Origin of the sequence: Liberibacter crescens BT-1 (assembly GCF_000325745.1) — a bacterium.
Taxonomy (GTDB): Bacteria; Pseudomonadota; Alphaproteobacteria; order Rhizobiales; family Rhizobiaceae; genus Liberibacter; species Liberibacter crescens.
In genome coordinates this window covers 57672-173014 of record NC_019907.1, presented here as the reverse complement: position 1 = coordinate 173014, position 115343 = coordinate 57672, and the positions used below count along the sequence as shown (strand labels likewise).

The window sequence follows — 115343 nt, the reverse complement described above, 5'->3', positions numbered from 1 at the left end:
CGAGATAAAGCATCATCTCGAAGACGTGCTGCAGGATGTCCCTTAGCTAAATCAGCAGCATGTGCAGCTATTTTATAAGTAATAACGCCTGTCTTGACATCATTACGATCTGGAAGCCCAAGGTGTTCTTTAGGAGTTACGTAACACAACATAGCAGTACCAAACCAACCAATCATTGCCGCACCTATACCGGATGTTATGTGATCATAACCGGGGGCAATATCAGTAACAAGCGGCCCAAGAGTGTAAAATGGAGCTTCATTACAGATTAATAACTGTTTATCCATATTTTCTTGTATTTGATGCATAGGAACATGACCAGGCCCCTCAATCATGACCTGACAATCTTTCTCCCAAGCAATTTTTGTTAACTCACCTAATGTTTCTAGTTCAGCAAATTGCGCAGCATCATTAGCATCAGCAATAGAACCTGGCCTTAAACCGTCTCCTAAAGAGAAAGAAACATCATAATCTCGACAGATATCACAAATCTCTTCAAAATGTTCATAAAGAAAATTTTCACGATGATGATACAAACACCACTTAGCCATTATAGAGCCACCGCGAGATACGATTCCTGTTACGCGATCTATTGTTAACGGAATATAATGGAGCCTTAGTCCTGCATGAATAGTAAAATAATCCACACCTTGCTCTGCCTGTTCAATCAGTGTACTACGAAATACATCCCAAGATAGTTCTTCAGCAATACCTCCAACTTTTTCTAGAGCTTGATATAATGGAACAGTTCCTATCGGAACAGGAGAATTACGAATAATCCATTCACGAATATTATGAATATTACGACCAGTAGAAAGGTCCATAACAGTATCAGCACCCCATCGAATTGCCCATACCATTTTTTCAACTTCTTCTGATAGTGATGATGTTACAGCAGAATTCCCAATATTTGCATTAATTTTCACAAGAAAATTTCTTCCGATAATCATAGGCTCACATTCGGGATGATTAATATTTGCAGGAATAATGGCGCGTCCACTTGCGATTTCTTGTCGAACAAACTCTGGAATTATATAATCAGGAATACGATTTTTAGATTTACCTATTCCCTTCTGTTCCTGCATCATATTTTTACGTCCAAGGTTCTCACGAATTGCTACAAATTCCATTTCAGGAGTAATAATACCTGCCCGAGCATAAGCCAGTTGTGTAACGCATTTATCTTTTTTTGCTCTAAAAACACGATGAGTTACAGGAAAAGCAGGAGCAACATCTTTATCTTGAGTAAAAGATTTTTTATCTGATTGGGGAATATAAGAATCAACATCTTGGCGTTCTAAAATCCACTTTTCACGAAATCGAACCAACCCCTTATCAACACTAATATCAGGTATGTCATTAGTGTAAGGACCTGAAGAATCATAAACTATTACTGGAGGTTCATTTGCAGAATCATGTAAAAAAATTTGACGCATTGGAACCTGAACTTCAGGGTAAATAGAGCCCTGAATTTTAATCTTCTTTGAAGCAGGAAATGGACCTTGAGTTACATCTTGAGGGATGGAACCTGTTTTCAGGTTCAAAATATTACTTAGCATAGCAAGATCCTTAATTTCAATATAACTAACTATTGAGTATAAAAATAAAGTAGACAATTTTTAAATTATTTTAAAACTACATACCTTATTTTTAACTTAATTCTCATTCTGTCGACTATATAAAAACACAACCTATATGCAAAAGCATGATAATTTGATAAAAACACACCCTTGTTATTTAAAATAACAATTAAACATCTTTGTTAATAAAAATTATACAAGTTATCTTGTTCATAAAGAATTACCTTTTCTCATATATCAAGAAATATAACTAAGTTTATAAATAAAAATTGCTTAACCATTTTTAATATATGAACGAACTCGTGCCAAACCTATTTTAGAAGGTGCGTAATTAGGATCTAAATTAAAAGCATGCAAGTAGGATTGAAGAGATTTTTTGTAGTCTCCCCTCATCTCATACACAAGAGCTTGGTTAGACCAAGACTCAGCCAGATTTGGATCAAGATTTATAGCAGTATTGAAATCATCAAAAGCATTTTCATCATCTTTAAGAGCTACATAAGAAACACCTCGACCATTATATGGCTCAGGAGATGACGGAGAGAGAGAGATTGCTTTAGAGAAAGCTTCTATAGCCCTTTCATGTTGACCTTTTAACTGCAATATTAAACCTTGACCATGCCATGCTCTTCCATCAGTTGTATTTAAATTTATTGCTTTATTAAAATCTGCAAATGCCTTATCAATACTTCCAAGCTTACGATATAAATTACCTCTCCCAATCAAAGCTACATCATAAGATGGATGAATCTTTAAAGCCAAATCATAATCAGCAAGGGCTTCGTTGTATTTCCTGATATTACGATACACCAATGCTCGATTTACATATGCCTCATAGTACCTATGATTAAGCTTAACGGCCATATTAAAATCTTGTAACGCATCACGAAAATTTCCAGCACGAGCATAAGCAACACCACGAGCATTATACCCTTCAGGATCTAAAGGATTAGACCTGATCACTTCACTTAAAGAAGAAATGTTTTCTTGCGAACCATGACCTCGATCCATCCCATTTTTAAGAAAAAGATTATCTTTATCCCCACAACCACTTATGACTATAAGAGCAGAAAACAACCAGAACCATTTAGATGGTAAAGAAATAATACGCCAAATAAAAGCTTTCTTTTCTTTCAAGGAATGGCAATACATGAAAAACTAACCCGAAACTATAGTTACACTTAAACACAAAAAGAACAACTTAAACATCACTTACTTAACAGCATCCTTCTGGGCATTTTTACGTGCCAGCTTCCTAACCCTACGAATAGCCTCAGATTTCAACCTAACACGTTTCTCAGAAGGCTTCTCATAATAGTCTCGCATCTTCATTTCACGAAATATACCTTCCCTTTGCATCTTTTTTTTAAGGGCGCGTAGGGCCTGATCAATATTATTATCGCGAACAAGTACTTGCACGTTTCACATCTTTCATTGTTTACATTGTTTAATTTCTTTACTTTTGCCTAGGTAGATTTAAAAAATAACTACACAAGCATATTATTTTAACATATCATCAAAAAAAGTCTAGTATTTTATAACCATTAAATTGTAACCTTATTATAATCTTGATTTATTATCAACTTTGCAATAGTTTGCAACAATAATTTAAAATTATAAATTTCATTACCTTCTTCTTAAAAATTATTGTGATATAGTACCCCCCCATGGCTCCCAAATTATCTATTAATCTCAATGCCATTGCTATGATACGTAATCGACGCAATCTTCCTTGGCCAAACATAATACATATAGGGAGAATAGCTCTTAGAGCTGGAGCTTTTGGCCTTACAGTGCATCCAAGACCTGATCAACGACATATTCGTTTCTCGGATTTGCCTGATATTCGTCAGTTACTAGATACAGAATTTCCAAATGCAGAATTGAATGTTGAAGGATATCCCTGTGAAGAATTCATGGCACTATGCAGAGATATAAAACCAGAACAAGTAACCCTTGTTCCTGACAAACCAGACCAACTTACATCTGATCACGGATGGGATTTCATCAAGCATCAAGAATTTCTTTCTACAGTTGTTTCTCAACTGAAAGCCTTAGGATCTAATGTCTCACTTTTTGCTAATGCCGATGGAGAAGAAAAACCTCTTAAAGCCGCTAAAGCAACACAAACTGATCAAATTGAGCTTTATACAGGCCCTTACGGAGGATGTTTTAACAATTCTAAAAAAGAAGCTTTCTTTTTAGAAAAACTTGCTCAAACCGCTGACATTGCTAACAGACTATCCATCAACGTTAATGCAGGACACGATCTTACAGTAAACAACATACCAACTTTGATCAAAAGGATTCCATATCTCTTTGAAATCTCTGTAGGTCACGCATTTGCAGCTGATGCATTTGAGTATGGCACAAAAGAAGCTGTTTTGCGACTTCGCCATGCTTGTGGACATACTCTTTAAGCCTCAAAACTCATATGAATTCCGATATCCGACTTATATTTTTCATAAGGGAGACCTGTCCTATACTCAAAATACAAACTATTATTTTAAAACAGAACTTTACAAAAAGATCTTTAACATTTAAAGCTTATTAAAAATTTAAATTTTTATTTAAAAGCATTAAACTCATGAAAGCTCAAAGAATTTATAGTTTATACATAAGTGTCCTTTTTGAGGATAAATAATGCGTGTTTATTATGATCATGACGCTGATTTGGAACTTATAAAATCAAAGAATATAGCAATAGTTGGTTATGGATCTCAAGGAAGGGCACAAGCTTTAAATTTAAAGGAAAGTGGGATTACTAACATCAGAATTGCCCTACAAAAATCCTCAGAAACTACGAAAAAAGTAGAAGATGATGCTCTCCAAGTAATGTCAATACAACAAGCATCTTCTTGGGCAGATTTCATCATGATTCTAACCCCTGATGAAACCCATGCTGATATATACGAAAACTTTATTAAACCTAATATAAAAGATAATGCCGTTCTAGGATTTTCTCACGGCCTCAGTATACATTTTAATCTTATTGTTCCAAAAGATAGCATTGATGTTATAATGATAGCACCTAAAGGACAAGGACATGCTGTACGTAGCGAATATATGCGCGGTGGAGGAGTCCCTTCTCTTGTTGCTGTTCATCAAAATCCTTCTGGAACAGCATTTAATTTAGCACTTTCTTATGCTTGTTCTATTGGTAGTGGCCGTTCAGGAATTATTGAAACAAACTTTAAAGAAGAATGCGAAACTGATCTTTTCGGAGAACAAGCTGTATTATGCGGAGGTTTAGTCGAGCTTATTCGCGCGGGATTTGAAACACTTGTTGAATCTGGGTATGCTCCAGAAATGGCCTATTTTGAATGTTTACATGAAGTAAAGTTAATTGCAGACCTTATCTACGAAGGGGGAATTTCTAATATGAATCATGTAATTTCCAATACCGCTGAATGGGGAGAATATGTATCTGGTCCGCTAATAATTACCAATGAAGTAAAAGCTCAAATGAAATCTATCCTTAAAAAGATACAAACAGGGCAATTTGTATCCGAATGGATGGCAGAATATCGTTCTGGATCTAAACGATTTAATGATATGAGACTCAAAAATAAAAATCATCAAATTGAAAAAATTGGTGAAAACATACGTAATATGATGCCTTGGATTCATAAGAATTGTCTTGTTACCAGAGATACGAACTAAGTAATTTTAAGTTGTATAGCGTTTTAAAATTTTATATTATTGTTACAATTTAAGATATAGATTATTATAAAATTATAAAGCAGCGCAGAAAACACTAATAAGGAAATTTTTCTATGTTGAATTGGGAAGAAAAGTTTTCTACACGCTTGAACCGTATGCATTCATCTGAAATTCGTGAGCTTTTGAAATTATTAGAACGCCCCGATATCATTTCATTTGCTGGTGGAATTCCTGATGCAAATCTGCTTCCAAAAGAATTTTTTAAAGAAGCGTATGAAAGTATTTTATCTAAAAACGGGTCTTTTGCATTACAATATTCAATTAGTGAGGGTTACTTGCCCCTACGAGAGTTTATTGCTTCTGAAATGAATGAAATAGGAATCTCCTGTAGCGCAGCAAATATTATTATTACATCTGGATCTCAGCAAGCCCTTGATTATTTAGGAAAACTTTTCCTTTCTCCTGGTGATACCGCTTTTGTAAGAGCACCAACTTATCTTGGAGCCCTTATGGCTTTTAACGCTTACGAACCAGTCTATAGTTGTTTATCATTGGATCAAACTCTTTATCTTAAATCATATAAAGATTCAGGAAAAGATGTTCGCAATAAAATGAAGTTTGCATATGTTTCTTCTGATTTTTCAAATCCTACAGGAGAAACACTTGATTTAAAAAACAGAGAAAATCTAATCAATTTCATTGATGAAATGGATATTGCTCTTATTGAAGATGGAGCTTATCAAGCACTACGCTTTGATGGGGAAAAAATTCCTCCAATTCTTGCTCTTGAGATAAAACAAAAAGGGCACATTAATAAAACACGGGTTATATATACTGGTAGTTTTTCTAAAACCCTTTCTCCAGGAATTAGAATTGGTTGGATCTGCGCAAATATAGAAGTGATAAAGAAAATTATCTTGATCAAACAAGCTTCTGATCTTCATGTTTCAACTATAAATCAAATGGCCATGCATTACGCAGCCTCATATGGATTAGAGGCACAATTAAAAAAAATTAAAAAAGTTTATAGCCATAGACGCGACTGTATGCTTACTGCTTTATCCAAGCATATGCCAAAAAGCGTAACATGGACCAAACCAGAGGGGGGTATGTTCATCTGGATGAACCTAATGGAAAAACTGAATACCGCTACATTATTAAAGCAATCTCTTGAAAGTGAAAAAGTAGCTTTTGTTCCTGGGAGTTCTTTCTTTGCCGATCGATCAGGTACAAATACGTTAAGAATCTCTTTTTCTTGTACAGAAAAAGAAATTATAGAAGAAGGAATAGAAAGACTAAGTCGTTTAATTCGTAAAGAAGAAGCACTTCTTGATACGACATAATCCATTTACTTCCATAATATTCATTATAAACATTCAATTATTTTACAATATTTCACTTTTTTCTTTTAAAGGTTGAAATTTGTAAAAAATGAATGTGTCACTTTTTGTAATTCTTCCAATCAAAGCCACTAAAAAAGAAATCGACATAATAGCGACAACAGCACCAGCAATAATATCAATCAAATAATGACTGGCATTAGCAACGGCGGAAACCATCATTAGAAAATTTAGTAAAAGAGAAACCCACTTTAAAAATTTAAGAGGCCAAGCAGCCCATATACATAAAGTAGCAACAGCTGCATGCACGGACGGGAAAGTTATAATTCCTGCAGTATCTCGGAATAATAAATGAAAGGGTGACTGATCCCGTACTGCATCGAATTGCTGAAGAAAATGATACACATAAAAGCTGTCAATATTCTTCAAGGTGTCTGGGTCTATATGATAATATACATATGTCCCAAGAGCTGGGAACCAAGTTGCCACGATACTTGATACAAAACATAAAACCCCATAAGAAGTCACCATTATATAAGCACGTTCAGGAATTTTTAAAAAGATCAATATTATAGGCCAAATTAAAAGTTGAAATGCGAAAGATGAATAACTTTCTTTCAGCCAGAAAGAAAGCCAAGGTCTGGCATCAACAAATCTTATAAAAGATATCCAATGAAAACCAAGCCTTTCATCTACAAGGCTAAGCGTATTATCTACAAGAGGTTGATGAAAATGCATAGCAATATACGTAGAAATGATAATGATAGGGGTTAAACAAAGACCCCATCCTATAACTTCAACGATAGATCTTAGAAGAAAAAAATCAAAAAAAACCTGAAGAACATTCGATATACAAATAATAGTGATAACAATTACTAAAAATTGTAATAAACTTTTATAATCTATAATTAAATTTACATAAGGACTAATAGCAAGTGTTACACTAAAACTAAAAATAAATAAACTAATCAATAAAAATCGAGATACCTGTAAAGGTCTACTGTCACTTGACATCATATTACCTAAAATTATTAAAATAAAAAATATATCTAAGAAGACTTAAAACAAAAACACAAAAAGCAGTTATAATATTCGTTTATTATAACAAAATAAAATAACCTCATTATAATAAATTTCAGTGTTTTTTATAATAAATTTTAATAATAATTTGAAATTACATAAAATTTTAGACCTTGAACAATAAGATCACAGTATACGCAAAAAGCGTAACATGGACCAAACCAGAGGGAGGTATGTTCATCTGGATGAAGCTAATGGAAAAACTGAATACCGCTACATTATTCAAGAAATCTTTGCCGATCGATCAGGTACAAATACGTTAAGAATCTCTTTTTCTTGTACAGAAAAAGAAATTATAGAAGAAGGAATAGAAAGACCAAGTCGTTTAATTCGTAAAGAAGAAGCACTTCTTGATACGACATAATCCATTTACTTCCATAATATTCATTATAAACATTCAATTATTTTACAATATTTCAATTTTTTCTTTTAAAGGTTGAAGCTTGTAAAAATTGAATGTGTCACTTTTTGTAATTCTTCCAATCAAGGCCACTAAAAAAGAAATCGACATAATAGCGACAACAGCACCAGCAATAATATCAATCAAATAATGACTGGCATTAGCAACGGCGGAAACCATCATTAGAAAATTTAGTAAAAGAGAAACCCACTTTAAAAATTTAAGAGGCCAAGCAGCCCATATACATAAAGTAGCAACAGCTGCATGCACGGACGGGAAAGTTATAATTCCTGCAGTATCTCGGAATAATAAATGAAAGGGTGACTGATCCCGTACTGCATGGAATTGCTGAAGAAAATGATACCCATACAAGCTGTCAATATTCTTCAAGGTGTCTGGGTCTATATGATAATATACATATGTCCCAAGAGCTGGGAACCAAGTTGCCACGATACTTGATACAAAGCATAAAATCCCATAAGAAGTCACCATTATATAAGCACGTTCAGGAATTTTTAAAAAGATCAATATTATAGGCCAAATTACAAGTTGAAATGCGAAAGATGAATAACTTTCTTTCAGCCAGAAAGAAAGCCAAGGTCTGGCATCAACAAATCTTATAAAAGATTCCCAATGAAAACCAAGCCTTTCATCTACAAGGCTAAGCGTATTATCTGCAAGAGGTTGATTAAAATGCATAGCAATATATGTAGAAATGATAATGATAGGGGTTAAACAAAAACCCCATCCTATAACTTCAACGATAGATCTTAGAAGAAAAAAATCAAAAAAAACCCGAAGAACATTCGATATACAAATAATAGTGATAACAATTACTAAAAATTGTAATAAACTTTTATAATCTATAATTAAATTTACATAAGGACTAATAGCAAGTGTTACACTAAAACTAAAAATAAATAAACTAATCAATAAAAATCGAGATACCTGTAAAGGTCTACTATCACTTGACATCATGTTATCTAAGATTTCTAAAATAAAAAATATATCTAAGGCGACTTAAAACAAAAACACAAAAAGCAGTTATAGTATTCGTTTATTATAACAAAATAAAATAACCTCATTATAATAAATTTCAGTGTTTTTTATAATAAATTTTAATAATAATTTGAAATTACATAAAATTTTAGACCTTGAACAATAAGATCACAGAAAGTCATAACATGCCAAAACGCAAAGATATAAACTCTATCCTTATAATCGGCGCAGGCCCGATTATAATTGGACAGGCATGCGAATTCGATTATTCAGGAACCCAAGCTTGCAAAGCCTTGAAAGAAGAAGGATATCGGGTTATTCTTGTCAACTCTAATCCAGCTACTATTATGACAGATCCTGATCTGGCAGACGCAACTTATATTGAACCTATCATCCCAGAAGTTATAGCAAAAATCATAGCCAAAGAACGTCCTGATGCACTACTACCAACTATGGGTGGTCAAACAGCTCTTAATACAGCCCTATCATTGAAACGCATGGGAGTACTCGATCGTTACAAAGTTGAAATGATTGGTGCCAAACCAGAAGCTATTGATAAAGCTGAAGACAGGGCCCTCTTTCGTGAAGCAATGGCTAGAATTAATCTAGAAACTCCGAAATCAATTCTTGCCAATGCGACAGATATTAAAAACCAGGATCGTAAAACTCACGAAATTGAACGTGAAAAACTTAAGATTTTTCTTAAAGGAGAGAAACTCGACCAAGCATTGGATGAACTCGAGATTCAATGGAACGCAGGTAAATCTGACAGAAAGCAACGCTATATGGGGAATGCTATGGCTATTGCTGTACAAGCTCTTGATGAAATCGGCTTACCTCTCATTATCCGTCCATCTTTTACACTCGGAGGAACAGGTGGGGGTATAGCCTATAATCGTTCGGAATTCTTTGAAATAGTTGAACGTGGGCTATATGCCTCACCGACCACTGAAGTGTTGATTGAAGAATCAATACTTGGTTGGAAAGAGTATGAAATTGAAATGATCCGAGATAAAGCAGATAACTGTATTGTTGTTTGCTCAATCGAAAACGTGGATCCTATGGGAATTCATACTGGTGATTCAATTACTGTCGCTCCAGCATTAACGCTTACTGATAAAGAATATCAGATAATGCGCAATGCTGCAATTTCTGTACTTCGAGAAATTGGAGTGGAAACTGGTGGAGCAAATGTACAGTTTGCTGTTAATCCACAAGACGGACGATTAGTGGTTATCGAAATGAATCCTCGTGTATCACGTTCTTCAGCACTTGCTTCGAAGGCAACAGGATTCCCTATCGCTAAAATTGCTGCAAAACTAGCTATTGGTTATACATTAGATGAACTTGGAAATGACATCACTGGAGGAAAAATTCCGGCATCTTTTGAGCCATCTATAGATTACATTGTAACAAAAATTCCACGATTTGCCTTTGAGAAATTTCCTGGAGCAGAACCAATTTTAACAACATCAATGAAATCAGTTGGTGAAGTCATGGCTATCGGACGTACATTTTCTGAATCTCTTCAGAAAGCTTTACGTGGTTTGGAAACTGGATTAACTGGACTTGACGAAATTGAAATCCCTAACCTGGGTCAATGGGATGATAAAAATGCTATTCGTGCTGCTATCGGTACACCAACACCTGACAGATTACGTATGGTAGCACAAGCACTGCGTCTAGGTATGACAATAGAAGATGCACATCAAGGATGTGATATCGATCCATGGTTTATACAACAGATAAAAATGATCGTAGATATGGAAGCTCGTATTTGCGAGCATGGGTTGCCTGAGGATTCTCAAAACATGCTCATGATTAAAGCAATGGGTTTTTCTGATGCTCGTCTATCAATACTCTCTGGAAAAACTATTCAAGAAGTTAGAGAACTCCGCAACCAATTAAATGTTCATCCAGTTTTTAAACGCATTGATACTTGTGCAGCTGAATTTTCTTCTCCTACAGCATATATGTATTCGACATATGAAACGAAGTTCATTGATCAACCACATTCTGAATCCCAAGTTTCCGATCGTAATAAAGTGGTTATTCTTGGTGGAGGCCCTAATCGAATTGGACAAGGTATTGAATTTGATTATTGTTGCTGCCACGCTGTTTTTGCTTTGAAAGATACCAATATAGAAACCATTATGATTAATTGTAATCCTGAAACTGTATCTACAGATTATGATACTGCAGACAGGTTATATTTTGAACCTCTCACCGATGAGGATGTCATTGAGATTATTAGAGTAGAACAACAAAGAGGAAATCTTCTAGGAGTAATTGTACAGTTTGGGGGACAAACTCCCTTAAAACTTGCAAAAATTCTTGAAAAAAATGGCATTCCTATTCTTGGAACAGATCCAGATGCTATAGACTTAGCTGAAGATCGTGATCGGTTCCAGAAATTGCTCATGAAATTATCGCTTAATCAACCTAATAATGGTATTGCTCATTCAGTAGAGCAAGCAAGACTAGTAGCATCCGAAATTGGCTTTCCTCTTTTAGTTCGTCCATCTTATGTATTAGGCGGTCGGGCTATGCAAATTATACACTCTGAGAATATGCTACAAAATTACTTGCTGGATATTGTACCAGAGCTTGTTCCAGAGAATATCAAACAACAATACCCTAACGATAAAACAGGCCAAATCAATACTCTGTTAGGAAAAAATCCTTTACTTTTTGATAGTTACCTAGATAATGCTATGGAAATAGATGTAGACGCCCTATGCCAAAATAATCAGGTTATAGTTGCAGGTATTATAGAACACATCGAAGAAGCTGGAATTCATTCTGGAGATTCTGCCTGCTCTTTACCATCACGTTCATTATCTTCAGAACTTACAGATGAATTAATTCGTCAAACTACAGAATTGGCTAAGGCATTAAATGTAGGTGGGCTCATAAATGTACAATATGCCATAAAAGACAACAAGATTTATGTGATTGAAGTAAATCCACGTGCATCTCGAACTGTACCTTTTGTTGCAAAAACTATTGGGTTACCGATTGCTAAAGTCGCTGCCCGCATTATGGCACACGACAACCTAGATAATGCAATACGTGCTTATGGACAGAAGAAGGATTTTAAAAAAATAAAACATATTGCGGTTAAGGAAGCAGTATTCCCTTTCTCAAGATTCCCTGGAGTTGATGTTCTCTTAGGACCTGAAATGCGTTCTACGGGTGAAGTCATGGGACTTGATATTGACTTTCCTTTAGCATTTGCAAAATCACAATTAGGTGCAGGTGTTGATCTACCTCGAGGGGGAGCTGTTTTTGTATCAGTACGAGATGAAGATAAGAAAAGGATATTACCTACGATACACCTTCTGAAAAATCTAGGATTTAAAATCCTGGCAACAGGAGGAACTTCTCGTTTCTTATCTGCTCATGGTTTAGAAGCAACAAAAATTAACAAGGTTCTAGAAGGTAGACCACATATAGAAGATGCTATTAGCAATCGACAAATTCATCTCGTTATCAATACCACAGAGGGGAGCAAAGCCATTTCTGATTCAAAATCTCTCCGACGAGCAACTCTTATTCAAAAAATTCCTTACTATACAACTATTGCAGGAGCAGAAGCCGCTGTTCAAGCCATTCAAGCTCTTAAAGAAGGTAGTTTTGAAGTCCGCTCCCTTCAGAGTTATTTTGATAATCAATGGACATGAGTAGTCATAAAAAATAGATACTTCTTATCTCCTATAAGATAGGTATAGAAAAGAAAATTATCTGAAAAAGCAACAAATATAATCTCTATAAAAGGGTAGAAAAAAATGATAGCATAAATTTTAATAGGATTTTATATTCTTATCAAAAATGCCATTATTGTTACAAGGATATTAGAAATGGTAGAAAAAATTCCAATGACTCAAAACGGCTTTGTCAAACTTCAAGACGAAATACGTTGGAGACAACAGGAAGAACGCCCTAGAATTATTGAAGCTATAGCAGAAGCACGAGCTCATGGTGATCTCTCAGAAAATGCTGAATATCAAGCCGCAAAAGAAGCACAGAGTCTAAATGAAGGCCGTTTAAGTGAACTAGAAGCTATGATCGCCCGTGCTGAAGTTATTGATCTCTCAAAAATGTCTGGATCTAAAATTGCATTTGGTGCCACAGTCAAGCTTATAAACGAAGATACTGAAGAAGAAAAAATATATCGAATCGTTGGAGACCAAGAAGCTGATGTACGTTCTGGCCTTATCTCCATATCATCTCCAATTGCAAGAGCTTTAATTGGTAAAGAAATAGGTGATACCATTGAAGTAAATGCTCCTGGAGGTTATAAATCGTATGAAATTATTGACGTTCTGTGGGTCTAGTGTTTTACAAATCTGACGAACAAGTTGACATTAAAAAAATTGATGTAATTGCTCCAAATTTCAAGTTGCGTCACTCAGGTGTAACTTCAACTATTTTTAGCCTAATACCTGTACAACGCAGGTTAGGGCAAAAAATAGCTGCTGTTGGGTTACTTTTGCCTAAAAAAATCACTCATATTGGGCTATTTTCATTAGCATCTTTATGGCAAAAACCCATTGGGAGACAATTTCGTATTTGGCACGCACGTCGTAATACTGAAATGTTATTTGGTCTCTTCATGCGTGACCTATTATACATACCTTTAAAAATTGTATTTACCTCAGCCTCTCAACGCAATCATACAAAATGGACAAAATATCTCATATCTCGTATGAATGCAGTAATAACTACAAGTAAAAAATCTGCTGCCTTTATCAAACGACCAACCACTGTCATAATGCATGGTGTAGATACAAAACGTTTTTATCCTACAAAAAATAAAACATATGATCGACATGTCATAGGAATGCCTGATGATATTAAACTTATCGGTTGTTTTGGTCGTATTCGTAAAAATAAAGGCACAGATTTATTTGTTGATACAATGATACGCATTTTACCCTCTCATCCAAAATGGAAAGCTGTTATCATTGGAAGAACAACGCTTCCTCATTTAGCATTCAAAAAAAATCTCGAAAAGCGGATATATAAAGCTAATTTGCAAGATCAAATAGTCTTTATAAATGAAACATTGTCGATAGAAATCTGGTATCGAGCATTAGATCTTTTTATAGCACCTCAACGTTGGGAAGGTTTTGGTCTGACTCCTTTAGAAGCTATGGCAAGTGGTATCCCAGTAATAGCAACCAATGTTGGTGTATTTTCAGAATTGCTGACTATAAATGAAGAAGAAACCGGTATACTTTGCCCACCTGGGAATATCGATGCGCTTGAACAAGCAACATTAGCCTTCATAAACAACCAAGAAAGAGCATCATTGGCTGGATTAAGAGGACATAAACGTGCTTTAAAACATTTTTCCATTGAACGCGAAGCGCTTGAAATAGGAGAAGTATATGAGCGACTCTTTTTAGAAAGCTGTGAAAAATAATATTCACAATACTTAAACGATTTTCAATATCTCGGTAGATAAAAAAATGAATTATAAAAACGTATTACTTGAAATAACCTATTCAAAAAACTTAGTGATTAATGCTTACAACTTACAAACAAGTTTCTAGAACTAAGCAGCTTCATTATCTATTATAGTAAAGTTAGCTTTACGTACGTTTATATCAGACATAATACCTCCGGACCTTAACAAAGCTGCAAACCGTCCATTGCTGTGTGAAAGGTCTTCGAAACTACCCATTTCAACGATCTGTCCTTTATCAACAACCATGACCAAATCTGCCTCACGCACCGTTGAAAGCCGATGAGCAATTATAAAAGTAGTCCGATTATTACGTAATACATCAATAGCATTCTTAACACGATTCTCTGTTTCTACATCTAGCGCACTCGTAGCTTCATCGAGAATAAGAATAGGAGCATCCTTCAAAACAGCTCGAGCTATTGCAATCCTTTGACGTTCACCTCCAGAGAGATAATTTCCTTTCTCTCCTACGCGTGTATCATAACCATCAGAACAATTTTTAATAAAATCATGAGCAACAGCAACAGAAGCAGCATTGACGATATCAGCTTGTTTGGCTTCCTCTCTACCTAAACTAATATTTTCACTAATTGACCTATCAAGCAATCCAGATTCTTGAAAAACAGTTGCAATATTACGCCGCAATGATCTATGCGTCACCCTTGTTATATCGATTCCATCAATTAAGATTTGACCTTCATTTGGATCATAAACACGTTGAAGAAGATTCATGAGGGTTGTTTTTCCTGCTCCTGTTGGTCCAACAATAGCAATAGTTTGACCTGCCTTAGCTACAAAAGAAACTTTTTTTACTCCATGCACAGCATTTTGAAAATTGAAAGAAACATCTCTAAATTCTACCAAGCCTCTTACTTTACCAAGCTCAATGTTTCCAAAAAGATCACCGCATGTCTTAGGAGCATTAATCTTATTAGAATTAACATTGATATTCCCTTCTAATTCAAAAAAGTCTATTAATCTGGAATGAGCTTCAAAAATTTGAACAGAGAACTGACGAACCTGATCTAATCGACTAATAAGAAGATTAGCAAATCCGATAAAAGCTATCACCTCACCTATCTGCATCTCACCACGCTTTACAAGAAAACTCCCTACTATAATAACAACCACCATTGAAATAGTAGATGCCATACGATTCAAGGCATTTGCCAAAGCCCACCAATCAAGAACGGGAAGCTGAGCAAAAAGAAGTTTTTCACAATAAGACTTAACAGCTTTAACCTCTGCATCAATTCTATCATAACTATGAAGAACAGAAACATTTCTAATAGAATCACTGATATGAGAAAAAGTTTCCCTATAATGCGATTCCACAGAATCTTGTCCTTTACGAGTACGATTAATAACTACCTTACCTATTAACCAATAAATCAGACCAAGAACCATTAAAACTGTGGCAAGACGAAAATCCATTGAAAACGCCACTGGAATAAGAAGGATGATAGCTATAGCTGTTGCGAGGTGATTACGCATAAATTCAAGCCATAAAGTAAAAAGTGTCTCAGAAGCACGTAACAAAGTATGTGAAAGATTAAACGTACTTTTGCTATAATGCCAAGATAATGGCCTAGATATAATCCGTGCAAAAGATTCTGTTAAAAGAACAGAACGACGACTATGAGCGATCCGATCAGCCTCACGGGAAACTAATACAAAAGCAAGTGCATTAAATATCATAAACATCATCCACATTAACAAAGAATGTGAAATGAAGTTTTTAGACGACAAATTATCAATTACGGAACCGAATAAAATAGGCTCAGCAACTGAAACAACTGCAAGTATCACATTACATAATACAATCAAGAAAACTCGCAATCGCAACTGAGAGAGATATGTCAATGCACAAATATAGACCTTGAATAAGGACACTTTAAACTACCTCTTGTTTTTAACTGTAATAACAAGAGCCACTTTAGTTTTTTCTACCTGAACAGTAGATTAACAAAATTATTTTCAAAATCTAATAGTGCTTATTTTAGCATAAAATGAATAAATTTTATAATGTATAGCTTCAAGCATTAAACACCACTAAGCCCATCCGTACCTATATAAGCAATACGCAACATATTTGTTGCTCCAGGAGTACCAAGAGGAAAGCCAGCAGAAATTATGATACGATCTCCAGGCTTTCCAAATCCTGTACTTACAACAACTCGGCAAGCCCGGTTAACCATATCATCAAGGTCAGTAGCATCCTCAGTGACTACACAATAAAGTCCCCAGGAAAGCGAAAGCCTCCGTGCTGTCTGCATAATAGGAGACAAAGCCAAAATAGGTATTTGAGGACGCTCTCGTGCAGCCCGCAAACCAGTCGCTCCAGATGAAGTGTAACAGACAATAGCTGATAAATGAAGAGTTTCAGCAATCTGGCGCGCTGCTAATGAAATAGCATCAGCACCTGTAGCATCTGGTTCAACCTTCTGGTTATATTGGAACCATGGATCAATCTCTACAGAAGAAGCAATACACGCCATAGTTCTAATTGCTTCAATAGGATAATTTCCTGATGCAGATTCAGATGAAAGCATAATGGCATCTGCACCTTCAAATACAGCAGTTGCCACATCAGAAACTTCTGCACGTGTCGGAACAGGAGCAGAAACCATTGATTCAAGCATCTGAGTGGCTACTACTACGGGCTTCCCACACATACGAGAAATATGAATAATTTTTTTCTGTATCCCAGGAACAGATTCAATTGGCATTTCTACTCCAAGGTCCCCTCGCGCTATCATGATGGCATCAGATAACTTAATTATTTCTTCTATACACTTAACTGCCTGAGGTTTTTCTATCTTTGCTAAAAGACCTACACGCCCTTGAGTAATTTTACGAACTTTTATAAGAGACTCTGGATCCTGAATGAAAGATAAGGCTATCCAATCAACTTCACCAGTTTGTAATGCTACATCAAGATCTATCATGTCCTTTTCTGTTAAAACACTTACTGATAAAAGTGTGTCTGGAAGAGAAACACCTTTTCGATCAGAAATTGATGTTCCAGAAATTACTTCACATGTAATAGAATAGTCATTACATGATCTGACACGTAAAACTAACTTTCCATCATCAATTAATAGACGATGCCCTATTTCAATTGATTTAAAAACTTCTGGATGTGGAAAATGAACACGATTTATATCTCCAGGAGAAGAATCTTTATCTAATGTAAAAATTTGTCCTGATGTAAGCATAATCTTAGACTGATCAAACTTTCCAACACGGAATTTAGGTCCTTGAAGATCTACTATGATACCAATCGGGTATCCGTGCCGTGATTCTACTGATCGAATTTTTTTTATAAAATCATACATCATGTCATGGCTTGCATGACTCATATTAATACGGAATAAATCGGCACCCTCTTGATGAAGCTTGTCAACCACTTCTTCAGAGAAAGAGGCTGGCCCCAATGTAGCTACTATTTTAACTTTACGTAGGCTTCTCATTAATGAGAACCTTTTTGAGTAAAAGAAATATCCGAAAGCTGCACCGTCCAGCTAACATGTCGGCCAGTATCATATTCTTTAAAACGGGCTTTTTGGTATCCACGGGTATAACAATCCTTAACACCTACAATTTTAAATTCATTTTGTGCGATACACATGTTAATATCACCTACCCACTTCTCACCGCGATTCGCATCTTCAGCATATAAATAATAATACCTAGATGATAAATCCCCCTGTAATAGGGTTGCACATGTACTTGCAGCCACTTGCCACCACCCTTCTGTTACCCAACCATCGGCCGATGCATATCCTATCGCAACACCTATAAGACTTTTTGTAACATTGCAAACACGAAAGTCAGCATAACTATTGTTAGGGAACAGAAAGCATACTTGAAATACAAAACAAGATATAATCTGATAAATTAAACGCATCTGCAAAAAAATATGACCTTCAGCAAGTTTTTACAACTACCTATCAAATATTCCTCAACTTTTTTAACATATTGCAGAGCAAAAATATCAGTAATTCAATTTTCATAAATAAATATAGCATCATTATGTAGTTAATTTTATATTTAATTGATTAAGAATTATACGAAAAATCAGTTTCTAACTTAATAAAAAATTGTATTTGCAAAATTTCAGCTTACTATATAAACTAATAATTTATACAATATTTTTAACTTAAATAACTGAAAAATAATAAAAGTTTTTAATAATAATATCAAGTATATGTGAAACAAGTTCTGCTTCAATATGATAAAACTTAATTAAATCAACAGCTATGTAATAGCAAAGAGTTGACTGAAAAAAGTTTATACATTTTATAAACTTTACTATTTATCAAACTGCGGCTAATGTGCTACACGTAAGAAAGAAATATTTTATTAAAAGCCTAGTTTAAGATAATATCACAGGAAAGAGAATTAACGATGGCCTTGATTCTGCCTCCTCCCTTAAAAAAGAAATATGAGAATCAATATTCTAAGGTGAGCATGAGCACATTTTCACATGAAAAGATATGGAAAGCAATAGATCAAATAGCAAAACGCCATAACTTGACTCCTTCTGGTCTTGCACGAAAAGCAGGTTTGGATCCTACCTCCTTTAATAAATCCAAAAGGTTGGGCCCAGAAGGACGAAATCGTTGGCCATCTACTGAATCTATTGCTAAAGTTTTAGAAGCAACAGGTGAAAGCATTTATCAATTTCTTGAGTGGGATCTATCAGAAGAACAACTTCTCAAAGAATCTAAGGACAATGATTTTCAAAAATTAAAAACTATACCGTTACTCAATTTTCCGCAAAAAAGTTCTGGAGGTTTTTTTGATAACGGTGGGTTTCCTACAGGAGATCAATGGAGTTCGGTAGAATTTCCTGATATTTCTTGTCCTCACAATGGAATATATGCGATTCAAATCCAAGACGATAGCATGCTGCCGCTTTATCGCAATGGAGATACACTAATCTTAAATGCTGCTGCACAAGTAAATTCTGGTGATCGAATCTTAATAAAACCAAAAGAAGGAGATGTATCAGCTAAAATTTTAATAAACCGCAATGAACGTTCTGTAGACTTAATACCATTGAACTCTTTCAATCCTATTCATACTATTAATATGAAAGACATAGAGTGGATAGCAAGAATTGTATGGGCTAGTCAATAAACAGATTCATCTTAATTAGCTATCTATAATAACTGCAAGAGTATTTTATGTTTTCGTATACGGCGAAAGAAATTTTCTAAATTAATGGTTTAGAGAATGGTTATTCTATAATACGATGCATGAGATTCAAGTAATTACAATTTTTGATTAAATAAATACGATGTCAGTATCTCAAAAAATTAATTATTCTAGAACTTTATATCTTCCTAAGACAGAATTTCCTATGCGTGCAAACTTGCCAACGAGAGAATTGGAATTGATCTCACGGTGGGAAGAAATGAAACTCTCCGAGCAGATTCGCAAAAGCTCTACTGACCGCAAAAAATTCATATTACATGACGGCCCCCCCTATGCGAACGGACATATTCATATTGGACATGCGTTGAACAAGATTTTAAAGGATGTCATAGTCCGCTCGTTTCAAATGAGAGGCTTTGATGCTAATTATCTCCCAGGGTGGGATTGTCATGGGCTTCCAATTGAATGGAAGGTAGAGGAAGAATATCGCAAACAGGGAAAGAATAAAGATGAAATCCCAGTCAACGAATTTCGCCAAGAATGTCGAAAATTTGCAGCTGAATGGGTTAAAATACAATCAACGGAATTTAAAAGACTGGGGATAGAAGGAAATTTCGAAGCTCCTTATACTACAATGACAAAATATGCTGAATCTCAGATTGCAGCTGAACTTTTAAAACTTATCACAACTAATCAGATCTATCGCAGTTCCAAACCAATTATGTGGTCAGTTGTTGAATGTACTGCTCTATCCGAAGCAGAGATTGAATATTACGAAATGGAAAGCGATACAGTTTGGATAGAGTTTCCCATAAAGCAAGGCCCAAGCCATCTCCTCGGAGCAAATATTGTTATTTGGACAACAACACCTTGGACAATTCCTGGAAATCGAGCGATTGCTTTCTCCTCAAACTATGAATACGGTCTTTACAAAATAATAAGTTCGGAAAATACTTTTGGAAACAAACAAGACAGAAAGATAATACTTTCTAAACAATTAGCAGAGCAAACTGCTCTCAAAGCAAAAATAGTTCTTGAATTTATTGATAATATAAAAAGTGAAGAGCTCTCTACAACAACATGTTCACATCCTCTCAAAGACCTTGGTTATGTTTTTTCAGTACCTTTACTTGATACAAACTATGTCAATAATGAAATCGGAACAGGTTTTGTGCATATGGCACCCAGTCATGGAGTCGAAGACTTCGATGCTTGGATCTTAGCAAAGAATGAACTTCAATCTCGTGATATTAATACTCATATTCCATATCCTGTCGATGAAAAAGGTTTTTATACTAAAGATGCTCCAGGCTTTTCTGATTCATGTGTTATCACTGAAACTGGAGAAAAAGGCGATGCAAACGAACGTATAATTTCTGCTTTGATTGTTGCTAATAATCTTCTTATACGTAGTTCTGTGAAACACTCTTATCCGCATTCCTGGCGTTCAAAAAAACCCCTGATTTTCCGTAATACCTCACAGTGGTTTATATCTATGGACAAGGATTTAGGGGATAGTACAACTCTTCGCACTCGAGCTCTTAATGCCTTAGATTCTATAAGATTTTTTCCTTTTTCTGGACAAAATCGTCTGAGAACCATGATCGAAAATCGCCCTGATTGGGTTTTATCACGTCAACGTGTTTGGGGAGTACCTATTTGCTTGTTTTTTAACGAATCTGGAGAAATTCTTCTAGATAATGAAGTAAATTCTCGAATCATTGAAGCTTTTAAAACAGAAGGATCTGATTCATGGTTTGATAAGAATGCTCGCAAACGTTTTCTGGGAAAGAGAGTAGACGAACCATGGATACAATCACAAGATATTCTCGACGTATGGTTTGATTCTGGATCTACACACTCTTTTGTTTTACAAGAATGTCATAATCTTCAATGGCCTGCTGACGTATTCCTAGAAGGATCAGATCAACATAGAGGCTGGTTTCAACATTCTCTATTAGAAAGTTGTGCTACGCGCAATTTATCACCTTTCAAAACACTCATAACTCATGGTTTTACAGTGGATAAAAAAGGTGAAAAAATGTCAAAATCAAAAGGTAACGTAATATCTCCAGATGAAATAATAAACCAATCAGGAGCTGATATATTGCGCCTTTGGGTAATGACCTCCGATTATACAGAAGATCAACGTATTGGAGAAATGATTGTAAGGACTAACATTGACGCATACCGTAAACTGCGTAATACACTGCGCTGGATGGTTGGAATGCTGACACACTATACAGGAAATAACATAGCTCCTTCCGATATGCCTGAGCTTGAACAACTCATACTACACCGATTAACTGAGCTTGATACACTAGTCCGTGAAGGCTATGATAACTTCAATTTTAAGCGTGTTATACGCACTTTGATTGATTTTTCTAACATAGAATTATCTGCTTTTTACTTCGATATTCGGAAAGATGCACTCTATTGTGATTCTCCTTCGAGTATTCGACGTCAATCTAGTCTTATAGTTATAAAACATTTATGCACCTGTCTTGTAACTTGGTTGGCTCCAATGTTACCTTTTACTATGGAAGAAGTCTGGCTATATTTAAACTCAGATACATCTTCTGTACATCTTGAACAGTTCCCTAAAATACCAAAAGAGTGGAATAACGTGCAGCTTGCTGAAAAATGGCAAAAGATACGTGAAGTTCGTAAAGTTGTAACAGGTGCGCTGGAAGTTGAACGTAAAGAAAAACGTATTGGTTCATCGCTAGAAGCTGCACCTATTGTGTATATAACAGATCCAGAATTTTTATCTGCTTTAAAGGGACAGGATTTAGCTGAAATTTGTATAACTTCAAGCATTAGTATTATAAACGATAAAGCTCCTGAAAATTGCTTTCAACTAAGCGAAATTCCTCAAATCGGTGTACAGTCACGTTTAGCTTTAGGAAAAAAATGCGCCCGTTCTTGGAGAATCACACAAGACGTTGGATCTGATCTTACTTACCCTGATGTATCAGCTCGCGATGCAGCTGCTTTGCATGAATTAAACTATCTAGAACCTCAATCTTTTATTCCATAAAAAAATTATAATATCACTTGAATATAAAACATTTTCACAATAAATAACTTATCATTTAAAAACTAAATTAATAATTTTTTGAGTATGTTATAATTTCTATCAGAGAATTTCATCTATTTCCTAGGAAAGTTTGCTATACTTGCTAACTTTTTAGGTCATTCTATATAGTTTTCTATTGGAGAAAAACATTGATTGATGATACTAGATCGAATAACTATACCCCCTCAGAAAATGAAGAATTCATGAACCCTCATCAGCTTGAATATTTTCGTTCAAAGTTAATAGCTTGGAAAAATGATATTATTAGTGAATTAAATGAAACCTTGCAATCTCTTTCTAAAGAAAATATTCATCATCCCGATGATACTGACCGTGCATCTTCTGAAACAGACCGCTCTGTTCAATTACGCGCTCGTGATAGACAACGCAAGCTCATTTCTAAAATAGACGCTGCATTACAGCGCATAAATGACTCAACTTATGGATATTGTGAAGAAACTGGAGAGCCTATTAGTATTAAGCGCCTTAATGCCAGACCGATAGCAACACTTTCAATTGAAGCTCAAGAACGTCATGAACGTTTAGAAAAACTCTACTGCAATGATGTCTTTCCTTGATATGCTAATATATGTAGGCTTATTAAGATAACACCTTTATTCTTTTTAGATTAAAAATAAAAAAGTGTAGGTATACATTCTAATATAAAAGTATCAATACTCTGTATCAGTTTAAAACATAAAATTCGCACGCGTATATATTGATTGCGACTGAACGAAAGTCACCAATTCCTAAGAAGAGATGTTTATATCTGATAATAGAGCATCATTAACTGCCGTGGCTAATTGTTTAAGTGAAAAAGGTTTAGATAAAAAACTGAACTTCGCATCTGTAGTTAAATTGCGAGCAAATGCATCCTCAGCATATCCTGAAACAAAAATAAATTTTAGATTAGGATATTTTTTACGCAATTCCCTTAGCAAAGTTGGACCATCCATTTCAGGCATAACAACATCAGAAACCACTACATCAACATGACCTTGTAATTTATCCATAACTTCTAATGCTTCTATGCCAGAACAAGCCTCATGGACAGTGTAGCCGCGTGCTTCTAACATGCGTTTTCCTCCACGTCGTACAGCACTTTCATCTTCTACAAGCAATACTATAGCAGACTTCCCAGTGAGATCAGTGGGTTCATCTTGTAGATTTACATTGGATGAAAGTTCATTCGAAATAGTTTTTTGATTTTGATTGGAAACCAATGACATCAGTGATTCTTGTTCATAATAACGTGGCAAAAATATACGGAATATAGTTCCTTGGCCTACTTCAGATATTGGGAATATATATCCACCAGATTGATGCACAACACCATAAACCATAGAAAGACCCAATCCAGTTCCTTTCCCCACTTCTTTAGTAGTAAAAAATGGCTCAAATATCTTATCTAGAATATCCGAAGGAATCCCTGTGCCTGTATCTTCTACTTCTATAAGCACCATATCTTCTTTAGGAAGGTCTGAACAATTAAATGAACCTATCTTTTTTGCATCCACATTACGAGTTCTTAAAGTTAGAATGCCTCCTTTAGGCATAGCATGATAGGCATTAACGCATAGATTAACCAATACCTGTTCAAATTGGAATAAATCAGTTTTAACATCCCAAAGATCACGTTCATAGTCTATATATAATTTCACATGTGGTGGCCCAGAAATGAGTTTTTCAATCATTATTCGTAGATTTGTAATTACCTCTGTAAGATTGAGTACTGTTGGACGCATCGTTTGTTTTCTAGAGAAAGCAAGCAATTTACGCACTAGCACTGCAGCACGATTAGCATTATGCTTAATTTCCATAAGATCAGAAAAACTGGCATCTGAAGAACGTGCTTGTAACAGTAAATGATCAGCAGAAAGTAGAATAGCGGTTAATACATTATTAAAATCATGCGCCATTCCTCCAGCCAATGTTCCTACAGCATTTAGCTTTTGAGTTTGAGCCATACGTGTTTCTAAAGCCTTTTGTTCTGTTATCTCAACAGCATAAATTATAGCTTCTTCTTCACGAGCTTCAGTGTTTTGATCAAGAACTGCATTTACATAAAATCGAAAATGACGATTTTCATCCTTTGGATGCAGAGAATCAACAGGAGCTATGTCGCTTTTCTTCTCTTTAGCTTTTTTCAATGCAGTGATCATTTTTTGTTTTTCATTATCATGAATTATAGAAAATATACTCTGGATATTAGTATTATCAGCTATGATGATTCCTGAAAATAATTTAAGAAATGAACCATTAGTACGCAAAATATGACCATTACTATCTATAGATGCTATGGCCATAGGAGTATTATTAAAGAAACGGTTAAAGCGCATAGTTGCTATAGCCCCGTCAGAATCCGCTTCATCACAATTTTGTCGAGCAATGACTATCGTACGGCTTTCTCCAGGGGCATCATCAAATTTTGAAGCAACTCTATGTACAATTCTTACAGGAAAAACATGTCCATCTATACGACGAAAATCTAGATCTAAAGTTACAGTTTTCTGTGATCCTGGCTCGGCTTGAACAGATTGGATAAGAGAAAGTCCTTCTCCAGCGGCAATGTCACCAATAGTTAGAGATCCAGGCTTGAATTGAGCAAGGTCAATACCAAGCCATTCTGCAAGAGTGGCATTAATATAAACAATTTCATCCTTATGGCTTGCTGATATAAATCCAACGGGAGCATGATCAAGATAATTTATCGCGTTTTGTAATTCTTTAAAAAAAAGTTCTTGGTCTTCACGCTCAGTAGTAATATCAGTAAGTTGCCAAACATATAAAAGTTTGTTCTTGTAAAAAGAAAACGGGAGAATACGAGCCTTTAAGCGATACCAATGAGATCCAGAACTTTGTATATTGCCTCCTAGAGGCTTCATCAAACGAAGTTCCTCTCCTCCTTCTTTCCCTTCGCGTAAATTATTAATAAGACGATACAATACCTCACTCGCCTCAGGATTAGAAAACAGAAGGGTTTGCAATGATTTAATTTTTTTATTCCAAAGGCTATCAGTGAGTCGTTTATACGCAGTATTAGCATAAATGACTTGCCCACGTTCATCTGTAATCAATATTCCTTCAGGTTGGCTATTGATGAAAGCCGTTGCTAAAGAATCAATATGCGATTGAGGTATAATTTCAATTAAACCGATTACAGACAAGATAAGGAAAAAAACGCCAATCATCGCAAAAATTCCAAGCACTCCGAGAACAATTCCGTTACCAAGAGAATCTTTAAAAATCACAAACGCAGTAGTAAAAAAAATAAGGATAAGACCCAATACAATAATACGTAGACTTGTTCCTGGATGATGTTCGTATTTAATGAAAGGACGAATAATATCAAGCTGACGTGTTTTTTTGCTCATTTTATCTAATCCAGCACATTATTATTTTAGTATCCATAAAGAATACATATCTTTGATATCTTTCAGAGAAATTTTTTAGAAAACTTGTTCTTGTAAAGATTTTTCTATCTATTAATTTAATTTCTATTACACAATAAAAAAATCTGAACCTAATATAAGGAAGAGAATGTAAAAGATGTTTTTAACTGTATGGGTTAAAAAATTTTAAGATCCTTCAACATAAAGATTATAGATACCTAATTATCAAGCTAAAAGAAAATAAAATTGCCTGACCATTAAGCAACCATTGTCAAATCATCCCTTTACTTGTTTGATTCTAATATCTCATAAAATATGCTGTTCATTTAATAATATTAAAGATATGTAGCCAAGTAGGACATCTTTTCGTATTTGTTCTATCCTGCTGTATGGATGCTGATACCTCTGAGAACTGCCTTTTTCTAACACACCTTGTAGTAAAATTCTAAGACACATTGATAAACATATATCCAGTATCCAGGAAATGCTGCATAATTCAAGATAAGAGTACTGTTCTACAGTGCTTCTGATTTTAGTAATTATGATTTAATAAACGCACAACTCTATAATGATCGTATTGCTCGAAAATTCTTTTACCTCAATAAGGGAAAGCCATATCATACTCATAATAAGAGCAAGAACCCGCCTTATCAATTTATAAGCTTAAACAACTGCCCAAACCAACTTCTATATGTTAACAAGCATAAGCGAGCTATTAAATCTCTTTCTTTTTTACATTCCTGCTTGAATTAACTGACAATAATCTTCATCTTTCTCGCATTTAATACTCGTTTTTTGCTCTAATATAAATGGATTATTCGTTTTTCCATGACCAAAGTATGGATAATAATAAATAGGTATTGTTGATCTGCTAGCAAAATCTTTAATTACAGTTTTAAACATCAGTCTTTTTTCATCACTGGCTGACAAAGTATAAAACTGTCCAAAAACAATTGCTTTAGGCTTAAAATCTTTTTTATAAGTTATTTGATGCAATGTACGATCAAGTTGACGATACGTAGAACCTGTATCCTCCATTAACAATATCTCATTAGGAAAATACTTCTCATAACTTGTAGAGAATAAAGATTGAATCAATGTTAGATTCCCTCCTCCCAATGAACCTGAAACTCCAGATTTAGCATAAGAATTTAAAGGAATAAGCCCATTATATGAAACACCTTTTTTAATAATATCAAAGACCTGATCAAATCCATTATTCATGCTTAACTGTTCTTTTCCATCCTCCTCTTTCTTCTTATAAATATCTGCATTAAAAGCAGCAAGTATACCGTGTATACTTTTCCACCCCACGTTTTTGTTTAAAAAGTAATGAATAGCTGTTACATCACTGAAACCAATGATTATTTTTTTCTTACTTTTTTTTATTTTTTCTAAATTATCAGAAAGATAGGGAAAAAGATTGAGCGCTCCAGAGCCTCCTTGCACAAACCATAGATATTTAACTTGATCGTCTGTTAATGCTTTCACCAAATTCTTACCTCTCTCCCTGTCGAGATTGACGTAACCAAAATCAGACACTTGTTGATTAAGGTATTTTGTGTTTGCGCTATACCCTTTCTCTTTTAAAACATCAATAATATCCTTGATAGAGCCTTCATCATATGCGGAGGAACTTGCAATCAAGTGTATTACTTTAATATCCTCCGCCAGAGCAGAAAAAGACATCGTAAAAAATATAACAGCTATATACTTCATATATAAGAATATGGTTTTTCAACTCCAATCCAATGATTCAAGCCCATCCGATTATATTTCGCAATCCAATACAGCTCTTGCAAAAATATTTTTACTATAAGTCAAATTTTTACTTCATGAAAAAACGACTCATTACTATAAAAAATATATTAAAATCAGACAAAAAAGATATGAACAACTTCATTGAGATAAAGTTAATATCTAGAAAAAATTGTAATCTTTGGGAAAGATATACCACCCTACAAGGGATAGAAAGCTTCTACTAACTTTACATTTTAAAACACAATCTCGCTTATGCAGAATTTTTTAAAAAATCTCTTTCCAATGACAATGCTCAAATAGGGGATCAAATAACCCCTTAAATACTTTGATAAGCATCATAAAAACTTAGTTGTCTCGAGAAGAAATATCTCTTAATACTGCTTGTAGAATACCTCCGGATTTCACATAGGTAAGCTCATCTATCGTATCAATTCTACAAAGAATTGTAATATTTTTTATTGCGCCATCAGAATAATAAATTTTTGCAATTTTCTTATCACGAGGATGAACATCTTGTAAATCTTCGATAGTAATAAGCTCATCACCTTTTATATTCAAAGTTTCCCATGAAGTTCCATCTTCAAAGGTAAATGGTATAATTCCCATACCCACTAAATTCGAACGATGAATCCGCTCAAAAGACTTTGCAATTACAGCGCGAACTCCTAAAAGACAAGGCCCTTTTGCTGCCCAATCACGAGATGAACCATTACCATATTCAGCACCTGCAAATACTATCAAAGGAACTTTTTCTTCTTTATACCGCATTGCGGCATCATAAATAGACATTTCCTTTCCAGATGGATAATGAATTGTATAACCACCTTGCTTCCCTCCTTGACCAAGCATATAATTTCGAATACGGGTATTAGCGAAAGTACCTCGCATCATAACCTCGTGATTACCACGCCGTGTACCATATTGATTAAAGTCAGCAATCTTGACTTCGTTCTTTAAAAGATAGGAACCTGCTGGTGAATCTACCTTTATTGAACCTGCAGGCGAGATATGATCAGTAGTAATTTTATCTCCTAATAAACAAAGAATTCGTGCTTCCCGAATATTTGAGATTTCAAAATTGGATTTTCCCATCTCTAAAAAATAAGGAGGATTTTGCACATAAGTAGAAGTTTTATCCCAAGAATATGTTTGACTCTCTGGAATACTAATATTACGCCAATTAATATCACCATTAAATACATCTGCATACTTCATTTTGTATAAATCACGTGTGACATACTTCATGATGAAATCATGGATTTCATGTGATGTAGGCCAAATGTCTCTGAGATAAACGGGCATGCCAGTATTATCTTCACCGATAGGTTCTTTAATGAGATCTTTTCTTATACTCCCAGAAAGAGCATAAGCTATAACCAAAGGAGGCGATGCTAAATAGTTTGCATCAACATCAGGAGAAATACGTCCTTCAAAATTCCGATTTCCTGATAAAACGCCGACCGTAATCAAACATTTTTCATTTATCTTTTTAGAAATTTCTGGCTCCAATGGACCAGAATTTCCTATACATGTTGTACATCCAAAACCAACAAGGTTAAAACCGAGTATATCAAGGTATTTACTAAGACCCGACTGAATAAGATATTCAGCAACAACCTGTGAACCTGGCGCAAGTGAAGTTTTAACCCAAGGCTTAGACTTTAAGCCTTTAGAAACAGCATTACGTGCTAAAAGTCCTGCTGCTATCATTACAGATGGATTGGACGTATTCGTACAAGACGTTATAGCTGCAATGACTACATCACCATGACCAAGACTAAAATCATGATTTTCTACAGGATATCGACAATCTAACTGATCAGCCTTATTATAGGTTTTATCTATTGCAGAAATAAAGTTAGAGGAAATCTCTTGCAGAGAAACACGCGTTTCTGGACGTTTCGGTCCTGCCATAGATGGAACAACTTCCCCAAGATCAAGTTCCATTTTATCTGTGAATACAATATCCTCATAAGCTATATCTTCACACCACATACCTTGAGCTTTATTATAGGCTTCTACAAGATCAATACGATCTTCATTACGACCTGACATTTTGAGGTAATTTATAGTCTCCCTATCAACAGGAAAAAATCCACATGTAGCACCATATTCTGGAGCCATGTTTCCAATAGTAGCTCGATCAGCGAGAGTCATATTTTCAAGACCTGGACCAAAAAATTCAACAAACTTTGATACAACTCCTTTTTGACGCAACATCTGAACAACTGTCAATACAAGATCTGTTGCTGTAACACCTTCATTAAGCTTGCCTTTTATCTTAAAACCAATAACTTCAGGAAGAAGCATTGATATCGGCTGCCCAAGCATTGAAGCTTCTGCCTCAATACCACCTACTCCCCAACCAAGAACCCCTAAACCGTTAATCATCGTAGTATGACTATCCGTTCCGACACAAGTATCAGGATAAGCTAAGGTTTTTCCATTTTCATCTTTCGTCCATACAGTTTGACCAATATACTCAAGATTTACTTGATGGCAAATACCTGTTCCAGGTGGAACAACACGAAAGTTTTTAAAAGCGTTCTGCCCCCATTTCAGAAAGAGATATCGTTCTTTGTTCCGTTGATATTCTAATTCACGATTACGCGAAAATGCATCTAAATTTCCAAAATAATCAACGATAACAGAATGATCTATCACAAGATCAACTGGTACCAATGGATTTATTTTCTGAGGATCTTCTCCAAGATTAACCATCGCATCACGCATAGCTGCCAAGTCAACCACAGCAGGCACACCGGTAAAATCCTGCATAAGTACACGTGCTGGATGATAGGAAATTTCACTTTCTATAGAACCTTTGTTAACCAACCATTGTGCAACTTCATAAATTTGTTTTTTAGTCACAGACCGTCCATCTTCCCATCTTAAAAGATTTTCAAGTAAAATTTTCATTGAACATGGAAGTCTAGAAATACCGTTCAAACCATTAGCCTCAGCCTTCATTAGACTGTAATAGGTATAGTCAACACCTTTTACTGTCAGTGTAGAACAACAATTAAAACTGTCCAATGATTTAGACATTTATAGACCCTTCATTTTAGATAGGTGATATATATTATATACTAGGTTTATAAACGCTTCTTCTTGCAAATAAAAACCTAAATCATTTTATAGAAATGATTTTACAAACTTCAAGATATTATCTTATAATTAATTTATTGAAAATTTCATAGCGTTTCCTGAAATTCATCTTTTCAGATAAGCGTTTATGAAACTTAATATTCAAAATTCATCTATCAAAAAAGAAAAAATTTTATTTTTACTCATTGATCTTTGAATTGATATATTCATATTTTTATAATCTAATCTCGACAGTTCGCATAGGGAACCAAGGCTTATACTTAAAGAAAATATTTATAATAGATTCCTACTTTTTAGACAAAAAGAACACTTAGAAAATAATTACATAAATCTTTATTCACGAACCTCATATTGAAAAACATATTAATAAAAATAATAGAAGAGAATCTACTATAGAAAATTTTCTATCTTGTAAGAAGTACTTTTGTACTCTATTCAGAAATAACTTTTATCAAGCCTTTAGATCTAAATACTGCATTATCTTTAATCTCATTTATTATTTTGAAAAACTCTATACTACGATCTGTGCCTTGAATTTTTTTTGCTAATTTTTCAATACTATCATTAGGTTGCACTTGTAGAATACGAACATAGAGAGGCTTAAGTTTATTAATTTCATTTGAAGACATACGGTGGAAGCTATTCCTCAATACTTCTGTTGTTGCTTCCAATGCATTACTATCTTTTGGCACCGCAGTAATCAATCGTAATATATATCTTTGATAACTTATGATAGTAACATCAAAACTCCAACGATCAACAAAAGCTTTCGATGTTATAGCATCAAGATCATTAATCTTTACTGACTTAATAGTTTCTAAATTTATTCCCTTAACCCAGCCACTTTTTATATAATTAATGAGAGACATATTGTTGAAATTGTCTATTGTATCGAAGCGAATTGTAACGCCATCATGAGAAACAGCAAGCAATACTTCAGATTTAGTACCCCCTTGAAACCCAAAAGGTATATCAAAACTAATTCCTAAAGTTTTATTAAAAAAAGTCTGGCCAAGTAAAAAACCATTTTCAGGTACATCACTGTACAATAACCCATCTATCCCTAACAAATAATAATCACGACCTCGCTCGCCAACGTTTTCATCCACACTAAAATTAGCAGCAGCAAGACGAATTAACTGAATACGCTGAGGAGTACTCGGATGATTCGCAAGAAAATTAAAATTTTGCTTCGAATCAGCATAAATTAAAGCAAACTTATTATATTCAGACATCAAGCTAAGAAACCGAACTGCAGCATACGGATCATAACCAGCCTTACTAAGCATACGTACACTAGTTGCATCAGCTTGTAATTCTTGATTGCGGGAAAAAGCCGCTAATTGGAGTTTTTTTTGAGCAAACATTTGTTTTTCAGTTATATCAGAAGGAACCATATCTGACATAGCCAATTGATTAAAGCTTTTTTGTTGTTCTTGTTGACGCTCAACACCATGATTAAGAATTATATGTGCCATTTCATGGGCCAAAACCGCAGCAACTTCTGATGCATCATTACAAAGAGCAAGCAGCCCTCTAGTCACATATAAGTTACCTCCAGGAAGCGCAAAGGCATTCACAGAAGAAGAATTAAGAATAATAACACGATACAAATGCTTAGAGCTACCAGAAACTCTTGTCAGTGCACCAACAATTCGTGCCAAAAGAAGTTCAACTTTCTTATTGTGATATTCACCTCCATAGCCTGAAACAATCCTAAAGTGTTGTTCTATATCTAATCTTATTCTAGAATTTTTATCTCTCAATTTTTCTACAATTTGAGGATGTGAAGAAGGGCCTACGACAGACTCAGAGCTTTTATCTTGATAAAAAAACTCATTAAATTGACAGCTAGATAAAACAAATACAAACAAAGACGCGAAAAAATACCTGACGCTCTTCTCCCTAACGAACACTTGTTTAATCCTCTTAAAATTAGGAAACAAACACACCCTTTATACTTTACTCAATCGTCCTTTATGATCTTCAAAACTTCTTTAAATAAAACTTCTTCATTATTTATTAATATCACTTCAGTTTTATTAAAAATTTTAGTTTAATATACAAAGATTTTTTCTCATAAACCTTAAATTTTTTAAAATTTATGTTTATTCTTCTTATAAGAAGAAGGATATTCAATCTTTTAAAATAAGATATATACAAAAAAATATTATACATCATTAATAAATAAAAGAGGTAATCTAACAAATAGATTACCTCTTTATAATTTAAAAAGTTTATAAGATATTATTTTAATTTATTTAACTTTTTATTAATCCCTTCTATTCCCTAAAAACTGAAGAAGAAAAATAAATAAATTTATAAAATCAAGATAAAGAGTCAGAGCACCGATTACAGCCTTTCGATCTATAACATCATCTCTATCATTCCCGAAATACATCTCTTTTACTTTTTGTGTATCATATGCAGTTAAACCAGCAAAAATAATTAAACCAATAGCTGATATTGCAAATTGTAAAGCAGGAGCTCTCAAGAAAATGTTTACCAAAGAAGCTATAAAAATACCGAACAAACCCATAATCATAAAAGATCCAACGGCTGTAAGGTCCTTCTTTGTTGTATAACCAAACAAAGAAAGTGAAGCAAATGCTGCAGAAGTTACAAAAAATGTCTGAACAATACTCTGTCCTGTGTAAACAAGAAATATTGAAGACATCGACAAACCCATTAGCCCTGCATAAATAGCGAAAATAACCTTAGCCGCGTATGCGCTAAGATAATTAATCCTTATATTAATAAAAAATACAAAGAAAACTGGAGCAAGCATTACCAGCCAATGCAAAGGAGATGTATACAATGCCACACCTACATCAGTTAGCATAACCCCACCTCTAAGTGTAGCAGATGCAAGTGACGGGTCTCTTGTTGTTGCAATCAAATTAGTCAAAAACGAAACAACACCAGTTACAGCAAGCCCAAATGCCATAAGGTTATAAACCTTCAACATATACGCGCGCAAACCCTCATCAATTACAACGCCAACCTTAGCGCCTGAGTTTGTCATTTGATTTTGGTAATTACGAAAATTATCCATTCTCATCCTCTTCAAGTCAAATAAGCCTACAGAGCTTTACTTAAACATTCATAAACAAAAAAAACAGCTGTTAAACAGCACCTTAATACTTACTATATAAATAACTTTTCTTTATCCAACATACAAGAGGAAAAAGCATTTTATTTCTATAATTAATGTATAACCCCATATACTTAACTTTTAATATATATTATGCATAAATTATATAAATATTTTTTAACTGTAATAGCAGTTATTTTAAAGACCAATAAAATTACTATACTGATCTTATTAAAGGCTATTTAAAATTTTAATGACAAAAAAAGTTTTGTTTAGTATACGCTTTATGCACAAAGAAACAGGAGAGTTTAATGGAAGAAAATTTAGCTATAAATGATGTTCCACGCGGTATGAGCAAAGAAGAAAAGCGCATTATTGCTATTTCATCATTAGGAACAGTTTTTGAATGGTATGATTTTTACCTTTATGCTTCTCTTTCTAGCTATATCGGTGTAACTTTTTTTTCTAATTATCCCAAAACAACACAAGACATTTTTGCTTTATTAACATTTGCTGCTGGTTTTATCGTACGTCCTCTTGGTGCAATTTTTTTTGGAAGATTTGGTGATGTTTTGGGAAGAAAAAAAATCTTCATATACACCATTTTCATAATGGGCATATCAACTTTTCTTGTAGGTATTTTGCCAGGATCTAATACTATTGGTTTTTATGCTCCTGTAATTTTAATTATCCTTCGCCTATTTCAAGGCCTTGCAATAGGCGGTGAATATGGCGGTGCCACAACATATGTAGCAGAACATGCTCCTAAAGGTAAACGTGGTTACTTTACTTCATGGATTCAAATGACTGGAGCTTGTGGTTTATTACTATCTTTACTTGTAATTTTCATAGTTGAATCAGTACTTGATACTGAATCTTTTGCCTCTTGGGGATGGCGGATTCCTTTTTTAGGATCTTTTATATTTCTTGGTATATCCCTATATATCAGAATTTATATGAATGAATCGCCTGCTTTCCAGAGAATTAAGTCACAAGGGAAACTTTCTAAGGCTCCTATATCAGAAGCATTTGGACAATGGAAAAATCTAAAACTTGTTCTCATTGCATTGTTTGGACTTACAGCAGGACAAGGAGTTGTAAGCGTATCTGGTCGAGTATACATGCTTTTTTTCATTCAAAGCGTCTTACACCTTGAAACAAAAACAGCAAATTTTATAATGGCCATCTCTCTTGTTTTAACCGCTTTTTTTATGATATTTTTTGGTTGGCTTTCCGATAAAGTAGGCAGAAAATATATTATTTGTTCAGGTTATGTCCTGGTAATTTTTACTTTTTTTCCACTTTTTCATATTTTAGTCAAATCTATTAATCCAGCTCTTGCTAAAGCTACTGAGTCTATTAATGTAGTGATTTATTCAGATCCTGCGGAGTGTAATTTTCAATTTAATCCAATTGGTACATCAAAATTTACTACACCTTGTGATGTAGCAGCCGCCTATCTAACAAACCAATCGGTACCATTTAAAATTATAAAAGGAATCAAAGGAGAGCCGACAACTGTAACAGTTAACTCCACAACGATTTCAAGTTATTCTCAAAATAAAGATACAGATAATTCAAAAATTAGCTCAGAGATTTTCAAAAAACAAATAAGCATGGCATTAGTTGGCGCAGGTTATCCTTTAAAAAGAGCAGGTATATTTGTAGCAAATCATGAACTTAATGCTTTTCTTGCTAGAAATCCTGAGCTTAACACTACCCCTGAAGAAGTTCGAGCTCACTCTAAAACGCAAAAGAGAACATCAACTGCATATAAAGAGAAAAACAGTTCATCTCCTTCAACAGAAACATATTATTTTATATCAAATGGCGGAGAATTTCAAGTTTACTCTGACCCAAATCATATAAGTTATTTTATGGCGATTCTTGTTATTACAACTATAGCAATATATGGCGCAATGATTTATTCTCCCTCAGCAGCTCTCTTGGTTGAACTATTTCCTACAAAAATTCGTTATAGCAGCATATCACTACCTTATCATATTGGAAATGGGTGGTTTGGAGGTATGTTACCTGCAACCACTCTTGCTATAAGTACAGCTACTGGAAATATATACTCAGGACTATGGTATCCTATATTAATAGTTATTATCTCTTTAATAATATGTATTATCTATCTTCCTAAAAAAGATCCAGATGAATTATTATAAACGTGATTATAACACGATCACGTTTTTTACTCATGATATTGCCATCTAATGTTATTTAAAAAAGCATTAGATGGCCTGAGATGCAAAAGATTTAATTTCTTCAAGAAACATTTTAGTCTCTAGTAAAGGATCTGCACTTCTTACAATAGGACGAGCTATTACTATATGACTAGCCCCAGCCTCTAAAGCAGCTTTTGGACTCATTGATCGCTTTTGATCATCAGTATTAGTTCCTGCAATACGTATTCCAGGAGTAACGATAGACATTTCTTTACCAATTTTAGAACGAACTACTGCTGCTTCCCTAGCTGAACATACTACCCCTCCCATTCCGAACTCATAAGCCTGAACTGCACGCTTAATAACAAGAGAATGAAGATTATCCCGATAGCCTGTTTCTATGAGATCATTATCATCCATTGATGTCAAAACAGTAACAGCAAGCAAACATATTTCACTTCCGCGTGCAGCTGCAACTGCACTTTTCATAACTCTAGGATAGGCATGTAAGGTTAGCATTGTGATACCCATTTTTGCTATATTCTCAACACTACCGGCCACGGTATTGTCAATATCAAGTAATTTCAAATCTAAAAATATATTTTTTCCTTGATAAATTAAATCACGCGCTAGCTCTAACCCTCCTGAGAAAACAAGATGATACCCTATCTTGTAGAAATTTACAGTATCACCAAGTAATGCTACAATCTTTTCTGCTTCTAAAACAGTTGGCAAATCTAAACCAACAATAAGACAGGAAGTTTCATCCAAATTAGTTTTCTTCATCTTTATCACAAGTCTTTCTTTTCAAATAAGACAAGAAACTCTTACAAAAAAATTGAATACATTAACTCGTTAAAATCTTTTTGAAAATCCATATACGGGCTGGAGGTATATTACGTATAATAAAATCGTAATGTTCAAGTATATATTCTTCTGGATCCTCTTTAACAGGAGGATTTATACCATAGCAAATCTGAACTATTGGACGCCCAGGGGGTATAAGATTTAATAGATTCTTAATAAGGTTAATCCGACTCTCTAAAGGAAAATTTAATAAAGGTAAACCAGAAATTACTGAATCAAACTTTATACCAGGGAATTTACTGAGGGTTTTTTCTAAATCAAAGACATCACCATGAACAAAGCTTATTCCAGGGAAAGTAACCTTAAGGTAATTATAAAATTCTTTTACGTATTCAATTGAAACAATTTTATGAGGAGCAAGGCCTCTTTTTAAGAGGGCTCTCGTTACAACTCCAGTTCCTGCACCTAGCTCTAAGACTGGCAGGTCTGAATTAATGTTCACTAAGCTTACCATCCTACGAGCTGTAATAGAAGATGTTGGTATAACAGCTCCTATTTTTTGGGGCCTTCGAAAGGCTTCCCTTAAAAAAAGAAGATTTTCATAAAAATTTTTATTGATTTGCTTATTTTGATGCCAATTCATTTTATGATGACCCTATAAGAATTTTTTGTAATAAAGTGTTAAACACAATCTAATCTAAACTCTCATTGGCATTAATACATAAAATACATCATTATTATCATTGTTCTTAACAATCGCAGAAGAACTAGACTGATCTAATAGAAAAATAACTTCTTTACTTGTAAGTTTTTCTGCTATTTCCAATAAATACTTAGAATTAAAGCTTATTTCCAATGATTGATGATCATAAAAAACCTCCAAATCTTCCATAGCACCACCAATATCACTATTCTCAACTGTCAAAAGCAATTTATTTTCAGATAAAGCTAATTTTATAGCCCGGCTTTTTTCAAACGTTATAGTTGATACACGATCAACGGATTTTTTGAAATTTTGACAATCTATGATCATTTTCTTGTTATTAGTAACGGGTATAACAGACTCATAATCAGGAAAAGTAGCATCAATTAGTTTAGATTTTAAAATAAGAGAATCTATTGTAAAACGAATTTGATCATCAGATATCTCAACAGAAACCATATTATCAAAAAAAGATAGGATCTTTTGAAGCTCGTTAACTGCCTTACGAGGGACTATAATACTTTTCATACCAAGAGCTTCTAAAGGAGCATCAATACCAGATACAGCTAAACGATGACCATCCGTTGTTACTGCTCGCAGCTTTTGTACTTCTTCATTTTTAACTGTATGAAAAAAAAATTCCATTAAGGTAAGCTCTTGTTTCACTTATTGGAATAACGAAATACGTTCGATCAATCAGAATCTTCAAAGAAGATGATTCCAATTTGAAAGAATGATTAAAATTTGTTTCTGGTAGACTTGGAAACTCTTCGTCTGGCAGGTATTTTAAAGAAAATTTGGAACTTCCTGATATAATTGCAATACTAGCATCAGAAACTAATTTAGAGAGCATAATCTCTGAATCTTCAGGTAATTTCCTTACAATATCAAAAAGAAGTTGAACAGGAAGCGTAGCAGAACCTGACTCATAAACATCAGCAACTATAATATCTGTCATTTCAATCTCAAGATCAGTTGTCTTCATTTTAAGATGATTACCACTTGCCTGAAGCAATACATTCGATAATATTGTTAGATTATTCTTTCTTTCAACAATTCTACTAATATGATTTAGTGATTTTAATAAATTTGAGCGCTTAACTGTAATCTGCATAGATTATATACTTTCTAACTATTGGTTATACTTACAATAAAAAGTACTTTTTATCTAAAGTATTGATGGTATAAAAATACCAGGACAATATCCCATTTTCATCAATTGCAAAATTACTTTTTTTTCGGAAAAATAGAAAATACCTAATAAATCCTGTCTGCCTAATAGCTTATTGATATTAAATATAACCTATACTATTAATTAACTTTATAAAAGTTATAGTTAATACCTTTAATTACAAGGCTAATATTAGATATATAACTTTATCTAAGCAGGTATAATAAAATATTGTATAATTTACCCATAATATATATATTCGGATATTATCCATGTATTCTATATTTCTCGAACTTTATTTTAAAAAATTTTCTATAAAAGTTGTTATAGCAAGCTAAAAATTCATGTACATTACAAAAACTGATATCGCGAATAGAGTTTATAATCATACTTGGAAGATTGATCCTATAGTAAGAAGTCTTCTGGATACAGATTTTTATAAATTACTGATGCTACAATTAATATGGAAATACTATCCCGATATTGAGGTTACATTTTCGTTTATAAACCGCAATAAAGAAATTTCTTTAGTAGATAAAATAGATGAATCTGAATTGCGCTCTCAACTTGATTATGTTCGTTCTTTAAAATTTTCTAAAAAAGAACTAATCTGGTTAACCGGCAATACTTTTTATGGACGTAAGAAAATTTTTGAACCAGAATTCGTTTCCTGGTTATCAAATTTTAAGCTTCCTGAATACGAGCTTTCACATAAAGATGGTCAATATATTCTTAATTTTCGTGGTTATTGGAAAGAAACGAGCTTATGGGAAATTCCTGCATTAACTATCATTAACGAGCTCTACTCACGTACAATTACTAGATCAATGGGATTATTTACTCTTGATGTATTATATGCTCGAGCAAAAGCCAAAATTTGGTCTAAAGTAAAAAGACTACAAAAACTTCCAGAATTAAAAATCTCTGACTTTGGTACACGCCGCCGTCATTCATTCTTGTGGCAAAGATGGTGTGTTGAAGCATTGAAAGAAGGCATAGGAATTTCTTTCAATGGTACTTCTAATATACTGCTTGCAATGGATTCTGACTTAGAAGCTATTGGGACTAATGGACATGAATTACCAATGGTAGCAGCAGCTTTAGCAAAAACAGATGAAGAAGTCCTCAACTCTCCTTATAAAATAATGCAAGACTGGAATCGTCTTTATGGTGGCAACCTTTTGATTGTGTTACCCGACTCTTTTGGAACAACTTATTTTCTTAAAAATGCTCCATCTTGGATTGCTGATTGGACAGGCTTTCGTCATGATAGCGGTTCTCCAATAGATGCCGGGGAAAAAATTATTGAATGGTGGGAAAAAATGGGATGTGACCCTCGTGATAAGTTACTAATTTTTTCCGATAATCTTGATGTCGATTCCATAATTAATGCTTATAAACATTTTAAAGACCGTGTACGAATGAGCTTTGGTTGGGGAACAAATCTTACGAATGATTTCATTGACTGTGTACCGCAAAATAATGCAGACTTAAATCCACTATCTATTGTCTGTAAAGTGAGTGAAGTTAATGGGAAAAAAGCTGTAAAGTTATCTGATGACTTATCAAAAACCACAGGAACTCCTGAAGAAGTTAAACGTTACATGAAATTATTCTGCAGAAAAGATGAACTGGATTAGTCAAACCTTATTTAAGATCACTAAAAAATAAAAAACACCTTGGCGGACAGAGAGGGATTTGAACCCTCGATACGCTTACACGTATACACGCGTTCCAGGCGTGCGCCTTCAACCACTCGGCCACCTGTCCATAATAATAGCATAATAGCAATAGAAAAAACTCTATCAATAAAAATTGTGAATTAAATATATTTAACAAGCCTTATTTTAAAAAAGTACAACAATTTTAACTAAATCTAATAAATTGCTACACAAATACTTCTTACTATAAAAGAGCCATTAATTATATGAATTGTGATTCTTAAGAGCTGCTCCAAGAATATCCCCTAATGAAGCACCTGAATCTGATGAACCAAACTGAGCAACAGCCTCCTTCTCTTCAGCAATTTCCAATGCTTTAATAGAAACAGTCAATTTACGATCTTTCTTAGATACGTTAACAATACGAACATCCACCAATTGGCCGACAGAAAAACGTTCAGAACGTTGATCATTTCTATCACGAGATAGCTCAGAACGACGAATGAAGGAAGTTATATCATCATGCCCAACAAGCTTTACCTCTATACCATTTTCATTAACTGCAATGACTTCACAAGAAACAATAGAATTCTTACGTAACTCATTAGAATTACCATAATCACTAGATTGCGCATTACGTAATTGCTTTATTCCTAATGATATACGCTCTTTTTCAACATCCACATCAAGGACAACCGCTTTAACGACATCTCCTTTATTATATTCCTCTATAACCTGCTCTCCAGGACGGCTCCAATCAAGATCAGAATGATGAATCATTCCATCTAAATTATAATCAAGACCAATGAATAAACCAAACTCTGTCTTATTCTTGACTTCTCCTTCAACCTCAGAGCCTGGTGGATAATTGCGAGCAAAATTTTCCCACGGATTACCAAGAACTTGCTTAAGACCCAATGATATACGTCTTTTAACAGGATCAACTTCTAATATAACAACCTCAACCTTTTGACTTGTGGAAAGAATCTTACCAGGATGAATATTTTTCTTTGTCCAAGACATTTCAGAAACATGAGTTAAGCCCTCAATACCAGGCTCAATTTCAATAAAAGCACCATAATCTGTTATATTTGTAACTGTACCACAAACCTTGCTTCCTGCAGGATATCTTTCCTTTATACCTTGCCATGGATCATTCTCTAATTGCTTCATACCAAGAGATATACGATGTGTTTCATGACTTACACGTATTATCTGGACTTTTATTTGCTGACCTACTGTTAAAAGTTCTGAAGGATGGCTTATACGATACCAAGCTATATCAGTGACATGCAACAAACCATCAATACCAGCTAAATCAACAAAGGCACCATAATCTGTAATGTTCTTAACAACACCTTCAACAATTTGACCTTCTTCAAGTTTTTGAACAATTTCAGAACGTTGCTCAGCACGCGACTCTTCGAGAACTGTACGACGAGATACAACTATATTTCCGCGCCGTTTATCCATTTTCAGAATTTCAAAAAACTGTGGATTATGCATAAGCGGAGTTATATCCCTAATCGGACGAACATCTATTTGTGAGCGAGGCAAGAATGCTATAGCACCGTCAAGATCAACTGTAAGACCTCCCTTTACCTGATTAAATATAACCCCTTGAACCTTTTCACCTGATAAAAATTTAGCCTCAAGCTTAATCCAACTTTCTTCACGTCTCGCTTTTTCACGAGAGAAAACAGCCTCTCCAAATGCATTTTCTATACGCTCAACATAAACCTCAACTTCATCGCCAACCTTAATATAATTATCTTGTTCCTTTATCCCGAATTCCTTAAGAGGTACACGCCCTTCTACCTTCAGCCCAACATCAACAACTACAACATCTTTCTCAATTGCTGTAACAATACCTTTTGTAACACAACCTTCAATAAGGTCTTTTTTAGAAAAATTTTCTTCAAGAAGAGCTGCGAAATCTTCACGGGATGGACTACTAAAAGACATTAACACTCCTGATAGGATTACTTCAAAAAAACTTGTTAAAACCGGGTTTAATAATTAAAAAAGCCTGCTGTCATCCTTACTTGCAGAAAGAAAAACCCGAAACATAAACAACAAAACTTATAATTGGATGATACAAACGCATACTTTAAACCACACTACTGTTACTTAAACCCTGTTGAGCTTTGTGTCAATAAGGCGTTTCGCAACTTTGAACATAGTTTCAACATTCATTTTAGTTGTATTAATAAAATAAGCACCCTTATCTTGTATAAGCGGAGACAATAACCTCGTCTTATCTCGTTTATCTCGCTGCTTTATACTTTCATATATAGTATAATAATCCACATTAATTCCAGAAGCAACCATTTCAGCATGCCTACGCTCTGCCCGAATCTTCAGAGAAGCAGTCACATAAAGCTTTACAACTGCATCAGGACAAACTACCGTCCCTATATCACGGCCATCAATAACTGTTCCCGGCTTTTTTAAAGAAAAAACTCTTTGTATTTTTATCAATTCACGACGTACAAGAGGCTTAACAGCAATTTCAGAAGCTGCACCCGCGATTTCATATGTTGAAAGCACTGCTCTGTTAAGATCAGAAAAATCTATCCCCTTTATTACCTGCACAACTGCAACCTCATCATCAAGATTTATTCCTAAATCCAAAACAGCTTTAGCAACAGCACGATATACTAAGCCTGTATCAAGTCTATGAAAACCGTATTCTTCAGCAACAAGACTAGCAAGAACACCTTTACCTGCTGCTGCCGGACCGTCAATGGCGATTATATGATTCACCTAATACACCAAACAATCATAATGACTCTATCTTAGCTCCTAAACTTTTCATAATTCCTATAAAATTTGGGAAACTTGTAGATATCATACTACAATCGTCTATAGCTACCGGATATTCTGATACAAGCCCCATAATGATAAAACTCATAGCAATGCGATGATCCAGACAGGTATGAACTAAAGCTCCTGACAATGAACCAAGTTTCTTGCCTTCAGAGACACCATTTACAATAAGATAAGAATCCCCTTCTTCACAATCAACATTATTAAGCTTTAAGCCATTTGCAATAGCAGAAAGTCGATCTGACTCCTTAAAACGCAATTCTTGTAAACCTTTCATAATTGTTTTACCTTCAGAGAAAGCAGCGATTACAGCTAAAATTGGATATTCATCAATCATTAACGCTACACGTTGTTCTGAAACAACAATTCCCTTAAGCTTGGAAAACCGCACATGCAAATCTGCAACATTTTCACCCCCCTCAAGTCGAACATTAAAAATCTCAATATCCGCACCCATATCTTGCAACACAAGAATAAATCCTATACGTGTTGAATTCATTAAAACATTTAAAATCTTGATATCAGACCCAGGAACCAAAACAGCTGCAGCAATTATAAATGCAGCTGAAGAAGGATCTGAAGGAACATCTATAACCTGACCCACAAGGTTGCTTCTTCCTTCCAGACGAATACATCGCTTAGAATTCATATCAGTTTCAACTGTCAAATTAGCGCCAAAGCTTTGAAGCATTCTTTCTGTATGATCTCGTGTTATAACATTCTCAATTACTGTTGTAATACCAGGTGTATTGAGGCCAGCAAGCAGCAGTGCTGACTTAACTTGAGCAGAAGCCATGGGAACTGTATAAACAATAGGATTAGGTGTTTTAGGCCCACGCAGAGTTATTGGAAGCTTTTCATTTTCAAAAGTCTTTACTTGAACTCCCATTTTATGCAAAGGATCAAGAATCCTTCCCATAGGTCTCTTTGAAAGAGACTCGTCCCCTATAAAAGTTGCTGAAAAATCATAAACACCAACGAGTCCCATAACAAGCCTACAGCCTGTACCAGAATTTCCAAAGTACATAGAATGTTCTGGAGCCAACAGGCAACCATTTCCAACACCCCTAACAATCCATTTTTCGTCTTTCTTTTCAATGCTAGCCCCCATAGCAACCATTGATTCTTTTGTTTTGATGACATCATCACTTTCAAGCAAACCATTGATTATTGTTTCCCCAGAGGCAATACTCCCTAAGATCAATGCACGATGAGAGATAGACTTATCCCCCGGGACACGAACAGTTCCTTCAAGAGAAGATGACCGAAGCGATCTTAAAGAATTCATTTGAGTGGGGTGTAGCATATTAAAATATCCTTTATCATATTTTTCAGCATCAAGAATAACACAAATAATAGCTTGATTCGTTTGCCAAGATCTCTTCTGATTATCTAAAAATTTCAGAACAGTTTGAAAATATCTTTGACTTGCTTCTCAATAATCTTTACAATACATGATATTGACACATTAAGAAGGATTTTTTCTTGGCAAAAGAAGAACTTGGAATAAAAAGAACTTGTCCAGATACAGGAAAGAAATTCTATGATCTCAACAGAGATCCTATAATATCTCCTTACACACAAAAATCTTGGCCTTTGTCATATTTCGATAAAACTTCTTCTATATTAAAAGATATCGAAGACGATGAAATCGGAGGAGAAACTGTAGAAGGCCCGCATGAAGAGATTATATCTGAAGACGAAGATGTAAGTGTTGTTGTAGACGATGATCTGGAAGATGTAGGTGAGCAAGTAATTTCTTTGGAAGATGACGATGCATTCCTTGAAACAACAGATGAAGAAGAAACTGATATGAGTAATATTATAGCTATAACTCCTGATAGTGATGAAAGTTGATTGTTTTTTAGCTAAAGTTGCGATTACGGTTATTGTATATTTGATATCAATACCTATAATGAGGTCAAAGACGTTAGAGTTTTAAAAAATGGGGCTATAGCTCAGATGGGAGAGCGCTTGCATGGCATGCAAGAGGTCAGCGGTTCAATCCCGCTTAGCTCCACCAAAAAAGGTTACATACATTTTTAGATTTACGTTATTTGAGATATTAAATATTTGTTGGATAGAAATGAACATAAGTATACTTATTAGAAAAATTTTACTTTAATTTAGATTAAAATTTATTAAAAGCCTAGATATATAAATTTATCTTCAGTAAAAACCCAATTGTTATTGTATAACAACTAATGTTTCTAAATTAGGTAATTATATATGCCAAGCTCTTTATTTCTAGCATATGGTACAATAAAAAAATTAGGTAAGTTCTTTAATCATGGAAAATAAAAAATCCAGTTACAGCTACAAGGAAATTATCAGTTGCGGACGTGGTGAAATGTTTGGTCCTGATAATGCACAACTTCCGCTGCCTCCAATGTTAATGTTTAACCGCATCACAGAAATTTCTGAAACCGATGGTTTATATGGGAAAGGATTTATACGCGCTGAACTAGATATAACTCCTGACTTGTGGTTTTTTAATTGCCATTTTCAAGGAGATCCAGTAATGCCTGGATGCCTTGGCCTAGATGCTTTATGGCAATTAACAGGTTTTTTCCTCGGTTGGCTCGGCGAACTTGGAAAAGGTAGAGCTATATCCACTGGCGAAATAAAATTCAAAGGCATGGTAACACCAAAAGCTAAAATTCTTGAATATGGTGTAGATTTTAAACGTATTCTACGTAGTCGTCTTGTTCTCGGAATCGCCGATGGTTGGGTGAAAGCGGATTCGGAACGAATATACACAGCAGTAGACTTACGTGTTGGACTTTTCAAAAAAAAAGAATAAAAAAGTTCTTGCAACAAATGTTTGAGTAACTAAAGGAGCGAATCTATCCAAATGAGACGAGTAGTCATTACAGGGCTGGGCATAGTGTCTCCTATAGGGAACAATGCATCTGACGTTACGTTATCCTTACATGAGGCGAAATCTGGTATAACATTTTCAAAAGATTTCTCAGAGCTTGGTTTCCGTTGCCAAGTATGGGGAAAACCATCACTTGATCCAGAAGATCTTATTGAACGTAAAGCCATGCGTTTCTTATCTCAAGGAGGTGCATGGAACCATATTGCCATGAAACAAGCAATTGCTGACTCAGGATTAGAAAAACAAGATATTAGTAATGAAAGAACAGGCCTTATCATAGGGTCAGGAGGGCCTTCTACTCGCGTTATTGTTGAAGCTGCTCTTACTACAAAGCAATACGGAAATACTCGCCGTATAGGCCCTTTTTCTGTCCCTAAGGCTATGTCATCAAGTGCTTCTGCTACATTGGCAACTTGGTTTCAAATACATGGAGTTAATTACTCAATATCTTCAGCTTGTTCCACTTCTGCTCATTGTATAGGTAATGCTGCAGAAATGATTATGTGGGGAAAACAGGACTTAATGTTTGCAGGCGGACAAGAGGATCTTGACTGGACAATGTCTAACCTTTTTGATGCTATGGGAGCTATGTCATCAAAATTTAATCTTAATCCTCAAGTTGCTTCACGTGCTTATGATATAAATCGTGATGGCTTTGTTATATCAGGCGGAGCTGGTATTCTAATATTAGAAGAACTTGAAAGGGCAAAAGCACGAGGTGCAAAAATTTATGCTGAACTAAAAGGTTATGGAGCTACCTCCGATGGTCATGACATGGTTGTCCCTTCAGGTGAAGGTGCTGTTCGATGTATGCGACAAGCCTTAAGTCAAATTCATGAAAGTGTCGACTATATTAACACTCATGGAACTTCAACTCCTATTGGTGACACTAGAGAGATTGAAGCAATTCGAAAAGTTTTCGGGAACAACATTCCATATATCCAGTCAACAAAATCTTTAACTGGTCATTCTTTAGGTGCGGCTGGTGTCCAAGAATCAATATATACATTACTGATGATGCAAGAAAACTTTATTGCTGAAAGTGCAAATATTGAAACTCTAGATCCAGAATTTGAAGGGATACCTATTGTTAGGAAACGTATTGATAATGCAAAAATTGATGTAGCCCTATCTAATTCTTTTGGCTTTGGTGGGACAAATGCCACTCTTGTATTCCAGCGTTACAATGGATAAAAAAATGAACTCCACTTTAAAAGGGAAATACGGTCTAATTATGGGGGTTGCAAACAATTATTCCATAGCATGGGGCATATCCAAAGTATTGGCAAATGCTGGAGCATCTCTTGCCTTTTCTTATCAAGGAGAAGCACTTGGTAAAAGATTGAAACCTTTAGCTCTTGAATTAGGCTCAAATTTCATTGTTCCCTGTGATGTAGAAAAACTTGAATCTATAGATTTAATGTTTGAAGAAATTAAGAATCGCTGGGGATTTCTTGATTTTGTAGTCCATTCTATAGCTTTTTCTGATAAAAATGAGTTACGTGGTTGTTATGCCAATACTACTCGTAATAACTTTAGCCGTACTATGCTCATCTCTTGTTTTTCATTTACAGAAGTAACAAAACGAGCTGCAATGTTAATGCCAAATGGAGGTTCCATTTTGACACTAACTTATGGAGGTTCAACGCGTGTAATTCCTAATTATAATGTCATGGGAGTTGCCAAAGCAGCACTCGAAGCATCTGTTCGCTATTTAGCATCCGATTATGGTCCTCAAGGTATTCGTATTAATGCTATTTCTGCTGGTCCAGTCCGTACTTTAGCTGGTGCTAGTATTTCAAATGGTCGAGCGATTCTTTCGTGGAATCAAGAAAATGCTCCCCTTCGTCGTTCAGTAACCCTTGAAGATATAGGAAATTCAGCACTTTATTTACTTTCTGATATGTCACGTGGAATTACAGGAGAAATTCATCACGTAGATGCCGGGTACAATATTATATCCATGCCAGCAAAATATAATAACCAAAACAAAAATAATCCTGAATAAAAAACTCTTCAATAAATATTATTCTAAACTTGTTAATATAATTCGTTAACTGATACACGATATCATTTTATAATTTTAAATATGTATTCTTTTATTGTTATATAATAATAAATACTTATTGTAGTAAAGTTCCTTTAAGATAAATTTGTCTTTAGTCTTCTGGCTTTAAATAAACTTCAGGAATGATTTTTGTATATATTAATCCTTAAGAGCCTAATAAAGTGCTTTCTAATATAAATGTAGCAATCGTTGGAGCAGGTGTAGTTGGTTTAACAGCAGCAAGTGAGCTTTTAGAAAAAGGAATGTCTATTACTCTTTTTGAGAAGAGTAATACAATAAGTGTACAATCTTCTTCTTGGCAAGCTGGTGGGATGATTTCTGCTTTTTGTGAAAGCGAATCTAGCAATGATAGATTAGAAACTTTTGGACAGCTTGCGATAAATTGGTGGCTGTGTCATGTTCCAGAAACTATTCGAAGTGGTACCGGTACACTGGTTTTAACACTTTCACGTGATTATGAAGAGCTCAACCGATTTGCAAGACGTACACACTCTTATAAATGGCTTAACGTTGATGGAATAGCCTCTCTTGAACCAGACCTATCTGAACGTTTTTCGCGAGGGCTATTTTTCTATAAAGAAGCTTTTTTGAATCCACGAAAAACACTAGTTCTTTTAGCTGAAAAGATAAAACAAAGAGGCGGGTTCTTACATCTTGGAGAAGAAGTAAATCCTCAAGATCTTATATCTGAAAAAAAATTTGATGTTATCATTGATGCAAGAGGTTTTTTTTGCACACCATGAAATTCCTTCTTTACGTGGTGTTCGTGGTGAAATGATCATAATACGTTGCCCTGATGTTTTTCTCTCACATCCAATCCGTTTATTACATCCTCGTTCCTCTATCTATGTTATACCTCGAGAAGATAATTATTTTATGGTTGGTGCTTCAATGATAGAAAGCAATCATCAAAATCCAATTACATTGCGCTCAGCTGTAGAACTCATGAATACTGCTTACGCTTTGCATCCTGCTTTTGCTGAAGCTGATATCATAGAACTTGGTGTTGGAATCCGACCATCTTTTCCAAATAATATGCCTAAAATTCTAGAAAATGGAAAAATTTTTATTATTAACGGAATGTATCGATATGGTTTTCTCATGGCACCAATATTAGCAATGGAGTTATCTAAGCGACTTAAAGTTCAATTTTATGAAGGGAAATAACTATGGAATCGTTCACTATTCAACTCAATGGTAAAGAAAAGAAGATATATTCCAAGACGCTAGAACTCTTAATAGATAAAGAAGGATTCAATCCATTAATAGTTGCAACAGCTGTTAATGGTGTTTTCATTGCAAGAGAAAAAAGAGCTGATCTACAGCTTAAACAAAATGACACCGTAGAAATAGTTTCTCCTATGCAAGGAGGTTAATTATTATGTTAACTTTTTATGATTTCAAAGCAACCTCAAGGTTGCTTTTAGGGAGTGCACAATATCCTTCACCCCAAATCTTAGAAAAAGCAATAGTAAGCAGTGGCATTGAAATTGTTACAATGTCATTACGAAGAGAAATGCGCTCTGAAGGAAATGGTCAAGGTTTTTGGTCTCTAATAAGCCCACTTTGCAAACGTATATTACCAAATACTGCTGGATGCCATTCTGTTAAAGAAGCCATCAACACTGCTTATATGGCACGAGAAGTTTTTAAAACAACTTGGATAAAACTAGAAATCATTGGAGAAACAGATACGCTGCATCCCGATCTTTTAGCTTTAGTAGAAGCAACTCGCATATTACACAACGACGGATTTGATGTCTTTCCTTATATGACTGAAGATTTAATAGTTGCAGATAAACTTCTTGAGATCGGATGTAAAGTACTCATGCCTTGGGGGGCTCCAATTGGTACAGGACGAGGTCTTAATAATAAATATGGACTTATGAGTTTACGAGCTCATTTCCCTGAAGTTACTATGATTATTGATGCTGGAATTGGACGCCCATCACACGCTATGGAAGCTCTAGAAATAGGCTTTGATGCTATACTTCTTAATACTGCCGTAGCAAAAGCTAAGGATCCAATAGCCATGGCTAACGCATTTTCTAAAGCTACAGAAGCTGGCTATCAAGCATTTCTTGCAGGAATCATTGAAGAACGTAATATGGCAATACCGTCAACGCCTCTTATTGGTAAAGCAATTTTGGAATAATTCATAATGAAAAATTTGAGTCGTTATAATCAACAAATCATGCTTCCAGAAATAGGAGAAGAAGGACAAGCTCTTCTCCATTGTGCTCATGTGCTGATCATTGGTGCTGGTGGATTAAGCTCAACTTTATTACCAATATTAACAGGAGCTGGGATTGGTACTATAAGCTTATATGATGAAGATCATGTAGAGGAAAAAAATTTACACCGCCAAACACTTTTTACAATGAATGATATAAATCATTTCAAAGCAAAGGTAGCAGCAACAAGACTCGAATCTATTAATCCAGACTGTAAAATCAAACCCTATATACAACGACTTACACCTGCAAACGTAGCTGAAGCTGTAGCCCCTGCAGATATTATCATTGATGCGGCAGATAACTTTGCAGTTACTTATATCCTTAGTGATGCCTGCCTAGATAATAAAAAACCTTTTGTAAGCGCTTCTGTTCTTGGTCTATTAGGATTCGTTGGTTGTTTCTGTAATGAGGCCCCAAGTTATCGAGCAGTTTTCCCATCGCTACCAAGTCAAGCAAATAGCTGTTCTACAACAGGAGTTCTTGGAGGAGTAGTGTCTATTATTGCCAGCATCCAAGCACAGCTTGTGTTAGCATACTTATTAAAATTTAAACCAGCACCTCCTGGGTTAATGATAACTTTTAATGGGCATGGATTTATTTTTGGCAGTTTTTCTTTCCTTAATGCTCCCGAACCAGAAGAAAATAAAAAAATTCCTTTTATTTCAATGAATAACATCTGTTCTAGCGATATTATTTTTGATCTTCGTAGTGTAGAAGAAATGCCTTCTTTACCTATAAAAGAATCTATACGTTTATCTCTAGAAGACATCCCGCTTTGGGCATCTAACCTATCAGGTAACAGAGAACAACGAATAGTATTTTGCTGTCGTTCTGGTTTAAGAGCAGCTAATGCTGCTTATTACTTTAAAGAAGCAGGTTTTTCAAAGGTCGCATTAATTGCCTTCTCAGCTACATAAAAATAAAATCCATCAATAAAATCTTAACCATATTTTATATAAACCTAGAAATATAATATAAGATTTTTTTAGCTACATTCAAAAATTTTAATCACATTGCTTACGAAAGCAACAAATATAAAAATTTATTTACATAATAGAAATAAGTTACAATTATTTTTAATAAGTTAACGCGTTATTTACCACGTTTGACAGATGGTCAAATCTATAAACACTGTATACGCTTTAACCAAATTGTAGAAGAGCATCAGACTAAAAATGAATGGATTACAACCTAAAAATCGACATTCTGAAATAGATGTACTAAACCGTACACTTGAAGGGCTTGAAGAACGTGTTGAAGGCTTGATGCAACATGTAAAAGCTCAATCACAGCTAAGAATTCATGAAAAAGAAAAGAGAAGTTCACCGCTATCGAAACTTCAAACTAATCATTCTTTAAATCCTAATCTTCATACTGAAAAAAAATTATTTCTACATCATGCTCCTGAACAAGAAATTATAAAAAATCAAAATTTTGATTATAATCAAGATGAATTCTCAAAGAATACTAAGATGATTAATTTACTGGAACCTGATGATTCTCATTCTATTGAACATAGAAACAAATTAGATTCTTCTAAAAAAGGATTTGAAAATCAATATATGCTCAAAAAGCTTGAAAAGCTTGTGAATCAACTTGAAAACTCAAAAACTCAGCCTAAAGAACTCACTATTGAGAAAAATATAAACCCAGAAAATTCTCAAGATAAGAATATAATAATTCAAAAATCTTCTTTAGATTCGTTTCATCGCGATATACTGCGTTTAGTTGAAAGTATTGATTGGCTATGCAAGGTTACACCTAATGCAACTATCAAGAATCTCCATAAAGAATTCGAAGCATTTTGTTTAAAAATAGATAGTCTTGCTAAAGAAAAATCTCTCCGTGAAATGGAAACCTATTGGCAAGATATTCAAAAATACCTTGCCAAAATGGATGTGCAAATTTTACACCAAGAACTTACTTTTCTGACTCAACAGATGGACGAAGTAAAATACAAACTTGGAGAAATAAAAGAAAATCCAGATGTTAAGACGCTAGAAAAAAAACTGAATTCTCTTTTACTTTCCACTCAGCAGATTGTTAAATTATTGCATCCTATAAATGGAGAAGTTATACTCGAACAGTTTTCAGGAATTGATTCACGTCTTTCTGAAATAAGTCAAACAATATCTACGAATAACCATACTATAGGACAGGACAATCAAAAGCTCATTCAAAGAATTGAGAATCGTCTAGAAGCGTTAAATAACCAAATTCAAAAACTACAGAATGAATTTAATAAGCGTCAAGTCCCTACTGAACTAATCTCTCAACTTCTTGAAGTCCTCCACGCTCGCATAAAGGAATTAGGAGTTTCTGAACAATCAACTTTGAGATTAGCTGAACGTTTAGATGAATTTTCAAATCTTATCGAAAAATCATATAGGACAGAATCTTTTTCAGAACTGACTCAATACCTCCTTGAGATATCCAATAAAATTAATGCCCTTGAACAAGATACAACTAATAAAGATTTATCTAATAAACTAGATTATTTAGTACACCATATAAATGAAATTACAAAACCTACAAAGAATATTTCTCAAGAAGTCTTTAATAATTTACAAAAAACTCTTAAAGAAATTACTTTACACCTAGAAAATGCTTCTCATGCACCACAAAATTATACTGTTGCACTGCGTAACCTTGAAAATCAGATTTGTAATTTATCAGAATATATAAAAAGCAATCCACAAGCGAAAGATCCTTCAGAAGAAATCTATAAACGTGTATCTCTTTTAGAAGATTATATTACTACTAATGATCAATATGTTATAGAAGCTGCTCAACAAGCTGCAAAGGCAGTATTTAAATCTTACGAAGCAAAAAATAAAGAACTAAACTTTTCAGATAAAGATGACATTAATCAATCTAATAAATTACAAGAAAAACCCCAAAAACATAATAAGAATTCTTTTCAAGAACTTCATAATACACTTGAACAAATTGCTAAAAAATTAGATAAAATTGAATCTAAACAACATAATACTGTTAAATCACAAAAAACTCCTTACTTTGAAGAGAGCCAATCCATTTCATCTTCTATGAATTCCTCCTCCCTAAAGAAATCTCATGAACAGTTGAATATAGAACCTGATAAAGAAGAGAAAAGAAAAGAAAATCCTATTAAACGTTTGTATAAAAATTTTAAGAAAGGAGAGGAAGAGCTTTCTTCCTCAGATAAGCTGTCCTTTATTGAGGACAACATACCATCTATAAATTCTTTAACTCTTTCTGATAATTCTGAAGAAGACTACCCTCTAGAACCCGGAGAAACAAAGATTCCTAGTGTAAAAAAAATATTAGAACGGGTATCATCAATTCAAAATAATGGTCGTCATGAATCTAATGGAACAGATTATATTGCAGCTGCACGACGTGCTGCTTTAGCTGCTTCCATGGAAGATTTAATATATCTAAAAAAAGAGGGAAATAAACCTATTATCCCAAAATATAATAGGACTCTAAGAGAAACCGTATCAAAACATTGGTTTGTATTCATAGTTTTTATTGCAGTTTTAATCACATCTTCATTTCTAATTTCACCTATATTAAATTATGCTAAAAACAATAAGGATACTTTAAATCCACAATCCACCAAAAACTTATCCCAAAAGATAGATCAAAAACCTAAAGAAAAAAAAGTTTCTTTTAATCATTTAAATAAAGATTCTGTTATTGTTAAAAAAGAAGAAATAGAAAAAATCCCTGCTACTAAAGTAGCAACAAGCACTATCAGGATGGAACCATCCACTAACAAATTTTCATCTATTGAAATTAATGTTCCCGACACTATTAAACCTCTTGCTCTATTAAAAGCTGCTCGTTCTGGTGAACCTGTCGCTTTTTTTGAAATTGCTACACATTATCTCGAAGGAAGAAATACTGTTTCTGCTGATCCTGCCATAGCCGCTAAATGGTACAGAATAGCAGCTATGTATAATTTTGCACCTGCCCAATATCGTCTCGGTAATCTTTATGAAGAAGGAATAGGTGTTATACGTAATTTAGAAAAAGCTCACTACTATTACAAGATGGCAGCAAATCAAGGCAACATCAATGCAATGGATAAATTAGCAGCTCTATTTCTGAATTTTGAAAAAACGCCTAATTATAAAGAAGGAATTCCTTGGCTTTTAAAAGCTGCAAATTTTGGGGTAACAAATAGTCAATTTAATTTAGGTATACTTTATTTGAATGGGAATGGCCTGCCAAAAGATATAACAGAAGCGTATAAATGGCTATCTATTGCAGCAAGAAATGGCAATAAAATGGCGGAAGCAAAATGTATTGAAATATCTAAAATCCTATCTCCTGAAGAATTTCATAAAGCTTCTCTGAAAATTCAGTCTTGGAAACAACAAGAAGCAAATCCTTATATGAATAGTGTAATTATACCAAATTCTTGGAGGTATGACGATACTATAAAGCCGTCTATTGATACAAAAATGACAACACGTAATATACAAGAACTTCTTAATCGTAATGGCTTTAATGTTGGTTCCGTAGATGGAAACTATGGTCCAAAGACAATCTCCGCTATAAAAGCTTTTCAAAAATCAGTAAACTTAAAAGAGGATGGTATAATTTCTAATAAATTCGTTAATGAATTAGTTAAACACAGTAAAAATTAAAAATACTTATCATATAATAACTATTACGAATAAATTATCGATTATCAATAAACAACTTATTTTGTCTTTGAAGATGAAATCTTTTTTGTGAGATGGTCAGTCAAAGGCAAGGTTTCTATAGGTCCCAAAGCCGAAATAGTTGGATTTTTATCCCAAAAAAAGCGACTCGCTAAATCAGTTATATCTTTACAAGTAATACACGATAATTTCTCTATAATTTTTTGTCTCTGAATAAGATTCCCATAAAACATTATCTGTTCAGCAATTTCTTCTGCACGAGTAGAAGGGTTTTCTCCTCCCATGATTAATCGGGCACGAATTTGTGCACAAGCCCTAGAAATTTCTTCTTCTCCTACTGATTGGCATATACGATATAATTCCTCAAAGATTGAAAACATCAACTCTGAAAGATTTTCTTTTTTGGTAGCCGCACTAACATAAAAAATACCATTATCAGAAAAAGCTTCATGAGTTGATAAGATCGAATAACATAAACTACGCCGTTCACGAATTTCTTGATATAAACGCGAAGACATACCTCCACCACCAAGAATATTATCCAAAATTAAGGATGAATAAAAATCAGAAGATTGATAAGCACAGCCTAGAAAACCTATCATTACATGAACTTCTGAAAGATCACGGCTTAAAATTTCTGTTCCACCTACATAATAAGATGGAACCAGATTGCGTACAATCGTAGAACTAGACTTAATATTAAAACATTCTTCTACTTTCTTCACAAGAAAATTATGATCAACTCCTCCAACAGCGACTATAAATATACGGTCTGCTACATAATTACGTGACATATAAGCGCGTATCTTATCTGATGTGAAAGATAAAATACTTTCTTTTGTTCCTAAAACTGATCGCCCAATAACCTGATTACGCCATGCTACCTCTGAGAATTTACGATAAACAACACTCCAAGGATCATCTGCTGTCTCACCAATTTCTTCTAAAATAACATCTTTTTCATGGTTTATGTGATCAGGATCAAGTAAAGAATTACTTAACATATCTCCAAGTATATCAACAGCTAAAGAGATATCATCTTTTAAAATGTTAATAGTATAAGCGGTAACTTCTTTAGAAGTATATGCATTAATATACCCTCCCACACTCTCAATTTCTTCTCCGATTTTCTTTGCACTGCGACGAGAAGTTCCTTTAAATAACATATGCTCAAGAAAATGAGCTATCCCGTGTTCCTCTTGTGTTTCGTCACGAGATCCAGATTTAATGTATACGCCAATAGATAATCCTTCAACATGAGGAAGCATTTCGCTTATAATAGTCAACCCAGAAGGATCTTTGCTAATTTTAACAGTCATAATAATCTCTCTTTTAATTTATAAGAATAAATAAGCTCTTTGATTGCTATAATATCATTATTAAGAATCTCAAAATTCTCTTTCCTTTCCATAAGATCTTCTAACCATACAGGAAGCCTTGGCTTGATGCCTGCAGCAGCTTCTACTGCAGCAGGAAATTTTGATGGATGCGCTGTAGCAAGAGTCACCAAAGGAACTGAACTATTCTGATATTCAGACGCCGCATAAATCGCGGTAGCCGTATGTGGGTCAATAAGATATCCAGAATATTCTAAAGTAGAACGAATTGCCTCATTTGTATCATCTTCAGATGCACTTTTAGCATAAAAATCACGCTTTATGTTGTCTAACAGATCAGAAGATAATTTAAAAAATCCATTTTTTTGAAGAGATATCATGGCGTTATTTACCAAAAGAACATCTCTATTACTCGCTTCAAACAATAACCTTTCAAAATTAGAAGAAACTTGTATATCCATTGAAGGAGAGATTGTGGGTTTGACTTGAGTTGTCTTATATAAACCTGTTTCAAGTGTTCTAACAAGAATATCATTATTATTTGTTGCCAAGATAAGATTTTCAATTGTCAGTCCCATGCGTTTTGCTGAATAACCCGCGAAAATATCTCCAAAATTTCCAGTTGGAACACTAAACGATACATTTCGATCAGGGGCACCAAGAGCAACAGCAGCAGCAAAATAATAAACCATTTGAGCTAAGATACGTGCCCAATTAATTGAATTTATTCCTGATAAATTTACTGCCTCCCTAAACGAAATATCAGAAAACATTTCTTTCACTAATCGTTGACAATCATCAAAATTTCCATCTATAGCAATAACATGCACATTACGTGCTTTTGAAGTTGTCATCTGCCTTTGCTGGACCAAAGAAATCTTGTCTTTAGGGAATAAAATAAAAACCTCAACTCTTTTATTTTCTGCAAATGCTTCAACTGCTGCCGCCCCTGTATCTCCAGAAGTAGCCCCTACTACTGTAATATATTGATTTATATCCTCAAGTATATAATTCATAATACGAGACAAAAGCTGCATAGCAATATCTTTAAAAGCTAAAGTTGGTCCATGGAACAACTCAAGGACAAAACTATTTGCACCTATCTGTAAAAGTGGAGTAATTGTCTTATGCCGAAAATTTCTATAAGACTCTTGGATGATCATTTGAAGTTTTTCAGATGCAATTTCACCATCAATAAAGGCTTCAAGTACAAAAAATGCTATTTCCTGATAACTTAAGCCTTGAAGAGCTCTAATTTCTTTCTTTGAAAAGACAGGCCATTTCTGAGGCATATAAAGACCACCGTCTTCTGCCAAGCCTTTGAGTATTACATTACTTAAATCAAGAGAAGGAGCTTTCCCACGAGTTGAAACATATTCCATCAATCATTCCAGTGATTATAGTTTTAATAAAAACATTATACGAGATACAAGCGCACTATATCAAGAGAAGATTCAATGGGAAAAATCAAAAATATTTAAAAAGAACATGGTATTTTGATCTAAGATAAAAATACCATTCTCCACTTCATGATATTTTTCCTAAATCAACTATTGTTCCCTTTTTCCATGTATACATTGAATATCTTTGCGATACAATATCTCCTGTTTCCTTATAGACTATTGTACCTATAATTGTATCAATAGGCCCAAAATGCTTAATAGCATCAGAAACAGCATCCACTCCCTTATCAATCCCTACTTTTTTAATACCTGCTTCAAGGACCTGAACAGCAGCATATGCATTAAATGTAACAGGCTCTAGAGGCACACCTCGAGATTTAAAATTGTTAATAACACCAGCATAAGCAGGATTATCCTTAAAATTTAATGTACCAGTAAAAAGAACACCTTCAGCATTATCACGAGCGATTGTCCATAATTCACTACTCGAAAGAGGTTCTGACCCTATAAAAACCGGATGTTTATCTTTATCAACAAATTGCCTTAGAATAAGACCAGCTTCAGCCGGATAACCACCAAAATATAAAACATCTATATTGGCTTCTTTAAAATGAGAAATAATTACAGAAAAATCCTTTTCACCAGGATTAATTGAATCATACAACTGTTCCTTGACTCCAGATTCATTTAGAGTCTTCTTAAAAATATCAGCAAGACCTTTTCCATAAACAGTTTTATCGTGAATAATGGCAATTTTAGAATTTTTAAAATGAGAAAGAACATATTTTGCAGCAGATTCTCCTTGCTCATCATCTGGTGGGCAAGTTCTTAAAACATTTTTTAAGCCACGCGTAGTTAAATCTACAGCACTTGCAGTAGGTGTAATCATTAAGACACCACTATCATTCAAAATATTTGAAACAGGGAACGATACTGCTGAAATAAAAGGGCCTATAACAAACTGGACTCCTTCACTAATAAGATGATTTGCTGCTGATACTCCTTGCTTTGGCTCACCAGCATCATCTACATTTTTTATAATGACCTTGGTTCCAAGAATCCCTCCCTTATTATTAATATCTAAAACAGCACCTTGCACGCCATTTATAACCTGCTCTCCATAAATTGCTAAAGGACCAGTAATTGGAGATATAACCCCTATAACAATATCCGAACATGCACCATAAGAAAACGAAAATAAAAAAACAAACAACACGCCCAGAAAATTATTAAACTTCATATTTATGTTATCCTAAATTGTATTTATTACTACAAAATAGTAAATCAATATTTTCTAAATGCAATATTGATTTACATCCTGAAGTATATAATTCATAATACGAGACAAAAGCTGTATAGCAATATCTTTAAAAGCTAAAGTTGGTCCATGGAACAACTCAAGTACAAAACTATTTGCATCTATCTGTAAAAGTGGAGTAATTGTCTTATGCCGAAAATTTCTATAAGACTCTTGGATGATCATTTGAAGTTTTTCAGATGTAATTTCACCATCAATAAAGGCTTCAAGTACAAAAAATGCTATTTCCTGATAACTTAAGCCTTGAAGAGCTCTAATTTCTTTCTTTGAAAAGACAGGCCATTTTTGAAGCATCTAAAGACACCGTCTTCTGCCAAGCCTTTAAGTATTACATTACTGAAATCAAGAGAAGGAGCTTCCCCACGAGTTGAAACATATTCCATGAATCATTCCAGTGATTATAGTTTTAATAAAAACATTATACGAGATACAAGCGCATTATATCAAGAGAAGATTCAATGGAAAAAATCAAAAATATTCAAAAAGAAAATGGTATTTTTATTTTAGATAAAAATACCATTCCCCCCACTTTATGATATTTTCCCTAAATCAAGTATTTTTCCCTTTTTCCATGTATACATTGAATATCCTTGCGATACAATATCTCCTGTTTCCTTATAGACTATTGTACCTATAATTGTATCAATAGGCCCAAAATGCTTAATAGCATCAGAAATAGCATCCACTCCCTTATCAATCCCTACTTTTTTAATACCTGCTTCAAGGACCTGAACAGCAGCATATGAATTAAATGTAAAAGGCTCTAAAGGTATACCTCGAGATTTAAAATTGTTAATAATATCAGCATAAGCAGGATTATCCTTAAAATTTACTTTATTAGTAAAAAGAACACCTTCAGAATTATCACGAGCGATTGTCCATAATTCACTACTCAAAAGAGAGTCTGGCCCTATAAAAACCGGATGTTTATCTTTATCAACAAATTGCCTTAGAATAATACCAGCTTCAGCCGGATAACCACCAAAATATAAAACATCTATATTGGCTTCTTTAAAATGAGAAATAATTACAGAAAAATCCTTTTCACCAGGATTAATTGAATCATACAACTGTTCCTTGACTCCAGATTCATTTAGAGTCTTCTTAAAAATATCAGCAAGACCTTTTCCATAAACAGTTTTATCGTGAATAATGGCAATTTTAGAATTTTTAAAATGAGAAAGAACATATTTTGCAGCAGATTTTCCTTGCTCATCATCTCGCTGGCAAGTTCTTAAAACATTTTTTAAGCCACGCGTAGTTAAATCTACAGCACTTGCAGTAGGTGTAATCATTAAGACACCACTATCATTCAAAATATTTGAAACAGGGAACGATACTGCTGAAATAACAGGGCCTATAACAAACTGGACTCCTTCACTAATAAGCTGATTTGCTGCTGATACTCCTTGCTTTGGCTCACCAGCATCATCTACATTTTTTATAATGACCTTGTTTCCAAGAATCCCTCCCTTATTATTAATATCTAAAACAGCCTCTTGCACTCCATTTCTAACCTGCTCTCCATAAATTGCTAAAGGACCAGTAATTGGAGTTATAACCCCTATAACAATATCTGAACATGCACCATAAGAAAACGAAAATAAAAAAACAAACAATACGCCCAGAAAATTATTAAACTTCATATTTATGTTATCCTAATTTTATTTATTACTACAAAATATTAAAGCAATATTTTCTCAAATGCAAATAAGGAACTTCAAAAAAAATTAATAAATAAAATTTTCCAAGAATTTTGTTAAGGCTTCTCCAGAGAGAGGCAACACTATTTCATTTAATTTTAAAACGAACGTTTAATTTAATTATTTATAAACGAACTTCAGTAACCATATAAAGGCATCTACTGAACGTGTGTAAAGAGTGGCCTTATGAGGAAAGAAAAGCTTAATCTACCTGAAATCAATTCCAACAATGAAGAAAAAATTCTCTCTTTCGTTAATAAGATAATAAAAGGTGATTGCATTTCTGTCTTAGAATCGTTACCAGAAAAATCTATTGATATTATTTTTGCAGATCCCCCTTATAACCTTCAATTAGAAAAACCACTATATAGGCCTGACAACTCCCTTGTAAACGCTGTCAATGATAAATGGGATAAATTTACATCTTTTGAGGCTTACGATGCCTTTACGCGTGCCTGGCTACTGGCTTGTCGAAGAGTCCTTAAACCCAATGGAACTTTATGGGTAATAGGATCTTATCATAATATTTTCCGTATTGGCACAATGCTACAAAATCTTAATTTTTGGATTCTTAATGATATAATATGGCGTAAAACAAATCCAATGCCGAATTTTAAAGGCAGACGTTTTCAAAACGCACATGAAACCCTTATCTGGGCCTCTTCGTCACCTAAAATGAAATGCTATACTTTTAATTATGATGCTATGAAAGCTGCCAATGATGACATTCAAATGCGCTCAGATTGGATATTTCCTATATGCAATGGTTCAGAGCGTTTAAAAAACAAAGATGGAGAAAAAGCACACCCGACTCAAAAGCCAGAAGCTCTTTTATCTCGTATCTTCATAGCATCTACAAAACCAGGAGACATTATCCTGGATCCCTTTTTCGGTTCAGGGACAACAGGAGCTATTGCTAAAAAACTTGGTCGAAATTTTATTGGCATAGAACGAGAACAAGCTTATATTGATATAGCAACTCAACGTATTGAAGCTGTTAAGCCTTTTGAATTTACTGAATTAAAAGTTATGGAAGGTAAAAAATCTCAGCCTCGTATCGCTTTTAATGTACTTGTAGAAAGTGGCTTAATAAAACCAGGGCAAGTTTTAACAGATGCTCGACAAACTATTAAAGCTATTGTCCGTGTTGATGGCACCTTAGTTTCTGGTATTGAAACAGGCTCCATTCATCGAGTTGGTGCTAAAGTAAGTGGTCTAGAAGTTTGTAATGGATGGACTTTCTGGCATTTTGATGATATCGGAAAATTACGTCCTATTGATGAGTTACGCACCATAATTAGAGAAGCCATTGTGTAATATATATTATCCTTCAAGATTATACACGAACTCCAAACTCATACTTTCTTTATTATAAGAACTCAAAGAGTTAGATCTTTTATAGTATTATATACACGATTAACTTAATTTGATATGTTCGTTTATTATTATAAAAATTAACACAATGTTATTATGGAACAAAAAAATATCAATCCTGATCACAAAAATCTATTGCAGATAGATAAAAATATTGATTCAAAACCTTTAGAATCAGGTCTTTATGTTATATCCACGCCCATAGGAAACCTAGAAGATATCACAATACGAGCATTAAAAGTTCTTTCTAACGTTGACATAGTTGCCTGTGAAGATACTCGCTTAACAAGTATCCTTATGGATCGTTATAGTATAAAAGCTAAGTTATACACTTATAATGAGCATAATTCTCATAAAATGGCAAAATATTTTCTTGATGCTTTACAGGAAAAAGCTTCAATAGCTTTGGTTTCAGATTCTGGAACACCTTTAATATCTGATCCTGGATATCATCTTGTATATCTTGCTATACAGAAAGGATATCGAATTATTCCTATTCCTGGACCGTCAGCACCCTTAGCAGCATTAGTAGCTTCTGGATTATCGAACAAATCTTTCTTTTTTGCAGGCTTTTTACCTGCTAAACGCAAGGCAAAGCGTGATCTATTAATAACTCTGGCATCTATTCCTTCTACACTTATTCTATTTGAAGCCCCTCACCGTCTTAAAGAAACCCTAAAAGATTGTTCAGAAATATTAGGAGGGGAGCGCTTTGCAACAGTATGTCGAGAAATGACAAAAATATATGAAGAATTTCAACGCCATACTCTCTCCAATCTCGAACTCATTTATAAAGAAAAAACTCAAATAAAAGGAGAAATTGTTCTGGTAGTAGGCCCACCTGATAAACAACCGAATCCATTAAACGAAGAAGAGGTAGACAAGCTTTTATATTCATTATACCAGAAGATGTCAAAAGCAAAAGCTGCAAGCACTGCAGCACGAATTACAGGTATGCCTCGTAAACAACTCTATACACGTCTCCTAGAAAAGGAGATCGTAAATGCTTCGTCGTAATCGTCATCAAGCACTGCGATATGGACTACGAGCAGAATTTTTATCTGCTATTTTCTTAATGTTAAAAGGTTGGAAAATTATGGCATTTCGTCATCGTAATTCTTTTGGAGAAGTTGATATCATTGCTTTTCGACAGGAATTAGTAATTTTTGTTGAAGTTAAAGCAAGATCTAATGTAAAAGATGCTCTTAATGCTGTCTCGTATCTTAGTCAAGAACGCATCCGTAGTGCTGGTAAAGCTTGGTTAGCAACACATAAAGATTTCCATGCTTTTTCATATCGCTGTGATATTATCGCAGTAATTCCATGGAATTTACCAAAACACTTCCCTGATGCCTTCTAAAAAACGGTTATGATGATTTGTGAAATAAATATGAATTATGGGAAAATTTATTATGAATAATACCCAAGACAAAAATAATTTATCTGATCTTTCTTTTGAGAAAGCTATTTCAGAACTTGAAAATATTGTTGAAAGACTAGAACGTGGAGATGTTGCCCTTGATGAATCAATTGCTATTTATGAACGTGGAGATGCTTTAAAAAGGCATTGTGAAGCATTATTATCTTCAGCAGAAGATCGCATTGAAAAAATCAAGCTTGATCGAAATGGAAAAATTCAAGGAATCGAACCTCTTGATGCGAACAATTAATTATAAGTTCTTTTGACAAGATACGTATTTAAATCAAGCCCTTTTAATAATTGGGAACTGATCTTTTAATAATCGTGACACAGAATTTGGCCCCATTGGAGGGCTAAACAGGTAACTTTGACCATAACTGCAGCCCATCCTTGCCAGTTCCTTCGTATCCTGTTCACTAACAATACCTTCTGCAATTATTTGCATACCTAAATCTTGTGCCATAGAAATAATTGAACGCAGTATAATAGCACGATTTTCTCTGACATCTTTAACTAAAAACCGATCAATTTTTATTGTATTAAAAGGAACACGTGTGAGATAAGAAAGTAAGGAATATCTAGTCCCAAACTCATCAAGTGTTAAACCAATCCCTATCTCCTTCAATTTTGAAAGAACAAGTCTTGCCTGCTCAGGATTTTCCATAACCATTGATTCGGAAACTTCTAATTGAATTTTCTCTGGAGAACAAAGGGTTTTTGAAATTAATGCACGAATATCTTCGTAAAGTTCATTAGTCAATAATTGTACACTAAAAACATTAATAGATATAAAAATTGGAGGATCACCAGCTTGATCACGCCAATTCATAAGATCTGTGGCAGCACGTTCTAATGCAAATAGTCCAACTGCATTTATAATATCTGAATTTTCAGCAATCGGTATAAATTCAGCAGGAGGAATATTCCCTCTTTTCGGATGATCCCAACGCAATAGAGCTTCAAAACCAACAATTTCGCCATCTGTTAGACGGACAATAGGTTGATAAACAAGATGCAATTCAAAGTTTTCTATTGCGCGACGCAAATCATCTTCAAGATGTAATTTGTCTACTCCAAAAGCTCTGAAAGCAGGACGAAATGCCTCTATACGATTTCCTCCTGCATGTTTAGCACGATACATTGCTAATTCTGCATCATTAAGCATATCTATTGCCGTAACTTGAACATCCATCCAACTACTTAAACCAATAGATGCATTCAAAATAATTTCACCATTTGTAAAATGAACCGGCATCATAACAGCTCTACCCAAAGCATTCGTGAAATCTGCTATTTTTGCCGGATCTTTTTCTGAAACTAAAATAATTCCAAACTTATCTCCAGATAACCTTGAAAGAGTATCCTGAGGTTTGAGTAAGCGACGAAGCCTCCTTGTCAAAGCAACTAATATATTATCACCAATAGCTATACCCAATGAATCATTAATCTGTTTATACTTATCAATATCTAAAATGATAACAGTCGGACGTAGATAATCGTCATTTACCGCTAAATTCAAAATCGTTGCAAGACGATCAATAAAAACTTGTCGATTTGGCAATCCAGTAAGATTATCATTCAGTGCATCATGAAGAAGCCGTTCGGTTGAATTTTTTTGTTCTGTTACATCACTGATAGTTCCAACACAACGAAGTATTTCTCCATTTGTATTTAAAACTGGACGAGCACGGATTGTTAACCAATGAAAATGACCATCATCTGCACGAATACGAAATTCATGATTTAAACGTCCACGCCTATGCTCTAGAAGAACATCAAGAGTTGTTTGAAAACAATCCCTATCATCTGGGTGAATATATGGAACCCAATTACGTACTGGGCCATGCATAGAGCCCTCTACAAAACCAAATTTAGTGGAAATATCTGGTATTGTAATAACTTTATCACGTGCTACATCCCAATCCCATACAGTATCCCCAGAACCAACAATTGCCAGTGACTGACGCTCCAAATCTGAAAAAAGTCCTTGCGTAACATTACTATCAGCAAATGCATGCTGCATAACAGTAAAACCTATTAAAAGGACAATCAGGACTAATCCTCCGCCAAGCGCTGGCTGTACAATATCATTGTCTAGACGTTTCGTTACTGCCATCCAGGCTCCAATCAACCATACCGTAATAAGTGCCCACGCGGGAATTAAAAGAATAGCACGATCATAGCGATTGAATCCAAGATAAACGATAAAAACGATACCCGCAGAAACAGCAACAGAAAAAGAGATACGAGCAATACCCGACGCTATTGAAGGATCGTAAAAAGATACACCCAATAATATTATTAGAAAACAAATCCATGTTAAGGTAATATATCCAATATGGGTATACCAGCGACTTAAATTAAGATATGTAAAAAGAAAAATAATCAAAGAAGATGATAAAGCTATCTCAGAACAAGCACGCAAAATGCGAGGATCTACTGAAGACAAACTTATAAGCTTAGAAAGAAATCCAAAGTCAAGACAAATATATCCAAGAACCGCCCATGCTAATGTTGCTGTAACAAGCAACATAGATGTACCTTTAACAACGAAAAGAATTGTTAGGAATACAGCAAGAAGTCCTGCAATCCCAAGCACAATCCCTCGATACAATGTAAAAGCATTCACTGTATCTTTATAAGTATCCGGATCCCAAAGATATATTTGAGGAATATTTGGCGAAGTTAATTCAGCAACAAAAGTAACGATAGAACCAGGATTTATTGTAATACGAAATAAATCTGTATCTGGGCTAGGAAGACGATCCAAAGAAAATCCTTCCGAAGGAGTAATAGAGGTAATACGTCTTGATCCAAGGTCTGGCCAGAAAATTTGTGATCCCACAAATCGAAAATGTGGGACAGATATTACACGCTCAAGTTGACTGTCCGAAGTATTCGCTAATGCAAAAACTGCCCAATCACCGTGATGTCCAATTGTTGATGAACGGACTTCAATTCGCCGACGTATCCCATCAAAATCCAAGGCTGTAGAAACTTGAAATGCTTCACCTTTATGGGAATAAATTTCAGTTGCATGTGTTAAATCTAAAGCACTATCATTTCGAGAAATCTTGACTGGCTCAATAGCTTTCACCTGTACAGTTGACTGAGCAAGAAAAGCAACTCCAATCAGAAGAACAAACAAAAGCTTGCTATTCCAAGAAGCTACCTGAAGATTTATAAAGGTAAGATTCATATAATTTCAGGATAATTTTTCATTGTTAAATAAAAAGATAATTTTATATACCGATCTTATATACTATTTAACCAGTCTGTACTAAATACCATCAGCTCTATAAAAATAACCTTATTGTCCTTACTAACATAATGGCTGCAAAATAGCTGTTTGATAACTGAATGCTTTATATTCCTTATAGAAACCTAAAAGTTATGCAATTGACCTTGTACCTACCACCTTTTTAAAATTCTAATATATTCTTAACTCACAGTACTCTCATAAAACATTAAAAACTTGATAATAAACTCATTATTCAAAAAACCCCTTATTGTTAAATGAACCCTCAAATTAAATATAGGAAATTATTTTTTATCTAACAACATATACACGAACATCACATATATTAGTAAACAACAATTTTAGTGATGGTGCCCAGAGCAGGAATTGAACCAGCGACACACGGATTTTCAGTCCGTTGCTCTACCGACTGAGCTATCTGGGCGTTGATTTATTTATCTTAACATAACATTTTCATAACTTCTGTCTAGAAGTTAATTCCATTTTATAGAAAAGATCCCAACCTTTTATTTCTGAAGACTCTATTTTTTATCATTTTACTTACAAAGCAATATCTTTACAATCTTCATCAACACCCCCCTCATGTGTCGAAAGTTTTATTATGTAATCACCAGAAAACCAACGCGAAAGATCTAATAAACGACATCGCTCTGAACAAAACGGATAATATTTATATTCTGACATTTTCTTACATTCTGGACATGGATGTATTTTTCTTTTTAATTCTACCATTCGATAATACTTCAAGCTAATCCGAAAAAACAGGGAACCCTTCCCCTGAAAGCAATAATACTGTCTCATAAAGTGGCAAACCTACTACATTTGAATAGGAGCCCAATAATTTCCGAACAAAGCAACCTGCAAACCCCTGAATAGCATAACCTCCTGGTTTTTCGTTCCACTCACTTGAGTTAACGTAGCTCTGAATTTCAGAAAAGGAAAGCCTCTTAAAGAAAACTTTTGTTACAACTAACCGCTTTCTATTTTGTCCTGAAGGAGATATAAGACAAACCCCCGTACTAACGGTATGCTTGCGACCTGAAAGAAAATTCAAAATATCACAAGCCTCCTCCCTAGATTTTGGCTTAGGAATAATACGACGACCAAGCGATACAACTGTATCAGCTGCCAAAACAAAAACATCATCACTTTCATGTTCCTCAAGAAGAGCTTTGGCTTTTGCAGCTTTTTCAGTTCCAAGACGAAGAGCTAATAAATCTGGTTGCTCTTGTTTTCTTGGAGTTTCATTAATTGCGACAGGGAGAACCTTATAAGGATTAATTCGAACTTGTTTCAAAAGCTCCAGTCTATTCAATGAAATTGAAGCTAAAATAAGCTTATACTTCCTTACATTCATTATCATTACTTAAAACGATACGTAATACGAGCTTTCTTCATATCGTAAGGCGTCATTTCTACAATTACTTTATCTCCTGCTAACACGCGTATCCTATTTTTTCTCATACGACCTGCAGTGTGCGCAATAACTTCAACACCATCACTTTTTAAATCAACCATTTCGTCATTTGAAGTTAAATGAACACGAAAAGTAGCATTTGGTAATAATTCAGAAACTATACCAGAAAACTCAAGAACTTCTTCTTTGGGCATATATAATCCTAATGTAATAATTATAATCTAAATAGCCTCACAGGCTAAAGGAAATATATTATACATAACTAATCATGCTATGTGAACTATATATCATCACTTAAAAATTGATTTTAATACATATAAACCAACATACACTAAAATTATTATTACATATTATGTATTATCCTTTTCCAAGAAATACATTAATATTCTAAAAAAAATGTAAATGCTATCTTTTATAAAGAATTTTGGAGATATAGCTTGTATAAAAATACAGTTAATTTCTTGGAACTTATACAATATAAAAAGAAACTGATCCATTAGTGAGGATTTTATGCAGAAAATTGATTTTAGATTAAATGCTATCGTTGATTCTTCTCTTCAAGGGAATCTTTCTCATATGGCAAGAATTGCTGCTTTGAATGGCGCAACTATTATCCAATATCGTGATAAACAGAATTCAACTCGCATGATGATTGAAATTGCCACCTCAATTATAAAAGCGATTTCTGAAACAAATATTCCTCTCGTAATAAATGACCGTATAGATGTAGCGTTGGCAGTAGGTGCGCATGGAGTGCATCTTGGAGAAAATGATCCAGAACCAAATATTGCACGCCGTATTCTCGGCCCAACTGCAATTATAGGAAGAACAGTAAAAAATGATCTTGATGCTCAGATAGCAATCGAATCTCCTATCAACTATGCTTGTATTGGCGGTATATTTGAAACAACATCTAAATATAATCCCAATCCCCCTATTGGAGTTGATGGTTTTAAAAAACTATATACAAAAATTAAAAAAGCACGACCGGATCTTCCTATCGGAGCTATCTCTGGAATTAATAAACAACGAGCACCATTGTTAATTCAAGCAGGAGCAGATGGCATAGCAATAATATCAGCAATATTTTCTACTTCTGATATTGCTATTTCTACACGTTCATTCAGAGAAATTATTGATACCACCTTAGAAAGAAAAAATCATGACTGCTAATGCAGTAACCATAGCAGGATCTGATAGTATCGGAGGAGCAGGAATACAAGCAGATTTAAAAACTTTTTCAGCTTTAGGTGTTTATGGAGCAACTGTAATAACTGCAATTACTGCACAAAATATCAAAACTATTCGTAGAATAGAAAATGTTTCATCACACATGGTATCAGAACAAATGGAAGCAGTTTTTACAGGTTTATCTATCAAAGCAGTGAAGGTAGGCATGGTTTCGTCTAAAAAAAACATTATCGCTATTGCTGAAGGTCTCTCACGTTTTAAAAATATGGCGATAATAGATCCAGTTATGATTTCTAGTTCTGGATATATTCTTCTAGACAAAAAAAATATTTCAGTTTTTAAAAAAGAATTGTTACCATTAGCATTAATGCTCACACCTAATCTTGAAGAAGCAGCATTTCTTACAGGAGAAGAAAAAGCTCTCAGCGAAGCTTCCATGAAAAGACAAGCAGAAAAAATTTTAAAACTCGGAGCCCAATCTGTTTTGTTGAAGGGGGGTCATTTTCATAATCCGGAAGAGAGTGTCGATATTTTCTTTAACGGAAAAACTTTTGAGCGTCTTATTTCTCCTCGAATTAAAAAAATTCAAACTCATGGTACTGGCTGTACATTATCAGCAGCAATTACAGCTTACTTAGCAAAAGGAGAAACAATACTTGATGCTGCACGCAAAGCAAAAACTTATTTATATAAATCTTTAGAGTCCACTAAAAAACTAAAAATTAGTCATACAGGAATCTCCCTTCATCATTTCCATGAATGGTGGGATTAATAATCATAGCCATATTACAATAAAAGACCACTACTACTAAAATTTTAAAGATATTAAAATCGAGACCGAATAGCCTTAGTGTTTTTTGAATACCTAAACAACAGCCTTCTATAACATTCACATATCCCATAAAGAAATCTTCTTAGTGCATCTTATGCATCATTCCGTTACTGACAGGCATCATATTATTGTTAAGATGATACATAACCCAAACTGAACCAACAAAACAAATAATAATAACAATTGCCGTGAAAATCATGGCCGCTATACTCCAACCATCTTCAGATTTAGGACTCATATGAAGAAAATATATGAGATGAACTATGACCTGTATAGAGCCTAGCACAAGAATAATAAATATAGTGACGTTCTGATTTTGAAAGACATTAAATATTACTATTCCAAAAGGAATAATTGTTAGAAAAACTGAAAGAAAAAATCCAATTATATAATCACGATAGGAACCCATATGATGATGATTCTTATTAACTTTTCTATTGTCTTCTTTTAAAATGCCCATTAAATCACTCCAATAAGATAAACAAAAGAAAAAACACCTATCCAAATCAAATCAAGGAAGTGCCAAAACATTGACAAACACATTAGACGACGCTGGTTATCTGAAATGAGACCATACTTCAAAACCTGAACTATCAGAACAGAAAGCCAAATAAGCCCAAAAAAAACATGCAAACCATGCGTGCCGACTAAAGCAAAAAAAGAGGATAAAAAAGCAGACCGTTGAGGTGTTGCTCCCTCAAAAATCATATGACGAAATTCATGGAATTCCATTACTAAAAAACAAATCCCCAAAAAAGCTGTGATACAAAGCCAGAAGATTGTCTTACTTTTTATTCTTTCTGCGCTAGCTAACATAGAAAAACCATATGTAATAGATGAAAATAATAGTAAAAAAGTTGCAACAAGAATGTTATTAAGATCAAACAGATCAACTGGAGAAAAACCAGCGGCATAACTGCGACCAAGTACAGAATAAACAATAAATAAAACTGCGAATAAAATGCAGTCGCTCATAAGATATATCCAAAAACCAAGCTCTGTTCCACTTTCATGGTTAGCATGATTGTCATTTGGCTCTTCTGTTACATAAAACTTTAAAAAATTCTTTGAACTTGGAAAAGTTCTATTTTTCATATTGATCATTTCCATCTCTATTATGACGAATATTTCACTCTAAGCTTACGTTCTTTATCCTCTATTTCATGCACAGGAATTTCAATACCGTGACTGTAATCAAAGGTATGAAAAATAGAAACCGCGATAATAGCTATAAAAGAAATAACTGCCAACCACCACATATACCACACCATACCAAAAGCAAATATAACACTTAACCCTGATAAAATGACTCCTGTTCCAGTATTTTTAGGCATATGAATTGGCAAATAGCCACTCTCTGGACGATTATAACCTCGTTTCTTCATGTCAGCCCAAGCATCAATTTCATAAACTATAGGCGTAAAAGCAAAATTATATTCTGGTGGCGGAGAAGCAATAGACCATTCCAAAGTACGAGCATTCCAAGGATCTCCATTCTCATCACGTAGTTGGTCTCTTTTTAAAAAAGCCATAATAAATGACATTAAAAAACACACTATACCAACACCTATAAGAAAAGCCCCAAAAGCAGCTACTATAAAATAAATCTGCAAGGAATGATCTTCAAACTGACTTAAACGTCGCGTAACACCCTTGAATCCAAGAAAATAAAGCGGCATAAAGGCGAAGTAAAAGCCAATGAACCAGCTCCAAAAAGATAGTTTACCCCAAAAAGGATCAAGCTTATAACCAAATGCCTTCGGAAACCAATACACAATACCAGCAAACACCCCAAAAACTGCACCTCCAATTATAGTATTATGAAAATGCGCAATAAGAAATAATGAGCCATGCAATAGAAAATCAGCAGGAGGAACAGAAAGAAGCACACCTGTCATTCCACCGATTACAAAAGTTACCATAAAACCTATCGTCCAAAGCATGGGAACTTCAAAACGTACCCTTCCCCGATACATCGTAAACAGCCAATTAAAAATCTTTGCACCGGTAGGAATAGCAATAATCATAGTAGTGATACCAAAAAAAGCATTTACATTAGCTCCGGATCCCATAGTAAAGAAATGATGCAACCATACAACGTAAGACAATATCGTTATGACCACGGTAGCATATACCATTGAAGTATATCCAAAAAGACGTATACCAGAGAAAGTTGATACAACTTCGGAAAATATTCCAAAAGCTGGCAAAACTAATATATATACCTCTGGATGCCCCCAAATCCATATAAGGTAAATATACATCATTGGATTCCCACCAAGATGATTAGTAAAAAAGTTGGTACCCACATAACGATCTAGAGAAAGAAGCGCAAGAGTAGCTGTTAAAACAGGAAAAGAAGCTACAATCAAAATATTCGTACAAAAAGATGTCCAAACAAATACAGGCATTTTCATCATAACCATTCCTGGCGCCCGCATCTTAATGATAGTAACAAGCAAATTTATTCCCGACAAAGTGGTTCCAATACCAGCAACCTGAAAAGCCCAAATATAATAATCAACCCCAACATCAGGAGAATAATCTATACCAGATAACGGAGGATAGGCTAACCATCCGGTACGAGCAAACTCTCCCACAAAAAGAGAAAGCATCACTATCACCGCACCAGCAACTGTCATCCAAAATGAAAAGGTATTTAAAAACGGAAATGCAACATCGCGTGCACCTATTTGCAAAGGCACGACAAAATTCATAAGGCCAGTAACTATCGGCATAGCCATAAAAAAAATCATAATCACGCCATGAGCAGTAAATATCTGATCATAGTGATGAGGATTAAGATATCCAACACCTCCACCTGATGAAATAGCTTGTTGCAAACGCATCATAATAGCATCAGCAAAACCTCGCAATAGCATTACTAATGCAAGGACTACATACATAATACCAATCTTTTTGTGATCTACTGTGGTAAACCATTCTTGCCATAGGTACTTCCAAAGTCGAAAATACGTGATGGCTGAAACAACAGCAGTACCAGCCAAAGCTACAACAATAAAAGTACCTAGAATAATAGGCTCTTTATAAGGGAAAGATTCAAGCGTCAACCGCCCAAAAACAAAATTAAGAAACTCGACTTTACTCAGCATTGATATTGCCTTAATATCTCTAGAATTTTATAAAAATTCTTACACAACCAAAATCACAAAAATCATAAACTAGCAAAATTCTTCCATTATAAAGCTACACTCAAAAGAAAACAGTCATAGTTTATAAGTTTTATGGATTTCATAAGCTAATCTTCATCAATCAGTCTTCATGATACTGCTTATTACGACGGTTATCATACTCAATTCCTTTTAAATTCTCAAAGCTCTTTGAGCTTGTTCCTCCCATCATATCAATATGCATCATTTCATTCATACACATCTTTCCCGGCTGAACACAAAGATTAAGAATAGCATCATAAAGACCTATCTCTACAACAGAAAAATACCGTATCGGTCCATTCTCCAAAGGCTTTTCCAACTCAAGATATTCTGTACGATCAAGAAGAGATCCTTGCTCACGCACCTTCTTTATCCATTGACCAAACCTATTTTCAGATAATCCATGAAACTTAAAGCGCATCCCTGAAAATCCTTTTCCTGAGTAATTAGCAGAAAAGCCATCATAAACACCTTCCTTATTCATAACAGCATGCAATTTGGTTTGCATACCGGGCATAGCATAAATCTGGCCTGCAAGAGAAGGAATGTAAAAAGAATTCATCACAGATGAAGCCGTAATCTTAAATTCTATTGGACGATCTACTGGCGCTGCCAATTCATTAACCACAGCTATCCCTTGTTCAGGATATATAAAAAGAAATTGCCAGTCCAAAGCAACAACCTCCACAACCAAAGGCTTTATCTCTTGATTAAGAGGCCTATAAGCATCAATTCTATCTAAAGGACGATATGGATCAAGACGATGAGTAGCTTTCCAAGTAATTGTTGCGAGAACCATAATAATTAAAAGCGGTACAGACCATATAAAAAATTCTAAAGTGGTAGAGTGATGCCACTCTGGATCATAATCTGCTTTCTTATTAGAAGAGCGATATTTCCAAGCAAAAAACAATGTGAGTATTATGACAGGAACAATCACCAACGACATTAAAGCTGCAGCTATAATAATTAAATCAGCTTGCTGACGAGCAACATCTCCCTCAGGGCTCATCACAACAAAGCTGCAGCTAGTAAGCAAAAAACTTAAAAATGAAACCATAATTCTTGAGATGATATACATCTAACAAAACTTACCTCTTATTCCATTAAAGAACTAATTTTCAATTAGATCACATAAAAAACTAAAAAGATTTTAAGATAGCCTAATTATAAAAAAATTATCATAATAAAAAATATATCTTTTTAAATTTCATCAAAGAAAGATTCAAGACATAAATTCATGACCCTATTTTATAGTCCAAATATACAAACTTCTTTTTTATCTACATAGAACTCAAATCATCCAGATTGATTTTTTATATAATCATTTTTCCTGCTTTTAACACACCAATGTTCGAAAATATACATGATTCATATACCCAATAACCAGCATTCAGCAAACAGAAAAATCCTTTATATAATTAAAGATCTTAAAAAGAAAATTCACGATACCAATATATCAAATCAAAGCAAAAAAATAATACAACTAGTATAATAAAAATAGTCCTAGCAAAGTATAGATATTTGCACGCAAAAAATTTTTGAACATCAAATTATCAATCTTTCTTGACTTTATATAAAAGCACTCATAGCATTAAATTGATATAAGATAAAAATCTTACTTTCCATTAGCATGCATATAATTATTTAAGGCAGAGAAATATGGCAAAAGCAGCTACCATAAAAATTAAGCTTGTTTCCTCAGCAGGTACTGGTTTCTTTTATGTAACCAAAAAAAATTCCCGTACTATGACTGATAAAATGACCAAAAAAAAATATGATCCTTCCATAAGGAAGCACGTGGAGTTTAAAGAAGCAAAAATAAAATGAATTATTGAACCCTTTAATATACAGAACTCACATTGGTACATATCCAATGTTAAAAAAAGTTATCATTTCCATATATTAAATATTAAGTTTTTCTTGACTAAGATTCCTTTTCTTGTATAAGATATAAGTACTTTAAGAAATTAAAGCCGACCAATAGACTTAATCAGCACGAGGAGCTGTTTGTATGTATCTATTGGCCGACTAACCCGAGAGCTAAGGGGATGCGGTGAACCTAAGCATCACGGGGATTTAAGGATATAAAAGCCTCCTTATATTTGTTTATTAGATCTGATAAAGATAAAGATCAATCCCTTAAATTGTATTTTAAGATTACAATATATATTTATGGTTAAAATATGTCTTTTATTACTAACATCTTAAATGCTAAGTAAGCACCAGCTTGTTAATTAGCTTGTCCTGATGTAGTGAAGAAATACTTGAATTTAAAAGATGTTGAGACGATTTCATGTCTTTGCTAATCGAAGAAACTCCAAAAGAAGCCGTTATTGATCTTTTTAAATCAGGCAATAAAATAAAAGGTGTATTTTCAATAGACATACGAAGTATATTAACTATACTAGTCGCTAATTCAATAGGCGTGTTGGGCATAACCAGCAAAAATCCATCCTCTTCATAACGAAAAATGATATCATCAAAACAGGCTACCGCACAAACCCTAGAAGCAAATTCACACAATAAATTATCACCTGCTGTATTACCATATATGCCATTGATCGCTTGCAACCTATCAATATCAGTTAATATTAAAGAAAGGGATCTTTCTTCTAAGCGAGCAAGATTAAAAAGGTCATCTAGACAATTTTCGAGATAATTTCGATTCTTCAGTCCCGTTAAAGGATCGGTAATGGGTTGTTGAACTGTTTCTTTGATAACTGTTATCAAAACTTCTTGTAATCGTTTGCGGCGAATCTGCATCAAACAACGAACTATGAATTCATTAGGCTCAATTGGATACAATATATAATCATCCATACCTAATTTTAATGACTTTAAAGCATTTTTCAAATCATCTGGCGCTATAATAAGCAAAACCGGAACAAACCGTATCTTTTCCAGTAAACGCAATTGGGAACACAAATGAAGGGAATTAAAATCTGCACCTATTGTATTGACAATAATTAACCCAAAATATTGCTCAATAGCCGCATAGGCTTCAGCTTGCAATTCCGAAAAAACAACTACATCTCCTATTGGTTTTAATAATTTAACAAGATCTTCTTGAGAAGATCTATGTACATCCATAAGAAGAATTAGATCTGGTATCTCCAAACGATCTCTTCTAGAATGTAAAAAACTTTCAATACTCTGAAACCCAAACTTCTGAGAAAAAAAATGTACCTCATCAATCAACTTTTTATAATTTAAAAGGTTATTGATCCGATAAATAAGCTGTAAATCATCTATTGACTCAATTAAAAAATCATCTACACTGGATTTTAATCCTTTAAGACGACTTAACTGCTCACAATCTTTGACAATCATCGCAATTGGAATAGAATAATAAGACTTTATTCTTTCACATATTTCAAAAGCATCAAAAATATTCACATCAATCACAATAACATCAATTTTTACAGATTGACACATTGCCAAAGCTTCAAGGGCATTCAACACCGTTATGACTTCGAAATATTCTTTCCTAAGATAAACTTCAAGCATCTTAGTTCTGTTCTGAATATCACTTACTATAAGAACTCGACTTGTCATTATAAATTCACCTAACAAGAATTGAGATATCTATTATTCAAGCGTCTCCAATATATATCTTAATCATTTCAATAAATTTAGGAACTGAAATAGGTTTAGAAACATAGGCCTCACAACCTCCTTGACGAATCCTCTCTTCATCCCCTTTCATTGCAAAAGCAGTTACAGCTATAATTGGAATAACATAGAGATCATTATCCTCCTTCAACCACCTAATAACTTCCAATCCAGAAACTTCTGGGAGCTGAATATCCATCAGGATAAGATCAGGTCGATACTTTCGAGCAAGATCAAGGGCTTCCATACCATTTCTTGTCTGAATTGTTTCATATCCAGATGTTTCAATTAAATCTCTAAAGAGCTTCATATTAAGCTCATTATCCTCTACAATCATCACCTGCTTAGGCATTTAAATTTCCCTGAGCCTGCTTTTCAAAATTTTTTAAATAAACACAAACAAAAAAAGCTCATAACAACTCTTATCTAAAGAAACTAGATATATTTAGTTGATAAAAAGGTAATTTTTTATACAAATTATCAGTCTTTAAATATTTAATCCTATTATTTTAAAACCTAAATTCTACAAACATATGTCTCACTTTTTCAATAAAAGTTACTTACCAAAACATGATACTATCAACAATACAACAAGCAAGTAACCGATAAACTGAATATAAGATTTCTATCTAATATCGTAAATGATGATAAAAATGCACAAGATATTTCAATATAAAATCATTCTCGACTAATAATGGTATTACCAACATATTCCCATTTTTAAAAAAAGCAGTATCCCCTCCTGAAAGGTATTCAGAATTCATCCATAATTCTCTTCGGTTGTCGTTTCTAAACAAATATCAAAGAAACAGCTTCCTTGGCGTTTGTTGTAATTTTTGATTTCCACAAGCAGAATCAACTAATATTTTAAATACAAGATTTTTTCTCTTGAACAGGCTTGCTAACGCCGCTTCCACCAACTTTGCTTTTTGGGTTGAATTTCTTCATTTTTTTCATTCTCAATACTAGAAGAAGTTTCTGATATTATTGGCTGTATTGCCTTTTCAAAGAGAGAATGTTTTTCGGAAAAAACATCTTCTTTTTGGATTTCTGAAACTCTTAATATATTCTTTTCTTCTTTTAAGTGAGACTCTTGTTGAATCTTAAAAGAATTATCTTGCTTATAAAGTATAGGAATCTCGTTTATTTTTTCATTGCTTTCATTAACAAACATATCTTGTGAAGATCCCTTACTTAACTCAGCTCCATCATCATGAACGACTTCCGAAATAAGTCCATTTTTTTCAGATTTAGAAAATACATCCCTGACAATAACATTATTGTTTATATCATTAGACTTGTTAATCTTTAAATTATTATTATCACAGTCCACTTTAATTTTCTCTTCTTGTCCACTGCGACGCCTTCCATTTCTACTACGCCTTCGTCGTCCTCTTCGTAATGGAGTACTAACGGCTATATCTGAGACTTCCTCGTTTTTTCTTTCCTCTGCATTTAATCCGTCTATTTCAAGGCTAGGCTTCCCGTTTTGACTAAAACTCTCAGAACTATTCCTTTGATGTAAAACTTTTACATTGTCATTATCAACGTGAACATCATCACTTAAATTTTCTCCAACTTCATCAAGATCAGGATTAATATCCTCATTATCTTCAAAGTTTTCAAAATTCACCAAAGGTTCAATCTTTACTGGATTTTGAACTGCAGCTCCTTTTTCAATAAGAAAAAATTGATTTCCTAATTGTGAACCCACTATAATAGTTATTGAAACACCAAACCGCTTTTCATAATCAATAATAACAGAACGCTTATGATTAAGCAAATAAAGAACAACTTCTGACTTTGTATGTACCGTAATATCATGAGTAGTGTTTTGTAGTAAGTACTCCTCAATACTACGAAGGACACTTAACGCCACCGAAGATTGAGATCGTACATACCCCGTTCCTGCACAATGATCACAAACTTGCATTGCACTTTCTATCACAGATGAACGAATACGCTGACGAGACATTTCTAAAAGGCCAAAATGTGATATACATCCTATTTGAATACGCGCCCTATCATGCTTTAAACTCTCCTTGAGTCTTTTCTCAACATTACGGTTATTACGTTTTTCTTCCATATCAATAAAATCAATAACAATTAAACCTGCTAAATCTCGAAGACGTAATTGACGTGCAATTTCTTCTGCGGCTTCCAAATTCGTTTGTAAAGCCGTGTTCTCTATGGAATGCTCCTTAGTGGAGCGACCAGAATTAACATCAATAGCAACTAAAGCTTCTGTTTGATTAATAATAATATATCCACCAGAAAGGAGAATTACTTGCGCTTGTAGTAACTGATCTAACTGAGCTTCAATGCCAGATCGAGCAAAAATTGGACTCACATCATTATATAGCTTCACTACTTTAGCATGACTCGGCATGAGAACTTTCATAAAGTCTTTCGCTTCACGATATCCTCTTTGACCCGCTACAATAATTTCAGATATATCTTTATTATAAAGATCTCGAATTGAGCGTCTGATGAGGTTCCCCTCTTCATAAACCAAATATGGCGCTGTTGAGTTCAAAGTTAAGGTGCGCACCTTTTCCCAAAGACGCATGAGATATTCAAAATCACGCTTGATTTCAACTTTAGTACGACTAGCACCAGCTGTACGCAAAATAATACCCATACCCTGTGGAATTTCAAGCCCACGCGCAATTTCCTTGAGATGTCTGCGATCGTTTGGATTAGTTATTTTACGTGATATACCTTCACCGCGTTCAGTATTAGGCATAAGTACAGAATAACGACCTGCCAAAGATAAATAAGTTGTAACAGCTGCCCCTTTATTACCACGTTCTTCTTTAAAAATTTGTACTAACAAAATTTGACGATTTTTAATAACTTCTTGAATACGATATTGTTTACGAGACTTCTTAATAATGTTCTCAGTCACCTCTTCCATGACATCTTCATTTTTAAAAGAGTCTACTCTTATTTCATCACAATTCTCCTGCGAAACCTCAATGAGTTGACTCGACTCAACAGGAAAAATGACTTGATTATCTTTCTCAACCTGATTCCAAGGATCTTGTGCTTCTACACATAACTCCTCTGTGCTTCTTTCTACTGCTTCTGATTCAGTATCATTACCCTCTAATCCAGAAATTTCTTCTGACTTCGCACCTTCTAATTCACTTTCAATACTTTCTCGCTCTTCTGCATCAGCTTTTAATAAAGCCTGTCTATCAGCAAGCGGAATCTGATAGTAATCAGGATGAATTTCTGAAAACGCCAGGAATCCATGACGATTACCGCCATAATCAACAAAAGCAGCTTGCAAAGAAGGTTCAACACGCATAACCTTTGCTAGATAAATATTACCCTTTATTTGCTTTTTGTGCTCAGTTTCGAAATCAAGTTCTTCTACACGATTATTTCGTAAAACAACAACGCGGGTCTCTTCGGGATGAGAGGCGTCGATAAGCATTTTATCTGCCATGTGTTTCTTTCTCCTCGACCTCTCACTTTCAATTTAGCCTTTCTTGTTAAAACACAGTCAATCATTGAAAGTAAGAGCCGGATGATAAAGATAGTTCTTATCCTAAATATATAGCCAAAATAATTTTGAGGGAATAAAAATTCACCTCTATAAAAATATATTTTAAATACGGGCTTCATCTATTACGATACATTGGATAAAAACTTATAATAATACCAAAGACCTTTTTTAAAGGTCCAGCGAACCTTACCCTAATCACCCCATAATTAATAATTATATACGATTTTAGGGTAACCGAAAAAAATCGGAATTTAAAAACTTTTATGAATTAATAAACACCCTCACATTATATTTTAATGTATAGCATCTATGGGCTCAATAGTTTATCATATCTTATCAATCTCTGATAAACATCACACCTTCTATATTCATATGTTTTATATTCTAAGATAGCAAGAGAAAAGGCTAATAAGTAATTATGGAGATTGATTGGCTTATCTTAAAATTTTTAAGGTTTCTAGAAAATTTGAATAAAAAGACTTGTATTATTGACGCAATTTATATGCTACCATACTGAACAAGCATACTGAGATGAGAATAGCAAATTTACTTAACTGTTGTATCATAATATATTTATTTGGCTTCGTGTTTTATTGTTGCCAAGTTTTTGCAAGCGATAAAAATAGCTTGATAGCTCATGCAATGTACATTAAAGACGAAAGAAACATATCTAAGGTTGTAATTGATTTTAATGATTATCCAGAAACATCCATTAACTATTTCGACACCCCCCCTCAGATTGTTATAAACTTACCAGAAACTGCTTTTGAATTTGCTTCTGATTCACTAAAAGCTCAAGGTTTTTTCAGTAAAATAGCTTACAATTTGACAGAAAAGCATACTGCAAAAATTATACTAACTCCTCTTTTCCCTGCACATATTACCCAAAAAAAAGTTGTAGTTATTAAAGATAAAATGCTTTACCGCCTTATCCTTGAAGTAGAAAGAATTTCTGCTAAAGATTTTAATACTATCCTAAGCAACCAATCTGAACAAAATCATAATACTTCTTCCCTTCCAGAGTTTCCTCCTGATACCCCAAATCCACACTCTAATTTCATTATAGCTATTGATCCAGGTCATGGAGGCATTGATAACGGGGCATCAGGAAAAAATACTGGAACTCCTGAAAAAAATATTACCCTTTCTCTCGGTCTCGCACTCAAGAAATATTTAATCGGTCAAAAAGGTATTACAGTTATCATGACAAGAGAGACTGATGAATATTTATCTTTATCACAACGTGTTTCTATAGCACATGAACATCATGCCGATTTATTTATATCAATCCATGCGGATACATTAAACAACAATAAAATTCGTGGAGCAACCATTTACACGCTCTCTGAAAAATCATCCGATAGATTAGCCGCTAATGTAGCAAAACGCGAAAATCTTTCTGAACTTTTATCTAAAAACGAACCCTTAAAAGAACCCGCAAAAGAACCCGCAGAAGTAAAAAACATTCTGTTAGATCTAACAAAACGTGAAACACAAACTTTTTCTAATTCATTTGCTAAATCTATTATTAAAGAATTTAAAAAAGCTCATATCGCACTCACTAATAATTCTCATCGCCATGCCACTTTTCAAGTTTTACAAGCCTTAAATATCCCTTCAGCTCTTTTAGAAGTTGGGTTTCTTTCAAATTATAATGATGAACTCTTATTACTTAATGAAAAGTGGCGTGATCGAATAGCAAAAACAACTGCACAAGCAATCATTAATTATCAGAATTCAATATTAAAAAATAAATCCTTCGAGTAAAAATATATAATAAAGATTATCTATATGAAAAAAATAAAAATCAGATATAATAACGCCTGTTTTAGTATATATTGGTTCATAATATAGATAATGTCATGAGAAGTTCTTTACCAAGAAACGGTAACATCCTCCCTTCATGACAAAATCAAAGAATTTTTGGTATATTCTTCATGATTAGATTAATTGGATATTTTTTTGGATTTGCTTGTATCTTATTCTTTTCAGCTGCATTAGGAATAGGAATTTATGTTATCAAAGTGTCTAAGGATCTTCCTGACTACGCTGTATTGAATTCTTATAGTCCAGCTATTACAACACGAGTCCATGCTGGAAATGGTGCTCTCATGGCTGAATATGCAAAAAAAAACCCGGCTATTTTTACCTATACAAGCGATTCCTGACCACGTCAAAGAAGCATTCCTTTCAGCCGAGGACAAAAATTTTTATAACCATCCAGGAGTGGATATCTCTGGACTTGGTCGCGCTATTTTAAATAATATTCAAAATCTTGGTTCTGGTCGCCGTCCAGAAGGAGCTTCAACAATTACACAACAAGTTGCAAAAAACTTTCTTTTGAGCTCAGATCAAACCATAGATAGAAAAATCAAAGAAGCAATCTTATCTTTTCGTATTGAACAAGCTTACAGTAAAGATAAGATTCTAGAGTTTTATATAAATGAAATTTTTTTCGGACTTAACTCTTATGGAATTGCAGCAGCAGCTCTAACCTATTTTAATAAATCTGTTACTGAATTAAATATAGCTGAAGCAGCATATCTTGCAGCCCTTCCTAAAGGGCCTAGCAATTATAATCCTTTTCGTAGAACTGAAGCAGCAATCGCCCGCCGTAATTGGGTCATTGATCGTATGGCAGAAAATCATTACATATCAAGTGTTAAAGCTGAAGACGCCAAAAAAATGCCTCTGAACATATCTCGACGATATCCTGGTGTACATCTTTTTGCATCTGAATATTTTTCAGAAGAAGTAAGGCGTCAGATTATTAACCGTTATGGAGAAAAGGCTCTTTATGAAGGAGGTTTGTCTGTTCGTACATCTCTTGATCCTCATCTCCAGATTTACGCTCGCAAATCTCTTCAATCAGGTTTAATAGACTATGATCAAAGACGTGGATTTAGAGGTCCTGTAGCTCATATTTCAATAAAAGATGATTGGGGAAAACCTCTAGCAAAAATTGCCCCTTTAGTAGATGTACCAGAGTGGAAACTTGCTGTGGTTTTATCAACATCAAAGTCTCGAGTTGAAATAGGGCTTCAACCATCTATTGCTCCAAGTGGTAAAATAGATTCTAAACGTAACCGTAGTGTAATTGAAGGCTCTAATATGCGCTGGGCTTACCATTCGGCTTCTTCATCTCATAAGACTTCAAAATCTCCTGATACTGTTTTATTTCCTGGAGATGTCATATACGTAAAACATTCTCTTAAAGGATGGAAATTACAACAAGTACCTAAAATTCAAGGAGGATTTATTGCAATGGATCCTCGTACTGGACGTGTCTTGGCGATGGTAGGCGGTTTTTCTTTTGCCCAATCTGAATTTAATCGCGCCACTCAAGCAATGCGACAGCCAGGTTCTTGCTTTAAGCCATTTGTATATGCAGCTGCACTAGATAGTGGCTACACACCAGCCTCTGTTGTTATGGATGCCCCAATAGAAATTGTATCTGGAGGAAAAGTATGGAAACCAGAAAATTATGGACGCACCTCATCAGGTCCATCTACATTACGTTTTGGAATTGAAAAATCTCGTAACTTAATGACTGTTCGTCTCGCACATAATATGGGAATGAATACTGTTGCAGAATATGCTGAACGCTTTGGTATATACCATAAAATGCCTCCTCTTCTAGCTATGTCCTTAGGTGCAGGAGAAACAACCATCTTACGAATGGTTTCAGCTTATGCAGTAATCGCTAATGGAGGGAAACAGATTGAACCATCGCTTATTGATCGTATTCAGGATCGGTATGGAAAAACAATATTTCGTCAGGAGAAGCGTATTTGTAAAGATTGCAATACCTCCAGATGGGAAAATCAAGACGAGCCTGAAATCATTGATAATCGTGAACAAGTTTTAGATCCTATGACAGCATATCAAATTACCTCTATGATGGAAGGTGTGATCTCCCGTGGAACTGCAGCAGGAAAAATTCATATAAAAGGTCCTATTGCAGGGAAAAGTGGAACAACTAATGACAATAAAGATGCCTTTTTTATAGGCTATACTCCTGATCTCGTAGCAGGTCTGTATATCGGTTATGATAATCCAATATCTTTAGGACCCAATGCTACAGGAGGGTCTCTTGCCGCTCCTATTTTCGATCTTTTTATGCAAGATGCAACAAAGGGAGTCTTGCCTTCTCGTTTTGTTATCCCCCAAGGCATGAGCCTTATTCCAGTTAATAGAAGGACAGGAATGCTTGCTCGAGAAGGAGACCCTGACATGATCATTGAGGCTTTCAAACCTGGAACAGGACCAGCTGAGGTTTATTCTGTCATTGATGAGAATAGCAATACGTCATCTGAAGAAATATTAAGAAAATCTCCTCAAGCCAATCAAGCAATTAATTCTGGCGTCCAAGGATTGTATTAAAATATAATTTATAACATTTTTACTTTTTAAATTCAAAAAATCTATTAAACTTTTCTTATACTATGAGGAATTATGGTAATAGCAAACAATAACATTCAGATTACAATAAATGAAATCGAGCAGAGTATAAAGCTGCTAAGGAGGTCTCTTTGACTGGGAGGCAGCCATTAAAAGATTGGATTGGCTTAATAATAAAGCAGAAGATCCAAATTTATGGGAAGATTCAGAAAAAGCAAGTAAATTGATGCAGGAGCGTCAACACCTCGACAATTCAATCTCTTCTATCAAAGATCTTGAAAAAAATTTTTTAGATAATATTGCTTTTTTAGAACTTGCTGAAGCAGAAGGAGAGCAATTTCTAGTATGTGAAGTTGAAGAAGCTCTCCTCAAACTTAAGTGTGAAACTGAACGTCGACAATTTGAAACTCTTCTTTCTGGAGAAGCTGATTCTAACGATAGCTACCTTGAAATTCACTCTGGTGCTGGTGGAACTGAGAGTCAAGATTGGGCGAATATGTTATTACGCATGTATATGCGTTGGTCTGAAAGAAAAGGATTTAAAGTAGAACTTCTTGAAATGCATGATGGAGAAGAAACTGGTATCAAATCAGCAACAATTCTCATAAAAGGGCACAACTCTTATGGTTGGTTAAAGACAGAATCAGGCGTACACCGCCTTGTAAGAATTTCTCCTTATGACAGTAATTCTCGTCGGCATACTTCATTTTCTTCAATTTGGGTTTATCCAGTTATAGATGAAGCTATTGAAATAGAAATTAATGAAAGCGATTGCCGCATTGATACCTACCGTGCCTCAGGTTCCGGTGGTCAACATATTAATACAACAGATTCAGCTGTACGTATAACTCATATACCCACAAATATTGTTGTACAATGTCAACAAGAACGTTCGCAACATAAAAATAAATCTAAAGCCTGGGATATGCTTAGAGCTAGACTGTATGAGTTAGAATTAAAAAAACGTGAAGAAGCTGTGAGTATAGAAGCATCTTCCAAACCTGAAATCGGCTGGGGACGACAAATCCGTTCATATGTTTTACAACCATATCAATTAGTTAAGGACTTGAGAACAGGCGTAGAAAATACAGCACCTTTAGATGTACTAGATGGAAATCTAGATGACTTTATCAAAGCAGCTCTTGCTCTTCATATATAGGTTTATTGTTTGTTCAAGTAGAAAATTGTTCTGTAAGAATACGATCAGACCAAGATCTATCTGGATTAGAGAGAATACGAACCATTATATCCGTAGCCTGTGATATCTGGACATGTAAGGCTGACTTTACTTCTGTGTGATCTGCAACAGCATTAACAGGACGTTTATCTGGTTCTAAGATTTCAATATCTACTGTTAAATGATTAGAAATAAGCGCCCCTCGCCAACGCCGTGGCCTGAAAGGGCTTACAGGAGTAAGGGCTAAAAGCGGCGCTTCTAAAGGAAGAATTGGCCCATGAGCGGAAAGATTATAAGCAGTAGAACCAACTGGTGTAGATACAAGCAAGCCATCACATATCAGTTCATCTAATCGCACCTTCCCGTCTATCATAACCTTCAGCTTAGCTGCTTGAAAAGATTGACGTAATATTGATGCCTCATTTACTGCCAAAGCCACTGAAGTTGAATTATCTTCTTTAAGAGTAGTCATCTTCAATGGATGAAAGATATGTTCTACTGCATCAGACAGACGTTCTACGAGTTCCTCTGGACGATAATCATTCATTAGAAAACCAACAGAACCACGATTCATACCATAAACAGGCTTACCTGATTTCATATTTCCATGAAGAGTTTGAAGCATAAATCCATCGCCACCAAGAGCAACGATAACGTCAGCTTCTTCAAAGGGAGTATTTGTATACATACAAACCAATTCATGATAGGCTTTTTGTGCTTCAAGGACAGGAGAGGAAGTGAAATGAATTTTGTGTACAGTCATTATTTACTTTCAGCAATTCACTCATTCTGATCTTAAGAGAATAAACATTATATTTGAAGTTTATAAAAGACCTATCAAATAGCGCTTATAAGCATCTTAAATGCATCATAAGATCTCAGCTTGATAATAAAATACAAATATGCCTTTTAGAAAAAACTTACAAAATTAGAATATGCATTCTAGATCCAATTTAAAATAATGCTTAACAAAAGCTATAAACTTAATATTTAAGATCTTTTATCCGACAATAAACAATAAATTACTCATTCTATTTCTATATCAGTTTTCCTTATAGAATATTTTTATATCCTTTCTATTAGCTTTCAGAGATCTAATCTTTTTTTAAGTTTATCTTTTATTTTTGATATTTCAATTTCATCTTTGCTAAATATAATAGCATGATTCCATTGATAAGAAGCTTCTAACTTACGTCCAACTTTCCAATAAGCATCACCCAAGTGATCATTTATATTAGGATCGCTTGGCCTAAGCAATACAGCTTTCTCTAACTGGTTTACAGCTTCTTCAAACTTACCAAGCCGAAAATAAGCCCATCCTAATGAATCAACAAAATAACCATCATCAGGACGAAACTCTAAAGCTTTTTTGATCATTTCTGTTGACTTTTCGAGCTGAATATTTCTTTCTATCCATGAATATCCCAAATAATTTAATACTTGTGGCTGATCTGGCTTTAATTGTAATGCTTTTAAAAAGTTAGCTTCTGCTTCAGGCCATTTATTAATTTTTTCATATGCTACACCACGTTGAAAAAAAATTTGCCAATACGATGTATTTAGATTCTGACCTATAAGCTTAACAGCGCTATCATAGTTCTTCACCAACTCATCATATCGCTTTGCATCGTACAAAATATTTCCATAAGCAATATAATTACGAATCTCCTTAGGGTTAGCTTTAATTAATCTTTTAATACATTTTTCTCCTTCATCCACCTTTCCTTTTTCTGCTAAATTGAGAGCAAGCTTCATTAAAGCAATTGAGCCTATAGGAGAAGATTCTGGAATTTTTTGATAAAATTCAATAGCTCGGTCAGTATTTCCAGATTTTTCTTCAAGTTGAGCAAGTAAAATTAAAGTATCGTCATCCTCTGGATCAAGCATATACGCCGCTCTCAGATAAAGATTTTCAATTCCTTGCACAAGAGTCTCTGAAGAAAGAGCCGAACCAATTGAAAAAACAACCGAAGCGGCTCCTTTCGTTACAGTAAGTACTTGTGGACTGATTTTTATCCCTTTTTCAATTTTATTACGTAATATATTAAAAGGAGCATAATCCTCTACTAAACTCTCACCGAAAGAAAGCGCTTCAAGAGCTTTTTGCTTGTTCCCTAAAGAGCTTTCTAACGTAACAAGAGAAATTACAGAACGCAAAAAAGTATCTTGTGCAATAACTGCACCTTTTTGGTTATGAATAGCATTATTTAAGTGATTGCGTGCAGCTTTAAAGTCTTTGATGTAAATCGCAAGTATACCAGCTTCATAATCACGCAGAATATCTGATAATTCATTCCCTTTTATAGAACACATTATTTCCAGGGCCTCGCGTCCATTTCCAAGACCAGCACGAACCCATGCTATAAGCATCGTATCCATGACATGATTGATATCGAAGGTTTTTGGCGTAGCTATCTTATTACTTTTACTAGCAAACAATATCTTTTGAGCTGATTTATATTTGTTTTTTTTAATTGCTTCCAAAGCAAGTATAGCTTTTGAAAGGTTCCCTAATAATTTATCATTTTTTAACTGCTCAGCATATTTAACACTCTGATTAAATTCTTCTGTCATAATGAGTGATATGATCAACTTACGACGCACAACGACAGCGTCAGGCGACATAGATAAAGCTTTCTCATAGAAAAGGGCTGCAGGCTTATAATCCTGCTCCAGATCAGCTATATAACCCGCTAAAAAAGCACCAGAAAAGCTTAATACTTTTTTCGACTCAATTTTTTCCTGTGCAGTGGCTGCAGATAAAAAAGTAAACCAAACACCTACCATTACTATAGGAGAAAAAACTTTTATAAAAAACCTATCTGACATAATACCCCTTTTAATGATATCAAATGATGATATAAAAACAAAAAATTAAACCAGCTATTCTACTGCTTTAAATAAAACATCATCCTTTTTATAAAAGAGTTTAACCTTAATTGAAACGTTCAATACAAAAATCAACAACTTCAAGAAGTGCTAGTTTACAAGGATTGTCTGGGAAACAATTAAGAGAATCTTTAGCCAAATCACCATAATAACGCGCTCGAGATATAGTATCTTCAAGTGCATTACATGCCTTAATTAACATCAAGGCTTTTTCCAAATTTTCTTCACTATTGTTACCTTGCTGAATAACAGAATACCAAAATGCTTTCTCTTCATCTGAGCTTCTTTGAAATGCAAATATAACTGGTAAGGTAACTTTCCCACTACGGAGGTCATCTCCTATGTTCTTTCCTATCTTAAAAATGTTACCGCCATAATCAAGAACATCATCAATAAGTTGGAAAGCCATACCAAGATTCATGCCATAATCTTTTAAAGCCTTTTGAAAACAATCTTCTGTCCCTACAAGGATTGCCGCAACCTCTACCGCAGCAGAGAATAAAGATGCTGTTTTGGCCTTTATAATACTAATATAATCTTCTTCTGTTGTTTCAAGATTGTTTGACATTGTCAATTGAAGCACTTCACCTTCTGAAAGGGTACAAGCGACATTTGATAGAATATCTAATGATTTCATTGATTCTGTATGAACAATCATTTGGAATGCACTACTCAACAAATAGTCCCCGACAAGAATACTTGCTTGGTTCCCCCAAATTACATGTGCAGCAGGCTTTCCTCTTCGTAGTTCACTTTCATCCACGACATCATCATGTAAAAGTGTTGCTGTATGAATAAATTCAATACTAGCAGCAGCCAAATGTACACGCATATCACTACCAGAACCAAACATAGAAGCCGCTGCCAAAGTGAGCATAGGACGTAATCTCTTGCCCCCGGAGTCAATAATATGCCTTGCTACATTCGGAATCATTTTAACATCAGAACTTATTTTAGAAAAAATGAGCAAGTTTACGCTTTCCATATCTTTTCTTGTAAGTTCTTCCAACATTTTTACAGAAGCATATGTATCTTTTTTTTCTTCAGTAGCTATTTGGAGAACCAAAATCTATACTCCTAATTTATTATTCCTAAAATCACTATATATAAACCACATGATACATATCATAAAATATAAAAAAGTTTACAATAAAAACTAATGCTTTTCGAATAAAAATACTGTATTGAGAGCTTTTTAAAGAAATCAGTGTTTATAATTCATGTTATATGAAACTATTGATGCATTTCATGAAGGTAAGTTTTATTTAGTGCAACCTTCAACATGCGGTCATCGCTCAGGTATGGATGCAATGATCTTGGCATCTCTAGTTGAAGAACAAAATCCTTTCTATCTGGCAGACCTCGGAGCAGGAGCAGGAGCAGCAGGCCTTGCTGTTGCATCCAGACTAAGGAAAGCGCAAATTTTACTCGTTGAACGCTCTAATTTCATGGCAAAATTTGCACGTAAAACATTAACCTTACCTGCTAATAAAGAACTTTCTAAGCGTGTTTCTCTTATTGAGAGTGACGTCACTTTAACAGGAAAAAAAAGAATTTTATCTGGTCTCACTAATAATTTCTATAATCACGTCATTATGAATCCACCTTTTAATGACAGAATAGATAGCCTCACACCTGATAAAATCAAAGAAGAAGCACATGTAATGATTGATGATTTATTTGAAAAATGGATTCGTACAGCTTGTGCGATTATGAAACCTGGAGGACAATTATCTCTGATTGCTAAACCTCAATCAATTACACAAATCGTAGCTGCTTGCGAAAAACGTATTGGATCTATAGAAATAATTCCATTGTATCCACGTGAGGGAGAATGTGCTATACGCATTCTAGCAACAGGAATAAAAGGAGCTCGAGGTAAATTAGTCATGCGCTCTCCTATCTTCTTGCATAATTCAACAAACCAATCTTTTTCAACTTTTGTTAATGATCTTATTAATGGAAAGGCTGCTTTGCCACGTTTAAAACTATAAACTTCTTATATTAAGAATAAATATTAAAATTTATTTTTTACAGGGAGCATGAGTAATGCAAAAATTTTTATATTCATTGATATTATTTTGGGCCATATGGGCAATTTATCGTAAAGTAATTGTATATTCTTCTAACAAAAAGGAAAAAACTATGAATAAAAAAGACAAAATAAATACACTTGTAAAAGATGAAAAAACAGGTGAGTATCGGGTAAAAGATTTTTAAATCTTTTACGGGAAAAATTTTCTATATCATAAATGTTATTATTTTAATGTTTTTTTAAAAAAAGATAAAACGATCAAATATCGTTAGTTTTGATGGACTCCCTCAACTTGATAAATTGTAATCAACAAAAAAACTCTTCTCTTTCATTCCAGGAACTTATTCTAGTATTAACAAAATACTGGTCAAGTCAAGGATGTGTCATTTTACAACCATATGATATGGAAGTTGGAGCTGGAACTTTCCATCCAGCAACAGTACTCCGTGCTCTAGGTGTAAATCCTTGGAAAACAGCTTATGTACAACCATCACGTCGTCCTTCAGACGGACGTTACGCTGAAAATCCAAATCGTTTACAGCATTATTACCAATATCAAGTCATGCTGAAACCTAACCCTCCTAATTTACAAGAACTTTATATTGATTCTCTTCAAGCTATAGGTATAGACCCTTTAATGCATGATATACGTTTTGTGGAAGATGACTGGGAGAGTCCCACTCTTGGAGCGTGGGGATTAGGGTGGGAATGTTTATGTGATGGAATGGAGATATCACAATTCACATACTTTCAACAAGTTTGCGGAATTGAATGTTCCCCTGTATCTGGAGAAATAACCTACGGATTAGAACGGCTTGCAATGTATGTACAAGGCATAGATAATGTCTATGACGTTGTATTCGCCACTCACGCCGATGGACACAAAGTCCGCTATAGAGATTTGTTCTTGCAGGCTGAACAAGAATATTCTCGATATAATTTCGAATATGCTAATGTAAAAAATTTACATAATCACTTCATCGATGCCGAAAAAGAATGTCTTGATATTCTAGCTACTGGTGCCTCTAAAAAAAACTACTGATCCTCATAAATGTGTCTTACCTGCATATGACCAATGCATAAAAGCATCGCACCTTTTCAATCTTCTTGATGCAAGGGGTGTAATATCTGTTGTCGAACGTCAAAGTTATATTCTTAGAGTACGAACATTAGCTAAAGCTTGCGGTGAAGCATTTTTACTAACTGATGCAGGAGGACTTTCAAATACGAAGAAAAAAACTTCCCAGTGATTTAAAAACTCCTTAGAAAAGTCTTCTACCCCATGAAGTCAGTATCAATACTGCAAATTCCATCTCTGAAACAAATCAATTACAAAAATTTATAATTTTTTGCGCATTCGGTCAAGTTTCTCAATCGAATGAAAAGCATTAGACCTAAAGAGGTGCGTATATAAAAACATTGAGAAGAACCACGCTCGGCTGCACAACGTGCGAGCCAGCATACGTTGCGAAATACCCTCAATAATACTCTGGATTTTGCTGAAACGTTTTATTCTATCTTCTAGTCTCACAAAACAGCCATATAACTCATAAAAATGAACTATATACCTCAAATTACTCAATCCAAAAGAAACGGATAATAATATTTCCTCTCATTAATTAGTACAAAAACGCTCTTCTCCATTATAATCAATATAGGTACCAGTATTTTCATTAAATGAATTGTATCTCCTGTAACAATACATACGCCACTCATCAGTCCAAGGAGTTAAACGATTTCTATATACAATTATTGGTGGTTGTGGTTGCTCGTAAACATAAACTCTACGAGGTGGTGGCGGTGGTGGACGATCAGATATCATTCCACCCACTACCATACCTGTTGCAAAACCAACAATTCCACCAACAAGAGCATCATTATTGTGATGATGATGATGCCACCTAGGAGGAGGAGGAGGTCCCCACGGTCGCGGAGGAGGAGGTGGTCCCCAATGATATGCTCTCCAGTCATGCGCTTGAACTTGCAAAAATGAAGTTTGAAGACTCAATGTTATCCCTAAAAGAACGACAAGAGATTTTTTAAATGTCTTCTTCATGATATCCTCCTATTACTTCTAGATACCTTCTAGAACATCACGCATAGAATGCTTGTACTAAACCAATCCTGAATTTAAAATGAATAACACAAAATTTACTAACTGACTTCATGACCTTTATTTTATTATGAAAAACTCGTCTGATAGTTTTTAAAATTATTTTCTCTTATATTAATAGAATATCTTATAGACAGTTTATATATGGCAATTATATGAAGTTAACTTATTGTAAAAGGAAAGCTTATACCGATTCATGTATTGAAGAATAAAGAAACTTAGTCTAATAAATCAAAAAATATTTTTCTATTTATAAGAATCAGCACCCGTAGCTCAGCTGGATAGAGTGTTGGATTCCGATTCCAAAGGTCACAGGTTCGAATCCTGTCGGGTGCGCCACAACATCTAGACAAAATAAGTTTGCAAAAATATTTTTTCCCTTTGGGAATAAATTGAGAAAGAAAACTACCGCTCCAGAAACAATAAATTGTAGGTTTAGAAAAAAATTCTCTGAAAACTTTTGAAAAAAGTCTTTATATTTTTTAATAAAGGATTTCAAGAAATAGCGCTCTCAAGCTTTTTAAAAAGTATCAATCCATGGTATATCATTTTAATTTCAGTGCATATAACAATGACATATCATATTTTACCTAGAAATTTCTATGAAAATGATACACTGTATGTTGCAGAACATCTCTTAGGAAAGATATTAAAGTTTTATCACTATCAAGGCTTTATTACTGAAGTTGAAGCGTATATAGGACAAGACGATCCTGCTTGCCATGCTGCAAAAGGTTATACTCCTAGAACTTCTGTTATGTTTGGCCTTCCTGGATTTTCATATGTTTATTTTATTTACGGAATGTATTATTGTCTCAATATTGTTACAGAAAAAGAAGGGTTTCCTGCTGCAGTATTAATCAGAGGAATATATTTAATCAAACCCTACAATCTTAAAATAAATGGACCAGGAAAATTATGCAAGCATCTAGATATTTCAAAAGTTAATAATTCTTGTGATTTAACAAACAATCATGATTTTTGTGTTTATAATACTGAAAAAAAACCTGAATACATTCGAACTCCTAGAATTGGGATAAAAAAAGGAACAGAAAATCTTTGGCGGTTTAAAGTTTTATCAGATAAAAACCTACTCCCATAAAGGTTTATTTAAGGATTCTATTACATGTATCGAAGATGTTTATGCAATTACATTTTACAAAAATCTTAAAAAATGATCCTATAAAAAAACAAATTATATCCCTTATGTTAAAGTTTTAATGGCTTTAATAGAAACTATTCAGTGAACAGTTTTTAGCGCCATATTATAATTATTATTTTAAAAAATTAGAAAGTTATTTATGTGTAAATTTGATATTACAACCCAAGCTGTTCACGCAGGAATAGAATCTGATACGCAATTTCATTCAGTTATACCTCCTCTCTATTTATCTACAAATTACCTCTATAAAGATATAGGTCAACCAGGTCCTTATGATTATTCCCGTGGCAAAAATCCAACTAGAGATCTCTTGGGAGATACACTTGCAAAAATGGAAGGTGGATCAAGCTGTATAATCACTTCCAGCGGCATGGCTGCTTTAGGACTTGTTCTTGAACTTATACCGGACGGGGGAACAATTTTATCCGGACACGATTGTTACGGAGGGACATGGCGTCTGCTTGATGCATGGTCACGTAAGGGGCGTTATAATGTTCATTTCATTGATTTTACAGATCCCTCTACTGTAAATAAAGCTTTTTCTTACAAACCTGCCTTAATTTGGATTGAAACTCCATCCAATCCTTTGCTACGCATTATAGATATCCGGCATATAGCTCAAATAGCCCATGAAAATGGAGCAATATGTGTTGTAGATAATACATTTTTATCTCCTATATTACAGCGTCCTCTTGAGCTTGGGGCTGATATTGTTGTTCATTCAACAACAAAATATATCAATGGTCATAGCGATGTTATAGGAGGCGCGGTAATCACACGTGATGTCGAATTAGGGAATCAATTAAAATGGTGGGCAAACTGTATTGGTTTTACTGGCAGTGCCTTTGATAGTTATCTTGTTATGCGAGGACTCCGAACATTGGGACCAAGGTTCCGAGTACATCAAGAAAACACAGAAGTTTTGATTAACTTTCTTAACGAACATCCTGCCGTTAAACACCTCTATTGGCCAGGATTAAAAAAACACCCTGGCCATGAAATAGCATTAAAGCAGCAATCCGGTTTTGGTGCTATATTCAGTTTCGAACTGTTTGGTGATGAAACAACTGTTAAGGCATTTCTTAAAAGCTTGAAGCTATTCTCTCTCGCTGAATCTTTAGGAGGAGTCGAAAGTTTAATAACACATCCAGCAAGCATGACTCATTCAGCGATGGGTGCAGAAGTACGCAAAAAAGCAGGTATCAGTGATCAACTCCTCAGACTTTCAATAGGTCTAGAAGCTATCACAGACCTTAAAAAAGACCTTGAAGACGGACTTACCGAAGCTCTAAAAACACTAGAGTAGTGTTTATGGATTATAACTTATATTCTTGTAAAGCAGCCCCACCTTAGCGATTGAGAAAATGATCTCTTAGCAAAGAAAAGCGTTATTTCCATCATTTACTAGCTAAAAACCATGGCTTTATCGTAACAAATATTCCTTAACAAAAAACTCTTAAGAATACACAAGATACAAAATACTATTATCCTAATCTCAAGAGATTTAAAGGTCTCATGATCAAACTGCTCCTGAAAGAATAATACTCTTCTTGACGTTTAATTAAAAATTGACTTAAATGCATTAAGTCTAAAAGCTAAGCTCTCATATTGAGAGAAATACTGTAATTACATGACTTTAAGAAATTTACAAAAAATTTTAATAGAAATCTTCTTAATTAAGAAATTCCTAAAAGAATACAGCTGGTTTTATTAAAGTGATCATGTTATGATTATTATAAGTTATTGGCTTTACAATTATCTTTAAAGACTGCTTATAAAACATTTAGACTTTGTTGTGTAACCATGAAATTAATGTATATATTTTGTACAGCGTTTTTTTGGAATTCCTTATTCATTGTACCAATATATGCAAATCAAAAAGTAAACCTTTACCCTGGAGAAAAACTGAAGGTACTTAATTCTGTTTCTAAAGATATTGTTTTACATGGATGGACTCGTATAGGAAAAGGGATTGTTTATCTTTTACCTGTAAAAAAAGGAGAACATCTTAAAATTATCTTCTCATCAAGATCGCATTTTTCTAACCTTGCCATGTTTGATTTATTACAAGATGATAATATAGAAGCTATCTATTCTTCAGATATTGATGGTAATGATTACGTTCTGAATTCAGATACAGAAAAAACCCTTTTACTCAGAGTCTATTACCCTAAAGTGAATCGTAGACGAGGGCTAGGAGTTCCGTACACGATACATATCCAGAAAACCCAATAAATAAAATCTCTGACTTGAAAAAACACATATAAATTGTGTTAAAATTTATGGACCAATTTTATGGTGAAAATTCTATCTATCACTGATGCCAATGCTATCAAAATCGCCTGTGAGTTTTTAGAAGCTGGAATACCTATTGCTATTCCAACTGAAACTGTTTACGGGCTAGCAGTTGACTCAAGAAACCCTCTTGCTATTCGTCGTCTTTATGAAATTAAAAAAAGGCCCCTCTTCAATCCTTTGATATGCCATGTAGCAGACATATCTATGGCTTGCAAATATGTAAACTTTGACCCAGTTTCGTTGCGTTTGGCAAAAGCATTCTGGCCAGGACCTTTAACACTGAATTTGCCTTTATCTTCTCACAACACTATTCATCCTTTAGCAACTGCCAATCTCAAAACAATTTGTATCCGAGTTCCATGTGGCTTTTCTAACAAACTTATTCTTGCCTATAATTACCCATTAACTATCCCTTCTGCTAATCTTTCTGGAAGAATAAGTCTAACTTGTGCAAAGGATATCCAGGCAACCTTTGGAGACAATGTTCCCCTTATTCTTGACGGTGGAAATTCAAAAATAGGATTGGAATCAACAATTATTAAAGTTAAACTTGACGGACAATTACAAATGTTACGCCCTGGTGGATTGGAAGCTGAAAAAATTGAAGATATCTCTGAAACGAAAATAGATCGAGCGTATCTCTCCATCAGTGACATATCAAAAATAGAATCGCCAGGAACTTTAAAATCACATTATGCCCCGCGAGCCTTAGTAAGGCTTGAAGCCACCCATGTTAATCCTGGGGAAGCTTTGATCCGATTTAAAAATATGTCTATACGAAATATAGAAAACGCCTCCCTTATTCTTGACTTAAGTGTTTCTGGAAATTTAAAAGAAGCAGCAGCCAATCTTTTTGCGTACATGAAAATAGCTGATGATACTGGTGTTTCTTCTATTGCTTTCACCAAAATACCCAATCATGGAATTGGAGAGGCAATCAACGACAGGCTTACTAGAGCAGCTGCTCCTCGTAATTAATTTAATCCTTTTAGGAAAAAACATATGAAAACTCTTCCTGATGATCTCCTAAAAAAATTTACAGCAATTGTTGGGGAATCCAGAGCATTACATCAGCCAACAGCTATTTCTCCATATCTCACTGAATATAGAGGCCGTTATAATGGCAGTTCTCCTTTAGTGCTCCTTCCTTCCTGCACCCAGGAAGTATCCAGAATTCTACAACTTGCAAACGCAACAAAAACTACAATTACTCCACAAGGAGGAAATACTGGACTAGTGGGTGGACAAACCCCACGACAAGGAGAAAATGACATCGTTCTCTCATTGGAACTCATGAACCACATTCGAGAGATTGATTCAATAGGAAACACCATTTCTGTTGATGCCGGTTGCAAACTTGCTGATATCCAGAAAATAGCAAAAGATAATAACAGGCTTTTTCCCCTTTCTCTCCCTTCAGAAGAATCCTGCCAGATTGGAGGTAATATAGCAACTAATGCAGGAGGAGTTTCTGTATTGGCTTATGGAAATATGAGACAACTGTGTTTAGGTCTAGAAGTTGTCCTTCCTAACGGTGAAATATGGGATGGTATGTATAAGCTCGTGAAAGATAACAGTGGCTATGATTTGCGTGACTTATTTATTGGTTCAGAAGGTACTCTCGGAGTAATAACCGGCGCAATACTAAAACTGTTTCCGAATCCTATCGGACATCAAGTAGCGCTAGCTGCTGTATCTTCTCCCAAAGATGCATTACAAGTTTTACAACTTTCTAGATCTATAGCAGATAATACTCTAAAAAGCTTTGAATTTATTGCTCTTTCCGCAATACAATTCATTATCAAACATACAGATAATAAGCTCCCAGCTCCTTTAAAAAACTCACACCCTTGGTATATTCTCATTGATATTGCTTCCACAGAAAGCGAAATTCGAGCTTATCAAATAATCACTGAAATACTGAATGAAAGTATTTCAAGGAATATTATTCTTGAAGCAAAATTAGCATCCTCTGAAGAAGAAGCTAATAAAATATGGAATATCCGAAAGAAAATCTCCTTAGCTCAAAGTCAGGAAGGAAAATCTATTAAACATGACATCTCTGTACCTTTAGACAAGATACCTTACTTTTTGCTCGAAGCAGAAAAAAAAATTCTTTCTACCTTTCCGGAGGCACGCATATGCTGCTTCGGACATCTTGGTGATGGAAATATTCACTTTAACATCTTTCCTCCTCTTAATGCAAGCGAAGACCAATTTACAGAACATTGGGATAAAATCAGTAATCTTGTTCATTCTATTGTTTTATCATATAATGGATCAATTGCAGCTGAACACGGGATAGGACAGCTTAAAAGAGATTATCTTGAGAAAATATCTTCAAAAACAAAAATTACAATCATGAAAAAAATAAAAAGAGCACTTGATCCCGTTGGAATTATGAATCCTGGAAAAGTTATTTCAATCTAGAACATAACACTTTCTGAACGTAAACACAGAGTACTGTAAAAAGAGAAAAATCTGAAAAATACCTTTAACTGATAATTTTAATTTACTTCTATGGACATGATTTTTATTGATATCAATTACACTTATACAGCAGTGCGTGCTTGTACTGCAGCGATTAGTGTACCTTCATCAAGGTAATCTAATTCACTGCCAACCGGAATGCCGTGCGCTAAGCGTGTAATCTTAATATCAAAAGAATTAAGCTGATCAATAATATAATGAGCTGTAGTTTGTCCCTCAATGGTAGCATTAATAGCTATAATTAGTTCATGTACTTGATTTGTTTTTAGTCTTGTTATAAGGGATTGAATATTAAGTGTTTCTGGACCAATCCCATCAAGCGGAGAAAGAGTTCCTCCAATAACGTGATACAATGCATTCATTGCACCAGAACGCTCTAATGCCCATAAATCCGCAACATCTTCAATTACAATAATAACTGAATGATCACGTTTTTTATCTGTACAAATTGTACAAGGATCAACTGTATCTATATTACCGCACTGAGAACATACGCAAACTTTTTCATATGCTTCAACCATAGCTTGAGATAATGGCCCCAATAATTGATTCTTTTTTTTTACAAGATGTAGAGCTGCCCGTCGAGCAGACCGAGGTCCTAACCCTGATATTCTGGCTAAAAGCTGGATAAGCTTTTCAATTTCTGGTCCAGTTACTTTTTTTGACATTCCAAACTTTAATCTAAAAAGAAAAAATATGAGGGGAAATAAACTTATAAATGTTCTCACTGGAACAGAGAGATTGAATGCTCTGATGTATATTATCTTAAAGCTATAAATCCCCCAACTAAATAATAACTTTGTGATAACTCACCATTAAATTAATGCACCAACTAAATGCCCATAGTTAGGATCTATATATTTTTATAAGGGAAGCTTAAATCCAGGAGGAAGTGATAGCCCATCAGTAACTCCACGCGTTTTTTCTAACATACGTGCTTCAATTTTTTTCTTGGCATCCTTATGAGCTGCAATAATAAGATCTTCTAATATTTCAATTTCCTCTTTTTTACATAAAGATGAATCAATCTTTAGACCCAAAAGTTCATTCTTACCATTTAAACGTACATGAACTAAACCACCTCCAGAGACACCTTCCTCTTCAATTTTTACGATATCCTCTTGTATTTTCTCCATCTTTTCTTGGAGTTCTTTTACTTTTCCCATCATATTCATAATATTATTCATAAATAATCTTACCTCATTAACAATTTACAACTATATTTTTTATAAAACATACCCTCTAGATGCTGAATCTATTTTTTATGGATCATCATCCATATATATATCAGAAACCTTTGCACCAGGAAAACATTCAACAGCTGCTAATACATCTGGATCTTTCTGCATATTTTTAAATATAATATCCTTTGATGTTTCTGTAACTTTCTTTACAGAATTCTCTTCTTTCGAAGCTAAATTTATAGTCCACTGCATTCCAGTCCAATCTTTAAGCTTTATAGCTAACTGATGTAAAAAAGCTGAAGGAGCTCCTTCAGCAAGATATACTTCTAACTGTCCTGGTTTTAAACGCACAACACGCAAAAACTCCTGTATTAGAGTCTTTATTTTAAAATCATTATTTTTTTCACACAAGTCTAAAATTTCTTCCACTGAAGAAACTTTAGTCTTAACATCATTCTTAAGTGTATCATGTAAATTCAATACCTTATTATCTTTATATGAATCGATATTATTTTTCTCTTCAATTTTAACAGAAACTTGATGATGATTGACATCAGATGAATCTGAAGATGCAAAAATAATATCCTTTTCCGGTTTTTTTCCTTCTTTATCCTTCAAAATAAGACGAACTACTTCCTCTGGTGAAGGTAAATAAGCTGCTGCATAAGCCAATCTAATTAAAACCATTTCAGTTGCGCCTACCGGACGCATACAATTTTCCACCTCAGAAATACCCTTCACAAGCATTTGCCAAATATGTGAAAGAAGGGTAACAGGAACTTCACGAGCATATTCAATAGCACACAAACTTTCTATCTCACTAAGCGAATCATCTTTCACTGTTTCTGGCACATATTTCAAACGTGTTACCACATGTGTAAAATCGGCAAGATCTGTAAGTAATGTTACAGGATTAACTCCCGCTTCATATTGTTCTGAAAATTCACGTAAAGCACTAGCAACATCCCCTTTTACTAAATAACCAAATAAATCAATAATACGTTTCCGGTCAGCAAGCGCTAACATATAACGAACTTTTTGAGCCTCAATACGTCCTTCTCCTTGAGCAATAGCCTGATCAAGAAGAGATAGTCCATCACGAGCAGATCCTTCAGACATTCTTGCAATGATTGCGATTGCCTCTGCCTCTGCCTCTATAGATTCCTTCACCAAGATTTTCGTAAATAATTCAATAAGACTACCTACAGGTATACGCCGCAAATCAAATCTTTGACACCGTGATAACACCGTTATTGGAACTTTCCGAATTTCCGTAGTAGCAAATATAAACTTTACATATGGAGGTGGCTCTTCCAGAGTTTTTAAGAGACCATTAAATGCTGCTGTTGATAGCATATGAACTTCGTCAATAATATAAACCTTATATCGAGCCAATACAGGTCTATATCGAACTTGTTCAACAATTTCACGGATATCATCAATACCTGTATGAGAGGCCGCATCTATTTCAACAACATCAACATGCTGCCCTCTCATAATATCATGGCAATGCTGACCAAAACTTTTAAACGTTATTGTTGGAAAATCTATCTCAGCGTTCTTATAATTTAATGCCCGGGCTATAATCCGAGCAGTTGTAGTTTTACCAACCCCACGAACACCAGATAACATATAAGCATGTGCTATACGCCCTGTTTCAAAAGCATTAGTTAGAGTCCTAATCATAGGCTCTTGACCAACCATCATATCTGAAAAATCAACAGGACGATATTTTCTTGCTAACACATAATAGCTATCAGCAACTTTATTTAAAGAAAATTCGTTCATTGGAATCAAAAATAAAACTCTAAAGTGAGAGATTGAAACTGTGACCCGCTACGAACGTTAGAGCTGCTTCTTTCCAGACCTGACCCGGTTAGCGATCAACACGTCCACATCCCAACCTCTCACAACATATATTGGCAATATTTTCATAAAATACAAGCTAATCTTAAAAACTAAGTGGTGTAAATATATAATTAATTTCAAAGAAAACAAAATCACCGCCTGCAAAAACAGATTAAGTGTCATGACTAATAACATAATATGAATATAAAAAGGCTGTTTGCTATGAAAAGAATTTCATATAGTATCAACTTTATTTACACATTTTTTAGATTTTTATCTTTAATTATTATGTGTTTTTTATATCAAATTATTTATTGAATTTTTATTTGATATAATTTTATTATCAATTTTGTATCTATTTCACTCCAAACCAAGAGGGCATTAAAATGAGTGGCCATCTTGTTTTATTATACAATACATATAACAGTTTAAAGCTTGAGCGAAAATCATTTTCTAAAATATGCTTTAATATATCCCAAAAGTGGATATCCGTGCAAATAAGATTTTTTTTTCTTTTCATAATAATAGCCTTATTCTTAGTACATCAAACAGTTGTTGCTCAAAATTTACCTAAAGGTCCAAGCGGTCTTCCTTTACCACGTTTTGTGACAATAAAATCTAACAAAACAAATCTGCGGGTTGGTCCTAGTAAGGATTATCCTGTTTCTTGGATGTATCTGAAGTCAGGCCTTCCAGTTGAAATTATTCAAGAATATGATTCTTGGCGGCGTATCCGTGATGTTGATGGCACCGAAGGATGGGTTAATCAATGGTTACTTTCAGGACAAAGATCTGCATTGGTTGCTCCTTGGTTATTGCATAAGCATACCAAAAAAATTTATATTGATATGTATAAAGAAGCAAATAAAACATCAAGAATTATTGCAAAGCTTGAACCTGGAGTTCTTCTTAAGATAAATGAATGCAATGGCAATTGGTGCGAAGGAAGAAGTTCTGACATACAAGGCTGGATAGAACAAAACAAAATTTGGGGAGCTTACCCTGGAGAAGTATTTAAATAAGATAATTTATATTTTAATAATAACATGTCATAACTAATTTTTTATAGTTAATCATACTTTTAAAGTATCACTAACTATAAGAATCTTTTATTATTGTAATGATTGAAATATAATGTTTGGATACAGCCTCCTCAAAAATTATAGACAAACTCCTTATTACAGAAAAGTCTAAATTTATGCAGCATCAATGTACGAATCATATTGTGATTATCATTCCAGCACGTATGTCATCAACAAGATTCCCCGGAAAAGTACTCTCCAATATTAACGGAGTTCCTATGGTTATTCATGTTGCCAACATCGCACGTGCAGTAAATATTGGACGCGTAATAATTGCTACTGACCATCCAATTATACAAAATACCGTTTCCTCTGCTGGATTTGAAACAATAATGACCCATAGCAATCATGTATCAGGTTCTGATCGTATATTTGAAGCTCTTAATTTAATAGATCTAGAACATAAGACTGAAATTGTTGTTAATGTTCAAGCAGATCTACCAACAATCAAACCCGAAGTTATATTAGCAACATTAATGCCATTACAAGACCATTCCGTTGATATTGGAACTGTTGCAAGTAATATTACGCATGAAGAAGAAACGAATGATCCAAATGTTGTCAAAGTAATAGGCTCCTCTATAAACGACAATAGATTGCGCGCACTTTACTTTACACGTGCAAGAGCACCTTATGGTATAGGTCCCTTTTACCAGCATATTGGAATTTATGCTTATAAACGTAAAGCATTAGAACGTTTCATTAAATTGGAACCATCTCCTTTAGAAAAAAGAGAGTCTCTTGAACAATTGCGTGCTTTGGAAAATAACATGCGTATTGATGTTGAACTTATAAAAACTCAAATTATTGGAGTCGATACACCAGCAGATTTAGAGAAAGTTCGTCTTTTATTATCTCAATGTGATTCTTAATCAGAGCTATTGTCGTATGAAAAAAATACAAAATAAAATCGCATTTCAGGGTGATTTTGGTGCCAACTCTGATACAGCTTGCCGAAATATGTTTCCGGATGCACAAACTATTCCTTGCATGACTTTTGATGATGTATTTACATGTCTTGCTAATGAAGAAGTTAATTTAGCAATGATACCTTTCGAGAATACTTTAGCGGGACGTGTAGCAGAGATACATCAATTATTACCAGAAACTTCGTTTCATATTATTGGTGAGTATTTTATGCCTATTCACTTACAACTCATGGCTATAAAAGGAGTAACAAAAGATGAAATCTGTACAGTACATAGTCATATTCATGCTTTAAGCCAATGTCGTAAGTTCCTAAAAAAAAATGGATGGCTTCCTGTAGCTGTTTATGATACTGCTGGTGCCGCAAAGAAAGTTGCTATTCAACGTAATCGTACAATGGCAGCCCTTGCTCCACGATTAGCGGCTTCACTTTACGAATTAAATATTCTATCCGAAAATGTAGAGGATTCCAAAAGTAATATAACACGCTTTATAATTATTTCACGTGATAAAAAATGGGCTGAACCAAACCCATCTGAAAAAATAATAACTTCTTTGCTTTTTAATCTACGAAATATACCTTCAGCACTTTATAAAGCTTTGGGAGCTTTTGCTACTAATTCTGTGAACATGACAAAACTTGAAGGATATCAAGTTGATGGGAAATTTTCGACAACTCAATTTTATGCAGATATTGAAGGTCATCCAACTTATGAGGGAGTAACCTCAGCTCTTGAAGAATTACTTTTTTTTTCCGAGCGAGTATTAATTCTTGGAGTCTATAAAGGAGATTCAATGCGCAATTTACTGTAAATTTTATAACTTAACACTCAATGTTAATTATAATCTATATTGTTATTTGAAAGCTGTATAAATCTTGCTTTGCAGGCTAATGTAGAAAATTGTTCTTTATCGCTACCCGTCATGAAAACTTGTGCACCAATATCGTTCACTATATCGAAAAGCACAGCTCTTCTTTTTTTATCCAGATGCGCAGCAATTTCATCTAATAGTAAAATAGGTCTAAAACCAGTTGTAGAAGATATTAAGCGTGCATGAGCTAAAAAAATACTCATTAGAAGCACTTTTTGCTCTCCTGTTGAAGACTGATGAGCTTTCAAATTATTTTCAGAATGATATACGATTAAGTCGCTTCGATGCGGGCCTTCAAGAGTGCGTCCTGCTATAGCATCACGTTTGCGATATTTACATAAAATTGCAGCATATTCTTTTTGTAACTCCAATATATTATTATCAAGTTTGTTGTCCATAAATCCTGAGATACCTAACCTGGCACTCGGAAAATATTTTTTTTGGGAACTTTCTACATCCGCAATAAGGAGAGATAACTTAGATATCATCTCAGCACGTGTACGCTCTATTGCAATACCTAATTCAGCCATTTGAGACTCAATAGCAGAGAGCCATGATGGATCAAATCGACCTTCAGTTAATAAACGATTACGATCACGCATTAATTTTTCAAAATTAATGATATAGCTTCCATGTCTTGGATCAAAAGAAAATACCATTCTATCAAGAAAACGACGCCTATCCGTAACTGGCCCACTAAAAATTCGATCCATGGAAGGAACTAACCAATTTATTCGTAAGTAATTGTTTAACTCGTCTACACCACGTACTTTTACACCATTGATACGTAATCGACGTACGAGTGTATTGTCTTTTACTTCCAACTTTATCAAAATTTCTGCTGGCCCTGTGATACCTTCTACATCAGCAAAGATAGAAAAATTAGAAGAAGAACCTATACGTCTTATATCTCTATAAGATGCAAGACGTAACCCACGCCCAGGTGATAGAAATGAAATTGCTTCCAGAATATTAGTCTTCCCTATTCCATTCTCACCAAGTATCACAACACAGGGTGTATCAAACTTAAGTAGCAAAGAATCATAATTACGAAATTCAGTAAGCTTTAGAATATTAAGTTTTATTCTTTGGATCATAAAGACTATTTCATCTAAAAACTAAATTAAAAAATAGAGCTTAACTCATTATACTCAAAATCTAATTTCAGATGATTTTATTCTTCCTAAAAATATCAAGAATAACTCCAGCTCCTATTTCTCCGGCTGGCATAGAAGTCTTAATACGATTTTGAAGCACTCGGAAACTAGCTAACATAGCTTGACGTTGTAAAGTATCACATGTGAGTTCTTCCATCCAACGCGCTAACGCACCATAACGTATTGCCTCATTGAAATATTCAGGTATCGCTGGATAATCAATAATAAGGTTTGGTAAAGCACATGTCCATGTTGTTATGTATTTACTTAGATTGAGAACATTTACAATCCAGTCTAATTTATAAACTGATACTACAGGAATACTACAGAGAGCCAACTCAAAAACAACTGTACCCGATGTTGCTAGTGCTGCATCGGCTTCGGCAAAAGCCTGCCACTTTTCTTCTTTTCTTCCAACAATGATTTCAGGTTTTTTATCCCAGCTTAAAATCATGCGACGTAACAATTGCTCTCTAGAAGGAATGGTTACTAAGCCAAAAGATAAAGAGGCATTCCTTTCAAGAAGAAAATTCATCGTCTCTCTAAAAACAGGTAAAATATTTACAATCTCTTTTGTTCTTGAACCAGGCAAAAGAAGAATTCTTTTATTAGAACAATTAGAAATTTTCTTGTCTTCCTGTCTATTACCAACTCTGATAACATCAGAACAACTGCTTAATGGATGACCAATAAATGTTGTAACAGGTCCTTTAAGCTTATACATAACCTCTGGCTCAAAAGGAAACAGAGCAAGAATATGATCAATATAGGATATCATCTTACGGGCACGTTCTTGCCTCCAAGCCCAAACACTTGGGCACACATAATTGATAATTGGAAGAACTGGCAATTTATTTCGAACACCCTTTGCAACACGATGCGTAAAATCAGGGCTATCAACAATAATTAATAAATCAGGTTTAGCAGAAACAATTGCTTGAATCGTTTTATGAATAAGAAAAAGTAATCGAGGCAACCTTTTAATAACACTTGTTATTCCCATTACTGATATTTCAGAAATATCAAATAATGAAACCAACCCTTCTTTTTTTAAAGAATTACCTCCTACCCCAACTAGAGTTATCGGAATAGGAACAATATTTTTTAAAGCTCTTATCAGATCTCCTCCTAGAAAATCTCCTGATTCTTCACCAGCAATAATAGCAATTTTAACTGAACTTCTTACCATAAAGCACTTTTTTCTAATCCTCGATCAATTCCATAAATAAAAAGACCTGCTTCATTTGCAACACGAATTAAATCATCCTGTTCTAAAACAAGTGATTTACCAGATTCTAAAACAATCCCTGCAAGACCTGCTTTAATTGCATTTTTAATTGTTAAAAGACCAATAGCAGGAAGATCCGCACGTATATCTTGTTGTGATTTGCACATCTTTACCAAAACTCCACGACCACAAGAATAAATTCTTCCAGAACTCTTAAGAGGCCCTATTCGTTCAAGCATAGCATCAGTTCCTTCAGCACCTTCTAAAGCAACAACCCGTCCACCAACACTTATTACACCTTGTCCAATATCAAGTGAACCAAGAGCATCAGCGGCTCTCATAGCAGATAGTATATCTCTCTTATCTTTACGTCCAGGAACATGGACTCCTAAAGGACCTGTCTTAGCAAGAAGATTTGGTACAACTTCATGTGCGCCTATAACTTTTACACCATTATCTTCAATCATTTCAATCACTATTTTGAGAATAGCCGCATCCCCAGCTGAAATCAATTGACTCATAAACTTGGGCAGGAAGAATAGACTTCTCCATTCCCAACGTAACTGTCTTAATTTAGGTCGACAACTTATTGAACCTGAAATTACAATTCGATTTATACTATGCTCTTTGATGAGCTTACTTATATAACGAAAATTTCCAATTGAGACATGATATATTGTAAATTCTTTCCAATCCGCATGGACATCATCTACAATGGAAACTATAATAGGTTCATCATTATTAAATCTTGCGGCTTGAGCAACATATACTGGAAGCATTCCAGATCCTGCTATTATAAGAAGACGTCCTTTACTCAAAAAAGTGCCCTTTTGTCTGATGAGGAGACGATAAATGACGTTGCCTATCTAAAAGGATAAAATCCAAAATATCTAAAGCCTCTGAACAATGAGAATATTGTTCACGAATAGCTTCTGCTTTTTCATGTATAGAATGTTGATCTTTAAAAATGGCATTATAAACTTCTCGCACAATATGAATCTTAGTACGATCAATTCCAAAACGTTTCATGCCTACAACATTAATTCCACGAAGAACAGCTGGAATTCCATACGCCATACCATAAGGAATTACATCATGAGCAACAGCAGTGAAACCACTTACAAAAGCCTGACACCCAATGCGGGTGAATTGATGTGCAGCAGAACCACCACCAAATATTGCTCGATCGCCAACAATTACATGCCCAGCAATCATGACATTATTAGATAAAACAACATCATTACCAATCATACAATCATGAGCTATATGAACATTAGTAAGAAAGGTATTACGATCTCCTATCGTAGTTTTTCCAAGATATTCAACGGTTCCTCTATTTATTGTAACACCTTCACGAATTACACATCGTTTACCAATATATAACTCAGTACCAAGCGAACTATGATTTATACTTTGAGTTTCTCCGCCTATTACTGCCATAGGAAAAATAGTTGTAAAATCTTCAATTGTAGTTTTTCCCATAACAATACAATTTGATATTAACCTTACACCAACTCCGAGTTTTACTTCTGAACCTACTTTACAAAATGGACCTATAACAGTATCTTCACCAATGATAGCTCCTTCCTCTACTATAGACATTGGGTGAATAACAACGGATTTAGCAAAAGAATTCATTCTTTTTCCTTACCTTCATACATCATCACAGCTCCTATTTTTGCTTCTGCTACACCACAACCATTAACTTTTGCATAACAAATAAATTTCCAAATATCAGGCATACGATATTTTAATTTAAATACATGATATTCTAAACAATCACCAGGAATAACCGGTCTGCGAAACCGAGCACTATCAATCGTAGTCAAATAAACATAACTGTTTTTCTGATTACCTTTCTTCATAGCACAAATTGCACCTGCTGTTTGAGCCATACCTTCAAGAAGTAATACACCAGGCATCACAGGTCTTCCTGGAAAATGTCCAACAAAATATTGTTCATTGTACGTAACATTCTTGATCCCAATAGCAGAATCATCACCATTGATATTAATAATACGATCCACAAGCAAAAATGGATAGCGATGCGGCAAAAAATTCATAAGCTTAATGATATCTAGAGAACTCAAATTCACTTCTCTTTCACTACTCATCTTTGTTTCTTATCCTTTTAGAATAACTTTTTTTTGATCTAAGCTTTACCAACTCAATAAGATAATCTTTTATAGGACGGGCCGGCATACCGCCATAAGATGCCCCAGAAGGAACACTCCCCATGACACCACTTCTTGAAGCTAATTTAACTCCATCACCAATAGTAATATGTCCTGTGATACCGCATTGACCTCCTATTAAAACACCATCACCAATACGAACAGAACCAGCAATTCCAACTTGACCAGAGATTATACAATGACACCCTATATAAACATTATGCGCTATTTGAACCTGGTTATCTATTTTTGTTCCTTCACCAATGACAGTATCATCCATTGCACCACGATCAACAGTAGTATTAGCACCAATTTCAACATTATCTTGAATAATCACTCTGCCAATTTGTACAAGTTTAAGTATAGATTCTTTTCCTAGCGCATAACCAAAACCATCTTGACCGATTTTAACACCATTATGCAATATAACACCATTACCAATAAAAGCAGAAAAAACACTAGAACCAGATGAAATGCTACAATTACGTCCAATTTTAACATGAGGACCAATGACCACTCCTGGCCCTATATACGTACCGGAACCAATCTCAACATCAGAACCAATAACTGCCATTAGTTCAATTGTAATGTCACTCTCTAACTTTGCAGTATTATCCACAAATGCAGCTGAAGAAAGACCCTTGAATCCTAAAATAACAGAACTAGGACACATCGCATCTGGATAGAGCAAATAACCGGCAAGGGCAAAAGCTTCCTCTGGTGAAGAGGATAGCAAAACAGCAATATGATCTGGAATAAAAGCCCTCATATCAGAATTACAAATAATGGCAGACGCATAACAACTCTCAAGATCTGGAATAAACTTTCTTGAAATAATATACGCAACATCTCCTTCTTTTGCACGAGCAATAGGAGCAATAGAATAAATAATTCTATTGCCATAATCTTTATTCATCAACTCAACATTGATAGAATGAGCCAGTTGTGAAAGAGAAATTCCAGCCTTGGAAGGAGTAAAAAACTTTAAATTCTCTATCAAAGAGATCTCCTACGTTAACCTAATTTAATCTACATCTTGTTATCTAGAATCGATTTCCTAAAGAAAAACTAATACGTCTTAATCTGTCATAAGGCTCCTTATGCAAAGGAACTGCATAATAAACCCCTATATCTCCGATAGGAGAATGCCACATTAAACCTACCCCTGCAGAAACACGAAAAGATGGACTATCTCCTTGCAATGGACCAGAACTTCCTATGTCAACAGAATTACCATAAAGTGTTCCCGCATTAACAAAAAAAGAACCACGCAAATTCAAATCTCTTGGCAATAAAGGTAAAGGAAAATTACTTTCTGCTCCTGCAGTAAAATAAGTGTTACCACCTACAGGATCACCATTCGCCATACGAGGACCTATACCTTTGTTTTTAAATCCACGCAACTCCTCTGGATTAAACATGAATTGATCAAATATGTATAGCTTTCCATTTATAGGCATCACGTGACCAGCCCCAGCACTTACAGAACCAATGACATCCGCATCATCTATAAGAAGCTGAAAATAACTAACCTTACCCAATACTTTATAATACTTAGAATCTCCTCCCAAACCAGCATATTCATGAGTGAATTTTGCCAAAATACCTTCTCGAGGAAGAAGATGATTATCTAAAGTATCATAAGCAATTGTCTGAGAAACAGCTGAAGTGTTCCATTTACCAACACGAATAAGCTCTCTATAAGGATCAGAAAGGTTAGCAGGATTCTTCCAGTCACCTATACCCTTATAATTCATATGTTTATAGCTATATCGAAATGTGTTTCCTATCTCTTCAGTTATTGGAACAGTTACACGCAAATCAACACCATGCTCTCGTTCAGAAAAAAACGTATTATCTGAAGATTGAACTGCGGAAAGATCAAAACCAGCCGCAATACGGTGCCCGAGAAAATATGGCTCAGTAAAACTTAAATTATAACTTCTTGACTTACTATCCCCAGCACCAGCCGCTATGCGAATATATTGTCCCCGCCCAAAAAAATTATGCTCTTCAACACTAGCCTCTAATCCAAAAACACCCCTACCAGAATATGTAGTACCAATACCAGCCCTACCTGTAGACTGCTCCTGAACCTCTACAACCAAAATAACACGATCTGGAGCACTACCTAAAACCTTGGAAATATTTACAGAAGTAAAATACCCTGTATCCATTAAACGACGCTTAGCAGTTGTAATCATAGATTCATTCAGCGCATCACCTTCACTCAAGTCGAACTCACGCCGAATAATAAAATCACGGGAATAAACATTACCTCTTATATCTATACGCTCTAAATAAATACGCTCACCTTTATCAACGAGATATTCAACATTCGCGGCTGATGTCTGCAAGTTACGACTTATTCTTGAGGTTATCTTAATAAAAGGTTTTCCGATAGATGTCAGATATCCTGACATTGCCTCAATACTTTTCTCGACTTTATTAAAATTATAAACATCACGAGTTTTTGTTTGTATAAATTTACGCAACTTATCAGGATCAATATCCTGAACACTTGATTGGACACTAATATTACCAAATTTATACCGCGCACCTTCATTAATATTGAAAGTCAAAGAATAAGAATTCTTAGCTTGATCAAAAAAAGCCTGTGAAGAAACAATCTGGAAGTCTGCGTAACCTCTTTCAGAATAAAACTTGCGAATAGCTTCGCCATCAGCATCTAATTTTTCTTTACTATATATATCACTGCGAGTTATGAAAGAAATAATATTAGACTGACGAGATATTATAGCACTTCTTAACCGAACAGCAGAATATGCCTTGTTTCCTACAAAATTAATCTTCCCAAGTTTGGTTCTTCCCCCTTCATTGATGACATAAGCAAGATTAACCCTTCCTTCACCCACTGAGAAAACTTGTGAAGAAACTGAAACTTCTGAACGACCTATCGCACTATAAGCCTTCTTAATAGCACTTATATCAGAATCAACAAGCACACGACTATATGCTACAGTAGGACGAGCTTTTACAATCAACTGAAGCTTATCATCCTTTATATTTTTATTTCCATTAAAAACCACCTGATTGATAAGATCATTTTCTTTTACAAATACAATAAGTACTGAACCAGAAACAGATATCTTGACATCAGAAAAATACCCTGTCCTATAAAGCCTCCTTAAAGAATCATCTATTTCTTCTCCAGAAAAAACCTTTCCAGGCGATATTACAATATTAGAACGAATTGAATCGGCACTAACACGACGAATACCTCGCACTTCTATTTTCTTTACAACAGACGCACTTGCTTCATTTGAATATAATGACAAAGAAACTATCAACTCAAGACAAAGAACACTAGCATAAACCACGTTTGACAATAAAGCTTTCGAAAGCTTTCGTTTCTCCATAATACTCCAAACCTTTTACACGTTTTCTAATCGATAACTATATAAAAAAAACTCATCGAACCAACCTATCCTATTTTATTGCATAAACAAAACAATTAATTAAAGATTAATCTAATTTATTATTAAATGTAACTTAATTACCGCTATTCTTCAAAAAATCTTATTGTTTAAATGAGTTTATTAAACCAGAAACATCATTTCGAGTTGCAACAACCGTTAACACAAGAACCAAAATTAACCCAATCTGTAAAACAATTTTTTCTGATAGCTCTCCTAAAGGCTTGCCTCGAACAGCCTCAAGGAAATATAACATCAAATGTCCACCATCAAGAATTGGAATAGGCATTAAATTAATCAAACCAACAGACAACGAAATAAAAGCTAAAAATCTAACAAGAGCCTCAAATCCTATATCTGACATATGTTTTGCAATTTTTGCCACACCAATCGGACCAGTAATCTGATCACTCTTCATTTGCCCAGAAAGAACATTATAAAAATATTGCAAAGTAGCTTTAACAATATCATGTATTTCATATAATCCCATGAAAAAAGCTTCAGGTAAAGTTAGGAATTGATGCTTGCTTTTAACACTATATACCTTAAGACCTATCAAAGGAACTGAAACTTTTTGACCCAAAGCATTAGTTATTTTTTCCATACGAGGAGTTATTGCAAACTTCACGAAGTCCTTATCTTGACGCTTTAATATGAAAATCATCTCCTTTTTGGGATGCGACTGTACATAAAGCATAACATCCTGAAAAGAAGATATTTGATGGCCATCAACAGACACAAGCAAATCCCCTGGCTTAATTCCAGCTTCTGCAGCAGGACTTCCAGGTTCAATTTGTGAAACGATAGGATCAATAATAATTATTCCATTTTTATAAAAAAGAAATGTAAAAATCATTGCTGTCATCAAAAAATTTGCTAATGGACCAGCAACAACAACCAATGACCTTTTCCAAAGACTTGCACCTAAAAAAGAATTCTGACCCTTATCCTTAGAGTTTTTAACAACAGAAGATGCGCTCTGAACATGTGAACTTCTTTCTCCACCTAAAAAACGAACATAGCCTCCAAGTGGAATAGCAGAAAACTTCCAACGCACCCCAGAACGACTCATAAAACCAAAAATTTCCGGCCCAAATCCCAAAGAAAAAACTACCGCTTGTATACCACATAAACGACCTGCTATATAATGGCCAAATTCATGAACAAGAACAACCAAATAAATAACACTCAAAAATGGAATAACATAACTTAAAACAAAGGACATCTTTAGCCCCCTTTCTAAAATAACATAATTAACCAGTTTATCGGCAATCTAAACCAGTAAAAATAGTCAGTCCAAAATAAGTTTCTATATATTCAGCTCTATTCAAAAAAAGAAATAACAGAAACAACTAAAGAAGCAAACACCAAACAATCCATTCGATCCATTATCCCTCCATGCCCAGGGATAAGCCAACCAGACTGCTTTACATCAAAACGCCTCTTAATCAAAGACTCGCAAAGATCACCCAATTGAGATGCTATAGATATAGTAGTAGCCAACATTATCGCTCTATTAAACTGACCAGGAAAAATAAAATGTGAAACTACAATTCCGCTCATAACACCGAATAACAACCCCCCTATTGCTCCTGACCATGTCTTCCCCGGAGAAAATCTTTTTGCCAGCTTAGGTCCACCAAAAAAACGACCAAAAAAATAAGCGAAAACATCAGTAGCCCATACAACTGAAAATATAAATATTATAAAACTAAAGCCCTCAAATCCATTACCTCGAAGATAAATTACCGTAATTGCAAAAATTTCAGAATAAAAGATTCCCAAAGAATACCAAAAACCAACTTTTTTCATAACGAACAGTAAGAAAAATGCAATGAAATATAAAAAAAATATTAACAAAGCAACCTTTAGAAAGCCCAAAAAAACCATACTGGATATCAGAATAATAGAACACCAACCAAATATTTTTTTGATTGAACCTTCAGAGGATGAACATGTAATAGATGACCACTCAGAATAAATAAGAACACTTACCA

At 34.4% G+C, this 115343-nt stretch carries 92 protein-coding genes, 4 tRNA genes, 1 other RNA gene and 3 pseudogenes (2 of these 100 cut by a window edge); 45 read left to right on the top strand and 55 right to left on the bottom strand.

Going from position 1 to position 115343, the window contains the following annotated elements:
- From thiC to rpsU, 3 genes are all read right to left on the bottom strand, one after another.
- A protein-coding gene (gene thiC, locus B488_RS00700) for a phosphomethylpyrimidine synthase ThiC (protein WP_015272560.1) crosses the window boundary here: on the bottom strand, positions 1-1559 show its 5' portion. 259 nt of this gene lie to the left of the window's left edge; only the first 1559 of its 1818 coding nucleotides appear in the window; its start codon is at positions 1557-1559; the stop codon falls past the left edge of the window.
- Between the two features lie 294 nt (positions 1560-1853).
- On the bottom strand, positions 1854-2732 hold the full coding sequence (locus tag B488_RS00695) for a tetratricopeptide repeat protein (protein WP_015272559.1): 879 nt from the start codon (positions 2730-2732) through the stop codon (positions 1854-1856).
- Between the two features lie 60 nt (positions 2733-2792).
- Positions 2793-2999, bottom strand: a complete 207-nt coding sequence (gene rpsU, locus B488_RS00690) for a 30S ribosomal protein S21 (protein ID WP_015272558.1) — start codon at positions 2997-2999, stop codon at positions 2793-2795.
- A 248-nt stretch (positions 3000-3247) separates the two neighbouring features.
- Between rpsU and B488_RS00685 the strand changes: the two genes are divergently transcribed.
- The 3 genes from B488_RS00685 (at position 3248) to B488_RS00675 (ending at position 6586) form a co-directional block, all read left to right on the top strand.
- A complete protein-coding gene (locus B488_RS00685; protein ID WP_015272557.1) occupies positions 3248-4000 on the top strand; it encodes a pyridoxine 5'-phosphate synthase in 753 nt (250 codons plus the stop codon).
- Positions 4001-4223: 223 nt separating this feature from the next.
- Positions 4224-5243, top strand: a complete 1020-nt coding sequence (gene ilvC / locus B488_RS00680) for a ketol-acid reductoisomerase (RefSeq protein ID WP_015272556.1) — start codon at positions 4224-4226, stop codon at positions 5241-5243.
- A 113-nt stretch (positions 5244-5356) separates the two neighbouring features.
- Positions 5357-6586: an aminotransferase-like domain-containing protein gene (locus B488_RS00675; protein WP_015272555.1), complete on the top strand. Its 1230-nt coding sequence runs from the start codon at positions 5357-5359 to the stop codon at positions 6584-6586.
- Between the two features lie 42 nt (positions 6587-6628).
- Here B488_RS00675 and B488_RS00670 read toward each other — a convergent pair whose 3' ends face one another.
- Entirely contained in the window at positions 6629-7597 is a 969-nt protein-coding gene (locus B488_RS00670) for a phosphatase PAP2 family protein (RefSeq protein ID WP_015272554.1), read from the bottom strand.
- A gap of 217 nt (positions 7598-7814) precedes the next feature.
- On the opposite strand from B488_RS00670, the gene B488_RS00665 reads away from it, so the two are divergent.
- Positions 7815-8027: a hypothetical protein gene (locus B488_RS00665; RefSeq protein WP_015272553.1), complete on the top strand. Its 213-nt coding sequence runs from the start codon at positions 7815-7817 to the stop codon at positions 8025-8027.
- 42 nt (positions 8028-8069) lie between these two features.
- On the opposite strand, the gene B488_RS00660 is transcribed toward B488_RS00665, so the two are convergent.
- Positions 8070-9038: a phosphatase PAP2 family protein gene (locus tag B488_RS00660; RefSeq protein WP_015272552.1), complete on the bottom strand. Its 969-nt coding sequence runs from the start codon at positions 9036-9038 to the stop codon at positions 8070-8072.
- Positions 9039-9247: 209 nt separating this feature from the next.
- Between B488_RS00660 and carB the strand changes: the two genes are divergently transcribed.
- The 3 genes from carB to B488_RS00645 all read left to right on the top strand — a co-directional run bounded on the left by carB (position 9248) and on the right by B488_RS00645 (position 14490).
- Positions 9248-12745 carry a carbamoyl-phosphate synthase large subunit gene (gene carB / locus B488_RS00655; RefSeq protein ID WP_015272551.1) on the top strand — a complete coding sequence of 1166 codons (3498 nt, stop codon included), beginning with the start codon at positions 9248-9250 and terminating at the stop codon, positions 12743-12745.
- Positions 12746-12922: 177 nt separating this feature from the next.
- Positions 12923-13399, top strand: a complete 477-nt coding sequence (greA, locus tag B488_RS00650; protein WP_015272550.1) for a transcription elongation factor GreA — start codon at positions 12923-12925, stop codon at positions 13397-13399.
- On the top strand, positions 13399-14490 hold the full coding sequence (locus B488_RS00645) for a glycosyltransferase family 4 protein (RefSeq protein ID WP_015272549.1): 1092 nt from the start codon (positions 13399-13401) through the stop codon (positions 14488-14490). The genes greA and B488_RS00645 overlap by 1 nt, the downstream gene beginning before the upstream one ends.
- A 132-nt stretch (positions 14491-14622) precedes the next feature.
- Here B488_RS00645 and B488_RS00640 read toward each other — a convergent pair whose 3' ends face one another.
- From B488_RS00640 to B488_RS00630, 3 genes are all read right to left on the bottom strand, one after another.
- Complete coding sequence (locus B488_RS00640) at positions 14623-16428, bottom strand: glucan ABC transporter ATP-binding protein/ permease (RefSeq protein WP_015272548.1); 1806 nt, start codon at positions 16426-16428, stop codon at positions 14623-14625.
- 149 nt (positions 16429-16577) lie between these two features.
- The gene (gene pyk / locus B488_RS00635) at positions 16578-18008 is read right to left on the bottom strand and encodes a pyruvate kinase (RefSeq protein WP_015272547.1); all 1431 of its coding nucleotides are present in this window, start codon (positions 18006-18008) and stop codon (positions 16578-16580) included.
- Positions 18008-18445, bottom strand: coding sequence for a DUF1036 domain-containing protein (locus B488_RS00630; RefSeq protein ID WP_015272546.1), 438 nt, complete (start codon positions 18443-18445; stop codon positions 18008-18010). Before B488_RS00630 ends, pyk begins: the two co-directional genes overlap by 1 nt.
- A gap of 563 nt (positions 18446-19008) precedes the next feature.
- Between B488_RS00630 and B488_RS00625 the strand changes: the two genes are divergently transcribed.
- From B488_RS00625 to dksA, 3 genes are all read left to right on the top strand, one after another.
- On the top strand, positions 19009-19680 hold the full coding sequence (locus tag B488_RS00625) for a S24 family peptidase (protein ID WP_015272545.1): 672 nt from the start codon (positions 19009-19011) through the stop codon (positions 19678-19680).
- A gap of 160 nt (positions 19681-19840) precedes the next feature.
- Positions 19841-22738, top strand: coding sequence for an isoleucine--tRNA ligase (gene ileS / locus B488_RS00620; protein ID WP_015272544.1), 2898 nt, complete (start codon positions 19841-19843; stop codon positions 22736-22738).
- 242 nt (positions 22739-22980) lie between these two features.
- Positions 22981-23355 (top strand): RNA polymerase-binding protein DksA, encoded by a 375-nt coding sequence (gene dksA, locus B488_RS00615; protein WP_015272543.1) that lies wholly within the window; start codon positions 22981-22983, stop codon positions 23353-23355.
- A gap of 171 nt (positions 23356-23526) precedes the next feature.
- Here dksA and cckA read toward each other — a convergent pair whose 3' ends face one another.
- From cckA to B488_RS00590, 5 genes are all read right to left on the bottom strand, one after another.
- On the bottom strand, positions 23527-26151 hold the full coding sequence (cckA, locus tag B488_RS00610; RefSeq protein ID WP_015272542.1) for a cell cycle histidine kinase CckA: 2625 nt from the start codon (positions 26149-26151) through the stop codon (positions 23527-23529).
- 750 nt (positions 26152-26901) lie between these two features.
- Positions 26902-27858 (bottom strand): LD-carboxypeptidase, encoded by a 957-nt coding sequence (locus tag B488_RS00605; RefSeq protein WP_210160716.1) that lies wholly within the window; start codon positions 27856-27858, stop codon positions 26902-26904.
- A gap of 417 nt (positions 27859-28275) precedes the next feature.
- A complete protein-coding gene (acnA, locus tag B488_RS00600; RefSeq protein ID WP_015272540.1) occupies positions 28276-30978 on the bottom strand; it encodes an aconitate hydratase AcnA in 2703 nt (900 codons plus the stop codon).
- Between the two features lie 491 nt (positions 30979-31469).
- Positions 31470-32912: a M48 family metalloprotease gene (locus tag B488_RS00595; RefSeq protein ID WP_015272539.1), complete on the bottom strand. Its 1443-nt coding sequence runs from the start codon at positions 32910-32912 to the stop codon at positions 31470-31472.
- A gap of 398 nt (positions 32913-33310) precedes the next feature.
- Complete coding sequence (locus B488_RS00590; protein WP_015272538.1) at positions 33311-34093, bottom strand: Bax inhibitor-1/YccA family protein; 783 nt, start codon at positions 34091-34093, stop codon at positions 33311-33313.
- Positions 34094-34443: 350 nt separating this feature from the next.
- Here B488_RS00590 and B488_RS00585 point away from each other — a divergent pair, with 350 nt between their 5' ends.
- A complete protein-coding gene (locus B488_RS00585) occupies positions 34444-36303 on the top strand; it encodes an MFS transporter (RefSeq protein ID WP_015272537.1) in 1860 nt (619 codons plus the stop codon).
- Positions 36304-36369: 66 nt separating this feature from the next.
- On the opposite strand, the gene pyrF is transcribed toward B488_RS00585, so the two are convergent.
- The 3 genes and pseudogenes from pyrF to dnaN all read right to left on the bottom strand — a co-directional run bounded on the left by pyrF (position 36370) and on the right by dnaN (position 38927).
- The gene (gene pyrF, locus B488_RS00580; RefSeq protein ID WP_015272536.1) at positions 36370-37089 is read right to left on the bottom strand and encodes an orotidine-5'-phosphate decarboxylase; all 720 of its coding nucleotides are present in this window, start codon (positions 37087-37089) and stop codon (positions 36370-36372) included.
- A 61-nt stretch (positions 37090-37150) separates the two neighbouring features.
- Entirely contained in the window at positions 37151-37753 is a 603-nt protein-coding gene (gene pmtA, locus B488_RS00575; RefSeq protein ID WP_015272535.1) for a phospholipid N-methyltransferase PmtA, read from the bottom strand.
- A gap of 54 nt (positions 37754-37807) precedes the next feature.
- A pseudogene (dnaN, locus tag B488_RS07470) lies at positions 37808-38927 on the bottom strand (DNA polymerase III subunit beta).
- 407 nt (positions 38928-39334) lie between these two features.
- On the opposite strand from dnaN, the gene pncB reads away from it, so the two are divergent.
- Complete coding sequence (pncB, locus tag B488_RS00565) at positions 39335-40624, top strand: nicotinate phosphoribosyltransferase (RefSeq protein ID WP_041770879.1); 1290 nt, start codon at positions 39335-39337, stop codon at positions 40622-40624.
- Between the two features lie 40 nt (positions 40625-40664).
- Here pncB and B488_RS00560 read toward each other — a convergent pair.
- The 4 genes from B488_RS00560 to aroA all read right to left on the bottom strand — a co-directional run bounded on the left by B488_RS00560 (position 40665) and on the right by aroA (position 44780).
- Positions 40665-40754 (bottom strand) — tRNA-Ser (locus tag B488_RS00560).
- 149 nt (positions 40755-40903) lie between these two features.
- Positions 40904-42610, bottom strand: coding sequence for a 30S ribosomal protein S1 (gene rpsA / locus B488_RS00555; protein ID WP_015272532.1), 1707 nt, complete (start codon positions 42608-42610; stop codon positions 40904-40906).
- A gap of 165 nt (positions 42611-42775) precedes the next feature.
- Positions 42776-43411 (bottom strand): (d)CMP kinase, encoded by a 636-nt coding sequence (cmk, locus tag B488_RS00550; protein WP_015272531.1) that lies wholly within the window; start codon positions 43409-43411, stop codon positions 42776-42778.
- Positions 43412-43427: 16 nt separating this feature from the next.
- Positions 43428-44780: a 3-phosphoshikimate 1-carboxyvinyltransferase gene (aroA, locus tag B488_RS00545; RefSeq protein WP_015272530.1), complete on the bottom strand. Its 1353-nt coding sequence runs from the start codon at positions 44778-44780 to the stop codon at positions 43428-43430.
- Between the two features lie 179 nt (positions 44781-44959).
- Between aroA and B488_RS00540 the strand changes: the two genes are divergently transcribed.
- From B488_RS00540 to B488_RS00495, 11 genes are all read left to right on the top strand, one after another.
- Positions 44960-45331 (top strand): TIGR02300 family protein, encoded by a 372-nt coding sequence (locus B488_RS00540; protein ID WP_015272529.1) that lies wholly within the window; start codon positions 44960-44962, stop codon positions 45329-45331.
- Positions 45332-45421: 90 nt separating this feature from the next.
- Positions 45422-45497: transfer RNA gene (locus B488_RS00535), tRNA-Ala, on the top strand.
- 267 nt (positions 45498-45764) lie between these two features.
- On the top strand, positions 45765-46277 hold the full coding sequence (gene fabA, locus B488_RS00530) for a 3-hydroxyacyl-[acyl-carrier-protein] dehydratase FabA (protein WP_015272528.1): 513 nt from the start codon (positions 45765-45767) through the stop codon (positions 46275-46277).
- A 51-nt stretch (positions 46278-46328) separates the two neighbouring features.
- On the top strand, positions 46329-47549 hold the full coding sequence (gene fabB, locus B488_RS00525; protein WP_041770507.1) for a beta-ketoacyl-ACP synthase I: 1221 nt from the start codon (positions 46329-46331) through the stop codon (positions 47547-47549).
- Between the two features lie 4 nt (positions 47550-47553).
- Positions 47554-48363, top strand: a complete 810-nt coding sequence (gene fabI / locus B488_RS00520; protein ID WP_041770877.1) for an enoyl-ACP reductase FabI — start codon at positions 47554-47556, stop codon at positions 48361-48363.
- Positions 48364-48584: 221 nt separating this feature from the next.
- The gene (locus tag B488_RS07380; RefSeq protein WP_051012089.1) at positions 48585-49166 is read left to right on the top strand and encodes an FAD-dependent oxidoreductase; all 582 of its coding nucleotides are present in this window, start codon (positions 48585-48587) and stop codon (positions 49164-49166) included.
- Positions 49138-49590 (top strand): FAD-dependent oxidoreductase, encoded by a 453-nt coding sequence (locus B488_RS07375; RefSeq protein ID WP_051012088.1) that lies wholly within the window; start codon positions 49138-49140, stop codon positions 49588-49590. Before B488_RS07380 ends, B488_RS07375 begins: the two co-directional genes overlap by 29 nt.
- Positions 49591-49592: 2 nt before the next feature.
- A complete protein-coding gene (gene thiS / locus B488_RS00510; RefSeq protein WP_015272524.1) occupies positions 49593-49799 on the top strand; it encodes a sulfur carrier protein ThiS in 207 nt (68 codons plus the stop codon).
- 5 nt (positions 49800-49804) lie between these two features.
- Positions 49805-50578 carry a thiazole synthase gene (locus B488_RS00505; RefSeq protein ID WP_015272523.1) on the top strand — a complete coding sequence of 258 codons (774 nt, stop codon included), beginning with the start codon at positions 49805-49807 and terminating at the stop codon, positions 50576-50578.
- Between the two features lie 6 nt (positions 50579-50584).
- Positions 50585-51577 carry a HesA/MoeB/ThiF family protein gene (locus B488_RS00500; protein WP_015272522.1) on the top strand — a complete coding sequence of 331 codons (993 nt, stop codon included), beginning with the start codon at positions 50585-50587 and terminating at the stop codon, positions 51575-51577.
- Between the two features lie 258 nt (positions 51578-51835).
- Positions 51836-55297 (top strand): SEL1-like repeat protein, encoded by a 3462-nt coding sequence (locus tag B488_RS00495; RefSeq protein ID WP_015272521.1) that lies wholly within the window; start codon positions 51836-51838, stop codon positions 55295-55297.
- 56 nt (positions 55298-55353) lie between these two features.
- Here B488_RS00495 and B488_RS00490 read toward each other — a convergent pair whose 3' ends face one another.
- The 6 genes from B488_RS00490 to B488_RS00470 all read right to left on the bottom strand — a co-directional run bounded on the left by B488_RS00490 (position 55354) and on the right by B488_RS00470 (position 61019).
- Positions 55354-56637 carry a M16 family metallopeptidase gene (locus B488_RS00490; protein WP_172792753.1) on the bottom strand — a complete coding sequence of 428 codons (1284 nt, stop codon included), beginning with the start codon at positions 56635-56637 and terminating at the stop codon, positions 55354-55356.
- The gene (gene thrC / locus B488_RS00485) at positions 56631-58034 is read right to left on the bottom strand and encodes a threonine synthase (protein ID WP_015272519.1); all 1404 of its coding nucleotides are present in this window, start codon (positions 58032-58034) and stop codon (positions 56631-56633) included. Before thrC ends, B488_RS00490 begins: the two co-directional genes overlap by 7 nt.
- Positions 58035-58179: 145 nt before the next feature.
- Positions 58180-59295 (bottom strand): branched-chain amino acid ABC transporter substrate-binding protein, encoded by a 1116-nt coding sequence (locus B488_RS00480; protein WP_015272518.1) that lies wholly within the window; start codon positions 59293-59295, stop codon positions 58180-58182.
- A gap of 54 nt (positions 59296-59349) precedes the next feature.
- A complete protein-coding gene (locus B488_RS00475) occupies positions 59350-59667 on the bottom strand; it encodes a PALP domain-containing protein (protein WP_015272517.1) in 318 nt (105 codons plus the stop codon).
- Positions 59610-59756 (bottom strand): hypothetical protein, encoded by a 147-nt coding sequence (locus B488_RS07370; protein WP_280109464.1) that lies wholly within the window; start codon positions 59754-59756, stop codon positions 59610-59612. The genes B488_RS00475 and B488_RS07370 overlap by 58 nt, the downstream gene beginning before the upstream one ends.
- Before the next feature lie 147 nt (positions 59757-59903).
- On the bottom strand, positions 59904-61019 hold the full coding sequence (locus B488_RS00470; protein ID WP_015272515.1) for a branched-chain amino acid ABC transporter substrate-binding protein: 1116 nt from the start codon (positions 61017-61019) through the stop codon (positions 59904-59906).
- Between the two features lie 243 nt (positions 61020-61262).
- Between B488_RS00470 and B488_RS00465 the strand changes: the two genes are divergently transcribed.
- From B488_RS00465 to B488_RS00450, 4 genes are all read left to right on the top strand, one after another.
- Entirely contained in the window at positions 61263-62393 is a 1131-nt protein-coding gene (locus B488_RS00465; protein ID WP_015272514.1) for a site-specific DNA-methyltransferase, read from the top strand.
- A gap of 153 nt (positions 62394-62546) precedes the next feature.
- Positions 62547-63467 carry a 16S rRNA (cytidine(1402)-2'-O)-methyltransferase gene (gene rsmI / locus B488_RS00460; RefSeq protein WP_015272513.1) on the top strand — a complete coding sequence of 307 codons (921 nt, stop codon included), beginning with the start codon at positions 62547-62549 and terminating at the stop codon, positions 63465-63467.
- Positions 63454-63810, top strand: coding sequence for a YraN family protein (locus B488_RS00455; RefSeq protein WP_015272512.1), 357 nt, complete (start codon positions 63454-63456; stop codon positions 63808-63810). The genes rsmI and B488_RS00455 overlap by 14 nt, the downstream gene beginning before the upstream one ends.
- Before the next feature lie 52 nt (positions 63811-63862).
- The gene (locus tag B488_RS00450; RefSeq protein WP_015272511.1) at positions 63863-64120 is read left to right on the top strand and encodes an exodeoxyribonuclease VII small subunit; all 258 of its coding nucleotides are present in this window, start codon (positions 63863-63865) and stop codon (positions 64118-64120) included.
- A gap of 33 nt (positions 64121-64153) precedes the next feature.
- On the opposite strand, the gene B488_RS00445 is transcribed toward B488_RS00450, so the two are convergent.
- The 5 genes from B488_RS00445 to infA form a co-directional block, all read right to left on the bottom strand.
- On the bottom strand, positions 64154-67069 hold the full coding sequence (locus B488_RS00445) for an EAL domain-containing protein (protein WP_015272510.1): 2916 nt from the start codon (positions 67067-67069) through the stop codon (positions 64154-64156).
- Between the two features lie 408 nt (positions 67070-67477).
- A tRNA-Phe gene (locus B488_RS00440) sits at positions 67478-67553 on the bottom strand.
- A gap of 116 nt (positions 67554-67669) precedes the next feature.
- Positions 67670-67861 carry a DNA gyrase inhibitor YacG gene (yacG, locus tag B488_RS00435; RefSeq protein ID WP_015272509.1) on the bottom strand — a complete coding sequence of 64 codons (192 nt, stop codon included), beginning with the start codon at positions 67859-67861 and terminating at the stop codon, positions 67670-67672.
- Between the two features lie 16 nt (positions 67862-67877).
- Positions 67878-68486 carry a Maf family nucleotide pyrophosphatase gene (locus B488_RS00430; protein ID WP_041770867.1) on the bottom strand — a complete coding sequence of 203 codons (609 nt, stop codon included), beginning with the start codon at positions 68484-68486 and terminating at the stop codon, positions 67878-67880.
- Positions 68487-68491: 5 nt separating this feature from the next.
- Complete coding sequence (gene infA / locus B488_RS00425; protein WP_015272507.1) at positions 68492-68740, bottom strand: translation initiation factor IF-1; 249 nt, start codon at positions 68738-68740, stop codon at positions 68492-68494.
- A 316-nt stretch (positions 68741-69056) separates the two neighbouring features.
- On the opposite strand from infA, the gene thiE reads away from it, so the two are divergent.
- A complete protein-coding gene (gene thiE, locus B488_RS00420) occupies positions 69057-69719 on the top strand; it encodes a thiamine phosphate synthase (RefSeq protein ID WP_015272506.1) in 663 nt (220 codons plus the stop codon).
- Entirely contained in the window at positions 69709-70509 is an 801-nt protein-coding gene (gene thiD / locus B488_RS00415; RefSeq protein WP_015272505.1) for a bifunctional hydroxymethylpyrimidine kinase/phosphomethylpyrimidine kinase, read from the top strand. The genes thiE and thiD overlap by 11 nt, the downstream gene beginning before the upstream one ends.
- Positions 70510-70651: 142 nt before the next feature.
- Here the strand turns inward: thiD and cyoD are convergent, their stop codons facing one another.
- The 4 genes from cyoD to cyoA form a co-directional block, all read right to left on the bottom strand.
- On the bottom strand, positions 70652-71029 hold the full coding sequence (gene cyoD / locus B488_RS00410; protein WP_015272504.1) for a cytochrome o ubiquinol oxidase subunit IV: 378 nt from the start codon (positions 71027-71029) through the stop codon (positions 70652-70654).
- Positions 71029-71673 (bottom strand): cytochrome o ubiquinol oxidase subunit III, encoded by a 645-nt coding sequence (gene cyoC, locus B488_RS00405; RefSeq protein WP_144049177.1) that lies wholly within the window; start codon positions 71671-71673, stop codon positions 71029-71031. The genes cyoD and cyoC overlap by 1 nt, the downstream gene beginning before the upstream one ends.
- 11 nt (positions 71674-71684) lie before the next feature.
- On the bottom strand, positions 71685-73682 hold the full coding sequence (cyoB, locus tag B488_RS00400) for a cytochrome o ubiquinol oxidase subunit I (protein ID WP_015272502.1): 1998 nt from the start codon (positions 73680-73682) through the stop codon (positions 71685-71687).
- A 160-nt stretch (positions 73683-73842) separates the two neighbouring features.
- On the bottom strand, positions 73843-74802 hold the full coding sequence (gene cyoA, locus B488_RS00395) for a ubiquinol oxidase subunit II (RefSeq protein ID WP_144049221.1): 960 nt from the start codon (positions 74800-74802) through the stop codon (positions 73843-73845).
- A gap of 602 nt (positions 74803-75404) precedes the next feature.
- Between cyoA and rpmG the strand changes: the two genes are divergently transcribed.
- Positions 75405-75572: a 50S ribosomal protein L33 gene (rpmG, locus tag B488_RS00390; RefSeq protein ID WP_015272500.1), complete on the top strand. Its 168-nt coding sequence runs from the start codon at positions 75405-75407 to the stop codon at positions 75570-75572.
- Positions 75573-75956: 384 nt separating this feature from the next.
- Here the strand turns inward: rpmG and B488_RS00385 are convergent, their stop codons facing one another.
- From B488_RS00385 to B488_RS00375, 3 genes are all read right to left on the bottom strand, one after another.
- Complete coding sequence (locus B488_RS00385) at positions 75957-77300, bottom strand: diguanylate cyclase (protein ID WP_015272499.1); 1344 nt, start codon at positions 77298-77300, stop codon at positions 75957-75959.
- Positions 77301-77337: 37 nt separating this feature from the next.
- Positions 77338-77709 (bottom strand): response regulator, encoded by a 372-nt coding sequence (locus B488_RS00380; RefSeq protein WP_015272498.1) that lies wholly within the window; start codon positions 77707-77709, stop codon positions 77338-77340.
- Between the two features lie 549 nt (positions 77710-78258).
- Positions 78259-80811 (bottom strand): Rne/Rng family ribonuclease, encoded by a 2553-nt coding sequence (locus B488_RS00375; protein WP_015272495.1) that lies wholly within the window; start codon positions 80809-80811, stop codon positions 78259-78261.
- 702 nt (positions 80812-81513) lie between these two features.
- Between B488_RS00375 and B488_RS00370 the strand changes: the two genes are divergently transcribed.
- The 3 genes and pseudogenes from B488_RS00370 (at position 81514) to prfB (ending at position 86431) form a co-directional block, all read left to right on the top strand.
- Entirely contained in the window at positions 81514-82638 is a 1125-nt protein-coding gene (locus B488_RS00370; RefSeq protein WP_172792736.1) for an N-acetylmuramoyl-L-alanine amidase family protein, read from the top strand.
- 170 nt (positions 82639-82808) lie between these two features.
- Positions 82809-85254: pseudogene (locus B488_RS00365) on the top strand (penicillin-binding protein 1A).
- A gap of 72 nt (positions 85255-85326) precedes the next feature.
- A protein-coding gene (gene prfB / locus B488_RS00360) for a peptide chain release factor 2 (RefSeq protein ID WP_144049176.1) occupies positions 85327-86431 on the top strand; the annotation gives its coding sequence in 2 pieces (ribosomal slippage) (positions 85327-85404 and positions 85406-86431; 1104 coding nt in all).
- A 13-nt stretch (positions 86432-86444) separates the two neighbouring features.
- On the opposite strand, the gene B488_RS00355 is transcribed toward prfB, so the two are convergent.
- The 3 genes from B488_RS00355 to B488_RS00345 form a co-directional block, all read right to left on the bottom strand.
- The gene (locus B488_RS00355) at positions 86445-87212 is read right to left on the bottom strand and encodes an NAD kinase (RefSeq protein ID WP_015272491.1); all 768 of its coding nucleotides are present in this window, start codon (positions 87210-87212) and stop codon (positions 86445-86447) included.
- A 323-nt stretch (positions 87213-87535) separates the two neighbouring features.
- Entirely contained in the window at positions 87536-89278 is a 1743-nt protein-coding gene (locus tag B488_RS00350) for a tetratricopeptide repeat protein (RefSeq protein ID WP_015272490.1), read from the bottom strand.
- Positions 89279-89384: 106 nt separating this feature from the next.
- The gene (locus tag B488_RS00345) at positions 89385-90404 is read right to left on the bottom strand and encodes a polyprenyl synthetase family protein (protein WP_015272489.1); all 1020 of its coding nucleotides are present in this window, start codon (positions 90402-90404) and stop codon (positions 89385-89387) included.
- A gap of 154 nt (positions 90405-90558) precedes the next feature.
- Between B488_RS00345 and B488_RS00340 the strand changes: the two genes are divergently transcribed.
- From B488_RS00340 to B488_RS00335, 3 genes and pseudogenes are all read left to right on the top strand, one after another.
- The gene (locus B488_RS00340) at positions 90559-91332 is read left to right on the top strand and encodes a tRNA1(Val) (adenine(37)-N6)-methyltransferase (RefSeq protein WP_015272488.1); all 774 of its coding nucleotides are present in this window, start codon (positions 90559-90561) and stop codon (positions 91330-91332) included.
- A gap of 55 nt (positions 91333-91387) precedes the next feature.
- Positions 91388-91558, top strand: coding sequence for a hypothetical protein (locus B488_RS07125; RefSeq protein WP_015272487.1), 171 nt, complete (start codon positions 91388-91390; stop codon positions 91556-91558).
- Positions 91559-91650: 92 nt separating this feature from the next.
- Positions 91651-92623 (top strand): annotated as a pseudogene (locus B488_RS00335) (glycine--tRNA ligase subunit alpha).
- A gap of 365 nt (positions 92624-92988) precedes the next feature.
- Here B488_RS00335 and B488_RS06760 read toward each other — a convergent pair.
- Positions 92989-93429 carry a BA14K family protein gene (locus B488_RS06760; protein WP_015272485.1) on the bottom strand — a complete coding sequence of 147 codons (441 nt, stop codon included), beginning with the start codon at positions 93427-93429 and terminating at the stop codon, positions 92989-92991.
- Positions 93430-93748: 319 nt separating this feature from the next.
- Here B488_RS06760 and B488_RS00325 point away from each other — a divergent pair.
- From B488_RS00325 to B488_RS00300, 6 genes are all read left to right on the top strand, one after another.
- Positions 93749-93825: transfer RNA gene (locus tag B488_RS00325), tRNA-Arg, on the top strand.
- A 232-nt stretch (positions 93826-94057) separates the two neighbouring features.
- Positions 94058-94588 (top strand): DNA-3-methyladenine glycosylase, encoded by a 531-nt coding sequence (locus B488_RS00320; protein WP_041770853.1) that lies wholly within the window; start codon positions 94058-94060, stop codon positions 94586-94588.
- A gap of 199 nt (positions 94589-94787) precedes the next feature.
- The gene (gene metB / locus B488_RS00315) at positions 94788-95954 is read left to right on the top strand and encodes a cystathionine gamma-synthase (protein ID WP_015272483.1); all 1167 of its coding nucleotides are present in this window, start codon (positions 94788-94790) and stop codon (positions 95952-95954) included.
- A gap of 506 nt (positions 95955-96460) precedes the next feature.
- Positions 96461-96883, top strand: coding sequence for a hypothetical protein (locus B488_RS00310; protein WP_015272482.1), 423 nt, complete (start codon positions 96461-96463; stop codon positions 96881-96883).
- A gap of 60 nt (positions 96884-96943) precedes the next feature.
- Positions 96944-97924, top strand: coding sequence for an L-threonylcarbamoyladenylate synthase (locus B488_RS00305; RefSeq protein WP_015272481.1), 981 nt, complete (start codon positions 96944-96946; stop codon positions 97922-97924).
- 24 nt (positions 97925-97948) lie between these two features.
- Positions 97949-99376, top strand: coding sequence for an FAD-binding oxidoreductase (locus B488_RS00300; protein WP_015272480.1), 1428 nt, complete (start codon positions 97949-97951; stop codon positions 99374-99376).
- A gap of 122 nt (positions 99377-99498) precedes the next feature.
- On the opposite strand, the gene recR is transcribed toward B488_RS00300, so the two are convergent.
- From recR to ffs, 4 genes are all read right to left on the bottom strand, one after another.
- Positions 99499-100104 (bottom strand): recombination mediator RecR, encoded by a 606-nt coding sequence (gene recR / locus B488_RS00295; RefSeq protein ID WP_015272479.1) that lies wholly within the window; start codon positions 100102-100104, stop codon positions 99499-99501.
- A 195-nt stretch (positions 100105-100299) separates the two neighbouring features.
- On the bottom strand, positions 100300-100623 hold the full coding sequence (locus tag B488_RS00290; RefSeq protein WP_015272478.1) for a YbaB/EbfC family nucleoid-associated protein: 324 nt from the start codon (positions 100621-100623) through the stop codon (positions 100300-100302).
- Positions 100624-100698: 75 nt separating this feature from the next.
- Positions 100699-102408 carry a DNA polymerase III subunit gamma/tau gene (locus B488_RS00285; protein ID WP_041770849.1) on the bottom strand — a complete coding sequence of 570 codons (1710 nt, stop codon included), beginning with the start codon at positions 102406-102408 and terminating at the stop codon, positions 100699-100701.
- A 22-nt stretch (positions 102409-102430) separates the two neighbouring features.
- Positions 102431-102524: signal recognition particle sRNA small type (ffs, locus tag B488_RS06960), an RNA gene on the bottom strand.
- A gap of 330 nt (positions 102525-102854) precedes the next feature.
- Here ffs and B488_RS00280 point away from each other — a divergent pair.
- The 3 genes from B488_RS00280 (at position 102855) to B488_RS00270 (ending at position 105290) form a co-directional block, all read left to right on the top strand.
- A complete protein-coding gene (locus B488_RS00280) occupies positions 102855-103490 on the top strand; it encodes an SH3 domain-containing protein (RefSeq protein ID WP_015272476.1) in 636 nt (211 codons plus the stop codon).
- A gap of 176 nt (positions 103491-103666) precedes the next feature.
- Positions 103667-104422, top strand: coding sequence for a 3-deoxy-manno-octulosonate cytidylyltransferase (locus tag B488_RS00275; RefSeq protein WP_015272475.1), 756 nt, complete (start codon positions 103667-103669; stop codon positions 104420-104422).
- 16 nt (positions 104423-104438) lie between these two features.
- Positions 104439-105290 carry a prephenate dehydratase gene (locus B488_RS00270; protein WP_015272474.1) on the top strand — a complete coding sequence of 284 codons (852 nt, stop codon included), beginning with the start codon at positions 104439-104441 and terminating at the stop codon, positions 105288-105290.
- A 23-nt stretch (positions 105291-105313) separates the two neighbouring features.
- Here B488_RS00270 and recF read toward each other — a convergent pair whose 3' ends face one another.
- The 9 genes from recF to B488_RS00225 all read right to left on the bottom strand — a co-directional run.
- On the bottom strand, positions 105314-106447 hold the full coding sequence (gene recF, locus B488_RS00265) for a DNA replication/repair protein RecF (RefSeq protein ID WP_015272473.1): 1134 nt from the start codon (positions 106445-106447) through the stop codon (positions 105314-105316).
- A 67-nt stretch (positions 106448-106514) separates the two neighbouring features.
- Positions 106515-107696 carry a lipid-A-disaccharide synthase gene (gene lpxB / locus B488_RS00260; protein ID WP_015272472.1) on the bottom strand — a complete coding sequence of 394 codons (1182 nt, stop codon included), beginning with the start codon at positions 107694-107696 and terminating at the stop codon, positions 106515-106517.
- Positions 107690-108553, bottom strand: a complete 864-nt coding sequence (locus B488_RS00255) for an LpxI family protein (RefSeq protein ID WP_015272471.1) — start codon at positions 108551-108553, stop codon at positions 107690-107692. Before B488_RS00255 ends, lpxB begins: the two co-directional genes overlap by 7 nt.
- Positions 108546-109373, bottom strand: coding sequence for an acyl-ACP--UDP-N-acetylglucosamine O-acyltransferase (lpxA, locus tag B488_RS00250; protein WP_015272470.1), 828 nt, complete (start codon positions 109371-109373; stop codon positions 108546-108548). Before lpxA ends, B488_RS00255 begins: the two co-directional genes overlap by 8 nt.
- Positions 109370-109849 carry a 3-hydroxyacyl-ACP dehydratase FabZ gene (fabZ, locus tag B488_RS00245; RefSeq protein ID WP_015272469.1) on the bottom strand — a complete coding sequence of 160 codons (480 nt, stop codon included), beginning with the start codon at positions 109847-109849 and terminating at the stop codon, positions 109370-109372. Before fabZ ends, lpxA begins: the two co-directional genes overlap by 4 nt.
- On the bottom strand, positions 109842-110906 hold the full coding sequence (lpxD, locus tag B488_RS00240) for a UDP-3-O-(3-hydroxymyristoyl)glucosamine N-acyltransferase (protein ID WP_041770845.1): 1065 nt from the start codon (positions 110904-110906) through the stop codon (positions 109842-109844). The genes fabZ and lpxD overlap by 8 nt, the downstream gene beginning before the upstream one ends.
- A gap of 46 nt (positions 110907-110952) precedes the next feature.
- Positions 110953-113289, bottom strand: a complete 2337-nt coding sequence (gene bamA, locus B488_RS00235; protein WP_015272467.1) for an outer membrane protein assembly factor BamA — start codon at positions 113287-113289, stop codon at positions 110953-110955.
- A 160-nt stretch (positions 113290-113449) separates the two neighbouring features.
- Positions 113450-114571 (bottom strand): RIP metalloprotease RseP, encoded by a 1122-nt coding sequence (rseP, locus tag B488_RS00230; RefSeq protein ID WP_015272466.1) that lies wholly within the window; start codon positions 114569-114571, stop codon positions 113450-113452.
- A 98-nt stretch (positions 114572-114669) separates the two neighbouring features.
- Positions 114670-115343: the 3' portion of a phosphatidate cytidylyltransferase gene (locus B488_RS00225; protein WP_015272465.1), read on the bottom strand. It continues 109 nt past the right edge of the window; only the last 674 of its 783 coding nucleotides appear in the window; its start codon lies off the right edge, out of view; its stop codon occupies positions 114670-114672.

Bases quoted from the DNA above. Each gene is read 5' to 3' on its own strand.
- B488_RS00370 (WP_172792736.1), top strand. From the start codon at position 81,514: ATGTACATTAAAGACGAAAGAAACATATCTAAGGTTGTAATTGATTTT.
- cyoA (WP_144049221.1), bottom strand. From the start codon at position 74,802: ATGGTTTCATTTTTAAGTTTTTTGCTTACTAGCTGCAGCTTTGTTGTG.
- B488_RS00475 (WP_015272517.1), bottom strand. From the start codon at position 59,667: ATGCTTCAAAAATGGCCTGTCTTTTCAAAGAAAGAAATTAGAGCTCTT.
- ilvC (WP_015272556.1), top strand. From the start codon at position 4,224: ATGCGTGTTTATTATGATCATGACGCTGATTTGGAACTTATAAAATCA.
- lpxA (WP_015272470.1), bottom strand. From the start codon at position 109,373: ATGAATTCTTTTGCTAAATCCGTTGTTATTCACCCAATGTCTATAGTA.
- B488_RS00585 (WP_015272537.1), top strand. From the start codon at position 34,444: ATGGAAGAAAATTTAGCTATAAATGATGTTCCACGCGGTATGAGCAAA.
- greA (WP_015272550.1), top strand. From the start codon at position 12,923: ATGGTAGAAAAAATTCCAATGACTCAAAACGGCTTTGTCAAACTTCAA.
- fabI (WP_041770877.1), top strand. From the start codon at position 47,554: ATGAACTCCACTTTAAAAGGGAAATACGGTCTAATTATGGGGGTTGCA.
- B488_RS06760 (WP_015272485.1), bottom strand. From the start codon at position 93,429: ATGAAGAAGACATTTAAAAAATCTCTTGTCGTTCTTTTAGGGATAACA.
- pmtA (WP_015272535.1), bottom strand. From the start codon at position 37,753: ATGAATTGGCATCAAAATAAGCAAATCAATAAAAATTTTTATGAAAAT.
- cckA (WP_015272542.1), bottom strand. From the start codon at position 26,151: ATGAGCAAAAAAACACGTCAGCTTGATATTATTCGTCCTTTCATTAAA.
- B488_RS00355 (WP_015272491.1), bottom strand. From the start codon at position 87,212: ATGACTGTACACAAAATTCATTTCACTTCCTCTCCTGTCCTTGAAGCA.
- metB (WP_015272483.1), top strand. From the start codon at position 94,788: ATGTGTAAATTTGATATTACAACCCAAGCTGTTCACGCAGGAATAGAA.
- B488_RS00290 (WP_015272478.1), bottom strand. From the start codon at position 100,623: ATGAATAATATTATGAATATGATGGGAAAAGTAAAAGAACTCCAAGAA.
- B488_RS00695 (WP_015272559.1), bottom strand. From the start codon at position 2,732: ATGTATTGCCATTCCTTGAAAGAAAAGAAAGCTTTTATTTGGCGTATT.
- ileS (WP_015272544.1), top strand. From the start codon at position 19,841: ATGTCAGTATCTCAAAAAATTAATTATTCTAGAACTTTATATCTTCCT.
- B488_RS00630 (WP_015272546.1), bottom strand. From the start codon at position 18,445: ATGCGTTTAATTTATCAGATTATATCTTGTTTTGTATTTCAAGTATGC.
- B488_RS00380 (WP_015272498.1), bottom strand. From the start codon at position 77,709: ATGCCTAAGCAGGTGATGATTGTAGAGGATAATGAGCTTAATATGAAG.
- B488_RS00505 (WP_015272523.1), top strand. From the start codon at position 49,805: ATGTTAACTTTTTATGATTTCAAAGCAACCTCAAGGTTGCTTTTAGGG.
- infA (WP_015272507.1), bottom strand. From the start codon at position 68,740: ATGCCCAAAGAAGAAGTTCTTGAGTTTTCTGGTATAGTTTCTGAATTA.
- B488_RS00660 (WP_015272552.1), bottom strand. From the start codon at position 9,038: ATGTCAAGTGATAGTAGACCTTTACAGGTATCTCGATTTTTATTGATT.
- cyoB (WP_015272502.1), bottom strand. From the start codon at position 73,682: ATGCTGAGTAAAGTCGAGTTTCTTAATTTTGTTTTTGGGCGGTTGACG.
- B488_RS00455 (WP_015272512.1), top strand. From the start codon at position 63,454: ATGCTTCGTCGTAATCGTCATCAAGCACTGCGATATGGACTACGAGCA.
- recF (WP_015272473.1), bottom strand. From the start codon at position 106,447: ATGATCCAAAGAATAAAACTTAATATTCTAAAGCTTACTGAATTTCGT.
- B488_RS00470 (WP_015272515.1), bottom strand. From the start codon at position 61,019: ATGAAGTTTAATAATTTTCTGGGCGTATTGTTTGTTTTTTTATTTTCG.
- rpsA (WP_015272532.1), bottom strand. From the start codon at position 42,610: ATGTCTTTTAGTAGTCCATCCCGTGAAGATTTCGCAGCTCTTCTTGAA.
- pyk (WP_015272547.1), bottom strand. From the start codon at position 18,008: ATGAGAAGCCTACGTAAAGTTAAAATAGTAGCTACATTGGGGCCAGCC.
- aroA (WP_015272530.1), bottom strand. From the start codon at position 44,780: ATGCTACACCCCACTCAAATGAATTCTTTAAGATCGCTTCGGTCATCT.
- fabA (WP_015272528.1), top strand. From the start codon at position 45,765: ATGGAAAATAAAAAATCCAGTTACAGCTACAAGGAAATTATCAGTTGC.
- B488_RS00605 (WP_210160716.1), bottom strand. From the start codon at position 27,858: ATGTCTTTTTCTGCTCTGGCGGAGGATATTAAAGTAATACACTTGATT.
- pyrF (WP_015272536.1), bottom strand. From the start codon at position 37,089: ATGAAGAAAACTAATTTGGATGAAACTTCCTGTCTTATTGTTGGTTTA.
- rseP (WP_015272466.1), bottom strand. From the start codon at position 114,571: ATGTCCTTTGTTTTAAGTTATGTTATTCCATTTTTGAGTGTTATTTAT.
- B488_RS00450 (WP_015272511.1), top strand. From the start codon at position 63,863: ATGAATAATACCCAAGACAAAAATAATTTATCTGATCTTTCTTTTGAG.
- B488_RS00310 (WP_015272482.1), top strand. From the start codon at position 96,461: ATGTATATATTTTGTACAGCGTTTTTTTGGAATTCCTTATTCATTGTA.
- B488_RS00500 (WP_015272522.1), top strand. From the start codon at position 50,585: ATGAAAAATTTGAGTCGTTATAATCAACAAATCATGCTTCCAGAAATA.
- acnA (WP_015272540.1), bottom strand. From the start codon at position 30,978: ATGTCTAAATCATTGGACAGTTTTAATTGTTGTTCTACACTGACAGTA.
- B488_RS00590 (WP_015272538.1), bottom strand. From the start codon at position 34,093: ATGGATAATTTTCGTAATTACCAAAATCAAATGACAAACTCAGGCGCT.
- thiS (WP_015272524.1), top strand. From the start codon at position 49,593: ATGGAATCGTTCACTATTCAACTCAATGGTAAAGAAAAGAAGATATAT.
- lpxB (WP_015272472.1), bottom strand. From the start codon at position 107,696: ATGGTAAGAAGTTCAGTTAAAATTGCTATTATTGCTGGTGAAGAATCA.
- thiD (WP_015272505.1), top strand. From the start codon at position 69,709: ATGACTGCTAATGCAGTAACCATAGCAGGATCTGATAGTATCGGAGGA.
- B488_RS00480 (WP_015272518.1), bottom strand. From the start codon at position 59,295: ATGAAGTTTAATAATTTTCTGGGCGTGTTGTTTGTTTTTTTATTTTCG.
- dksA (WP_015272543.1), top strand. From the start codon at position 22,981: ATGAACCCTCATCAGCTTGAATATTTTCGTTCAAAGTTAATAGCTTGG.
- B488_RS00375 (WP_015272495.1), bottom strand. From the start codon at position 80,811: ATGGCAGATAAAATGCTTATCGACGCCTCTCATCCCGAAGAGACCCGC.
- B488_RS00685 (WP_015272557.1), top strand. From the start codon at position 3,248: ATGGCTCCCAAATTATCTATTAATCTCAATGCCATTGCTATGATACGT.
- B488_RS00340 (WP_015272488.1), top strand. From the start codon at position 90,559: ATGTTATATGAAACTATTGATGCATTTCATGAAGGTAAGTTTTATTTA.
- B488_RS00275 (WP_015272475.1), top strand. From the start codon at position 103,667: ATGCAGCATCAATGTACGAATCATATTGTGATTATCATTCCAGCACGT.
- B488_RS07375 (WP_051012088.1), top strand. From the start codon at position 49,138: ATGCAAGAGGTTTTTTTTGCACACCATGAAATTCCTTCTTTACGTGGT.
- B488_RS00465 (WP_015272514.1), top strand. From the start codon at position 61,263: ATGAGGAAAGAAAAGCTTAATCTACCTGAAATCAATTCCAACAATGAA.
- B488_RS07370 (WP_280109464.1), bottom strand. From the start codon at position 59,756: ATGGAATATGTTTCAACTCGTGGGGAAGCTCCTTCTCTTGATTTCAGT.
- B488_RS00445 (WP_015272510.1), bottom strand. From the start codon at position 67,069: ATGAATCTTACCTTTATAAATCTTCAGGTAGCTTCTTGGAATAGCAAG.
- B488_RS00665 (WP_015272553.1), top strand. From the start codon at position 7,815: ATGGACCAAACCAGAGGGAGGTATGTTCATCTGGATGAAGCTAATGGA.
- fabB (WP_041770507.1), top strand. From the start codon at position 46,329: ATGAGACGAGTAGTCATTACAGGGCTGGGCATAGTGTCTCCTATAGGG.
- rsmI (WP_015272513.1), top strand. From the start codon at position 62,547: ATGGAACAAAAAAATATCAATCCTGATCACAAAAATCTATTGCAGATA.
- yacG (WP_015272509.1), bottom strand. From the start codon at position 67,861: ATGGTAGAATTAAAAAGAAAAATACATCCATGTCCAGAATGTAAGAAA.
- cyoC (WP_144049177.1), bottom strand. From the start codon at position 71,673: ATGATCAATATGAAAAATAGAACTTTTCCAAGTTCAAAGAATTTTTTA.
- thrC (WP_015272519.1), bottom strand. From the start codon at position 58,034: ATGGAATATGTTTCAACTCGTGGGAAAGCTCCTTCTCTTGATTTAAGT.
- thiE (WP_015272506.1), top strand. From the start codon at position 69,057: ATGCAGAAAATTGATTTTAGATTAAATGCTATCGTTGATTCTTCTCTT.
- carB (WP_015272551.1), top strand. From the start codon at position 9,248: ATGCCAAAACGCAAAGATATAAACTCTATCCTTATAATCGGCGCAGGC.
- B488_RS00670 (WP_015272554.1), bottom strand. From the start codon at position 7,597: ATGTCAAGTGACAGTAGACCTTTACAGGTATCTCGATTTTTATTGATT.
- recR (WP_015272479.1), bottom strand. From the start codon at position 100,104: ATGTCAAAAAAAGTAACTGGACCAGAAATTGAAAAGCTTATCCAGCTT.
- fabZ (WP_015272469.1), bottom strand. From the start codon at position 109,849: ATGAGTAGTGAAAGAGAAGTGAATTTGAGTTCTCTAGATATCATTAAG.
- B488_RS00350 (WP_015272490.1), bottom strand. From the start codon at position 89,278: ATGTCAGATAGGTTTTTTATAAAAGTTTTTTCTCCTATAGTAATGGTA.
- B488_RS00625 (WP_015272545.1), top strand. From the start codon at position 19,009: ATGAGCACATTTTCACATGAAAAGATATGGAAAGCAATAGATCAAATA.
- B488_RS00305 (WP_015272481.1), top strand. From the start codon at position 96,944: ATGGTGAAAATTCTATCTATCACTGATGCCAATGCTATCAAAATCGCC.
- B488_RS00280 (WP_015272476.1), top strand. From the start codon at position 102,855: ATGAGTGGCCATCTTGTTTTATTATACAATACATATAACAGTTTAAAG.
- B488_RS00675 (WP_015272555.1), top strand. From the start codon at position 5,357: ATGTTGAATTGGGAAGAAAAGTTTTCTACACGCTTGAACCGTATGCAT.
- B488_RS00385 (WP_015272499.1), bottom strand. From the start codon at position 77,300: ATGACAAGTCGAGTTCTTATAGTAAGTGATATTCAGAACAGAACTAAG.
- B488_RS00320 (WP_041770853.1), top strand. From the start codon at position 94,058: ATGACATATCATATTTTACCTAGAAATTTCTATGAAAATGATACACTG.
- B488_RS00430 (WP_041770867.1), bottom strand. From the start codon at position 68,486: ATGAATGTAAGGAAGTATAAGCTTATTTTAGCTTCAATTTCATTGAAT.
- cyoD (WP_015272504.1), bottom strand. From the start codon at position 71,029: ATGGGCATTTTAAAAGAAGACAATAGAAAAGTTAATAAGAATCATCAT.
- B488_RS00495 (WP_015272521.1), top strand. From the start codon at position 51,836: ATGAATGGATTACAACCTAAAAATCGACATTCTGAAATAGATGTACTA.
- B488_RS00300 (WP_015272480.1), top strand. From the start codon at position 97,949: ATGAAAACTCTTCCTGATGATCTCCTAAAAAAATTTACAGCAATTGTT.
- B488_RS07125 (WP_015272487.1), top strand. From the start codon at position 91,388: ATGCAAAAATTTTTATATTCATTGATATTATTTTGGGCCATATGGGCA.
- B488_RS00270 (WP_015272474.1), top strand. From the start codon at position 104,439: ATGAAAAAAATACAAAATAAAATCGCATTTCAGGGTGATTTTGGTGCC.
- B488_RS00285 (WP_041770849.1), bottom strand. From the start codon at position 102,408: ATGAACGAATTTTCTTTAAATAAAGTTGCTGATAGCTATTATGTGTTA.
- rpmG (WP_015272500.1), top strand. From the start codon at position 75,405: ATGGCAAAAGCAGCTACCATAAAAATTAAGCTTGTTTCCTCAGCAGGT.
- bamA (WP_015272467.1), bottom strand. From the start codon at position 113,289: ATGGAGAAACGAAAGCTTTCGAAAGCTTTATTGTCAAACGTGGTTTAT.